At 71.5% G+C, this 103,481-nt stretch carries 94 protein-coding genes and 2 pseudogenes (1 of these 96 cut by a window edge); 48 read left to right on the top strand and 48 right to left on the bottom strand.

Annotated features, from left to right (window positions below; translation table 11 throughout):
- Nucleotides 1-79: 79 nt before the first annotated feature.
- Complete coding sequence (gene cobT / locus AB0M83_RS04010) at nt 80-1,093, bottom strand: nicotinate-nucleotide--dimethylbenzimidazole phosphoribosyltransferase (RefSeq protein WP_364512104.1); 1,014 nt, start codon at nt 1,091-1,093, stop codon at nt 80-82.
- Nucleotides 1,094-1,106: 13 nt separating this feature from the next.
- On the bottom strand, nt 1,107-1,787 hold the full coding sequence (gene cobU, locus AB0M83_RS04005) for a bifunctional adenosylcobinamide kinase/adenosylcobinamide-phosphate guanylyltransferase (protein WP_364512101.1): 681 nt from the start codon (nt 1,785-1,787) through the stop codon (nt 1,107-1,109).
- Between the two features lie 36 nt (nt 1,788-1,823).
- On the opposite strand from cobU, the pseudogene AB0M83_RS04000 reads away from it, so the two are divergent.
- Together AB0M83_RS04000 and AB0M83_RS03995 are read left to right on the top strand one after the other, a co-directional pair.
- Nucleotides 1,824-2,747: pseudogene (locus AB0M83_RS04000) on the top strand (cobalamin biosynthesis protein); the annotation flags it as partial.
- 287 nt (nt 2,748-3,034) lie between these two features.
- Nucleotides 3,035-4,516, top strand: a complete 1,482-nt coding sequence (locus AB0M83_RS03995) for a cobyric acid synthase (RefSeq protein WP_364512098.1) — start codon at nt 3,035-3,037, stop codon at nt 4,514-4,516.
- Here the strand turns inward: AB0M83_RS03995 and AB0M83_RS03990 are convergent.
- Genes AB0M83_RS03990 through AB0M83_RS03980 form a run of 3 tightly spaced genes read right to left on the bottom strand, consistent with a single transcriptional unit; the run spans nt 4,513 to nt 6,003 of the window.
- On the bottom strand, nt 4,513-4,968 hold the full coding sequence (locus AB0M83_RS03990; protein ID WP_364512096.1) for a hypothetical protein: 456 nt from the start codon (nt 4,966-4,968) through the stop codon (nt 4,513-4,515). The genes AB0M83_RS03995 and AB0M83_RS03990 overlap by 4 nt on opposite strands.
- A gap of 42 nt (nt 4,969-5,010) precedes the next feature.
- On the bottom strand, nt 5,011-5,775 hold the full coding sequence (locus tag AB0M83_RS03985) for a CbtA family protein (protein WP_364512093.1): 765 nt from the start codon (nt 5,773-5,775) through the stop codon (nt 5,011-5,013).
- An 18-nt stretch (nt 5,776-5,793) separates the two neighbouring features.
- Complete coding sequence (locus AB0M83_RS03980) at nt 5,794-6,003, bottom strand: CbtB-domain containing protein (protein ID WP_364512090.1); 210 nt, start codon at nt 6,001-6,003, stop codon at nt 5,794-5,796.
- A gap of 196 nt (nt 6,004-6,199) precedes the next feature.
- Here AB0M83_RS03980 and AB0M83_RS03975 point away from each other — a divergent pair, with 196 nt between their 5' ends.
- The gene (locus AB0M83_RS03975) at nt 6,200-7,099 is read left to right on the top strand and encodes an ROK family protein (RefSeq protein WP_364512364.1); all 900 of its coding nucleotides are present in this window, start codon (nt 6,200-6,202) and stop codon (nt 7,097-7,099) included.
- A gap of 132 nt (nt 7,100-7,231) precedes the next feature.
- Here AB0M83_RS03975 and AB0M83_RS03970 read toward each other — a convergent pair whose 3' ends face one another.
- Nucleotides 7,232-7,870, bottom strand: a complete 639-nt coding sequence (locus AB0M83_RS03970; protein WP_364512087.1) for an RICIN domain-containing protein — start codon at nt 7,868-7,870, stop codon at nt 7,232-7,234.
- Between the two features lie 266 nt (nt 7,871-8,136).
- Here AB0M83_RS03970 and AB0M83_RS03965 point away from each other — a divergent pair, with 266 nt between their 5' ends.
- From AB0M83_RS03965 to AB0M83_RS03955, 3 genes are all read left to right on the top strand, one after another.
- The gene (locus AB0M83_RS03965; RefSeq protein ID WP_364512084.1) at nt 8,137-9,123 is read left to right on the top strand and encodes a winged helix-turn-helix domain-containing protein; all 987 of its coding nucleotides are present in this window, start codon (nt 8,137-8,139) and stop codon (nt 9,121-9,123) included.
- 131 nt (nt 9,124-9,254) lie between these two features.
- Complete coding sequence (locus AB0M83_RS03960; RefSeq protein WP_364512081.1) at nt 9,255-10,133, top strand: hypothetical protein; 879 nt, start codon at nt 9,255-9,257, stop codon at nt 10,131-10,133.
- 22 nt (nt 10,134-10,155) lie between these two features.
- Entirely contained in the window at nt 10,156-10,449 is a 294-nt protein-coding gene (locus tag AB0M83_RS03955; RefSeq protein ID WP_364512078.1) for a hypothetical protein, read from the top strand.
- Between the two features lie 3 nt (nt 10,450-10,452).
- Here the strand turns inward: AB0M83_RS03955 and AB0M83_RS03950 are convergent, their stop codons facing one another.
- On the bottom strand, nt 10,453-11,025 hold the full coding sequence (locus tag AB0M83_RS03950; RefSeq protein WP_364512075.1) for a helix-turn-helix domain-containing protein: 573 nt from the start codon (nt 11,023-11,025) through the stop codon (nt 10,453-10,455).
- Between the two features lie 81 nt (nt 11,026-11,106).
- On the opposite strand from AB0M83_RS03950, the gene AB0M83_RS03945 reads away from it, so the two are divergent.
- The gene (locus tag AB0M83_RS03945) at nt 11,107-11,979 is read left to right on the top strand and encodes an SDR family oxidoreductase (RefSeq protein ID WP_364512072.1); all 873 of its coding nucleotides are present in this window, start codon (nt 11,107-11,109) and stop codon (nt 11,977-11,979) included.
- A 56-nt stretch (nt 11,980-12,035) separates the two neighbouring features.
- Here AB0M83_RS03945 and AB0M83_RS03940 read toward each other — a convergent pair whose 3' ends face one another.
- On the bottom strand, nt 12,036-13,487 hold the full coding sequence (locus AB0M83_RS03940) for a glutamate synthase subunit beta (protein ID WP_364512069.1): 1,452 nt from the start codon (nt 13,485-13,487) through the stop codon (nt 12,036-12,038).
- Nucleotides 13,480-18,051 carry a glutamate synthase large subunit gene (gltB, locus tag AB0M83_RS03935; protein WP_364512066.1) on the bottom strand — a complete coding sequence of 1,524 codons (4,572 nt, stop codon included), beginning with the start codon at nt 18,049-18,051 and terminating at the stop codon, nt 13,480-13,482. Before gltB ends, AB0M83_RS03940 begins: the two co-directional genes overlap by 8 nt.
- Nucleotides 18,052-18,592: 541 nt before the next feature.
- On the opposite strand from gltB, the gene AB0M83_RS03930 reads away from it, so the two are divergent.
- Together AB0M83_RS03930 and AB0M83_RS03925 are read left to right on the top strand one after the other, a co-directional pair.
- Nucleotides 18,593-19,225 carry a YigZ family protein gene (locus tag AB0M83_RS03930; RefSeq protein ID WP_364512063.1) on the top strand — a complete coding sequence of 211 codons (633 nt, stop codon included), beginning with the start codon at nt 18,593-18,595 and terminating at the stop codon, nt 19,223-19,225.
- A gap of 385 nt (nt 19,226-19,610) precedes the next feature.
- On the top strand, nt 19,611-22,322 hold the full coding sequence (locus tag AB0M83_RS03925) for a GH92 family glycosyl hydrolase (protein ID WP_364512060.1): 2,712 nt from the start codon (nt 19,611-19,613) through the stop codon (nt 22,320-22,322).
- 46 nt (nt 22,323-22,368) lie between these two features.
- Here AB0M83_RS03925 and AB0M83_RS03920 read toward each other — a convergent pair whose 3' ends face one another.
- The 3 genes from AB0M83_RS03920 to AB0M83_RS03910 are packed head-to-tail and all read right to left on the bottom strand — an operon-like array spanning nt 22,369 to nt 23,558.
- On the bottom strand, nt 22,369-22,935 hold the full coding sequence (locus tag AB0M83_RS03920; protein WP_364512058.1) for a GNAT family N-acetyltransferase: 567 nt from the start codon (nt 22,933-22,935) through the stop codon (nt 22,369-22,371).
- Between the two features lie 40 nt (nt 22,936-22,975).
- Nucleotides 22,976-23,233, bottom strand: coding sequence for a hypothetical protein (locus AB0M83_RS03915; RefSeq protein ID WP_364512055.1), 258 nt, complete (start codon nt 23,231-23,233; stop codon nt 22,976-22,978).
- The gene (locus tag AB0M83_RS03910; protein ID WP_364512053.1) at nt 23,208-23,558 is read right to left on the bottom strand and encodes an Lrp/AsnC family transcriptional regulator; all 351 of its coding nucleotides are present in this window, start codon (nt 23,556-23,558) and stop codon (nt 23,208-23,210) included. The genes AB0M83_RS03915 and AB0M83_RS03910 overlap by 26 nt, the downstream gene beginning before the upstream one ends.
- 209 nt (nt 23,559-23,767) lie before the next feature.
- Here AB0M83_RS03910 and AB0M83_RS03905 point away from each other — a divergent pair.
- A pseudogene (locus tag AB0M83_RS03905) lies at nt 23,768-23,899 on the top strand (Glu/Leu/Phe/Val dehydrogenase); the annotation flags it as partial.
- A gap of 201 nt (nt 23,900-24,100) precedes the next feature.
- On the opposite strand, the gene AB0M83_RS03900 reads toward AB0M83_RS03905, so the two are convergent.
- Complete coding sequence (locus AB0M83_RS03900) at nt 24,101-24,937, bottom strand: PHP domain-containing protein (RefSeq protein WP_364512050.1); 837 nt, start codon at nt 24,935-24,937, stop codon at nt 24,101-24,103.
- 95 nt (nt 24,938-25,032) lie between these two features.
- Here AB0M83_RS03900 and AB0M83_RS03895 point away from each other — a divergent pair, with 95 nt between their 5' ends.
- Nucleotides 25,033-27,771, top strand: a complete 2,739-nt coding sequence (locus tag AB0M83_RS03895; protein ID WP_364512048.1) for an FAD-binding and (Fe-S)-binding domain-containing protein — start codon at nt 25,033-25,035, stop codon at nt 27,769-27,771.
- Here the strand turns inward: AB0M83_RS03895 and AB0M83_RS03890 are convergent, their stop codons facing one another.
- Genes AB0M83_RS03890 through AB0M83_RS03875 form a run of 4 tightly spaced genes read right to left on the bottom strand, consistent with a single transcriptional unit; the run spans nt 27,772 to nt 30,298 of the window.
- Complete coding sequence (locus AB0M83_RS03890) at nt 27,772-28,335, bottom strand: TetR family transcriptional regulator (RefSeq protein WP_364512046.1); 564 nt, start codon at nt 28,333-28,335, stop codon at nt 27,772-27,774.
- A gap of 37 nt (nt 28,336-28,372) precedes the next feature.
- The gene (locus tag AB0M83_RS03885; protein WP_364512043.1) at nt 28,373-28,567 is read right to left on the bottom strand and encodes a ferredoxin; all 195 of its coding nucleotides are present in this window, start codon (nt 28,565-28,567) and stop codon (nt 28,373-28,375) included.
- Nucleotides 28,568-28,577: 10 nt separating this feature from the next.
- Nucleotides 28,578-29,792, bottom strand: coding sequence for a cytochrome P450 (locus AB0M83_RS03880; RefSeq protein ID WP_364512040.1), 1,215 nt, complete (start codon nt 29,790-29,792; stop codon nt 28,578-28,580).
- Nucleotides 29,789-30,298, bottom strand: coding sequence for a PadR family transcriptional regulator (locus AB0M83_RS03875; RefSeq protein ID WP_364512037.1), 510 nt, complete (start codon nt 30,296-30,298; stop codon nt 29,789-29,791). The genes AB0M83_RS03880 and AB0M83_RS03875 overlap by 4 nt, the downstream gene beginning before the upstream one ends.
- Nucleotides 30,299-30,412: 114 nt before the next feature.
- Here AB0M83_RS03875 and AB0M83_RS03870 point away from each other — a divergent pair, with 114 nt between their 5' ends.
- Both AB0M83_RS03870 and AB0M83_RS03865 read left to right on the top strand, forming a co-directional pair.
- Nucleotides 30,413-31,603, top strand: coding sequence for a cytochrome P450 (locus AB0M83_RS03870; RefSeq protein ID WP_364512034.1), 1,191 nt, complete (start codon nt 30,413-30,415; stop codon nt 31,601-31,603).
- Between the two features lie 14 nt (nt 31,604-31,617).
- A complete protein-coding gene (locus AB0M83_RS03865) occupies nt 31,618-31,833 on the top strand; it encodes a ferredoxin (RefSeq protein WP_364512031.1) in 216 nt (71 codons plus the stop codon).
- Here the strand turns inward: AB0M83_RS03865 and mtnA are convergent.
- Nucleotides 31,830-32,795, bottom strand: a complete 966-nt coding sequence (gene mtnA / locus AB0M83_RS03860; protein ID WP_364512028.1) for an S-methyl-5-thioribose-1-phosphate isomerase — start codon at nt 32,793-32,795, stop codon at nt 31,830-31,832. The genes AB0M83_RS03865 and mtnA overlap by 4 nt on opposite strands.
- A gap of 44 nt (nt 32,796-32,839) precedes the next feature.
- Between mtnA and AB0M83_RS03855 the strand changes: the two genes are divergently transcribed.
- Nucleotides 32,840-33,235, top strand: a complete 396-nt coding sequence (locus tag AB0M83_RS03855; RefSeq protein ID WP_364512026.1) for a Rid family hydrolase — start codon at nt 32,840-32,842, stop codon at nt 33,233-33,235.
- Nucleotides 33,236-33,344: 109 nt separating this feature from the next.
- On the opposite strand, the gene AB0M83_RS03850 is transcribed toward AB0M83_RS03855, so the two are convergent.
- Together AB0M83_RS03850 and AB0M83_RS03845 are read right to left on the bottom strand one after the other, a co-directional pair.
- Entirely contained in the window at nt 33,345-33,758 is a 414-nt protein-coding gene (locus tag AB0M83_RS03850; protein WP_364512023.1) for a VOC family protein, read from the bottom strand.
- A 47-nt stretch (nt 33,759-33,805) separates the two neighbouring features.
- Complete coding sequence (locus AB0M83_RS03845) at nt 33,806-34,435, bottom strand: helix-turn-helix domain-containing protein (protein ID WP_364512020.1); 630 nt, start codon at nt 34,433-34,435, stop codon at nt 33,806-33,808.
- Nucleotides 34,436-34,680: 245 nt separating this feature from the next.
- On the opposite strand from AB0M83_RS03845, the gene AB0M83_RS03840 reads away from it, so the two are divergent.
- A complete protein-coding gene (locus AB0M83_RS03840) occupies nt 34,681-34,824 on the top strand; it encodes a hypothetical protein (RefSeq protein ID WP_364512017.1) in 144 nt (47 codons plus the stop codon).
- A gap of 37 nt (nt 34,825-34,861) precedes the next feature.
- Here AB0M83_RS03840 and AB0M83_RS03835 read toward each other — a convergent pair whose 3' ends face one another.
- Nucleotides 34,862-35,656: a PIG-L family deacetylase gene (locus AB0M83_RS03835; RefSeq protein ID WP_364512014.1), complete on the bottom strand. Its 795-nt coding sequence runs from the start codon at nt 35,654-35,656 to the stop codon at nt 34,862-34,864.
- Nucleotides 35,657-35,731: 75 nt separating this feature from the next.
- Here AB0M83_RS03835 and AB0M83_RS03830 point away from each other — a divergent pair, with 75 nt between their 5' ends.
- Nucleotides 35,732-36,214 (top strand): DinB family protein, encoded by a 483-nt coding sequence (locus AB0M83_RS03830; protein ID WP_364512011.1) that lies wholly within the window; start codon nt 35,732-35,734, stop codon nt 36,212-36,214.
- Here the strand turns inward: AB0M83_RS03830 and AB0M83_RS03825 are convergent.
- Nucleotides 36,211-37,008: a DNA-formamidopyrimidine glycosylase family protein gene (locus AB0M83_RS03825; RefSeq protein ID WP_364512008.1), complete on the bottom strand. Its 798-nt coding sequence runs from the start codon at nt 37,006-37,008 to the stop codon at nt 36,211-36,213. The genes AB0M83_RS03830 and AB0M83_RS03825 overlap by 4 nt on opposite strands.
- Before the next feature lie 37 nt (nt 37,009-37,045).
- Nucleotides 37,046-38,050, bottom strand: coding sequence for a hypothetical protein (locus AB0M83_RS03820; protein ID WP_364512005.1), 1,005 nt, complete (start codon nt 38,048-38,050; stop codon nt 37,046-37,048).
- Nucleotides 38,051-38,317: 267 nt separating this feature from the next.
- Here AB0M83_RS03820 and AB0M83_RS03815 point away from each other — a divergent pair, with 267 nt between their 5' ends.
- On the top strand, nt 38,318-38,935 hold the full coding sequence (locus tag AB0M83_RS03815) for a hypothetical protein (protein ID WP_364512002.1): 618 nt from the start codon (nt 38,318-38,320) through the stop codon (nt 38,933-38,935).
- A 19-nt stretch (nt 38,936-38,954) separates the two neighbouring features.
- Here the strand turns inward: AB0M83_RS03815 and AB0M83_RS03810 are convergent, their stop codons facing one another.
- Nucleotides 38,955-39,581 carry a glyoxalase gene (locus tag AB0M83_RS03810; RefSeq protein WP_364512000.1) on the bottom strand — a complete coding sequence of 209 codons (627 nt, stop codon included), beginning with the start codon at nt 39,579-39,581 and terminating at the stop codon, nt 38,955-38,957.
- 109 nt (nt 39,582-39,690) lie between these two features.
- Between AB0M83_RS03810 and AB0M83_RS03805 the strand changes: the two genes are divergently transcribed.
- A complete protein-coding gene (locus AB0M83_RS03805) occupies nt 39,691-40,104 on the top strand; it encodes a hypothetical protein (RefSeq protein WP_364511997.1) in 414 nt (137 codons plus the stop codon).
- 32 nt (nt 40,105-40,136) lie between these two features.
- On the opposite strand, the gene AB0M83_RS03800 is transcribed toward AB0M83_RS03805, so the two are convergent.
- Both AB0M83_RS03800 and AB0M83_RS03795 read right to left on the bottom strand, forming a co-directional pair.
- Nucleotides 40,137-40,598, bottom strand: coding sequence for a phage tail protein (locus AB0M83_RS03800; RefSeq protein WP_364511994.1), 462 nt, complete (start codon nt 40,596-40,598; stop codon nt 40,137-40,139).
- A 258-nt stretch (nt 40,599-40,856) separates the two neighbouring features.
- Nucleotides 40,857-42,284: a hypothetical protein gene (locus AB0M83_RS03795; protein ID WP_364511991.1), complete on the bottom strand. Its 1,428-nt coding sequence runs from the start codon at nt 42,282-42,284 to the stop codon at nt 40,857-40,859.
- Between the two features lie 139 nt (nt 42,285-42,423).
- Between AB0M83_RS03795 and AB0M83_RS03790 the strand changes: the two genes are divergently transcribed.
- The gene (locus AB0M83_RS03790; RefSeq protein ID WP_364511989.1) at nt 42,424-43,143 is read left to right on the top strand and encodes a Crp/Fnr family transcriptional regulator; all 720 of its coding nucleotides are present in this window, start codon (nt 42,424-42,426) and stop codon (nt 43,141-43,143) included.
- A gap of 81 nt (nt 43,144-43,224) precedes the next feature.
- Nucleotides 43,225-43,731, top strand: a complete 507-nt coding sequence (locus AB0M83_RS03785; protein WP_364511986.1) for a TIR domain-containing protein — start codon at nt 43,225-43,227, stop codon at nt 43,729-43,731.
- Between the two features lie 15 nt (nt 43,732-43,746).
- Here the strand turns inward: AB0M83_RS03785 and AB0M83_RS03780 are convergent, their stop codons facing one another.
- Nucleotides 43,747-44,949: a hypothetical protein gene (locus AB0M83_RS03780; RefSeq protein WP_364511983.1), complete on the bottom strand. Its 1,203-nt coding sequence runs from the start codon at nt 44,947-44,949 to the stop codon at nt 43,747-43,749.
- A gap of 101 nt (nt 44,950-45,050) precedes the next feature.
- On the opposite strand from AB0M83_RS03780, the gene AB0M83_RS03775 reads away from it, so the two are divergent.
- Nucleotides 45,051-48,398, top strand: coding sequence for a CHAT domain-containing protein (locus tag AB0M83_RS03775; RefSeq protein ID WP_364511981.1), 3,348 nt, complete (start codon nt 45,051-45,053; stop codon nt 48,396-48,398).
- Nucleotides 48,399-48,414: 16 nt separating this feature from the next.
- Here AB0M83_RS03775 and AB0M83_RS03770 read toward each other — a convergent pair whose 3' ends face one another.
- The gene (locus AB0M83_RS03770; RefSeq protein WP_364511978.1) at nt 48,415-49,104 is read right to left on the bottom strand and encodes a dienelactone hydrolase family protein; all 690 of its coding nucleotides are present in this window, start codon (nt 49,102-49,104) and stop codon (nt 48,415-48,417) included.
- Nucleotides 49,101-49,955: an arginase family protein gene (locus AB0M83_RS03765; protein ID WP_364511976.1), complete on the bottom strand. Its 855-nt coding sequence runs from the start codon at nt 49,953-49,955 to the stop codon at nt 49,101-49,103. Before AB0M83_RS03765 ends, AB0M83_RS03770 begins: the two co-directional genes overlap by 4 nt.
- Nucleotides 49,956-50,020: 65 nt before the next feature.
- Here AB0M83_RS03765 and AB0M83_RS03760 point away from each other — a divergent pair, with 65 nt between their 5' ends.
- Complete coding sequence (locus AB0M83_RS03760) at nt 50,021-51,373, top strand: TrpB-like pyridoxal phosphate-dependent enzyme (protein ID WP_364511974.1); 1,353 nt, start codon at nt 50,021-50,023, stop codon at nt 51,371-51,373.
- 66 nt (nt 51,374-51,439) lie between these two features.
- On the opposite strand, the gene AB0M83_RS03755 is transcribed toward AB0M83_RS03760, so the two are convergent.
- Entirely contained in the window at nt 51,440-52,714 is a 1,275-nt protein-coding gene (locus AB0M83_RS03755) for a diguanylate cyclase (protein ID WP_364511971.1), read from the bottom strand.
- 209 nt (nt 52,715-52,923) lie between these two features.
- On the opposite strand from AB0M83_RS03755, the gene AB0M83_RS03750 reads away from it, so the two are divergent.
- Entirely contained in the window at nt 52,924-53,208 is a 285-nt protein-coding gene (locus AB0M83_RS03750) for a hypothetical protein (RefSeq protein ID WP_364511969.1), read from the top strand.
- 30 nt (nt 53,209-53,238) lie between these two features.
- On the opposite strand, the gene AB0M83_RS03745 is transcribed toward AB0M83_RS03750, so the two are convergent.
- The 3 genes from AB0M83_RS03745 to araD form a co-directional block, all read right to left on the bottom strand.
- Nucleotides 53,239-54,438: an MFS transporter gene (locus AB0M83_RS03745; protein WP_364511966.1), complete on the bottom strand. Its 1,200-nt coding sequence runs from the start codon at nt 54,436-54,438 to the stop codon at nt 53,239-53,241.
- Between the two features lie 51 nt (nt 54,439-54,489).
- Nucleotides 54,490-56,295 carry a VanW family protein gene (locus AB0M83_RS03740; protein ID WP_364511963.1) on the bottom strand — a complete coding sequence of 602 codons (1,806 nt, stop codon included), beginning with the start codon at nt 56,293-56,295 and terminating at the stop codon, nt 54,490-54,492.
- A gap of 154 nt (nt 56,296-56,449) precedes the next feature.
- Nucleotides 56,450-58,162 (bottom strand): L-arabinonate dehydratase, encoded by a 1,713-nt coding sequence (araD, locus tag AB0M83_RS03735; RefSeq protein ID WP_364511960.1) that lies wholly within the window; start codon nt 58,160-58,162, stop codon nt 56,450-56,452.
- A gap of 76 nt (nt 58,163-58,238) precedes the next feature.
- Here araD and AB0M83_RS03730 point away from each other — a divergent pair, with 76 nt between their 5' ends.
- Genes AB0M83_RS03730 through AB0M83_RS03720 form a run of 3 tightly spaced genes read left to right on the top strand, consistent with a single transcriptional unit; the run spans nt 58,239 to nt 60,388 of the window.
- Complete coding sequence (locus tag AB0M83_RS03730) at nt 58,239-58,892, top strand: GntR family transcriptional regulator (RefSeq protein ID WP_364511957.1); 654 nt, start codon at nt 58,239-58,241, stop codon at nt 58,890-58,892.
- A complete protein-coding gene (locus AB0M83_RS03725; RefSeq protein WP_364511954.1) occupies nt 58,889-59,392 on the top strand; it encodes a YfcE family phosphodiesterase in 504 nt (167 codons plus the stop codon). The genes AB0M83_RS03730 and AB0M83_RS03725 overlap by 4 nt, the downstream gene beginning before the upstream one ends.
- A gap of 9 nt (nt 59,393-59,401) precedes the next feature.
- A complete protein-coding gene (locus AB0M83_RS03720) occupies nt 59,402-60,388 on the top strand; it encodes a PHP domain-containing protein (protein ID WP_364511951.1) in 987 nt (328 codons plus the stop codon).
- Here AB0M83_RS03720 and AB0M83_RS03715 read toward each other — a convergent pair.
- The 3 genes from AB0M83_RS03715 to AB0M83_RS03705 all read right to left on the bottom strand — a co-directional run bounded on the left by AB0M83_RS03715 (nt 60,378) and on the right by AB0M83_RS03705 (nt 62,789).
- Nucleotides 60,378-61,031 (bottom strand): L,D-transpeptidase family protein, encoded by a 654-nt coding sequence (locus AB0M83_RS03715; protein ID WP_364511948.1) that lies wholly within the window; start codon nt 61,029-61,031, stop codon nt 60,378-60,380. The two genes, AB0M83_RS03720 and AB0M83_RS03715, sit on opposite strands and share 11 nt — an antisense overlap.
- A gap of 40 nt (nt 61,032-61,071) precedes the next feature.
- Nucleotides 61,072-61,917: a chitosanase gene (locus AB0M83_RS03710; protein ID WP_364511945.1), complete on the bottom strand. Its 846-nt coding sequence runs from the start codon at nt 61,915-61,917 to the stop codon at nt 61,072-61,074.
- Between the two features lie 281 nt (nt 61,918-62,198).
- Nucleotides 62,199-62,789 carry a TetR/AcrR family transcriptional regulator gene (locus tag AB0M83_RS03705; protein ID WP_364511943.1) on the bottom strand — a complete coding sequence of 197 codons (591 nt, stop codon included), beginning with the start codon at nt 62,787-62,789 and terminating at the stop codon, nt 62,199-62,201.
- A 66-nt stretch (nt 62,790-62,855) separates the two neighbouring features.
- On the opposite strand from AB0M83_RS03705, the gene AB0M83_RS03700 reads away from it, so the two are divergent.
- Entirely contained in the window at nt 62,856-64,313 is a 1,458-nt protein-coding gene (locus AB0M83_RS03700; RefSeq protein ID WP_364511940.1) for an NAD(P)/FAD-dependent oxidoreductase, read from the top strand.
- A 27-nt stretch (nt 64,314-64,340) separates the two neighbouring features.
- Here AB0M83_RS03700 and AB0M83_RS03695 read toward each other — a convergent pair whose 3' ends face one another.
- Both AB0M83_RS03695 and AB0M83_RS03690 read right to left on the bottom strand, forming a co-directional pair.
- Nucleotides 64,341-65,501: a saccharopine dehydrogenase NADP-binding domain-containing protein gene (locus tag AB0M83_RS03695; RefSeq protein WP_364511938.1), complete on the bottom strand. Its 1,161-nt coding sequence runs from the start codon at nt 65,499-65,501 to the stop codon at nt 64,341-64,343.
- A 364-nt stretch (nt 65,502-65,865) separates the two neighbouring features.
- On the bottom strand, nt 65,866-66,501 hold the full coding sequence (locus tag AB0M83_RS03690; RefSeq protein WP_364511935.1) for a GPP34 family phosphoprotein: 636 nt from the start codon (nt 66,499-66,501) through the stop codon (nt 65,866-65,868).
- A gap of 172 nt (nt 66,502-66,673) precedes the next feature.
- Here AB0M83_RS03690 and AB0M83_RS03685 point away from each other — a divergent pair, with 172 nt between their 5' ends.
- The 5 genes from AB0M83_RS03685 (at nt 66,674) to AB0M83_RS03665 (ending at nt 75,819) form a co-directional block, all read left to right on the top strand.
- The gene (locus AB0M83_RS03685) at nt 66,674-68,137 is read left to right on the top strand and encodes an APC family permease (RefSeq protein ID WP_364511932.1); all 1,464 of its coding nucleotides are present in this window, start codon (nt 66,674-66,676) and stop codon (nt 68,135-68,137) included.
- 104 nt (nt 68,138-68,241) lie between these two features.
- Complete coding sequence (locus tag AB0M83_RS03680; protein WP_364511929.1) at nt 68,242-69,405, top strand: lactate 2-monooxygenase; 1,164 nt, start codon at nt 68,242-68,244, stop codon at nt 69,403-69,405.
- 115 nt (nt 69,406-69,520) lie between these two features.
- A complete protein-coding gene (locus tag AB0M83_RS03675; RefSeq protein ID WP_364511927.1) occupies nt 69,521-69,856 on the top strand; it encodes a hypothetical protein in 336 nt (111 codons plus the stop codon).
- 174 nt (nt 69,857-70,030) lie between these two features.
- Entirely contained in the window at nt 70,031-73,924 is a 3,894-nt protein-coding gene (gene hrpA / locus AB0M83_RS03670) for an ATP-dependent RNA helicase HrpA (protein WP_364511924.1), read from the top strand.
- 119 nt (nt 73,925-74,043) lie between these two features.
- Nucleotides 74,044-75,819: a sialidase family protein gene (locus AB0M83_RS03665; RefSeq protein ID WP_364511922.1), complete on the top strand. Its 1,776-nt coding sequence runs from the start codon at nt 74,044-74,046 to the stop codon at nt 75,817-75,819.
- A 45-nt stretch (nt 75,820-75,864) separates the two neighbouring features.
- Here the strand turns inward: AB0M83_RS03665 and AB0M83_RS03660 are convergent, their stop codons facing one another.
- Nucleotides 75,865-77,556 (bottom strand): bifunctional 3'-5' exonuclease/DNA polymerase, encoded by a 1,692-nt coding sequence (locus tag AB0M83_RS03660; protein WP_364511919.1) that lies wholly within the window; start codon nt 77,554-77,556, stop codon nt 75,865-75,867.
- A gap of 150 nt (nt 77,557-77,706) precedes the next feature.
- Between AB0M83_RS03660 and AB0M83_RS03655 the strand changes: the two genes are divergently transcribed.
- On the top strand, nt 77,707-79,341 hold the full coding sequence (locus AB0M83_RS03655) for an acyl-CoA synthetase (RefSeq protein WP_364511917.1): 1,635 nt from the start codon (nt 77,707-77,709) through the stop codon (nt 79,339-79,341).
- 58 nt (nt 79,342-79,399) lie between these two features.
- Here AB0M83_RS03655 and AB0M83_RS03650 read toward each other — a convergent pair whose 3' ends face one another.
- A complete protein-coding gene (locus AB0M83_RS03650; RefSeq protein WP_364511915.1) occupies nt 79,400-79,690 on the bottom strand; it encodes a nuclear transport factor 2 family protein in 291 nt (96 codons plus the stop codon).
- A gap of 75 nt (nt 79,691-79,765) precedes the next feature.
- Here AB0M83_RS03650 and AB0M83_RS03645 point away from each other — a divergent pair, with 75 nt between their 5' ends.
- Nucleotides 79,766-82,714 carry a LuxR C-terminal-related transcriptional regulator gene (locus AB0M83_RS03645; protein ID WP_364511913.1) on the top strand — a complete coding sequence of 983 codons (2,949 nt, stop codon included), beginning with the start codon at nt 79,766-79,768 and terminating at the stop codon, nt 82,712-82,714.
- Nucleotides 82,715-82,843: 129 nt separating this feature from the next.
- Here AB0M83_RS03645 and AB0M83_RS03640 read toward each other — a convergent pair whose 3' ends face one another.
- A complete protein-coding gene (locus AB0M83_RS03640; RefSeq protein ID WP_364511910.1) occupies nt 82,844-83,767 on the bottom strand; it encodes a hypothetical protein in 924 nt (307 codons plus the stop codon).
- 420 nt (nt 83,768-84,187) lie between these two features.
- Between AB0M83_RS03640 and AB0M83_RS03635 the strand changes: the two genes are divergently transcribed.
- From AB0M83_RS03635 to AB0M83_RS03615, 5 genes are read left to right on the top strand one after another with little or no spacing between them, the layout of a single operon-like run.
- Nucleotides 84,188-84,940, top strand: coding sequence for an SDR family oxidoreductase (locus AB0M83_RS03635; protein WP_364511907.1), 753 nt, complete (start codon nt 84,188-84,190; stop codon nt 84,938-84,940).
- A 44-nt stretch (nt 84,941-84,984) separates the two neighbouring features.
- A complete protein-coding gene (locus AB0M83_RS03630; RefSeq protein WP_364512361.1) occupies nt 84,985-85,992 on the top strand; it encodes a phosphotransferase family protein in 1,008 nt (335 codons plus the stop codon).
- A complete protein-coding gene (locus AB0M83_RS03625) occupies nt 85,993-86,649 on the top strand; it encodes a histidine phosphatase family protein (RefSeq protein ID WP_364511904.1) in 657 nt (218 codons plus the stop codon). It abuts the gene before it with no gap.
- A 10-nt stretch (nt 86,650-86,659) separates the two neighbouring features.
- A complete protein-coding gene (locus AB0M83_RS03620) occupies nt 86,660-87,571 on the top strand; it encodes an SMP-30/gluconolactonase/LRE family protein (RefSeq protein WP_364511902.1) in 912 nt (303 codons plus the stop codon).
- Nucleotides 87,565-87,939 (top strand): VOC family protein, encoded by a 375-nt coding sequence (locus AB0M83_RS03615; protein WP_364511899.1) that lies wholly within the window; start codon nt 87,565-87,567, stop codon nt 87,937-87,939. Before AB0M83_RS03620 ends, AB0M83_RS03615 begins: the two co-directional genes overlap by 7 nt.
- Here AB0M83_RS03615 and AB0M83_RS03610 read toward each other — a convergent pair.
- Genes AB0M83_RS03610 through AB0M83_RS03595 form a run of 4 tightly spaced genes read right to left on the bottom strand, consistent with a single transcriptional unit; the run spans nt 87,936 to nt 91,705 of the window.
- Nucleotides 87,936-88,763 (bottom strand): enoyl-CoA hydratase family protein, encoded by an 828-nt coding sequence (locus tag AB0M83_RS03610; protein ID WP_364511896.1) that lies wholly within the window; start codon nt 88,761-88,763, stop codon nt 87,936-87,938. The two genes, AB0M83_RS03615 and AB0M83_RS03610, sit on opposite strands and share 4 nt — an antisense overlap.
- The gene (locus AB0M83_RS03605; RefSeq protein ID WP_364511893.1) at nt 88,760-89,452 is read right to left on the bottom strand and encodes an SDR family oxidoreductase; all 693 of its coding nucleotides are present in this window, start codon (nt 89,450-89,452) and stop codon (nt 88,760-88,762) included. Before AB0M83_RS03605 ends, AB0M83_RS03610 begins: the two co-directional genes overlap by 4 nt.
- Nucleotides 89,449-90,960 (bottom strand): benzoate-CoA ligase family protein, encoded by a 1,512-nt coding sequence (locus AB0M83_RS03600; protein WP_364511891.1) that lies wholly within the window; start codon nt 90,958-90,960, stop codon nt 89,449-89,451. Before AB0M83_RS03600 ends, AB0M83_RS03605 begins: the two co-directional genes overlap by 4 nt.
- On the bottom strand, nt 90,953-91,705 hold the full coding sequence (locus AB0M83_RS03595) for a creatininase family protein (protein WP_364511889.1): 753 nt from the start codon (nt 91,703-91,705) through the stop codon (nt 90,953-90,955). The genes AB0M83_RS03600 and AB0M83_RS03595 overlap by 8 nt, the downstream gene beginning before the upstream one ends.
- Nucleotides 91,706-91,752: 47 nt before the next feature.
- Here AB0M83_RS03595 and AB0M83_RS03590 point away from each other — a divergent pair, with 47 nt between their 5' ends.
- The 5 genes from AB0M83_RS03590 (at nt 91,753) to AB0M83_RS03570 (ending at nt 96,585) form a co-directional block, all read left to right on the top strand.
- Nucleotides 91,753-92,568 (top strand): PaaX family transcriptional regulator C-terminal domain-containing protein, encoded by an 816-nt coding sequence (locus AB0M83_RS03590; protein ID WP_364511886.1) that lies wholly within the window; start codon nt 91,753-91,755, stop codon nt 92,566-92,568.
- Nucleotides 92,565-93,359: a tryptophan 2,3-dioxygenase family protein gene (locus tag AB0M83_RS03585; protein WP_364511884.1), complete on the top strand. Its 795-nt coding sequence runs from the start codon at nt 92,565-92,567 to the stop codon at nt 93,357-93,359. Before AB0M83_RS03590 ends, AB0M83_RS03585 begins: the two co-directional genes overlap by 4 nt.
- Nucleotides 93,356-94,549, top strand: a complete 1,194-nt coding sequence (locus AB0M83_RS03580) for a kynureninase (RefSeq protein ID WP_364511881.1) — start codon at nt 93,356-93,358, stop codon at nt 94,547-94,549. The genes AB0M83_RS03585 and AB0M83_RS03580 overlap by 4 nt, the downstream gene beginning before the upstream one ends.
- A gap of 162 nt (nt 94,550-94,711) precedes the next feature.
- Nucleotides 94,712-95,785: a Glu/Leu/Phe/Val dehydrogenase dimerization domain-containing protein gene (locus tag AB0M83_RS03575; protein ID WP_364511878.1), complete on the top strand. Its 1,074-nt coding sequence runs from the start codon at nt 94,712-94,714 to the stop codon at nt 95,783-95,785.
- A complete protein-coding gene (locus tag AB0M83_RS03570; RefSeq protein ID WP_364511876.1) occupies nt 95,782-96,585 on the top strand; it encodes a serine hydrolase in 804 nt (267 codons plus the stop codon). The genes AB0M83_RS03575 and AB0M83_RS03570 overlap by 4 nt, the downstream gene beginning before the upstream one ends.
- Nucleotides 96,586-96,809: 224 nt before the next feature.
- Here the strand turns inward: AB0M83_RS03570 and AB0M83_RS03565 are convergent, their stop codons facing one another.
- Nucleotides 96,810-97,757: a LysR substrate-binding domain-containing protein gene (locus AB0M83_RS03565; RefSeq protein ID WP_364511873.1), complete on the bottom strand. Its 948-nt coding sequence runs from the start codon at nt 97,755-97,757 to the stop codon at nt 96,810-96,812.
- A gap of 84 nt (nt 97,758-97,841) precedes the next feature.
- On the opposite strand from AB0M83_RS03565, the gene AB0M83_RS03560 reads away from it, so the two are divergent.
- Nucleotides 97,842-98,795 (top strand): MBL fold metallo-hydrolase, encoded by a 954-nt coding sequence (locus AB0M83_RS03560; RefSeq protein WP_364511870.1) that lies wholly within the window; start codon nt 97,842-97,844, stop codon nt 98,793-98,795.
- Nucleotides 98,796-98,857: 62 nt separating this feature from the next.
- On the opposite strand, the gene AB0M83_RS03555 is transcribed toward AB0M83_RS03560, so the two are convergent.
- Nucleotides 98,858-99,043, bottom strand: a complete 186-nt coding sequence (locus AB0M83_RS03555) for a DUF5302 domain-containing protein (protein ID WP_364511867.1) — start codon at nt 99,041-99,043, stop codon at nt 98,858-98,860.
- Nucleotides 99,044-99,125: 82 nt separating this feature from the next.
- Nucleotides 99,126-100,082, bottom strand: coding sequence for a winged helix-turn-helix transcriptional regulator (locus AB0M83_RS03550; protein ID WP_364511865.1), 957 nt, complete (start codon nt 100,080-100,082; stop codon nt 99,126-99,128).
- Nucleotides 100,083-100,220: 138 nt separating this feature from the next.
- On the opposite strand from AB0M83_RS03550, the gene AB0M83_RS03545 reads away from it, so the two are divergent.
- The 3 genes in view from AB0M83_RS03545 to AB0M83_RS03535 are tightly spaced (at most 4 nt apart) and all read left to right on the top strand, a layout consistent with a single transcriptional unit that may run on beyond the window.
- Nucleotides 100,221-101,693, top strand: coding sequence for a carotenoid oxygenase family protein (locus tag AB0M83_RS03545; protein WP_364511863.1), 1,473 nt, complete (start codon nt 100,221-100,223; stop codon nt 101,691-101,693).
- A complete protein-coding gene (locus tag AB0M83_RS03540; RefSeq protein WP_364511861.1) occupies nt 101,690-103,387 on the top strand; it encodes a class I adenylate-forming enzyme family protein in 1,698 nt (565 codons plus the stop codon). The genes AB0M83_RS03545 and AB0M83_RS03540 overlap by 4 nt, the downstream gene beginning before the upstream one ends.
- Before the next feature lie 4 nt (nt 103,388-103,391).
- On the top strand, nt 103,392-103,481 hold the 5' portion of the coding sequence (locus AB0M83_RS03535) for an acetyl-CoA acetyltransferase (RefSeq protein ID WP_364511858.1). The gene runs 1,104 nt beyond the window's last position; only the first 90 of its 1,194 coding nucleotides appear in the window; the start codon lies at nt 103,392-103,394; the stop codon falls past the right edge of the window.

Genomic DNA, 103,481 nt, shown 5'->3' with positions numbered 1-103,481 from the left:
GGTGCATCCCACGCACCGAACGCCACATTGGGTGCGTCTGACGCACCCAACGCCACATTGGGGCGCTCCCGCGCACCGCTCACGCCAGGTCCGCCAGCAGGCCCATGTCCGCGATGATCGCCCGCGCCGCCCGCAGTGCCGGGACCGCCTGGACCGCGCCGCTCCCCTCGCCGAGCCGCAGCCCGAAGTCCAAGATCGGCTCCAGTCCCAGAGCTTTCAACGCGAACGCCTGCGAAGGCTCGGTGGACCGGTGCCCGGCCAGCCACCACTGCTCCGCCCCCGGTGCGATGTCCCGCGCGACCAGGGCCGCCGCGCCCGAGAACACCCCGTCCAGCAGCACCGGGATCCGCCGCAGCGCCGCCTCGACCAGGAACCCCGCCGTCGCCGCCACGCACGCGCTGCCCAAAGCCGTCAAACGCGAGAACGGGTCCTCGACCCGGCCCGAAGTCCGCGCCAGCGCCGCCGCGACCGCCGCCGTCTTGCGCTCCAGTCCCGCGGCGTCGACGCCCGTTCCCGTGCCGACCACCTCGGCCGCCGGCAGGCCGAGCGAGGCCGCCACCAGCGCCGCGCACATCGCCGTGTTGCCGATCCCCATGTCGCCCGGGATCAGCACGTCCGCGTCCGCTTCCTCCCGGGTGATCGCCCGGCCGGCATCGAACGCCGCCTGCGCCTCGCCCGGCGCCAAAGCGTCCTCGACGTCGATCGAGCCCGACCCGCGGCGGATCTTGTGCGCCGTGACCGACGCCGGTACGTCCGCGCCGTCCCAGTCGACGCCCAGGTCGGCCACCCGGACCTTCGCGCCGACCTGCGCCGCCAGGACGTTCACGCCGCTCTTGCCGGCGAGGAACACCCGCACCATCGCCGCGGTCACCTCGCGCGGGTACGCCGAGAGCGCCGACACGCCGTGGTCGCCCGCGAAGACGACCACCCGGACGTCGTCCAGCGGGCGCGGCGGCACGCTCCCGTGCGCCGCCGCGAGCCAGGCGGCGATCTCCTCCAGCCTGCCGAGCGCGCCGAGCGGCTTGACCAGGCCGTCGAGCCGCTCGAGTGCGGCGGCGCGGGCGGCGGGGTCGGGCACGGGAACGTCGAACACGGGCGCCTCCTGGCTACAGGTCGAGCGCCCGGCCCGCGACGACCAGCACGACCCGGTCGGCGTCGGCGGACACCCGGTTGTTCAGTGCGCCCAGCACATCACGGAACAGCCGTCCGGACGACGTTGCGGGCACCACACCGCTGCCGACCTCGTTGCTGACCGCGATCACCGGCACGCGCGCCGCGGCCCAGGCGGCCAGGAAGTCCTCGAGCCGGTCGTCCAGCCGGTGCTCCCAGCCCGGCTTCTGCCGCCACGCGCCGACGTCGTCCAGCACGCGGGAGAGCCAGGTGCCGAGGCAGTCGATCAGCAGCGGCTCGGTCGCGTTGCGGAGGGTGCCCGCCAGGTCCGTGGTCTCGACGGTCTTCCAGTGCGCCGGCCGCCGCGCCTGGTGCGCGGCCACGCGCGCGGCCCACTCGGGATCGTCGTCGCTCGCGGGAAGGCCGGGCGCGACGTAGACGAGGTGCGAGTGGTGGGCGGCGAGCCGCTCGGCGTGCCGGGACTTCCCCGAACGGACGCCACCGAGGACCAGCACCTTGCTGTCGTCGCGTCCGTACCGGCGAAGGGCGCGTGCCAGTGTCTCGAGGTAGCCGGCGAGCCGGGACGTCAGCCCCGCCGACGGTTTCTTGCCCGTGGAAGAGGCGTTGGGCTCCGCCGACGTTCTCTTTCCCGCGGAGGCGGCGTTGGGCACAGTCATACCCGGCATTGTGGTGCACGCGCTACCGTGCGCCACGTGCCACTCCGTCTAGGGACAACCGCGGCCGGACTCGTGACCGGATATGTCGCCGACACCCTGTTCGGCGACCCCCGACGGGGGCACCCGGTCGCGCTCTTCGGTTCGGCGGCGGGGCGCCTCGAACGCGTCCTGTGGACGGACTCGAAGCCGCGCGGAGCCGCGTACGCGGGGTTGTGCGCCTTCGGTGCTGTCGGCCTCGGCGTCGCGCTTCAGACGGCGACACGGCGACGTCCCTTCGCACGCTTCGCGCTCACTGCGACGTGTACGTGGGTAGTGCTCGGCGGACGCGGCCTCGCCGCCGAAGGCGCCGAAATGGCCCGCTTGCTCGAAGCGGGCGAAGTACCTTCGGCGCGTACACGGCTCTCGCACCTCTGCGCGCGCGACGCGACGACGCTCGACTCCGCCGAGCTGACCCGCGCGGCGACCGAGTCGATCGCCGAGAACACCTCGGACGCCGTGGTGGCGCCGTTGTTCTGGGGCGCGGTCGCCGGGATGCCCGGGCTGCTCGGCTACCGCGCGCTCAACACGCTCGACGCGATGGTCGGGTACCGGTCACCGCGCTACCGCCGCTTCGGGTGGGCCGCGGCGCGGGCCGACGACGTGGCCAACCTGGTGCCGTCGCGGCTCGGAGCGGCGCTCACGGCGTTGTGCGCGCCGCTGGCGGGAGGCCGCACGCGAGGCGCGTGGCGGGTCTGGCGCCGCGACGGCGGGCAGCACCCGAGCCCGAACGCGGGCCAGGTCGAGGCGGCGTTCGCGGGGGCGCTGGACATCCGCCTCGGCGGGACGAACAGCTACGGCGGCGAAGTGGAGAGCCGGGCACGGCTGGGTGAGGGACGCGATCCGGAGCCGGTCGACCTGAGGAGAGCGGTGCGGCTGTCCCGGCTGGTGGGGGTGGCCGCGGTGGTGGTGGCCGCCGGGGCGGCAGCCCCCGCCCTGTCTTGGGTGCGGCCCGGCAAAGTCGGGGCGGCGCGGCCGGTGACGGTCGCGATGGCACCGCCGAGTGTCTTGAATGAGTCATTCAGGACCTCCCAGGTCTTGAATGACTCATTCAAGACACCGAGGCGTCCGTGGAAGACCGCCGCGCGCACGGGAACCTGGCGAAGTCGATGGGCGGGTGCGCTCGGCTGGGATTCGCGACGTTCGGACCGCGGGCGAACGCTGGTGACCCGTTCCGCATCCGCGGTCGTGGCCGCCGCGGGGACTGCTCGATGAGCGGCCTCCTGATCGCCGGGACGACGTCCGATGCAGGCAAGAGCCTCGTCACCGCCGGGGTCTGCCGGTGGCTTGCCCGCCAGGGCGTCCGCGTCGCCCCCTTCAAAGCGCAGAACATGTCCAACAACTCCATGGTCTGCGCCGACGGGGCCGAGATCGGGCGCGCCCAGTGGCTGCAGGCGCGCGCCGCGCGGGTCGAGCCCGAAGCCGCCATGAATCCTGTGCTGCTCAAGCCCGGCAGTGATCGGCGCAGTCACGTCGTCGCGCTCGGGAAACCCTTCGGGACCCTCGAAGCCGGCGAGTACGCCACCGGCCGCGCCGGGCTCGCCGAGATCGCCTTCGCGGCCTACGAAGACCTCAGCTCCCGCTACGACGTCGTCGTCTGCGAAGGCGCCGGCAGTCCCGCCGAGATCAACCTGCGCGGCGGCGACTACGTCAACCTGGGGCTCGCGCGGCGGTTCGGGCTGCCCGTGCTCGTTGTCGGCGACATCGACCGCGGGGGTGTCCTGGCCGCCATGTTCGGCACCCTCGCCCTGCTCTCCGCCGAGGACCAGGCACTCGTCGCCGGCTGGGTGGTCAACAAGTTCCGCGGCGACGTCGGCCTGCTGCGGCCCGGCCTGGACAGCCTCGAGAAGGTGACCGGCCGGCCGGTGCTGGGCGTGCTCCCGTGGCTCGACCGCGTCTGGATCGACTCCGAGGACGCCCTCGCCGCCGCGGGCTGGCGCCGCGAGGCCCACGGCCGGGGGCTGGCGGTGGCCGTCGTGCGCTTCCCGCGTGCGTCCAACGCCACCGACGTCGACGCCCTCGCCGCCGAACCCGGCGTCACCGTGACGCTCACGGCCGACCCCGACACCGTCGCGGCGGCGGACGTCGTGGTGCTGCCCGGCTCGCGCGCCACCGTGGCCGACCTCGCCTGGCTGCGCGACCGCGGTCTCGACACGGCGGTGGCCGCCCGCGCCGCGGCGGGCCGGCCCGTGCTCGGCATCTGCGGCGGCTACCAGATGCTCGCCGAGTCCATTGTGGACGACGTCGAGTCCGGGGCCGGCGCGGTACCGGGCCTCGGCCTGCTGCCGGCGCGGGTCGCGTTCGCCGAAGAGAAAGTGCTCGCCCGCCCGTCGGGGGAGTGGCGCGGCACCCGCGTCGACGCGTACGAGATCCACCACGGCTCGGTGACGATGGCATCGGCGCAGGAGTCCTTTTTGGACGGCGTACGCCAGGGCCCGGTCTGGGGCACGATGTGGCACGGCGCCTTCGAGAACGACGACTTCCGCCGCGCGTGGCTCACGGAAGCGGCGGCCCAGGCCGGGGTCGGCTGGACGCCGTCGGCGGACGCGCCCGGCTTCGCCGACCTCCGCGAGGAGATGCTGGAAAAGCTGGCCGACGCGATCGGCGAGCACCTGGACACGGCGGCCCTGCGCACCCTCCTGGAGCTGGGCGCGCCGAAGGACCTGCCGTTCGTCCCGCCCGGCGCGCCCTAGCGCAACGGGTCCTCGAGCCCGCTGTCCGGCTTCGCCGCCACGTCCGGGTGCAGCCGGGCGTCCGCTCGACGCACTTCGCGGGTGAGACCCAGCAGGACGATCGCGGCCGGGACCGCCATGAAGACCAGCACGAACACGTGCCCTCGCGACGCCGCCCCGGTGACCAGGCCGCACAAACCGAGAACGATCCCCGGACCGCTCACCCAATACGGCAGGAACTGTGCCCAGGGCGACCGCTTCCCGGTGCGCAGCCAGTACAGAGTACCGATCAGCAGCACCGCGAAAGGCACGGTGACCACCACCCAGACGGCCGTCCACTCGCCCACGCCGACCGAGGTCAGCCAGTCTGCCCCGATCGGCGTGAGCGCCATGAGCGCCAAGGTCATGAACACGACCTTGATCGTCAGCCGGATCGTCGCCGGGTTCGCCACCGTTGCCCCCTCGTCGTCCACCGCACCACGCCTGAAGGGGCCGGACGGTTGCCGGTCACGAGGTCACGATGCGGTGACGGCGGCCTTCCTGGTGAGCGACTTCTCCGCAAGCGCGCCGAACGCCAGGCCCAGCGCCAGCCACAGCGTCACCTGGGTGCCGACCGACGCCGTGCGGAAGCTCCACAGCGTCGAGGCCGGGAAGTCCGCCGGGACCTCGTCGACCGCCGGCATCAGCCAGGCCACCACGCCGATCACGACGAGGTAGCCCGCCGCGGCCAGGAGGAAGCCGTTCCAGGCGCCGAAGCGGTCCGCGAGCTTGCGGCCGGACACCGTCGCGAGGATGCCCACCAGCAGCGACACCGCGACGAACCCGAAGTACAGCTCGGTGCGCGAGCCGATCGTGCCCGGCTGGCCCACCGCCGGCGGGTTGGCCGGATACTTCAGGAACGGCACCAGGAACGCCACGGCGAACGCGCCGCCGGTGAGCAGCAGCGCCGTCACGCGAGGGCGGAGGGTGCCGAGGCGGCCCTGGGCGAACGCGAAGGCGAGCGAGAGCAGTCCGCCGATCGCGACGCCGTAGACCACGACGCCGGTGAGCAGCCCGACGGTGCTCTGGATGTCCCTGGGGACGAGCTCTTCTTCAGGTTCTTCCGCCGGCGCGGGAGTGGCGCCCGCGTCGTGGGAATGGGAATGGGTGTGGCCACCGGACTCTTCGAGGCCGATGGCGGTGGTGACGGACGGCTCGCCGAAGGCGTAGGCGAAACCGAACGCGAGCACGCCGGCGATCAGGCCCGCGAGCATGCCGCGGACCAGCAGGGTCTTCATCATGGGAGGTCGTGCCGCCGCTCAGTGGCAGGGGAAGGCCAGCAGGTGCCGGCCGTCGTGCACGAACTCGTGGACGTAGTTGTTCGCGAAGACCGCGAACGCGCCTTGCTCGGCGCTGACGAAGTACAGCGCGATCAGCGCGAGGAGCACCACGAACACCGCCCACGGCACGATCTCACGGATCGGGATGCGGATCGGGAGCGGGACGGCGGGAGCTGCCGTGTGGGACATGAGCGTGGCCTCCTCGGGCTTTCGCGGCCTCATCGGGGACTGCACGAAGGGATCCGGGTCTGGCTTCCCCCTGGCGGGGGTCACAGTGGCGCGACCGCGCGGACTTGCACCGCGTTCCGGAATCTCCTCGTCTGGCCGGTTGAGCGTAGGTCCGCCGTTCGGGCTCCGTCAATGTGACAATGCCGCGGTGACTCGAATGGTGGCGGCCCTCGATGTGGGCGGGACGACGATCAAGGCGGCGTTGCTGGACGAGCAGCTCCAGCCCCAGGCGGCGCTGCGCGCGGAGACGGCGCGCAGCGCGGACGGCACGGCATTGGCCGCGCAGGTCGCGGACATCGTGGCCGCGTTGACCTCGCAGGCCGGTATCGGGGCGCCGGCCGCGGTCGGCGTCGTCGTGCCCGGGATCGTGGACGAGGAGACCCGCGTCTGCCATTTCTCGGCCAACCTCGACTGGCGCGAGGTCCCCTTCGGCGAGCTGCTGGAAGACCGGCTCGGGCTGCCGGTGGCGTTCGGGCACGACGTCACCGCGGGCGGCATCGCCGAGTTCCGCGTCGGCGCGGGGCAGGGCGCGACGAACGCGGCGTTCATCCCGGTCGGGACCGGGATCGCGGCCGCGCTGCTGCTCGACGGCCGGATCCACCGCGCGCACGGGCAGGCGGGCGAGGTCGGGCACATCGACGTCGGCCACCCCGGCAAGTGCGGCTGCGGCGCGATCGGCTGCCTGGAGGCGATTTCCTCGGCGGCGGCGATCGCCCGCCGCTACACCGAACGCACCGGCCGCGCGGTCGACGGCGCCCGCGAGGTCGTCGAGCGGGCCCGCCACGGGGACGAGGTCGCCGTGGCGGTGGTGCAGGACGCGCTCGATGGTCTGGGCCACGGGATCCGCACGTTGCTGACGCTGCTGGGGCCGGAGGTGATCGTCCTCGGAGGCGGGTTGTTCACGGCGGCGGACTACGTGCTGGAGCCGGTGCGGGAGTGGCTGGCTTCACACCTGACGTTCCAGCGGATGCCGGAGCTGCGGATCGCGAAGCTGGGCGACGAGGCCGGGCGGCTGGGAGCGGGGTTGCTGGCCTTGGACCGCCTGGTGGAGCGGTGAGCCACGGGCCCGCGCGGTGAACGGCTCTTCCCACCCGTGGAACCGTTCGCCGGCAACGGAAACGCGGGCCCTGTCCGGGACCCGCGTTTCCGATCAGTGCCTCAGTGACTCAGTGCTTCGGCCGGAAGTGGCTCAGTACCACCACTGCGACTTGCCACCGGCGATGTAGTCCCACAGCTGCAGCCGCGTGCCGTTGGCGCCGACCGAACCCTCGCCGGTCAGGTACCGGTTGTTCTGCGGGCTCTGCAGCCGCAGGTAGCCCTCCGGGTTCACGGTGTCGGCCCACCACTGGTTCTTGGCGCCGGCGCGGTAGTCCCACAGCTGGATCTTGGTGCCGTTGGCGCCGGCCGTGCCGAGGTCGGCGTCGAGGTACCGGCCGCTCTGCACGTTCTGGAAGCGCAGGTAGCCCTCCGGGATGCGGGTGATGTAGAACGCCTGGTTCGCGGCGTACACGTCGCAGTCCCACAGCTGCATCTTCGTGCCGTTGGCGCCGATGGTGCCCAGGTCCCCGTCCCAGCAACGGCCGAACGCGGCCGACTCGATCAGGTAGGCGTCGGCCTCGGCGACCTGCGCGCCCGCGACCCCGGCGGTGGACCGGTGCGCGGCACCGACCTTCGCCGGCCGCAGCTTGATCCCGCCGGCGAGCGCCGAAACCGCGGTTCCCTGCCCCTCGGCCGGAGCCGGCGCCGCGCCGGCCTGCGGGACGGACACGAGGCCGAACAGCCCCGCCGCCGCGGCGACCGTCACCATCAGCCGCTTCATCTTCGTCATCGTTCCCCTTTTCGTCGGTTCACCCGTGGTCACGAAGGAAGAAGGCAGGCGCGAACCGGCCCCGGGCCACCGTGGACCCGGCGCGAGGACGTGCCGGCGAATCCCCCTCGTCGAGACCGTCAAACCCCCGAAAGCGGTCTCCGAAACCATCATTCAGTGCGCTCCCGCCGTCGTCGAGGTCATTTCCGCGAGGGGACAGAACGCACGTCAGGCGTGTAACGGAACGGATGCGGCGCCGATAGACGGGCAGACACCAGGGGGAGCACGTGCGCATCGAGCTGACGTTGCGGGACCTCGTCCGCGTCGGGCTCGCGGCCGCGGCCGATCCGATGGGCGAGCTCGCCGCGAGCCTGCAGGTCCTGCAACGGCGGGACGGCGGCCGCGCGGCGGCTTCGGCGGCGTTCAACCGGTGGCGCTACCGCGTGTGGCAGAGCCTGCCCGACTCGGCCGCGGTGCTCATGTGGCTCTGCCGGCCGGACGCGCCGATCCCGGAGTTCCTGCTGCCCGCGGCGGGGCGCTACGAGCTGGAGTCCGGGCTCACGGCGGTGCTCAAGACCGATTCGGTGAGCCTGAAGACGGCGTTGCGCACGGCGCCGGCCGATCACGACCTGCCGTCGTGGGCCGCCGCGCTGGCGGACGGCGACACCGCGGGTCTTCCGCGGCTGGTCCAGGCCATGCGTGAATACCACGAGCTCGCGCTCGCCCCGGGCTGGGACACGGTGTCCGGCCAGGTGGACGCCGACCTCGGGATGCGCACGCAGCTGCTGCTCCACGGCGGTGTCGACGCGCTGCTGACCGGCCTCCGCCCGCTGGTGCGCTGGGAGGCGCCGATCCTGGAGACCGAAGACCGGATCCCGGGCACGGTCCCGTCGGAGGGCACCGGCCTGCTGCTGGTGCCGACGTACTTTTCGGTGTGCGCGGCCCTGGTCCCCGCGGCCCCGGGCGGCACGCCGCGGCTGCACTACCCGTGCGTCCGCCAGGCCGCGCCGCCCGCGGGCTTCGGGCGTGGCGCGCGCAAGGCGTCGGGCAAGGCGCTGGCGGAGCTGCTGGGCCCGACCCGCGCGGCCGCGCTGACGGTCCTGGAGGTGGGCTGCTCGACGTCCGAGCTGGCGGCGCGGCTGGGGGTCACGCCGTCGGCGGTCAGCAAGCACACCACGGTGCTGCGGCGCGCCGGGCTGATCATCACGCACCGCGAGCGCAACACCGTGCTGCATTCGCTCACCCCGCTGGGAAGCGCTCTCCTGGACGGCTGAGCGGCGGCGAATCACCTTTCGCCCCGCTTTCGCGTATTCGGTTACCGGTCATTTCCACGTCAGTTCCGCCGGACCCGGTAGCGGAATTCCCGCGGCCGCCGACATCCGCCCCGAGAACGCGGGAGGCGGAAATGAAATCAGGACGTTGGCAGCCGGTCGTGCTGATCGCGATCGTGAGCGGGGTGATCGGGGTCGCGGGCTGTGCCACCGGCCCGGTCGACCGGCGGGCGCTGTGCACCCAATTCGATGAACTGGGTCAGGAATTCCTGACCTCGAGCGGGTTGTTCGACAACGCCGTTTTCTCGAGTGCCGGCGATCTGGGGGATCTGGCCGGCCGGTACCAGGGCGGCGGGCTGAGCGCGGACGCCGCCGCGCTGGAGCGGATCTCCGACGCCGACCGGACGAACGGCTTCGAGCTGGAGCGCGCCACGGCCGGGACCGCGGAGGTCTGCGGGCACCCGCTCGGCATCGGGACGACGAGCTACGCGGGCACCGGCGGCGGCAGCACCCGGGCGGACGGCGGCTACGGGAGCTACGGCTATTCGACGCCCACGACGTCGACGGCGTCCGTGCCGTACACCTACACCGAGCCACCGACGTCGTCGGCACCGACGACCTCGGCCGGCGACGAGACATCCGCCCAGAGCACGCTCCGGCAGCAGGTGGACACCGACCGGACCCAGGTGGAAGTCCTGGCGGGTCAGTGGGTTCCGCAGCTGTCGTCGAAGAACCACGGCTTGGTCGCGGACGGAAGGACCTACGACTACCGCGCGATCTGGGCCGACTTCACCTCGACCCGCCAGTCGTACCCGTCGGCCCTGCTGCTCTGGTCCGGCGACTACACGAGCTACACCAAGGGCGACTTCTGGGTCACGGTGGCGAGCCGCTCGTTCGGTTCCGGCGCCGAGGCCAACGCCTGGTGCGTCGCCGAGCACCTCGACGCCGACCACTGCTTCGCCAAGCTCGTTTCGCACAGCCACGGCCCCAAGGGCAGCACCCTGCCCCGCTGAACCCACCAGGAAAGGAATTGTCATGAGCGCCTACGAAGTTTTCAGCCTGCTCAGCGGCGTCGTCATGGTCGGGGTCGCCTTCGCGCCCAAGATCAAGGCGTCCGAACGGTTCTGGGCCGTCGTCAGCGGAGTTCTCCTGATCGGCTACGCGATCTACGTCGCCAACCAGACGAGCGGGACCTTCTCCTTCCCGTGGATCATCTTCGTGATCCCCTTCGCCGCCGCGGGCTACCTCGTGGTGCAGGCCGTCACGAGGAGCCGCGAGACCGACGACCAGCGGGCCGGCGACCGGCAGAACGAAGATCAGACTCGGTGAAGCTCAACCGAGCTTGGCCGTCGCCTCCACGAGTTCCGACAGGGCTTCCCGGGCCACTTCGCCGAAGTCCCGTTCGTTCGCCGGGGCCACCCAGCGGGCGAAGCCCGTCGTGAACGCCAGCCCGCCGATCTCGGCGGCCAGGCTCGCCGCCGGGTCGGGGACGCCACGCTCTCGCAGCGCGTCGGCCATCGCGGCGCGGAGCTTGGCCTTTTTCAACAGTTCGCGCTCGCGCAGGTCGGTGTGGCCCGCGACGACCGTCTGGACCTTGCGCGCCCACTCGCGGTGGTCCGGGCCGAACGCCGTCTCGGTGGCCGTCAGCGCGGCCGAGATCGCCTCGATCGGGGTCGCCGAGGTGGGGGCGGCGGCGATCGCCTCCGCGAAGATGCGGCTCAGGATGTCCTGGCCCGCGAACAGCACCTCGCGCTTGTCGGTGAAGTGCCGGAAGAACGTCCGCTTGGTCAGGCCGGCGCGCTCGGTGATCTCCGCGACCGTCACCTCGTCGTAGCCGCGTTCGAGGAACGACTCCACCGCGGCGCGCACCAGCCGCTCGCGTGCGTTCGGCTCCCAGCGGCTCATGCCTCCAGCTTAAGCGATGACACCCGGTGCCGTCAGACGTGGTAGCTTGACGGCACCAAGTGTCATCACAGGGAGGTTCTCATGCGTGTCTTCGTCACCGGTGCGAACGGCTGGATCGGCTCGGCCCTCGTGCCCGAGCTGCTCGACGCCGGCCACCAGGTCGTCGGCCTCGCCCGATCGGACGCGGCCGCGGCGGCCGTCGAAAAGATGGGCGCCGACGTGCTCCGCGGCGACCTGGCCGATCTCGAAACGCTCAAAACCGGAGCCGAAAACGTCGACGGCGTCGTCCACCTCGCCTTCGGCCACGACTTCAGCCGGATGGACGCCGCGATCCGGACCGACGCGGCCGCCGTCGACGCCATGACGGCCGTGCTCGACGGCAAGGCGTTCGTCGCCGCCTCGGGGACGCCGTTCACGGCCGGGCGCGCGGCGACCGAGCAGGACGAAGCCGTCTTCGGGGGCCCGGTGGCCGGCCGGGCGGACATCGCCCGCGCCGTTCTCGCGACGACGGACCGCGGCGTCCGCGCGTCCCTCGTCCGGCTCCCGCGCTCGGTGCACGGCGAAGGGGACGCCCACGGGCTCATCGCGCGGCTCGTCGACGCGGGGCGGCAGAAGGGCATCGCGGCCTACGTCGGCGACGGGACGGCCCGCTGGCCGGCGGTGCACGTCCTGGACGCGGCCCACCTCTTCCGCCTGACGCTGGAGCAAGCGCCCGCGGGTTCCGTGCTGCACGCGGTGGGCGACGAGGGCGTGGCCATCCGCGACGTCGCGGAGGTGGTCGGCCGCCGGCTCGGCCTGCCGGTCACGTCCGTCGAAGCCGACGAACTCGGCTTCCTCGGCGCGCTCCTGGCGATCGACCAGCCGGCGTCCGCCGAACTGACCCGGGAGCTGCTCGGCTGGCAGCCGGCGCACCCCGGGCTGCTGGACGACCTCGAAAAGGGTTACTACGGCTGAAAGTGGGACAGCGCCGGCGGAGGTGGCGACAGTGACACCTCCGCCGGCGCCGGGTCTTACGCGAGCGGCCGGTCCGTCGGCGCGATCGGCCGGGGCAGCACCTCGCGCCCGGTCAGGTAGGCGTCGACGCCGGCCGCGGCGCTGCGGCCCTCCGCGATCGCCCAGACGATCAGGGACTGGCCGCGGCCCATGTCGCCGGCCACGAAGACGTTGTCCAGGCTCGTCTTGAAGGCCTTGTCGCGCGCCACGTTGCCGCGCGCGTCCAGCTCGACGCCGAGGTCCTCGAGCAGGCCCTTCTTCTGCGGTCCGAGGAAGCCCATCGCGAGCAGGACGAGCTGCGCGGGCAGCTCGCGCTCCGACCCTTCGACGGGGACGAACTTGCCGCCCTCGTTGCGCACCTCGACCAGCTTCAGGGCCCGGACGCGCCCGGCGGAGTCGCCCAGGAACTCCTGGGTGTTCACCGCGTACATCCGCTCGCCGCCCTCTTCGTGCGCCGAGGACACCCGGTAGATCATCGGGTACGTCGGCCACGGGTGGGCGTCGGACCGGGTCTCCGGCGGCTTGGGCATGATCTCCAGCTGCGTCACCGAACGAGCGCCCTGACGGTGCGACGTCCCGACGCAGTCCGCGCCCGTGTCGCCGCCGCCGATGACGACGACGTCCAGGCCCGCGGCCGAGTAGGGCGACTCGGAAAGCTCGCCCGAAGCGACCCGGTTGGCCGGCGGCAGGAACTCCATCGCCTGGTGGATGCCGTCGAGCTCCCGGCCGGGGATCGGCAGGTCGCGCCAGTCGGTCGCACCCCCGGCCAGCACCACGGCGTCGTACGACGACTGCAGCTCGGCCGCGGTGACGTCGACGCCGACGTTCACCGAGGTGCGGAACTCCGTCCCTTCGGCCTCCATCTGCGCGAGACGCCGGTCGAGGCGGTGCTTCTCCATCTTGAACTCGGGAATGCCGTAGCGCAGCAGCCCGCCGATCTTGTCGGCCCGCTCGAGGACCACGACGCTGTGGCCCGCGCGCGTGAGCTGCTGCGCCGCGGCAAGACCCGACGGGCCGGACCCGACGACCGCGACCTTCTTGCCGGTCTTCGCGGTGGGCGGCTGCGGCGTCACCCAGCCCTCTTCGAAGGCGCGGTCGACGATGGAGATCTCGACGCGCTTGATCGTCACCGGGTCGTCGTTGATCCCGAGCACGCACGCGGTTTCGCACGGCGCCGGGCACAGCGTGCCGGTGAACTCCGGGAAGTTGTTGGTCGCGTGCAGCCGTTCGATGGCCTGCTGCCAGTCTTCCCGCCACACCAGGGTGTTCCATTCCGGGATGAGGTTCCCGAGCGGGCAGCCCTGGTGGCAGAACGGGATGCCGCAGTCCATGCAGCGGCCGGCCTGCTTCTCCAGCTTCGTCGACGCGAAGTCCTCGTAGACCTCGCGCCAGTCCATCAGCCGCAGGTCGACCGGACGGCGCTTCGGCTCTTCGCGGGTGGTGGTCAGAAAGCCCTTGGGGTCAGCCATGTGCGGCCTCCATGATCGCCTCGTTCACGTCGCGCCCGTCGCGCTCGGCCTGCACCTGGGCGGCGAGCACGCGCTTGTAGTCCTTCGGCATGACCTTCCCGAAGCGGTCGACGCCCGCGTCCCAGTCGGCCAGCAGTTCCCGCGCGACGGCGGATTCCGTTTCGTCGTAGTGCTTTTCCAGCGTCTCGCGCAGGAAGTCCGCGTCCTCGGAGTCGAGCGGGTCGAGGTCGACCATCTCCGGGTTGACGCGGTGCGCGGGCAGGTCCAGCACGTAGGCGATGCCGCCGGACATGCCGGCCGCGAAGTTGCGCCCGATCGGGCCGAGCACGACCATCCGACCGCCGGTCATGTACTCGCCGCCGTGGTCGCCGACGCCTTCGACGACGGCCAGCGCGCCCGAGTTGCGCACGCAGAACCGCTCGCCGACCTTGCCGCGGATGAAGATCTCGCCGCTGGTGGCGCCGTAGGCGATCACGTTGCCGGCGATGATGTGGTCCTCGGCGGCGATCCGCGCCTCCTTCGGCGGGCGCACGATCAGCCGGCCGCCGGAGAGGCCCTTGCCGACGTAGTCGTTGCCGTCGCCGTAGAGCCGCAGCGTGATGCCCTTCGGCACGAACGCGCCGAACGACTGACCGGCGGTCCCGGTGAAGGTGACGTCGATGGTGTCGTCGGGCAGGCCCTCGCCGCCCCACCGCCGGGTCAGCTCCGAGCCGAGCATCGTGCCGACGGTCCGGTTGACGTTGCGGACGGGCAGTTCCAGCCGCACCTTGTCGCCGGAGTTCAACGCCCCCTCGGCGAGCTGGATCAGCGTGTTGTCGAGTGCCTTCTCGAGCCCGTGGTCCTGCAGCGTCTGCTGCAGGCGCAGGCCGGCGGGCGCCATGTCGGGCACGTGGAAGATCGGCGACAGGTCCAGCCCGGCCGCCTTCCAGTGGTCGACGGCCTTGCGCTTGTCGAGGAACTCGGCGTGGCCGACGGCCTCGGCGATCGACCGGAAGCCCAGCTCCGCCAGGTACTCGCGGACCTCCTGGGCGATGAACTCGAAGAAGTTGACGACGTACTCGGCCTTGCCGCTGAACTTCTCGCGCAGCTTCGGGTTCTGCGTCGCGACGCCCACCGGGCACGTGTCGAGGTGGCAGACGCGCATCATGATGCAGCCCGACACCACCAGCGGCGCGGTCGCGAAGCCGAACTCCTCGGCGCCGAGCAGCGCCGCGATGACGACGTCGCGGCCGGTCTTGAGCTGGCCGTCGGTCTGCACCACGATCCGGTCGCGCAGCCGGTTGGCCAGCAGCGTCTGCTGCGTCTCGGCCAGGCCGAGCTCCCACGGGCCGCCCGCGTGCTTGATGGACGACAGCGGTGACGCGCCCGTGCCGCCGTCGTGGCCCGAGATGAGCACGACGTCGGCGTGCGCCTTCGAGACACCCGCCGCGACCGTGCCGACGCCGACCTCGGACACCAGCTTCACGTGGATGCGGGCCTTCGGGTTGGCGTTCTTGAGGTCGTGGATCAGCTGCGCCAGGTCCTCGATCGAGTAGATGTCGTGGTGTGGCGGCGGCGAGATGAGGCCGACGCCCGGCGTCGAGAACCGCGTCTTCGCGATCCACGGGTACACCTTCGCGCCGGGCAGCTGCCCGCCTTCGCCGGGCTTGGCACCCTGCGCCATCTTGATCTGGATGTCGTCGGCGTTGACGAGGTACTCGCTCGTGACGCCGAACCGGCCGCTGGCGACCTGCTTCACGGCGCTTCGGCGCTCCGGGTCGTAGAGCCGTTCGGCGTCTTCGCCGCCCTCACCGGTGTTGGACTTCCCGCCGAGGCGGTTCATCGCGATGGCGAGGGTCTGGTGCATCTCCATCGAGATCGAGCCGTAGGAGATCGCGCCGGTGGCGAACCGCTTGACGATCTCCGAGACCGGTTCGACCTCGTCGATCGGCACCGGTGCCCGCTTGCCGTACTCGAAGTCGAACAGCCCGCGCAGCGTCAGCAGCTTCTCGGCCTGGTCGTCGACGGCCTTCGTGTACTCCTTGAAGATCTCGTACTTCCCGGACCGCGTGGAGTGCTGCAGCTTGAACACCGTCTGCGGGTTGAACAGGTGCGGCTCGCCCTCGCGGCGCCACTGGTAGTCCGCGCCGGTCTCCAGCTCGCGGTGGGCGGGACGGACGCCGTCGGCCGGGAACGCGTACGCGTGCCGCTTGGCGACCTCCTCGGCGAGCGTCTCGAAACCGACCCCGCCGAGGCGGGACGTCGTGCCGGTGAAGCAGTTTTCGATGACCTCGTCGCCGAGCCCGATCGCCTCGAAGATCTGCGCGCCGGTGTAGGACGCGACGGTCGAGACGCCCATCTTGGACATCGTCTTGCGGACGCCCTTGCCGAGCGCCTTGATCAGGTTGTACGTCGCTTCCTTCGGCGTCACGCCCGGGATCAGGCCCTGGTGGGCCATCTCCTCGACGGTCGCCATCGCGAGGTACGGGTTGACCGCGGCGACGCCGTAGCCGATGAGCAGCGCGATGTGGTGCACCTCGCGCGCGTCGCCGGCCTCGACGATGAGACCGACCTGCGTGCGCGTCTTCTCGCGGACGAGGTGGTGGTGCACCGCGCCGGTCAGCAGCAGCGAGGGGATCGGCGCGTGGTGCTCGTCGACCCCGCGGTCGGACAGCACGATCAGCCGCGCGCCGTCCTCGATCGCCTCCGACACCTCGGCGCGGATCTCGTCGAGGCGCTGGACCAGCGCCTCGCCGCCGCCGTGGACGTTGTAGCGGCCGAGCACGGTGACGGCCTGGAACTCCGGCAGGTCGCCGTCGTCGTTGACGTGCACGAGCTTGGCGAGCTGGTCGTTGTCGAGCACCGGGAACGGCAGCGCGATCCGGCGGCAGCTGGCGGCGTTGCCCACCAGGAGGTTCGGCTCGGCGCCGATCTGGGTGCCGAGCGCGGTGACGAGCTCCTCGCGGATGGCGTCCAGCGGCGGGTTGGTCACCTGGGCGAACAGCTGGATGAAGTAGTCGAAGATCAGCCGCGGTCGGCTGGACAGCGTCGCGATCGGCGAGTCGTTGCCCATCGAGCCGATTGGCTCCGCGCCGGTGCGGGCCATCGGCTCGAGGATGGCTTCGAGCTCTTCCTCGGTGTAGCCGAACGCCTGCTGGCGGCGCACGAGCGCGGCGTGCAGCGGCACTTCGCGGTCGCGCTCGGGCAGGTCCTCGAGGTTCACCAAGCCGGCTTCGACCCACTCGTCGTACGGGTGCGCGGTGGCCAGTTCGGTCTTGATCTCGTCGTCCTCGACGATCCGGCCCTCGACGGTGTCCACGAGGAACATCCGGCCGGGCTCGAGGCGTCCCTTCCGGACGATCGTCGCCGGGTCGATGTCGAGCACGCCGACCTCGGAGGCGAGCACGACGAGGCCGTCGTCGGTCACCCAGTACCGGCCGGGGCGCAGGCCGTTGCGGTCGAGCACAGCCCCGATCTGGCTGCCGTCGGTGAAGGCGACGAGCGCCGGGCCGTCCCACGGCTCCATGAGCGTCGAGTGGAACTCGTAGAAGGCGCGTCGCGCCGGGTCCATTTCCTGGTGGTTCTCCCAGGCTTCCGGGATCATCATGAGAACCGCGTGCGGCAGGGACCGGCCGCCGAGGTGGAGCAGCTCCAGCACCTCGTCGAAGCTCGCCGAGTCGCTGGCGCCGCGCGTGATGACCGGGTAGATCCGCTTGAGGTCGCCCGGGACCAGGTCGGTTTCGAGGAGGGCTTCGCGGGCGTCCATCCAGTTGCGGTTGCCGCGCAGGGTGTTGATCTCGCCGTTGTGCGCGACGTAGCGGTACGGGTGCGCGAGCGGCCACGACGGGAAGGTGTTGGTGGAGAAGCGGGAGTGCACGAGGCCGATGGCGCTGGTGACGCGCTCGTCGGTCAGGTCGGCGAAGAACCGCTCGACCTGGGGCTCGGTGAGCATTCCTTTGTAGACGATCGTGCGCGAAGACAGGCTCGGGAAGTAGACGTCGTCCTCGACGAGTTCGTGCTCGGCGCGCTTGCGGACGCAGAACGCGCTGCGCTCGATGTGCAGCGGGTCCGAATGCTCCGGCTTCGGGCGCCGCGCGGTGAGGAACAGCTGCGTGAAGTGCGGCATGGTCTCGGCCGCGGTCGGCCCGCAGTGCTCGGTGTGCACGGGCAGCTCGCGCCAGCCGAGGACGCGCATGTCCTCCTCGGCGGCGATGCGCTCGATGGTCGTCATGGCCCGGCCGCGGCGCTTTTCGTCCTGCGGCAGGAAAGCCGTGCCGACGGCGTAGGTGCCGGGCTCGGGGAGCTCGAAGTCCACGACCTCCCGGTAGAACTCGTCCGGGATCTGGATCAGCAGGCCGGCGCCGTCGCCGGTGTCCGGTTCGGCGCCCCGCGCCCCGCGATGTTCCAGGTTGCGCAACGCGACCAGGGCCTTCGCGACGATCGCGTGATCTCGGCGGCCGGTGAGGTCGGCGACGAAGGCGACACCGCAGGCGTCGTGTTCGAAGTCGCTCCGGTAGAGGCCCTCGGCCTCGGCGTTGCTGAGCTGCTGCCCCGTGCGGGACAGGGAACGGGCACGGTGGGTCACGGCTGGCCGCCTCCCAAGGCGTTGGCGCGACCGGTACTCACCTCATCGAGTGGTTCGAGCTGAACCGGTTAACGAAGTGGTCCGGTACCGCGATGGTCAGTCGAGAACAGTTGCTGTTGTCGGCGTGGTCTGAATGCAAGATGCCGCGAAGCGTCGGCCGGGCGTCGATGCTCGGAAACCGGACGCGGGTCATCTGGGAGGCCGCACAGCGCTGGGCAGCCGAACATGTCGGTCCTGCTTGCGCGCACAGACGGACCACTGTGGTGGGGGTCAGCCGGAGCGCGCGGTGTTACTCCCGGGTTCGCCGGGTCTTATGACGATAGTGTGAATTCGCTGTTATCGACATACGTCGTTGTCCCCGGGTGGGAAATGCCACGCTTGCGTTGACGGGCCCCGGGGTAGTCCCATATGCCGGGCCGGCGCTCCCGTCTGTCGGTCGAAGTCGGCTCTGAGCTGCGGAAACGTCCGTCCCAAGTGGTCTGGGGCACGTGTCGCGCCGCCCGCGCCGGGTGGCAAGCTGGGTGCATGGCGGACTCGTCCGATGACTGATCGTTATCTCTCCGTGGCTCGATCCGGGGTCCACGAGGTCGAGATCAAGCGGTCCCGGTTCCTCTGCGCGCTCGCCCCGGTGACGTCGGAAGAGGCCGCGCGCGAGTTCATCGCGGCCCGCCGGCGCGCCGAACCGGGGGCGCGACACCACTGCCACGCGTTCGTTTTGGGGCCTGATGGGCGAACCCGGCGTTCCAGCGACGACGGTGAACCGGCCGGCACCGCGGGCACGCCGATGCTGGAAGTGCTGCGCCGCCGCGAAGTCACGGACACGGTCGCGGTGGTGACGCGTTACTTCGGGGGAGTGCTGCTCGGCGCGGGCGGGCTGATCCGCGCTTACGGTCAGTCCGTTTCGGACGCACTGGAAGTGGTTGGTGTACTAGAACACCGGCGTCTCAGGCTCGTGGAAGTGGCGGTGAGTTACGACCGCGCGGGCCGGCTCGAGAACGACCTGCGCGCGTCGCGGTACTTGGTCCACGCGACCCGCTTCGACGCTCTGGCCCGCTTCGAGATCGGCTTGGCACCGGACGAGGTCCCGGCGTTCGAAAGCCGGCTCGCGGAGCTGACGAACGGCGAAGCCACGACGACCGCCCTCGGCGACCACTGGGTGGTCCAGGCCCCGTGATCCGGGCCGGATCTCGCGTGACGGGAACCGTGACTCGCGTGTCCGGGGCCGGAACTCGCGAGTTCCGGCCCCGGACACGCGAGTTCCGGCTCTGATCACGCGAGTTCGGTGTTCCGTCCCGCGCGAGCCGGCCGGGCGAGTGGTCCACCGGCGCTGAGTGGTCCGGTCCCGGATTGCTTGCCGGGCAACAAAACTTTTGGTGCTACCGCGCCCGGGTCCGTCCGTGCCACCATGTCCTGCCACTCCAGTTCCGGCACCACCTCGATCACCAGAACGTCGTCAGCGCGGCGCGAGCCGTGCTGACAACGATGTCACCACCTGCTTCGCTTGCCCGACAACGTTGTCGCCCAGCGGAACGCGCGTGCGGCAAGGAGAGGAAAGGTTCATGTCCGGACCATTCGCCAGACGGCTGCGCGCCGCCGTGGTCGCCGCGGTCGTCGGGGGAGCGGGGCTCGTCGCGCTGCCCGCCGCGCCCGCCGGCGCCGACACGCAGGCCCTCACGCAGTACGTGAATCCCTTCATCGGCACGGACAACAGCAACTCCCCGAACCCCGTGCCCGGCGGCGCCGGCGGCAGCACCTACCCGGGCGCGGCCGTGCCGTTCGGCATGGTGCAGTTCAGCCCGGACACCCCGACCGGGTCGCCGTCCGGTTACCGCTACAGCGACACCAGCATCGAAGAGTTCAGCCTCACCCACTTCAACGGCGCCGGCTGCCCCAACAACGAAGACCTCGGCCTGCTGCCGATCACCGGCGCCATCGGGACGTCGCCGGGCACCGGCTGGACGGGCTACGCCGGCCGCTACACGAAGGCGAACGAGTCGGCCGCGCCCGGCTACTACAAGAACAAGCTCGACAACTACAACACCACCGTCGAGCTGTCCGCGACCAAGCGCTCCGGCTCGATGAAGCTGACTTACCCGAACACGACGTCAGCGCGGCTGCTGGTCAACCCGAGCCGCAGCGCCACCGGCAACCGCACCGGATCCGTCAGCATCAGCGGCAGCCAGCTCACCGGCACGGCGACCGGCGGCGGGTTCTGCGGCTCGTCCAAGACCTACCAGATCTTCTACGTGATCCAGTTCGACCGCGCGCCCAGCGGGTTCGGCACCTGGCTCGGCGGCACGGTGAACGCCGGGTCCGCGAGCACCAGCGGCACGAACTCCGGCGGCTACGTCACCTTCGACACCTCCACCAACGCGACCGTGCAGGCGAAGGTCGGCATCTCGTTCGTCAGCCTGGCCAACGCGCAGGCGAACCTCGCCGCCGAGAACCCCGGCTTCGACTTCGCCGGGACGCGCGCTGCGGCCGACACGAGCTGGAACGCGATCCTCAACCGCGTCCAGGTGACCGGCGGCGCGGCGGCGGACCTGCAGAAGTTCTACACGGCGCTGTACCACGTGTTCCAGAACCCGAACATCGCCAGCGACACGAACGGCCAGTACCGCGGGTTCGACCAGGCGATCCACACCGCGTCGCACACCGTGTACCAGAACTACTCCGGCTGGGACATCTACCGCTCGTGGGCCGCGCTGATCGGGCTCCTCGCGCCCAACGAAGCGAGCGACATCGCGAAGTCGATGGTGCTGGACGGCCAGCAGGGCGGCCTGCTGCCCAAGTGGTCGCACAACAACAACGAGCACTTCGTGATGACCGGTGACCCCGGACCGATCGTCGTCGGCAGCATGTACGCCTTCGGCGTCCGCGGCTTCGACACCGCCGCCGCGCTGACGCTGATGGACAAGAGCTCCAACGGCGGCACCGCGCAGGGCCAGGCGATCCGCGGGCGCCAGTCCGGGTACGTCAGCCGGCACTACGTCACCGAGGACCCGTCGGACTCGCTCGAGTACTCGGCGTCGGACTTCGCGGTGGCCCAGTTCGCGAAGGCCGTCGGCGACACGACGAAGTACTCCACGTACATGCAGCGTGCCCAGTGGTGGCAGAACGTGTTCGGCACCGACTCCGGCTACATCCAGCCGCGCGGCAGCACCGGCACGTGGGCGTGGCCGGTCGTGCCGTCGAGCGACAGCGGCTACACCGAAGGCAACCCGTCGCAGTACACGTGGATGGTGCCCTACAACTACCAGGGCCTGATCAACCTGATGGGCGGGGCGAAAACCGCCGTCCAGCGGCTGGACCACCACTTCACGCAGCTCAACGGTGGCCTCACCCAGCCGTACTTCTACATCGGCAACGAGCCCGAGCACGGCGTGCCGTGGGCGTACAACTACGCCGCCCACCCGCAGGGCACCAGCTCGGCGGTGCGGCGCGTGATGAACGAGTCGTTCACCACCGGCGCGGGCGGGGAGCCCGGCAACGACGACCTCGGCGCGACGTCGGCGTGGTACGTCTTCGCCGCGCTGGGCATGTACCCGGCGACCCCGGGCGCCGACGTGCTGGCCCTGCACGGCCCGCTGTTCCCGGCCGTCTCGATCATCCGCCCGAGCGGCACGATCCAGATCACCGGCACCGGCGCGGGCCAGGGCGCGCAGTACGTGCAGAGCCTCAGCGTCAACGGCACGGCGACGACCAGGTCGTGGATCCGCTACGGCGACATCGCGGGCGCATCGACGCTGAACTACACGATGGGCTCGTCGCCGAGCGCCTGGGGCACGAGCGCGGCGGACGTCCCGCCGTCGTACAACGACGGGTTCACGCCGCCGCCCGCCGCGCCGGAGCTCGGCACGAACCTGGCGCAGGGCAAGGCGGCCACGGGCTCGGCGGCGTGCAACTCGGCCGAAACCGCCGACAAGGCCGTCGACGGCAGCCTGGCGAACAACAGCAAGTTCTGCTCCACCGCGGCCACGAAGTTCCTGCAGGTGGACCTCGGGTCGGCGCAGAACGTGTCGTCGTTCGTGGTCAAGCACGCCGGCCTGGGCGGTGAGACGACCGGCTGGAACACCGGCGCCTTCACGATCCAGACGTCGACCGACGGCTCCACCTGGACGACCGTCGCGTCGGTGACCGGTTCCCGGGCCAGCCGCACCTACCACCCGATCACGACGCGATCGGCCCGGTACGTGAAGCTGAACCTCACCACCCCGGCCAACGACGGCAACGGCGCGGCCCGGATCTACGAGTTCGAGGTCTACCGCTGACCTGACGGTCGTGAGTGTTCAGGAGGGTTCCAACCCTTCTGGACACTCACGACCGCGCCAGCCACTGCTCGCGGGTGATCGCGTACTCGACTTCGCCGTGTTCGCTGCCCGGGGCCCGCTCGTGCTCCGGGAACTCCGCGAAGTAGGTGCGGACGAGCGTCATCCCCAGTTTCTCCATCACCCGGCGTGAGGCCTTGTTCACCACCATGGTGCCCGCCGTGACGCGCCGGACCCCCAGTTCGGTGAAGCCCTTGGCGAGCAGGGCCGCCGAGCCTTCTGTTCCGTAACCCTTGCCCCAGGCCCGCTGGTGCAGCCGGTACCCCAGTTCCGGCTCGTCCGGGGGATCGTGCGGGCGCGGGCGGAAGTGGAACCACCCCAGAAAATCGCCGGTGCTCTTCTCGATCGCCGCCCAGAACCCGTAGCCGGGGAAACGCTCGTAGTAACCGAGGAACGCGGGGAGATCCAGCGTGACGATCTCGGTGCGGTCCGCCGGCTGTCCCCCATTGAGGTACTTCATCACGGCCGGGTCGTCGTAGAGCTCGAACAGCGAGTCGGCGTCGTTCTCGGTGAACCGGCGGAAGATCAGCCGCTCGGTTTCGAGGAATACGTGCATCGGGTGATGCTGTCAGTGACCCCGGTGCGCGGCAATGCAATTACGCGGCGGCGGCGAAGACCTCGCCCAGCGCGCGCGAGCCGGCCTCGGTCAGCACCGCGGGGACCCGCGTGCCGCACTTGCCGGGAGTGGCCGGGGCGATCAGGCCGAGCCGCGCCAGCCGGTGCACGGTGGACTGGTCGCAGCAGCTCAGGCCGTCGATGAACAGGTCGGGCTCGCAGCTGCAGCTGATCTCGGCGTGGCCCCCGGCCACGGCTCTCAATGTGGCCCGCTCACGGTGGTTCAGTTCCGTTGTCATGGCGGTGCCTCCTTCCCGTCGTGCTCATTAGACCGCTCACCACCGACATTTTCCGCCTTTGAGGGTGCGAACCCGGGTATTTCAGGGGAACACTTAGGGGTGGCGTGTCGCACTCACCAGGGTTACCCCGGTGGAAGTGGTTCAAGCGTCGTCTTGCGCAGGTGGCGGAAAACGATCGACGTCCGGAAATGTCGGCGTGGTAGCCGCGGATGACGCCCCGCTCCCGCAGCAACCGGATGCGTTCGAGGCAGGTCGAGGGCCCGATGCCGACCTTCCGGGCGATGTCCCGGTTGGTCTGCCGGGGGTCCTCCTGCAGATGGCGCACGATCGCCGACTCAAGTTCGGCGGCACCTACCTGGCCGGCCCGGACGTCGGCACCGGCCGGGCCGACATGCTGGTGCTGCGCGGGTCTCGGCGTTCGCGTTCTGCACGCCCGAGTCCGCGGGCGGCACCGGCTCCTCCAGCGGCCCGACGGCCGTCGGTGTCCTGGCCGCGCTGCGGGCCGCCGCCACGGCGGTGTTCGGCGGCCCGGAGATGGCCGGCCGGAAGGTGGTCGTCAGCGGCTACGGCTCGGTCGGCGCCCACCTGGCCGCGAGCCGCCAGCGGGCCGGCGCCGACGTCGTCGTGTCCGACATCGACCCGGCGAAGCGCGCCGAAGCCGAGCGGCTCGGCCTGACCTGGGCCGAGCCGGAGAAGGCGCTGACCCCGACCGCGGACGTCGTCATCCCGGCCGCCGTCGGCGGCGTCCTGAGCGCGGAGACCCCGCTCGACACCCCGCGCGAAGCCGAAGGCCTGGACCACGCCGCTGCACGAGGCAGCCGCGCCGGCCGAGCGCCGGCTCGCTTCCGCCGCGGCGGCACGTACGCCTCAGTGACGCGACGGGCTTCCGGCCGCCTCGCGCAGCGCCGCCAGCACGTCCGGCGAGGTGGTGCATTCGCCGAGGCGGACGGGCTTGCGGTCGCCGTGGAAGTCGCTCGACCCCGTCGTGAGCAGGCCCAGCTCCGCGCCCACCGCACGCAGCCGCCGCCGGACCTCGGGGGCCTGCTCCGGGTGGTCGGCCTCGATCCCGGCCAGCCCGGCTTCGGCGAGCGTGGCCAGCTGCGCGTCGGTGACCTCGGCACGGCGTTTCGCCGAACGCGGGTGGGCCAGCACGGCCGCGCCCCCGGCCGCGCGGACGAGCGCGATGGCGTCCACGGTGGGCAGGACGTGCTTGGGCACGTCCGCCCGGCCGCCGTCGGCGAGCCAGGCGGGGGTGAACGCGCCGGCGGTGTCGGCGACGACACCCGCGGCCACCAGCGCCGCGGCGACGTGGGGACGGCCGAGCGGGGCGCCGGCGGCGATCGTTTCGACCTGCTCCCGGGTGATCGGCGCGCCCAGTTCCCGGCAGCGCTCGACCATCCGCACCGCGCGGCGGGCGCGGTCGGTGCGGATCAGCTCCAGCTCGGCGGCCAGCGGCGCGTGCCCGGGGTCGACGAAGAGGCCGAGCAGGTGGACCTCGGCGTCGTCGAGCCGGCAGGAGATCTCGACGCCGGGGACCAGCTCGACGTCGAGAGCCGCCCGCGACGCCGCCGCCAGGCCCGCGAAGGTGTCGTGGTCGGTGAGGGCGAGCACGGTGAGCCCGGCCTCGGCGGCCAGCCGGGGGAGGTCCGCGGGCGGCGTCGTGCCGTCCGAGGCCGTGCTGTGCGCGTGCAGGTCGATCGTCATGGCGCGGATCGTCGCACGGCGCCCGGCCCGGAGTGTGGTTTCGGACATACCCCGCTGGAGAGGTACGGAGGCCCTTCGTCGACTTGAATGGGGGCGTGGAGATCCTCACCGACGCCGCCACGCTCGCGCTGTACACGACCGACGCCTCCAACTACCGCCACGTGCCCCGGGGCGTGGTGCTGCCGGAGACCGTCGACGACGTGATCGCCGCGGTCGCCGCGGCGCGCGCCCGCGACCTGCCGGTGATCGCGCGCGGCGGCGGCACCAGCGTCGCCGGGAACGCGTGCGGGCCGGGCCTCGTGATCGACACCTCGCGCCACGTCGGCGGGGTGCTTTCGCTGGACCCGGAGACCCGGCTCGCGCGGGTGCTGCCCGGCACGGTGCTCGACGACCTGCAGGCGGTCGCCGCGCCGCACGGGCTGCGGTTCGGCCCGGACCCCTCCACGCACAGCCGCTGCACGCTCGGCGGCATGATCGGCAACAACGCGTGCGGCTCGCACTCGGTGGCGTGGGGGCGCACGGTCGACGTCGTCCGCTCGCTCGACGTCCTGCTCTACGACGGCACGCGCCTGCGGGTCGGCCGCGACGAGCCCGCCGAGGGCCGCATCTTCGACGAACTGCGCGCCCTGGTGCGCGACAACCTGGCGTTGCTGCGCAAGGAACTTTCGACGTGGCCGCGGCGCGTGTCCGGCTACGGGCTCGAACACCTGTTGCCGGAGAACGGCTTCGACGTCGCGAAGGCACTCGTCGGTTCGGAGGGCACCTGCGTCACGATCCTCGAAGCGACGGTCGAGCTGGCCGAGCTGCCCGCTCGTCGCGTGCTGGCCGTGCTCGGCTTCCCGTCCGACATCGCCGCGGCCGACGCCGTGCCGGCGATCCTGCCGTGGTCGCCGCTGACCGTCGAGGGCGTCGATGCGGAGCTCGTCGCGATGCTGCCGGGCCGCGCGGGCGATCTGCCGCCGGGCGGAGCGTGGCTGTTCGTCGAGCTGGCCGGCGACGACCCGGCTTCGCGGGCCCGTGCGCTCGCGGCGTCGTTGGACCTCACCGGGTTCGCGATCGTCGACGACCCGGCGGCGCAACGCGGGCTCTGGCGCATCCGCGAGGAGGGCGCGGGCCTCGCGACCCGGCTCGCGGACGGCTCGGAAGCCTGGCCGGGCTGGGAGGACGCGGCCGTCCCGCCCGAGCGGCTCGGCGCGTACCTGCGGGAGTTCAAAGAACTCATGCGGGCGCACGGCCGGCGCAGCGTCGTCTACGGCCACTACGGCGAAGGCTGTCTCCACCTGCGGCTGGACTTCGACCTGCTGTCGGCGCCGGGCGTGGCCGACTTCCGGCGGTTCCTGGAGGAGGCGGCGGACCTCGTCGCGGCGCATGGCGGGTCGCTGTCCGGTGAGCACGGCGACGGCCAGGCCCGGTCCGAGCTGCTGTCCCGGATGTACAGCCCGGAGATGATGGCCCTCTTCGGACGGTTCAAGGCGATCTTCGACCCGGCCGGGCGGATGAACCCCGGCATCCTGGTGGCGCCGCGGCCGGTCGACGCCGATCTGCGCGTACGGGCCACCGCTGAATCCTTTGAGGACAGTGTCTTCCTCGGCTATCCGGAGGACCGCGGGAGCTTCGGCCAGGCGATGCGGCGCTGCGTCGGCGTGGGAAAGTGCCGCAACACCAGCGGTGGCGGCGTGATGTGCCCGAGCTACCGCGCCACCCGCGAGGAACAGCACTCGACGCGCGGGCGTGCGCACCTGCTCGCCGAGATGATCAACGGTGAGGTCATCACCGACGGCTGGCGCTCGTCCGAAGTGCACGACGCACTCGACTTGTGCCTGTCCTGCAAGGGATGCCTCTCGGACTGCCCGGTGGACGTCGACATGGCGACGTACAAGGCGGAGTTCCTGCACCAGCACTACCGGCGGCGGCTGCGCCCGGCGGCGCACTACTCGATGGGCTGGCTGCCGCTGTGGCTGCGGCTCAGCGCGCGGATGCCGAAGCTGGCCAACGCCGCCGGACGCTCTCCCCGGCTGTCGGGGCTGCTGAAACGGCTCGGCGGGATCGCGCCGGAACGTTCGCTGCCGACCTTCGCCCCCTCGCCGTTCACGTCGTCGCGGGCGGATCTGCGGCGCCGGGCTTCGGGGGAGCGGCGCGTCGTCCTGTGGCCGGACTCGTTCAACAACTACCTGACGCCTTCGGTGCTCGACGCGGCCCACGAAGTCCTGACCGCGGCGGGCTACGACGTCGTGCTGCCGGACCGCGGAGTCTGTTGTGGACTGACGTGGGTGTCGACGGGCCAGCTCGGGGTCGCGCGCCGTGTCCTGACGCGCACTTTGGACGTGCTGGCGCCGTACCTCGACGAGGGCTACGAGGTGGCCGGGCTGGAACCGAGCTGCACGGCCCTCTTCCGCGGCGACCTGCCGGCGCTGCTGCCGGGCGACGAGCGTGCCGCGGTGCTGGCGTCCCGGACGTTCACGTTCGCGGAACTGCTGGAGCGGGCGCCGATCCCGTTCGCGGCCCTGGACGTCGACGCGATCACGCAGGTGCACTGCCACCAGCACGCGGTGCTGGGCTTCGGCGCCGACGAGTCGGCGATGGCGGCGGCGGGGGTGCGCAACACGACCCTCGACTCGGGGTGCTGTGGCCTGGCGGGCAACTTCGGCTTCGAGCGCGGCCACTACGAAGTGTCGAAGGCGGTCGCGGAGGACCGGATGCTCCCGGCGATCCGGGAGGCGTCCCCGGAGACGGTGGTGGTGTCGGACGGCTTCAGCTGCCGGACGCAGATCGCCCAGGAGTCGGGGCGCACACCGGTCCACCTGGCCGAGCTGCTCCGGCGCGCGTTGCCCTGACTACTCGCTGCGCTCCAGCAGGGTCCGGACGGCGGTGAGGACCAGCTCGCTGACGTGCTCGGGGTCGGCGCTGGCCAGCGGTTCCTTGCCGGTGACCTCGCGGACCAGCGCGATGCCCATCAGCCAGGCGAGCGCGAGGTCGGCGCGCAGCCCGGCGTCCGGCGCGTCGGTCAGCGTGGCCAGGACCCGCGCGTACTCCTCGCCGATCTCCTGCCGGAGGGTGGCCCCGACGCCGTCGCTGCCCGACGAGCGCAGATACGTCTCCAGCGTCCGGTTCCGCGGGCCTTCCGGCGCCAGCATGCCGCGCAGGGAAGCGCTGAAGAGCCGTTCGGGCGGTGTGGTGGCCAGGTGCTCACGCCCGTTGCGGGCCACCACCGCCTCGAAGAGCGCTTCCTTGCTGCCGAAGTAGCGGAACAGCAGCGCCTGGTTGACTTCGGCCTGCCCGGCGATGTCCCGCACGGTCGTGCGGTCGAACCCCCGCTCGGCGAACAGCGCGGCCGCGGCGTCGAGCAGCGCGGCCCTGGTCGCGGCCGCGTCCCGTCGGCGGCCCGGCTGTGCGGTCATCGGTGCAGGTTAACCGGCAAACCGGACGCGCCGCCCGCTACCCCGAAAGCCGGATCGCGGCGGCCGGGCAGGTCAGCTCCGCCTGCCGGACCGCGTCCTCCTCGCCGGGCGCCGGCTCGTCGGAGAGCAGGACGACGGTACCGGCTTCTTCGTCCTGGTCGAACGTCCCCGGCGCGAGCAGCACGCACTGTCCGGACGCGACACAGCCCTCGGTGTCCGCGGTGATCTTCATCGGCTCCTCCTCACCAGGTCACGGGAACGGCGTCGACCCCGCCGGCGACGCGGTTGACGCGGACCGGGATCTCGTCGATCCCGGCCGCCAGCCGCAGGCCGGGGAACCGGGAGAACAGCTTGGGGAACACCGTCCGCAGTTCGGTGCGGGCGAGGTTGGCGCCGATGCAGACGTGCGCGCCGGTGCCGAAGGCGAGGTGGACGTTCGGCGTGCGGGCGGGGTCGAACTCGTCCGGGTCGGCGAACACCGCGGCGTCGCGGTTGGCCGCGTCGCTGGAGATGAGCACGGCGTCACCGCGCATGATCCGCGTCCCGGCGACCTCGACGTCTTCGTGGGCGTAGCGCAGCAGGCCGGTGCCGCTGGTCGCCGTCAGCCGCAGGATCTCCTCGATCGTCCGGTTCACCTGGCCCTCGGGATCGGCGGCGAACCGGTCGCGGCGGGCGGTGTCGCTGAGCAGGAACAACGTGCCCATCGCGATCCGGGTGGACGTCGTCTCGTGGCCGGCGAACAGCAGGCCGGCGCCCATCCGGGCGAGGTCGTCGTCGGTGAACGTCGGATCGTCGGCCTGGACCGCGACCATGTCGGAGATGACGTCGGGCCGCGGGTCCGCGCGCTTCTCGTCGGCCAGCTTCGTCATGTAGGCCTTGAACTCGGTCATGGCCGCCTGCGCGTCTTCGCCGCCGTCCATCCTCGCGATCCGCTCGGACAGGCCGCGGAACTTCTCGCGGTCGGCGTACGGCACGCCGAGCAGCTCGCAGATCACCAGCACCGGCAGGGGAAACGCGAGGAAGTCGGTCAGGTCGACCGGCTCGCCCGGGTGGGCGTCGTGCGCGGCCTGCAGGTCGTCGAGGCAGCGGTCGGTCAGCTCGGCGATCCGGTCGCCGAGGGCGCGCATGCGGGGCGCGGAGAACGCGGGCGCGAGCATCCGGCGCATCCGCTTGTGCTCGGCTTCTTCGGTATCGAAGTCACCGCTCGGGCCGTCCTGCAGCGCGGCGTGCGAGATGCGCGACGCCTGTTCCGGGGCGGGGTGCGAACGGCCGAAGCGCTTGTCGCGGAAGATCTCCTTGGCCTCTTCGTACGACGTCACCAGCCACGCCGGGTCGCCGGCCGGGGTGAGCACCCGGCTGATCGGGGCCTGCCGGCGGAGGACCTCGTAGTCCGGCGCGATGGCGAGCGCGTTCGCCCGGGCGAAGGGGAGGCGAGGCGTCTCTTCGGTGGTGGTCATGCGTCTCTCCTCAGTTCGGTTTCGAGGTCGGCGAGCCAGCGGAGCTCGGCGTCGAACTTCCCGAGCACGTGCTGCAGCGCCGCGCGGCCCCACGGGTCGGCCTGCCCGGCGGCGAGCCCGGTGACCCGGGCCCGTTCGGCGAGCAGCGCCTGTTTGCGGACGTCGAGCACGCGGGCGCGTTCGTCCCGGCTCAGCCGGCCGAAGTTCCCGACCCTGGCCAGGAACTCCGGTTCGTTGAGCGCCAGTTCGCCGGGGAAGTCGGCGAGCATGTCGCGCAGCAGCTCCCGCCCGACGCCGGTGATCGTGTAGACGTGCCGCGGCGGTTTCGCCTCCTGCTCCTCGGCGCTGCGGCTCACCGCGCCGGCGTCGACGAAGCGCCGCAGCGTCGGGTAGAGCGAGTTGTTCGACAAGGTGTGGCCCGTCGAAGCCTCCACGGCCTTGCGCAGTTCGTAGCCGTGCATCGGCTCGCGGTCCAGCTTCGCCAGCAAGAGGATCTCGATCCACACCTAGGTCACCGTAACCTATGTGTTCGTGACCGGGCAATGGCGGACCGTGACAGGTGGGAAGAAACCGAGTAGTTTTGTAAGCAGCTGCTTACAACCGGAGCGAGGGGTTCCCGCATGACCGTCACCCACACCGAGCCGCTCTCGTACCCCTTCAACGAGGAGGCGGGGCTCGACCTCAACGACGCCTACGCGGCCGCCCGCGAAGCCGAGGGCATGGTCCGGGTCAAGATGACCTACGGCGAGCCGGCGTGGCTGGCCACCCGCTACGCCGACGCCCGGCTGGTGCTCGGCGACCGCCGGTTCTCGCGGGCGATGGAGAAGGAGAAGGACGCGCCGCGGCGCTCACCCGTCCAGCGCGAAGGCGGCATCCTGCAGATGGACCCGCCGGACCACACGCGGCTGCGGACGCTGGTGGCGAAGGCGTTCACCATGCGGCGCGTCGAGCTGCTGCGCCCGCGTGTCGTTTCCCTGGCGACTGGGCTGATCGCGGATATGAAGGCCGCCGGCCCGCCCGCGGACCTCGTCGACCTGTACGCGCTGCCGATCCCGGTCGCGGTGATCTGCGAACTGCTCGGCGTCCCGGTCGCCGACCGGCCGAAGTTCCGGGTCTGGAGCGACGCCGCGCTGTCCACCAGCGGCCTGACGCCCGAGGAGTTCGAGCGCAACCGCGAAGAGCTGCGCGACTACATGCGCGGGCTGATCGCGGAGCACCGGGCGCGGCCCCAGGACGACCTGATGACGGCGCTGATCGAGGCGCGCGACACCCGCGACCGGCTGACCGAGCTGGAGCTGGTCGACCTGTGCGTCGGCATCCTCGTCGCCGGGCACGAGACCACCGCGAGCCAGATCCCCAACTTCGTCTACGCGCTGCTCGACCAGCCCGGGCAGTGGGAGCGGCTGTGCGCCGACCCGGACCTGATCCCGGCCGCGGTGGAGGAACTGCTGCGGTTCGTGCCGCTGGGTGCCGGCGCCGGGTTCGCGCGCTACGCCACCGAAGATGTCGAGGTCGGCGGCGTGCTCGTGCGGGCGGGGGAGCCGGTGCTGGTGGCGGTCGGCGCCGCCAACCGCGACCGGCTGCAGTTCGACGACGCGGACCAGCTGCGCTTCGACCGCGGGGACCAGCACCACCTCGGTTTCGGCCACGGCGTCCACCACTGCCTGGGCGCGCCGCTGGCCCGGCTCGAGCTGCAGGAGGCGCTGCGCGCGTTGGTGACCGAGCTGCCGGGCCTGCACCTGGCCGGCGATATCGTGTGGAAGACGCAGATGCTCGTCCGCGGACCGCGGTCGATGCCGATCGGCTGGTGACTCGGAAGGTGACCATGAGCTGGCACGTGGAAGTCGACGAACACACTTGCATCGGCTCGGGGATGTGCGCCGCGCTGATGCCCGAGGTGTTCGTCCTCGACGGCGCGGTGGCGCAGGCGGTCGTCTCGGAGGTCGACGGGGACGAGACGGTGCTGGACGCGGCGGACTCGTGCCCGGCGATGGCGATCACCGTGACCGACGGCGGCCGCGAGATCGGCCCGCGTCCCTAGGGTGCGAAGCGGCCGTGCTCGGTGACCACGGCCGTGACGAGCTCGTGGGGTGTCACGTCGAACGCGGGGTTGAAGACCTGCGCGTCCGGCGGGGTGATCGCGACCCCGGCGTATTCGGTGAGCTCGCGGGCGTCGCGCTCCTCGATGGCGATGCCCGCGCCGCTCGCGAGCGTCTTGTCCACAGTGGACGACGGCGCGACGACGACGAACGGGACGCCGTGGTGCTTGGCGGCGATCGCCAGGCCGTAGGTGCCGATCTTGTTGGCGACATCGCCGTTCGCGGCGATCCGGTCGGCGCCGACGAGCACGCAGTCGACCATCCCGCGCGCCATCGCGGCGGCGGCCGCACCATCGGGCTGGACGCGGTAGGGGACGTTTTCCTGGGCCAGCTCCCACGCCGTCAGCCGGGCGCCCTGCAGGAGCGGGCGCGTCTCGTCGACGAGGACTTCTTCGACGAGCCCACGGGCGTGCAGGTGCCAGACGACGCCGAGGGCGCTGCCCCACCCGACGGTCGCGAGCCGCCCGGCGTTGCAGTGGCTGAGCAGCCGCAACGGCCGGCGCGCGCACTCTGCGAGCACGACCTCGGCGGCGTGCTCCGACGCGGCCTTGTTGAGCTCTTCGTCTTCGGCGAGGAGGGCCAGGGCCTCGTCGAGGACGGCGTCGGCGCCTTGGTGGAGCTTCGCCATCGCGCGCCGCACGCCCCAGGCGAGGTTCACGGCGGTGGGGCGCGCGGTGGCGATCAGTTCGGCGTCGGCTTCGACGTTCTCGCTGGTCCGGGCGGCGAGGGCGACGCCGAGGGCCCCGGCGGCCCCGAGGGCAGGCGCCCCGCGGACGGCGAGGCGCTTGATGGCGTCGACGAGCTCGCCGACGGTCCGCAGGTGCAGCAGCCGGTATTCGGCGGGCAGCGCGGTCTGGTCGATGACGACGACGGCGTCGCCGGCCCAGTCGATGGTCCTGCGCACGTGCCCCTCCTTTTTCGGCTTGCGTGCCCGGCGATGATGCGGTGGTGACCATTGAACGACAGAACCCGCCCGGGCTGCACACACCGCCGGGCTACCACCACGTGACGGTGGCTGTTTCGAACCGGACGGTATACCTGGCCGGCCAGTGCCCGCTGGCCGCGGACGGTTCGGTGGCCGAGGGGCTGGTGCCGCAGGTCGACCAGGTCGTGGCCAACACGGCGGCGGCGCTGGCTTTCGCGGGCGCTTCGCCGGCCGACGTGGTCCGGACGGTGATCTACGTGGTGACGGAGGACCGTGCGGAGCTGTCGGCGGTGTGGGACCGGTTGACGGAGTCGGAGATCGGCGCGGCGTTCAGCTCGGCGAGCACGCTGCTGGGGGTGGCCCAGCTGGGGTACCCGGGTCAGCTGGTGGAGCTGGACGTGACGGCGGCGCTCGACTGACGGGCCCGGCGGGGGAGGCCGGCCGGACTCGCACCGCCACGCACAAGTCTTTGGCCGGGCGCTGCGCGGACGGTGAGAATCAACCGCCCGCGCCCCTCCTCATTCCGGGTCATTCGGGCGTGCCGGGCATCGCCGACGCGTCGTACGAGAGCAGTTCCCAGCTGTGGCCATCCGGGTCGTCCACAGCACGGTTGTACAGCCAGCCCATGTCCTGAGCAGGGCGTGGCTCGGACCCGCCCGCCTTCACCGCGGCGTCGGCCAGCCGGTCGACGTCCTCCTTCGACTCGGCGGGCAGCGCCAGGATCGACCCGATCGCACCACCGGAGGCGATCGGCCGCGAGGTGAACTGACCGAATTGCTCGTGCGTCATCAGCTGCACGGCCACCACCTCGCCGAGGGCGACCTGCGCGGACGTCTCGTCGGTGAACTGCGGGTTGAGCACACCACCCAGCGCCAGGTAGAACGACGTGCTCGCGTCCAGGTCGGTGACCGGCAGGTTGACGTAGATCTGCGTGAAAGCCACTGGTGCTCCTCGGTTCTCGTGGCCGGCCCTTCCGGCTGACTTCGAACCTACGGCCGTACCTCGACCTCGGTCTTGTACAGCAGCGACACCATCTCGCCGGGGGTGGGCCGCCGCAGCTGGGTCGCCGTCCGGCCGACGAACCGGGTCAGCGACCGCGCCAGATGTGGCTGGTCGTGGTACCCGACCAGATGCACGACCTCGGTCGCGGCCACGCCCCGCCGCAGCAGCATCGTGGCCTGCCGCACCCGCTCGATCTGGCGGATCGTGCCCTGCGTCAGGCCCGTGGCCGCGGCGACCCGGCGCTGCACCGAGCGCGGTGTGACCAGCACCGGCCGCTCCCCGGCGACGACGTCGGTCACCAACGGGTCCCGCACCAGCAACCCCGCCCGGACCAGGCGCTGCACGAACGTCTCCGCGTTCTCGTAGGTGGGGATCTCCCACTCGCTGCCCTGCAGCACGAAGGAGCGCGGCGTCGTGTACGGGCTCGACACGCTGCCGTCCACAAGCCCGCCCACGGGCAGGTTCCGCAGGAAGGCACCGTGCCGGAAGATCACGCCGAAGGTGCTGCCCAGCCCGCCACCCAACGGGACCACGGTGGGCCGGGTCTCGGGACCGCGGACCGACACGGTGGTGACGCCGTCCGACGCCCACACCAGCAGCTCCCAGTTCGAGTTCACGACTGACACCATGCGCTCCGGCGCGAAACTGCCGTGCCCACCATTCGGCGCCACCCGATATACGCCCTCGACATAGGGCGAGTCCGACAATCGGTACTCCAGCCCCGAAATGTCCTCAAACCGGTCGAGCGCCACGTCCGGCATCGTAGCGCGGAGCGACTAGGGCCTGTATCGAAGAACCTGAACACCGGAGACCTCGTGGACACCCCAGCGGTGGCGGGGCGGTTCGACCTGACCGACGCTCAGTGGGCAGCGCTGGAGCCGTTGCTGCCCGGGCCGAAGCGGCCCGGGCGACCGTCGATGTGGACCAAGCGGCCACCCGCTGCGACGAACTCGCCGTCCGCTACGAAGCCATCATCCACATCGCAGCTATCGACGAATGGCTCTGACCGACTTCGATACCGGTCCTAGTCGCGGCTCCCGGCCCTACAGTCCGCCCATCAAGTCCGTCTCCGTGATGCCCGGCCCCTGTCCCGTCCGGATGAACCACTCCGTCCCGAACGCGAAGGCGAACGCGTCGTCCGGCATGGCCAGCATGAACATGTCCTCGCTGATCTGGCTGGGGTGGGCCCGCATCGCCGCGCGTTTCACCCCCACGTACCTCGACACGTCGACCGCCGCCGTGATCTCGGCCTCCGGTTTGCCGAACTCGACGTTCTCGGGCGGCTTCGGGGCGGCCTCCGGCGGCATCAGCCCCTGCTCCACGGCCGTTTCGAAACCACGCTGCATGAACTCGCGGTTGAACGTCGCCTGGAACACGCGCGGCGTGCCCGCCAGCTCGGCCGCGCGGACGCCGACGCGGTGCACCTGGATGTGGTCCGGGTGGCCGTAGTCGCCGTTGTCGTCGTAGACCGTCAGGACGTCCGCCGACTCCTCGCGCAGGATCGCCGCCAGCTGCTCGGCCGCCTTTTCGACGTCCGCCCGCCAGAAGCACTCCGGGTCGTCGTTCGTCGGCTCGCCCATCATCCCGGAGTCGCGGTAGCCGAGGAACTCGACGCGTTCGACCCCGAGGATCTCCGCGGCCGCGTGCGACTCCCGCACGCGCCGCTCCCACAGTTGTTCGCCCTCGGCGAGAAAGCCCTCGGGGACCTCGCCGACCTCGCCCCGGGTGGCGACGACGAGCACGACGCGGTGCCCCTCGGCGACGGCCTTGGCCATCACCCCGGCGGTGCGCAGGCATTCGTCGTCCGGGTGGGCGTGGAAGGTGACCAGTGTTGCCATGTCTCCGACGCTACCGGCTGCCACCGACAAAAACCGCCCGCCAAGGTGCCCTGCCGCCCGTTAAGGTCCGCGATCGTGGCCGACGACGAGAAGAACACGCTGCTGTCGTTCCTCCGCGCCCAGCGCGGCAGCGTCCTGGCGATCCTCGACGGACTGGGCGAGGACGTCCTGACGACCCCGGTCCTGCCGTCCGGCTGGACCCCGCTCGGCATGGTCGAGCACCTCGGGTACGCCGAGCGGCACTGGTTCCAGGAGATCGTCACCGGGACCGCGGACCCGGTGACGTGGCCGGACGACCACGCGCCGTTGACCACGCCCCGGTCCGCGGACGTCGTCTTCGCGTTCTACCGCGACCAGTGCCGCCGGTCCGACGAGATCTTCGCCGCGACGCCGTTGTCCGCGGTGCCGAGGCTGCGTCACCCCTCGCCGCTCGCGGACGAGATCGCCGACCTGCGCGGGGTGGTCCTGCACATGATCGAGGAGACCGCCCGGCACGCCGGCCACCTGGACGTCGTCCGCGAACTGATCGACGGCCGCATCGGGCTCGGGCCGCGCTAAGCCTGTTCCTTCGTGCACCACCAGGTCGACCGGCCGCCGACGGTGCCGTGCGCCATCTCCGCACCGCAGCGGGGGCAGTGCTCGCCGGCGCGGCGGTGGCCGATGATCTCGCCCGTGTGGACACCTCCGTGCTTGATCGCCGCGCGCAGGGACTTCCGGAGTGCCTTGTGGAGGTTCGTGAGGTCGTCGTCGCCCAGCTCGTTCACCGGGCGGGCCGGGCTCACCGCCGCCTGCCAGAGGGTTTCGTCGGCCAGCAGGTTCCCGATCCCGGCCAGCACGGACTGGTCCAGCAGCCGCGCCTTCACCGGCGCCCGTCCCCGGCCGACGCGCGAGCGGAAGTCCGCGCGCGACACCTCGCCGGCGTCCGGGCCGAGCGCGTCCAGATCGGGGTCGAGCCGCACCCGGCTGAGCCGGCGCGTGTCGAAGAGCCGCAGCTGTTCGCCGTCGGCGAAGGTGATCCCGAACCGGAACCATTCGGGCTTCTCTTCGCGACCGTGAAACCGTTTCGGCCCGGGCGGCCCGCTCCGGCCGCCGAACCGCAGCTGCCCGGCCATCCCGAGGTGCAGGCCCAGGTTCGGCCCGGGCCGCCCGTCGCCGTTTTCCGTTTCGCACCACAGCGTCTTGCCCCGCCGGTGTGCCTCGGTGAGCCGCCCGCCCCGCAACGCCCGGGCGAGATCCCCGGGCGCGTGCGGCCGGCAGACCCAGTCGTCGTGGTCGTCGACGTCCCGGATCTCGCGGCCGAGCGCGTCGGCGAGGACTTGGCGGGCGAGCTCCACTTCGGGTAGTTCCGGCACGCCGACCAGTCTGGCGGCTCCGGCGCCCGCCCGCAGATCACTCCGGCTGCATCCACTCGTAGAGCCGGTGCTCGGGATCGGAGAGGGCCGGCGGAGCCACCGACCGGTCGATGACGATGGCCCTCGCGACGAACCCGAAGTGCAGGTTCGCGCCGACCTTGCGGCGCAGGTAGGCCTGGTTCCCCGGCCCGAGCACCGGATCGGTCAGGCACCGGGCCGCCGCCAGGGTGCCGCGGGCGTGGATGCCCGCGCAGATCGTGATGGTGCGCCGCCGGTCGGCCGGATTGACGCCGCGGACGAAAAGGATCACGTCCTCGTGGAGGACGCGCGCCCCGTATTCCTCGCTGAGGACGGGGCTGAACCGCTGAGTTCCTTCGCCGGTGCCGACTTCCAGGCCGAGCCAATCCGTTTCGGGAAAACGCGGCGACATCTTCACCGGCAGGTGCAGAGCGGAGAACATATCGCGGGTGAGCATGTTGAAGTCCGATCCGCCGATCACCACGAGGTGGCTGGCGTAGTCAGCGGCCTGCAGTTCAGCCGTCGTCGCGAACTTCACGTCGTGATGCGGGTTCAAGGCGCGAATGTGGCCGTACAGGTGGACCAGCGCGTCCACATCGGTGTAGTTCAGCAGGTCGCCGTAGTCGGGATCCCGTGGGTCGCTCGAGGCGAGGTTGCGGGCCTCCGATTCCGGGATGCGCCCGCAGACGATCATCACCGGCTCGTCCGGCGGAAACCGCCAGATGTCGGCTTCCTCGTCAGCCGGCCGAGGGGCTTCCGCGGGGTCCGCCGGCCGGCCGGTCACCGCCCTTTCCCAGGCGCTCGTCCACGCCGCCCAATCCCCGTCGGGAATCCCGAACGCGGCCAGCAAGGCCAGCAGCAGGTCCCGCCGTGGCGCGCGCCGGCCGGCCAGGACCCCGGCCACCGTGGAACGGGGAAGGGTGTGTCCGCGTTTCTCACCGAGCCGCTCGATATCGCGCAGTGACGGATTCCCGGCACGCACCCGGCATTGCCGGAGTAAATCGGCCAACTGGGTGAGCGTCACAGCCCCGGACGGGTCAAGATCACCGTATGGCCCGGGTCGGGAAAGAGGCATCTTGACATCGTGTCCCACGTCGGCCGGCTTTGTCTCACATTGTCTCACTTCCAGGTGCTCTGGTGGGCGGTCGAAAACAGACGGAATTCGGGGACCTCGGCTTTCCCCGGTGTCCCGGAGCGCGTTCGTCTGCGTGTGTCCGCGGACGTGGTGCGGAAACCGCTCGCGACGGTTCAATCGTCCCAGGGACATCGGCTCTGCCGAGGGGATGGAAACATGCTTCACGAAGGTCAGCTCGTCTATGGACTCGTCGTCGCGGTGGACGTCGAAGGCTTCTCCGGAATGGGGATCCTCGACCAGGCCGCGGTTTCGTTGCGGCTGGAGGAGGTGCTCGACCGGGCTGCCGAAGGGGCCGGGCTCGTCCGCGCCGGCTGGCTCCGGCAACCGCGAGGGGACGGTGAACTGGCGGTGCTGCCCGCCGATTCCGACGTTTCCCGCGTCGTCGCGGACTTCGTCGACGAGGTGGTGGAGGAACTCGGGCGGGGCAGCCGGCCGCGGCCGCGGCTGCGGATTTCGATGCACCACGGAGCCTTGACCGCGGGGGTCTTCGGCCCCATCGGGGACGCCCTCGTCGTCGCCTGCCGGTTGCTCGACGCGGATTCCGTGCGCGAAACGCTGGCCCGGCACCCCGGCGAAGACGTCGTGCTGGTCGTCTCGCAGCGCCTGTACGAAGACGTCGTCGCCACGCGGTTCCGCGGCCTCCGGCCCGATCGGTTCCGGCCGGTGGCCGAACGGGTCAAGGGCCGGACGTACAGCGGGTACGTCTGCGCGGGCAGCCCCAAGTCCGCGGCGCCGGTCGGCCGCGGCACCCTGGTCGAGCTCCCGAACAGGTGACGGCCGGCGCGAACTCCGGTCAGGCGTCGAGTGACTGGGTCGTCGCGACTTCCCAGGCGAACCCGTCCGGGTCGGTGAACGGCGCGGCGGCGTTGACGGCGATCCGGTGCGCGCCGGTGCCTTCGGGCGCGACGCCCGCCTGCTTGGCGAGGGCCTTGCGCCGGTAGAGCGCGAGCTTGACGGGGCCGCTCCCGCCGTCGAACTCGACGTACATGCGGCCGAAGCTCTTCGCGACGGTGAGTCCGTGCTCGACGTAGAACTTCTTGCTGGCGAGGATGTCCTGGACGCCCAGGAGCAGCACGATCGACTCGATCGCCCGGGTCGCCGGCCCGGTGTTCTTCTTCGTCGAGGTGGCGAGGGTCCAGATGGCGCCGTCGGGTGCCTGGACGGCGGCGCCGTAGCCCCACAGGGACTTCGCGGCGGGCTTGAGCGTGGTGGCCCCGGCTTCGAGGGCGGTGGCCATGAGCGAGTCGACGTCGGCGGGCTGGGCCACGATGAGGGAGAGGGTGTAGCCGCGGAAGCCGGTGGAGGGCTGCTGCGCCTCGCGGAAACGGACCTGGGTGGTCAGGCCGAAGGCATCGGCGTAGAAGCGCTCGGCGGCGGTCATGTCGGCCACTTCGAGGGTGATGGAGTCGATGTTCGTCATGCCGGTAACGCTAGGCGCGGGGCGATGACCAGCGCTTCTCGATTCCTGATCGGTTGACGCCGGCGAAAATCGGGCCCGTGGATCGGCGCCGGGCGGATACGGTCGCGCGATGGACCTGCGTGAGTTCCGCCGGGTGTGCCACGAGGCGGCTCGGCGTACCGGCGGCCGGGTCGTGGAGTTCCGGATCGCCGACGGCGTCACGCCGAACTTCCACCAGGGCGTCGTCGACTACGGCGACCATCGCCTCTCGATCGTGTGCACCGGGGATCGGACCGAACCGGTGCTCGCGGTCGCCGAGCCACGGGCGATCGACGGGACCGCCGCCGGCTGGGGCCCGTTGACGTTCCTCGACGCTCCCGACCTGGTCGCCGTGCTGGCGGAACACCCGGCCTTTCTGGTGCTCACCCCGGCCGACCTGGCCGGGCCGTTCGACGCGAAGACGTGGCCCGGGTACTACGCGGAGGACCTGAAGTACTGGGCTCCGGCCGACCTCGGCGAAGTGCTCTTCAACTACTGGGACTGATCCGGCACCGGCGCGGCCGGCCCGAGCGCGAGTCAGTACTCGTTCTTGATGACGAAGTAGGAGCCGCGGATCGTGCCGGCCAGCTTCGACTTCTGCCGGGCGAACTTGAACGAGCCGAGTTCCGCGGGGACTTCCATCCCGTCGGAGAGCTTGAACCCGACCGCGCGTTTTCCGCCGTCGCCGAGGGTGTACATCACGTTGACCGACAGGCCGCTTTCGTAGAACACATAAGCCATCCGGATGTCCTCGACCTGGAATTCGGTGGCTTCGAGCGCGGGCGAGGAGATGACGATGCCGCGTTCTTCCTCGAGGATCCGGTGCACCCAGTCGACGGTCGCCGCGGCGTCGCTCGCGGGCTCGACCGTGAAGACGTGGTGGTACTTGTTCTTGAAGTACCGGGCCTCGTTCGCCCGCAGGCCGGCGAGCGCGGCCGCGACCGGCGACGACTCCAGGCCGGCGGTCGATACGGTTCCGAAGTCGACGGCGTGGGGCATGGCGGTTTCCTCCCGGGTCAGCGGACGCGCTGGTGACGAAGGTAGACGACGCGGGAGCCGGCCGCACGGAACCCGGCGAGCCGCAGGTCGAGGGGAGCGGCGGGAGGGAGCGCCGATGCGAACCGCGTCGCGCGGCAGCCGGCCGATCTCGACGGTGGGACACCGTGGGGCCGACGGGCCGAACCGCTCGACGGTCACCGATCTGCCCCTGACTGTGATGACTGCGGTGCCCGTTCGACGGCATGAGCCGAGCGCCTCTCACGGGCACGTCTCGCCGTGCTTCACCACCGTGAAGTCGATCTTCGAGGTCGGCGTGAGGGAGGCGCCGGGCGGAACGTTCTGGGCGCAGACACGCCAGTCGTGGTCCAGGACCTGGTGCCTGCCCGCGCCCGTGCCGTCGTGCGACGAGGTGTAGAACACGGAATTGCCGGTGATGCGCTGGATCCGGTCCTGGGCGTCTTGCAGGTCGCTGCCGACGAAATCCGGCATCGTCCAGCCGGTGGCCACGGTCGTGGACGGCGTCGTGGCGGTAGTGCTGGTCTCCGAGATCGCCGTGGTCGCCGCGGCGCTGGTGTCCGGGGGCGGGAGCGTGGCGGGCACAGCCGCCGAGGAGGCGGGCGAGGAGCCGGCGGTGGCACGAGGCGGCGACGCCGGAGCGATGATCAGCAGTGCGACGGCCGCCGCGACGGTCACCGCGCCGACCGTCGCGGCTCGCCGGGTGATCGCCGGCGGTGAGGCGGGCGGACGCGCCGGCGCCGTCTCGACACGGCGGCCGGGTGCCGGCGCTGCCCGCGTCAAGTCGCGCAGGATGTCCTCGGGGGACGGGACCAGCACGAGGGCGTCGCCGACGACCTTCCGGATCCACACCGGGAAGCCGGCGAGGTCGTCCGGGGACGCCGGTTCTCCCCAGGCACCGAGGAAAGGGCGCCCGTTCCACACCGCGTGGACCACCTCGGCCCAGCCGACGATGTCGTCACGGACGCTCGGCACCGTGCTCGTGCCGACCGACGCGAGGCGGCTGCGGTCGAACGCGCAGAGCAGCGCCCCGTGGTCACCGACCAGCACGTTGTCCGGGTGCACCGCACCGTGGACGGTGTCGTGCCCGCGCAGGTCCCGCAGCGCCGACATGACCGACACAGCGACCTCGTAGGTGAACTCGTCGTCGCCGCCCGCCCCGAGGTGTTCGGTCAGCGGCCGTCCGTCGCCGTGGTCGACGAGCAGGTACGGGCGGGTCCGGGCGACACCCGACTGCAGGGGCATCGCGACGTGCCGCGAACGAACGGCGAGCAGCGTCCGGTTCGCCGTCGGGTACCACGGGTCCCCGTCGTTCGCCGCGACCGTCAGGTACGCGGCCCGGTGTCCGCGCCGGACCTCGTACTCGTCGAACCGCGCGCCGCCCGGCCGGTGCCTCACGACGGTCCATCCATGGAACCGATCGCCGGGCCGGTACGGCGTCCGGGTGGGCACGCGGAGCGCGCCGGCCCGGATCCACAGCGTCGCCGCCACGACGGCGGGTGCGGTGAACAACGCGGCACCGAGGACCGCTGTGAGCAACGGGCCGGTGCCGCGGGCCGCGGAAACGGCCAGCCCGAGCAGACCGCCCAGCGCGGCGCCCGCGACCACCACCGCGGTCGCGACGAGCGGGCCGGACCGCTCCGGTGGACCGGCCGGAAGGAGGTTGTCCATGACGTCGATTGTCCTCACTTCCCGGAGAGTCTGGTGGGAATGTCCGGGACCGGTTCCAGTGCCCGCCGAAAGCCTCGCACCGGCCCCGCCGCATCGAGCGATGGTGTCCGATCCGGTCGCCCGGGGTTATCTTGAGGAAATGACCGACCCGGCGGGTTCCGAGTATCGAGCCGGGTGGCCGCCGTCCAGTTTTCTCGCATTGCTGCCCGACGAATCCCTGACGGCGTTGCTGGCCGCCGGGCAATTGGTCGGCTTCGCGGCGGACGAGGTCCTGGTCGACGAGGGAGCCGTCGGCGACGATGTCTTTCTCCTGCTGAGTTCGTACGTGAAGGTGACGGGCCGGATGGGCAAGCACGACGCCCTTCTCGCGGTTCGCGGCGCGGGAGACCTGATCGGCGAGTTCTCCGCCGTCGACGGGAATCCGCGGTCGGCCACGGTGCGGGCGTGTGGTCGCCGACCGGTGGTTGCCAGCCGGCTGTCCGCCGAGTCCTTCTGGGCCATCGTCGCCCGCGACCGGACCGTGGCGATGCTGGTGGCTTCGATCGTCGCGCACAAGGCGCGGGCGTCGAATCGCCGCCGGGTCGACTACACCGGCGTCGCGCCGCCCGTCCGGGTGGCCCGGCTGGTCCGGGAACTGGCCGAGCTGTACGGCACCGATGTCGGTGGCAGCGTGGTCATCGGGCTCGACCTGACCCAGCTGGAGCTGGGGTCGTTCGTGGGCGTGACCCGGGCGACCGCGGAGCGGGCGCTGCGGCAGCTGCGTGAGGCCGGCCTGCTCGAGACCGGCGGCCGCCGCCTGGTCGTCCGCGACCAGGCGGGGCTGGACGAGGTGGCGGCCGGGTTCCGGTCCCTCGGATGAGGGAAAGGGCGGTCGTCGGACGGCGGCGCCGCCACACTTGCGGTCGACGGGTTCGCGCGGTGGATGACGGGCAGGTGTGCGATGAGGGCGGTACGCGAAGATGATCGGGACGATCAGGAGCAGGCCGAAGTACTGCCGTTCGAGCCGCCCGGGCGCCGGAGGGCAGCCGTGCGGTTCGACTACGACATCGCCGTCTCGTTCTCGGGCAGGCAACGGTCCTATGTGCACGAGACGGTGCTCGCGGCGCGGCAGCTGGGCCTGCGCGTGTTCTACGACGAGGACATCAGCGGTGACTGGTGGGGCCGGAACGTCCTCGTCGAAATGCGCCGGGTCTACCGGACCGGAACCCGGTTCGTGGTCCCCTTCATCTCGGAGGAGTACCTGGCGTCGTCGTTCGGCATGGACGAACTCTGCTTCGCGATGAGCACCGCCTTGCGCCGCCCGGAGCCCTACATCCTGCCGGTGGTGTTCGGCGACATCGACCTGCCCGCCGACGTACTGCACGCCTACACGGTCTACCTCGACGCGTACAAGCACACCCCGCAGCAGCTCGCCGCGCGCATGCGGCAGCGGGTCGGCGGGGATTAGGCAGGGCACGTCCGCTCACTCACCGGCGACGTGCAGCCAGGCCGTGGCGGTGAAATCCTTACCGGGGATCTCGATCGCGATCTTGGTGAAGGTGGTGCCGGCCGGATCGTGGTCCGGGTCGCGAAAGACGTCTCGGTACAGCGGGTCGGACACCACCAGCACGAACGGAGCCTTCGGGTTGGCCTCGAGCGCCGTGCGGGCCTGCGTGCAGTCACGGAGCCGGGAGGCCGCGATCGGGGCACCTTTGTCCCAGCCCAGGGCATTGCGCTCGGAGAGCCCTCGGTCGATGCCGATCCGTTGCCGCAGCGCCGCTTCCGGCCGCAGATCGCGGTTGTGCTCGCGCAGCGCCGACAGCAGCTCGAAGTAGAACGCGCGCAGCACGGTTCGTTCGTCGATGGCCGGGCGGAACGTGAGGAGCAGGCCGTCGCCCTGCTCCTGCCTGTCGTCGAGCTCGACCCCGGTCGCCTCGGTCGCGCGGTCGAACACTTCCGCCGTACCCCGCTGCGCCCTTCCGCTGCCCAGGGGGCCGCGCCGGCTGAAGCCGGCGAGATCGGTCGCCACGAACAACCGAACCGCGGAACCGGCGTGGTGTCCGGGAACACCGGTGGCGAACGGCGTTTCCTTCGCCGCCGCAATCGGAACTCGGCGCCGTCGTGCCCCGAAGCTGCGGGACAGGTCCACCTCGCAGGTCATGCTGCCGGTCAGGTCGGTCCGGCCGGCGGGAACCTCGACGATCAGCCGGGTCCAGACGGTTCGCCCGGGCTCGGGCCGGTCGAAGTGCTGACGGAACCGGCTGCCGCCGATGATGTGCTCCGAGCCGGGAAGGTCCGGCGCGGCCACGACCCGGCAGTCCTCGGGGAAGGTCATGATCACGTCGGCAGTGCGGTAGGTCGTTCCGTGCGGCAGGAAGTCGAGTTCGGCGCCGTAGCGCAGTTCCACCAGCCTGGTTTCGGGTGGCGGACCGGCCGGGTCGCGCCAGGCGGTGACGTGCGCGCGCGGCGGGTGGAAAATAATCGCGGAAAGGACGGCATGGGTTTCGCCGGGCCCGCGGAGAGCGGGATCCGTCGAAACCAGTTCGACCCGTTCAGCCGGTTCGAGTGGCCATTCATTCGGATCCCCGTCATCAATCACGGCAAGTCCTCTTCTCTGTCGGCCGCGGACACCGCCGCGCGTGCAGTGTCGCATGTGGCGGGGGCGGACGAGTACGGTGGATTCCACGGCGTGTGGATCGCTGAAAGGATCGGCGTGATCGAAATGGCGAGCGTCCGATTGTTGTCACGTTTTTGTCCTTTCCGGCCGTTCAAGATCGAGAGGCGAGCATGACCGCGGACGAAGTCGAGCGTCGGATCGCCGAGCTGTCCGGCTGGCTCACGGGACTCGTCGACGGCAGCGACGAGCAGCGTGCGACACGGGCCGAGCTGGCCGCGGCGCTGGCGGTCCGCTACGTCCTGCACGGCGGAGCGGATTCCGACCGGGTCCGGGCCACCGAGCTGGCCGATCTGGTGCTGGCCGACCCGGCGAGCATCGACGGGCAGCGTGACCGGATGTCCCAGGTGGCGCTGATGTTGACCATGGTGGGCCGGACTTCGGCCGAAGCCCTGCGCGACCATCCCGTCCCGGACCTCGGTGCCGTCCTGCGGACCGCGGAATGGGTCGCGCGAACCGGCCCGGAAGGGGTGCGGGCCGGGGTCGACGAGATGCGAGACCGGCTGTCGGCCGTCACCGGTGTGGCCTCGTGGCCGCCCGAGATCCGCACGCTGTTCGCCCTCATGTCGCCCGTCGCAGACCTGATGGTGGCGGGCGCCGCGCCTCTGCCCGAAGCGACCGTGGCCAAGCTCAACGAGGTGCTGGACGACGCCCCGCAGACCGACAACCCGGGAATCGAGCTGCTGCGCTCGATGATGCCCATGATCACGCCGGCGGCGAAACCGGCCGTGCAGGCGGACCGGCTGCGACAGCAGCTGGCCGGGCTGCCGGAAGACCACATGCTCACGCCGATGCTCCGGGCCGATCTCGCCACGATCCTGGTGGGCGGGGCCGGGCATGGCAGCCTGGACGACCTCCGGGAAGCGGCGGAGCTGCTGAAGCGGGCGTCGTCCGTGCCCGAGGCACATCCGCTGTCCGACAGCATCCGGCGTCAGCTCGCCGGTGCCCTGGTGGTTTCCGCCGCGGCGGAACCCACCCCGGACCGGATCGCCCAGGCGCAGGAGATCGTCGACCAGGTGCTGGCCCGGACCGGCGAAGCAGGGCCCGCCCAGCAAGGCGCGGATCTCCTGTTGCGGTCCATGCTGGCGCTCCTGCGCGACACCCGGGGAGACCCCGGACAGACCACGGCGGGGGTCAACGATCTCCTGGAAGCCGTCCGGATTCTACCTGCCGACGACGACCTGCATGCCGTCGCGATCGGCCTGGTCGGCGGCGTCCTGGCCGACCGGCATCTCGTCGGAGGCCTGATCGAGGACGCCGACTCGGCCGCGCTGCTGTTGGACAAGGCGGTGGTGTCGGCCGGGGACGGCCCCGTTGGCCCCTGGGCGGTGATCGCCATGGCGGCCGCGTTGGTCGGCGTCAGCCGCGCCCTGCGAACCGGGAACGACGCCGATCTCGCTGTCGCGGCCGAGCGGCTGGACGAGGCGACGGCCCTACTGCCCGCGGCGCACGTGATGCGGCCGAGAGCCGAGCTCATGTCGGGGCTCGCCGGGCTGCGGCTGGCGCTGATCGGCGCGAAGAACGTCCGGGAGTCCGTCGGCGCCCTGCAGGCACGTCTCACTGCCGGCCCCGTGCCGGGACAATCCGTCAACATGTTCGTGCTCGCGGCTGACACCGCCGCTGCGTTGGCCGGCGCCCTCGACGGCGGTTCCGTGGAGGTCCTCGCCGGAATCGAGCGGCTCGAAGCCCAGCTGGACCGGGTCACGCTCCCTCAGGACCAGACGACGATGTGGGCTCTGTTGGGCCTCGCCTACCTGACGGCTCACGAACGAGGCATCGGTCCGGCCGATGCGGCGAGCCGTGCGGTGACGCATCTCGAGCAGGCCCGGCATTCGGCCGACGGCGTGGAGGTGCTCGAGGTCCTCCGTGCCCTCGCGCGCGCCTGCCGGGCTGCGGGGCAGAGTGAACTCGCCTGCCGCCACGGCTTCGCGGCACTCGAGGAACAGGCAGGTCTCGTCCTGCTGCAGACCGGGGTCGGCCACGCCGTGCTCACCGCGCGGGGCGCGGCCGCGGACGCGGCCATCCTCGCCGGGTGGTGCCTGGCCACCGACGACGCCGGTGCGGCTCTTCGCGCGATCGAACTCGGCCGCGGGCTGGCGCTGCACGCGGCGACTTCGACCCTGGAAGTGCCGGCGATGCTGCGCGAACTCGGTCACCCGGACCTGGCCGAAGCGTGGGCGGACCACACCCGGGAGGGCCGGCCGGCCACCGATCCGGAGCTGGTCACCAGCGGTGGCCTGCGCCATCGCGTGCTGGAGGTGCTGCGCGAGAGCTCGGCCGGGAGCAGGCTGTTCGTCGCGCCGTCGATGGCCGCAGTCGCCGGCGAGCTGACCGGCAACGACATCGAAGCCCTTGTGTACGTCGTGCCCGGCACGGAGGGGGCGCCCGGGCGCCTGATCGGCGTCCACCGGAACGGCCGGCCGATCATCCGCGAACTGCCGGACCTGGTCATGCGATCGGACGGGCCGCTCGCCGAGTTCATCGCCGCCGACCAGAACACCCCCGCCGAGTGGAAGGCGGCGTTGGAAGCGCTGTGCGACTGGGCCGGTACCGCCGTGCTGAGCACGGTTCTGGAAGAGGTCGGCCGCGGCCGCCGGGTCGTGCTGGTCCCGTTGGGAGAGCTGGGAATCGTGTCGTGGCCGGCCGCCCGGCTCGGCGAGTCCCGGCTCGGCGAGTCCCGGTTCGGCTGCACCGAGCTGATCCTGTCCACCGCGGCGTCGGCGCGCCAGTTCCTGGACAGCGTGCGCCGGCCCGCGCAGCCGATCGGCCGCGCACCCGTCTTGGTGACCGACCCTCGGGGAAACCTCGGGTTCGCCGCGGAAGAGGCGCTGGTGCTGCACGACGTCTTCTACCCAGGAGCAGTGCTGCTGGGAGACTTGCGTGGATTCGAGTCCGACGAGGATGGCGCACCGCTACCGAAGGCTTTGCCCGCGACGCCGGCCGCGTTCCTCGCCCACGTCCCCGGAGCCGGCACGGCAGGCGCCTCACTGCTGCATTTGAGCTGTCACGCCGAAGTCGGCACCGCGGCCGAGGCATCCCGGCTGGTGCTCACCGAGGACCTGCCCATCGACACCGTGCTCCGGCACGCCGCTCGCCGCGAACCGGGCAATCCCGGCGGGACCGTCGTCCTGACCTCCTGCAGCAGCGACCTGACCGCGGTCGACTACGACGAAGCGCTCACCCTCGCCACCGCTTTCCTGGCCGCCGGCGCGGTCACCGTGATCGGATCCCGGTGGGAGACCGGCGATCGCGGCACCGCGGTCCTGATGTTCGCGATACACCACTTCCTCGTCCGGAGACGGTTCCCACCCGCCGAAGCGCTGCGAGCCGCCCAGCTCTGGATGCTCGACCCCGCCCGTGAACCGCTGGCCGACCTGCCCGAAGCCATGATCGGCGACCTGGCCCTGCCGGAAACGACCGACGTGACGATCTGGGGAGCCTTCACGCACCACGGCCGCTGACGCCGGTTCGAGACCGTCAAACAGGTCGCGAACCGGCCGGCAGGGTGCGTGCCAGGAAGCCGGTCGTCAGCGCCCAGGCGCGGGCCGCCGCCTCCGGGTGGTGGAACATCGGGGCCACGTTGTTGTGGAACGCGTGCCCCGCCTCCTCCTGCACGTGGATCTCCGCTCCCGGGTGGGAAGCGACGGCCGCCTCGACAAGCGCCACGTCCGCGCGCGGGATGTACGGGTCCTGGCCGCCGAAGTGGAACTGGATCGGGCACGTGATCTTTGCCAGGTCCGCGATCTGCGCGGCCACCGTCGAGCCGTAGAACGACACCGCGACGTCCGGGTCGCCCTCGGCCGCCGCCGCGAACGCCAGTGATCCGCCCAGGCAGAACCCCAGCACCCCGACCCCGCCGGACACCGCGGGCAGGGCGCGGAGGTGGGCCACCGTCGCCAGAACGTCCGCGAGCCCGAGCGCCGGGTCGAAGGCGGCCGCCACCTCCATCGACGCCGCCACGCCCGCTTCGTCGTGCGTGGACGACCAGCCGGGCGCCGTCCGCCGGAACAGCTCCGGGACCGCCACCACGTACCCCGCGGCGGCCAGCTCCGCCGCCACCGAGCGCAGGTAGTCGTCCAGTCCGAAGATCTCCTGGATCAGCACCAGGCCCGGGCCGCGACCCGAGGGCGGCTGCCACACCGGGAGGTCCGTCGGCACGTCGGTCATCGGAAGGCCCTTTCCAGGATGTCGGCGACCAGTTCGGCCTGGTGGCCGTCCGGGTCGAGGTCGGGGTCGAACACCGTCAGCTCGAAGCCCGCCGCGCCCGGCCTGGCCAGCAGCTCCCGCAGGACCGAGACCAGCGTGGCCGGATCGAGGCCGCCGGGGTCGGGACTGTCCACTGCGGACACGTACGCCGGGTCGAGGACGTCGATGTCGACGTGGATCCAGAAGCCGTCCAGCTCAGGGAACGACGGCACCGGCGTCGAAGCCATCAGCGCTTCCGAGGTGACGAACGGGATCCCCGCGGCGCGCAAGTGTGTCGACTCGGCCGTCCGCACCCCGAGGACCAGGACGTCGCCGTCGCGGACGTACGGCCGCAGCCCGTCGATGTCGGCGAGGTCGTCGGCACCGCGGCCGGTCATGATCGCCAGGTCCTCGCCCGCCGCCGCGCCGACGTGGTCCGCGATGCCCAGGTGGCGGAAGTCGTCGTGGCCGTCCAGGTAGGCGATGCCGTACCGGCCGGACCGGCGCAGCGCCAGCATCGCGCCCAGCGAGATCGAACAGTCGCCGCCCAGCACCACCGGGAACCCACCCGAAGACCGGACTGCCGCCACCCGCGAAGCCAGCGCACGCGTGTACGACGCGATGGCCGCCGAGTTGCGGACCCCGTCGCCCGGCGACCACGTGCCGACGTACCGCCCCGGCGTCACGACGCCGCCGTCGGCCGCGCCCAGGCGGTCGAGGATGCCGAGGTCGCGCAGCACGCCGGGGGTCTTGTAGCAGCCGGGCACCGCGCCCTCGGCCGGTGGCCGCAGGCCCAGGTTGGACGGCGCGTCGATCAGGACGTAGTTCCCCACCCGGTCACCGTACTGGCTCCGCGGCCGGAGGCGTCCTAGGTTGAGGTGCCGACCAAGGAGGCGCGATGGCCGAGAAGACCAAGTACGTCCTGGACGAAGACGAGCTGCCGACCCAGTGGTACAACGTCATCCCCGACCTGCCGGAGCCGCCGCCCCCGCCGCTGCACCCCGGCACCCGGGAACCCGTCGGCCCGGACGACCTGGCCCCGCTCTTCCCGCAGGCCCTCATCGCCCAGGAAGTGACGACTGATCGCTATGTCGACATCCCGGAGGAGGTCCGGGAGGTCTACCGGCTCTGGCGGCCGTCGCCGTTGTACCGGGCGCGCCGATTGGAGAAGGCGCTCGGCACCCCGGCGCGGATCTACTACAAGTACGAAGGCGTCAGCCCGGTCGGCTCGCACAAACCGAACACCGCCGTGCCGCAGGCGTTCTACAACGCGGCCGAAGGCGTCACCCGGCTGACCACCGAGACCGGCGCCGGCCAGTGGGGGAGCGCGCTCGCCTTCGCCTGCGCCCAGTACGGGCTGGAGTGCGAGGTGTGGCAGGTCCGCGCGTCCTACGACCAGAAGCCCTACCGCAAGCTGATGATGGAGACGTTCGGCGCGACCGTCCACCCGAGCCCGTCCGAGCTGACCGCGTCCGGCCGGGCGATCCTCGAGGAGCACCCCGATTCGACGGGCAGCCTCGGCATCGCGATCAGCGAGGCCGTCGAGCAGGCGGCGCAGGACCCGGACGCGCGGTACGCGCTGGGCAGCGTCCTCAACCACGTGCTGCTGCACCAGACGATCATCGGCGAAGAGGCGCTGAAGCAGTTCGAGCTGGCCGGGGACACCCCGGACCTGCTGGTCGGCTGCACCGGCGGCGGGTCGAACTTCGGCGGGCTCGCGTTCCCCTTCCTGCGGGAGAAGCTGGCCGGCCGGATGGACCCGGTGATCCGCGCGGTCGAGCCGGCCGCGTGCCCGTCGCTCACACGGGGGAAGTACGCCTACGACTTCGGCGACACCGCCGGGCTCACGCCGTTGCTGAAGATGCACACGCTCGGCCACGACTTCATCCCGGACCCGATCCACGCGGGCGGCCTGCGCTACCACGGGATGTCGCCGCTCATCTCGCACATCTACGAGCTCGGGCTGATCGAAGCGATCGCGATCGGGCAGCAGGAGTGCTTCTCGGCGGGCGTGCGGTTCGCGCGGTCCGAAGGCATCATCCCGGCACCGGAGCCGACGCACGCGCTCGCCGCGTGCATCCAGGAAGCGTTGCGGTGCAAGGAAACCGGCGAAGAGAAGGTGATCCTCACGGCGCTGTGCGGCCACGCGCACCTGGACCTGCCGGCCTACGGCGCCTACCTGGCGGGCGACATGGTGGACAACGAGCTGTCCGCGGCAACCCTCGACGCGTCGCTGGCCACCCTCCCCTGACCCGGAGCGCCCCACATTGGGTGCGTGGGACGCACCCAACGCCACATTGGGGCGCTCGAGCTGGAGTCAGAGGACGTCGGGGACTTCGGGGCGGATGAGCTCGGTGTGGGGGCTCGCGAGGATCACCTGGTTCCGGCCCGCCGCCTTCGCCGCGAACACCGCGTCGTCCGCGGCCTGCAGCAGGATCGTGTACTCCGTCGCCGTTTCCGGGTACACCGCCGCGCCGATCGACGCCGTCAGGCCGTCGATCACCTCGGGCTTGCCCGGGCGGACCACCGGGACCGGCACCTCGGTCCGCGCGATCGCCGTGCGGATGCGGTCCGCGATGGCGATGATCTCCGTGCTCGTCGCGCCCGGGAGCAGCACCACGAACTCGTCGCCGCCGAAGCGGCCGACGTAGTCGCCGCTGCGCACCGAACTCTGGATCGCCGCCGCGATCGCGCGCAGGACCTCGTCGCCCGCCAGGTGGCCGTTGCCGTCGTCGATGGCCTTGAAGTGGTCCAGGTCGATCATCAGCACGCCCGCGGTCGACGACAGCTCGGCGGCGCGGGCCAGTTCGTTGCGCGCCAGCTGGACCCAGAACTCCGGCGCGAGCAGCGCGGTTTTGGAGTCCGTGCGCGCCGCCGCCTGGAACTGCGGCAGCAGCAGGCCGATGTGCAGCGCCACCGGCGTCACCATGAGCACCGGCAGCAGCCACGGCCGGACCGTCATCACCAGCGCGATCCCGCAGCCGACGCCGACCGCGGCCAGCACGATCAGCACGTCCGACGGGTTCCCGAACGCCTGCCGCGGCGGCTTGCCCGGGTTGCTCATCACGATCGCGAGGATCACCAGCACGTAGTTGAGTCCGAAGTAGACGATCCCGGACAGCAGCAGCGCGGTCATCCCGCCGAACCCGTCCAGGTACGGCACGTACGGCGCCACGTGCCCGGTGCCGGCCGACAGCACGGCACCGGCCGCGAAACAAGCGAGAATGACGGTGGCCCCGGAGAATACTTTCCGGTGAATCACACCCCGTCGTTTGTACACGCGGACCCAGGAATGGGCATAACTGACGACGATGACGAGCGTGGCCAGCGGCGGCGGCAGCAGGAGCAGCCCGGCGAAGATCCAGATCGACTGCAGGTGCATGTGCGGCCGGCCGTCGGCGGCGAGCTCGCGGATGCGCTCGATGCGTTGCGCCGCTTCGAGGTGCACGACCTCACCGGCCAGGATCAGGCCGCACCAGAGGAGGGACTGAGCGGTGATCGGCACCAGCGCCGCTGTCGCGGCGATCGCGACCAGCGCCAGCGCGTCGATGACGAGGACGTAGCCGAACACCGGAGTGGGCAGTTTCCACATCGCCCACGTACGGATACCCGATCGTGGACGTTCTGAGCTGGGCTTTCGCCCTTGGGACCCGGACAATCCCACGAAACGCCCTTCTGCTCAGAACGGAACCCCTTCGCGGAAATCGTCACTGTAATCGAATGAACGCGGTGTGTCACTAGGCTGGTCGGGCTACCGTCCGGTCACGCACCGTGCACCATCCCTACGAACAGGAGAAAATCATGTCGCACTTCCTGCCCAACGCCAACATCGTCCCGTCCCGCCGGCGCGCGCAGCGGCCGACCGACTGGACGCGGCAGCTCCCCACCGACTGGACCCGCGCGATCCCGACGGACTGGACCCCGCGGCAGCTGCCGACCGACTGGACCGCGCGCGAACTGCCCACCGACTGGACTGTGCGCGAGCTGCCGACCGACTGGAACCGTCCCGGCGTCTCGTCACCGCTGCCGCAGTGCCCGACCGATTGGACCCCGCGGCAGATCCCGACCGACTGGACGCGGTCCTGACCGGGGCCCGGTGACCGGCGACCCCGCCGGTCACCGGGGTTCCGGTTGCGCACGCCGCCACAACGCCGCCGCGCCGAGGGCGGCCACCACGCCGATCGCCCCGGCCCCGGCGACGACCCCGTGCGGTGCCGCGCGTTCGGCGGCGAGCCCGGCCAGCACCACGCCCAGTCCCTGCGACACCCGCAACGCCGTCAACGCGAAGCCGAACGCCTGCGCGCGCTGGGCGTCCGGGGTCAGCTGGACGAACGTCGTGTTGGCGATGAGGTTGTACGAGCTGGCCACTCCCGACAGGGTCAGCAGCGCCAGCGTGCCCGGCAGGTCCGGCCGCAGCGCGCACCCCAGCAACGCCGCACAGGCCAGCACCGCCAGCGGCCCGAGCAGCGGGGCGCGCCGATCGGGCGGGATCCGCGACAACGCCGCCATCCCGATGACGTTGCCCAGCGCGTACGCCCCGAGCAGCAGCCCGACCACCACCGCGCCGCCGCCCAGTTCGGCCGCGTACGGCGCCGCGATCGCCTCACCCGCGATGTAGATCCCCGACACGCACCCCAGCGCGACCAGCGCGAGCCGCCGCCGGTCGCCGACCACCACCGTCCAGCCCGCCCGCACGTGCCGCCACCAGCGGACACCGGACGACTCCCGCGGGGGCCGGGACCGGACCCCGGCGACCAGGAACAGCGCCGACGCCGCGAAGCTCACGGCGTCCGCGAGCAGGGCGCCGCCGGTGCCGATGAGCGCCACGAGCAGCCCGCCGAGGGCGAACCCGGCGACCTGGCCCACCTGCACCAGCATCATCAGCAGGCCCATCCCGGGCACGAACGTCTCGCCCGGCAGCACCTGCGGCAGCAACGCGGCGCGCGCGGAGTTCCACACCGGGTTGACCAGCTGGACGCCGATCAGCAGGGCCGCCACCGCCGGCAGCGGGAGGCCCGGCCAGGCCATCACGGCAACCGTCAGCGCGCGCAGCACGTCGGACAGGACCATCACCGCGCGCGGGGGGTGGCGGTCGGCTAGGCCGGACAGCAGCGGCCCGCCCACGAGGTCGGGCAGGAAGGTCAGTGCGTACGTCAGCGCGGCCCAGCCCGGCGAGTTCGTCCGGTCGTAGACCAGGATCGACAGCGCGACCCGCGCCAGCTGGTCCCCGGTGACCGAGACGAGCTGGGCGGAGAACAGCGCCCGGAACTCGGCCACCGCCAGGACGTCCCGGAACCCGACCGCACGCGCCGTCATGGGCACCCACGGTACCTCCGCGGACGCGCTGCGTGAACGGCCGTTAGGAGGTCACTGGCCTTCGCCGCACGTGATTTTCGGCTGCGGGTTGTAGTGGACGGTCCGGGTCGACCGGCTGACCTCACGGCCGGTGGCGGCGTCCTTGAGCACGCGGGTGTCGCTCGTGGTGAACCCCGGTGCGCCGTTCGACGCGTGGCAGTTCTCCGCCGGGCCCGGCTTGGGCTGCGGGTCGCTCGGGTTCGAGCGGCCGCCGGCGATCGACTCGACGGTGTACCGCTTGGTGCCCCACAGCTTCACGGTGATCGACGACGGCGACCAGATCGCCTGGATCGCGATGCCGGTCGGCGAGTCGTTCGTGAACTTGAGGTCGATCACGCTGGAGCCGTTGGGGTTCTGGAACACCGTCGCCTCGCGCGCGGCGGGGTAGCGGCTGATGTAGTAGCTGTGCTCCTTGTGCCCGGCGTCCTTCATGCCCGCGAAGTACGCCGCGTTGTACAGCGTCGTCGCGAACTGCGAGATGCCGCCGCCGACCTCGCGCCCCGGCGCGCCGTCCTTGATCACGCCCGCCTCGACGTAGCCCTGCGGCTTGCCGCGCGGGCCGGTGAACCCGTTGAGGCTGAAGGTTTCCCCGGGCTTGACGATCGCGCCGTTGACCTTCTGCGCCACGACGCGGATGTTGGTGCCGGAGTCGGCCGCGAAGCCACCGGTGGTGAACTCGCCGACGACCTCCTTGACGCCCAGCTGGTTCGCCTGCTCGGTGGTCACCTTGGCCGGGCTGTCCTTGTAGATCGCGGCCACCTCGCGGCCGTCGGTCTTCTTGAGGACGTCGGGCAGCGGCTTGAGGCTCGGGTCCCAGTCGATGGTCCGGCCGTCGGTGGAGGGGTCGACCGCGGGCTTGCCGCCCTCGAAGACGATGGTCGCCTCCTTGCCCTCCTTCTCGGTGGACTTCAGCTGCGGCTTGGCGGCTTCGGCGATCTTGGCGTTGTCGATCTTCGGCGTGAGACCGCCGCCGTCGGCGGGCTCGAAGCTCAGCGCCGCGGCGATCGCGTCCGGCTTGACGGTGGCGTTCTTGCCGTCGCCCTTGACCACCAGCGGGCCCGAGACGGCGGGGCGCGCGAACTGCTCCAGCGCGGCCTGGACGCCTTCGGGGGTGGTGCGGACCGGCGTGCTGGTGACCGGCAGCGCCAGGGTCTCCCCGCGCGCCCACTTCTCGACGACGGCGGCCTTCGCGGCTCCGACGTCGAGCTTCTGCCCGGGCTTCGGCGCGACGGCGACCGGGTTCGTGCCCTCGAACTTCACGGTGCCCTCGGCCGGTTCGCGGTCGACCTGGCCGCGGAGGCCGTCGAGGGCGGCGGCGAGCTTGGCGTCGTCGGCGTGGCTGACGACGCCGACCTCGCGGCTGGAGAACAGCGACGCGAGCCGGGTGAACGGGTTCAGCGGCTGCTCGCCGGCCTGGTCGAGGGTCTGCGGCCAGTCGAGCTTCAGCCCGGCGATGGTCGGCGACAGCGAACCCCGGACGTCGCCCGCGGTCACGGCGAGCGGGCGCGTCAGCCGCGGTTCGATCTGCCCGCGCAGCTCCTGCTCGGCGGCCTGGCGGTCCATCCCGCCGACGTCGATCCCCGCCACGGTCACGCCGCGCGGGACGCTGCCCTGGCTGACCAGCAGGTCGATGCCGTAGACCGCGACGAGCACGGCGAAGGCGCCGCCGGCGATCAGGCCGGCCTTGCGCGGGTTGATCCGCCGGGCGAGCTTCTGCGCCGGCGTGAGGGCCGGCTCCGGCTCCGGCTCCGGCCGGACGACCGGCAGGACGTCCGTCTGCTCACCGTGTGACTCGGGCCAGCGCGGTTCGTACGGCAACTCTCCACCCCTTCAACGCGGCACCGGAACACGCCGGTGACGACGTCAGAGTACGGGGCACCCGGACATGCCGTACGACTCGCCCTAACGGGGGATGAACCGGTCACGGAAGGGTTGTGTCCGGCCCGGCCGTAGCTGGGGTCTCGGCGGGTTCTCAGCGGGCGTCGGGTTCCGGGTTGTGCCCGGCCCGGGCCAGGAAGTCGAAGTCGCAGCCTTCGTCCGCCTGCGTGATGTGTTCGCTGTAGAGCGCGCCGTAGCCGCGCTCGAACCGCGGCGCCGGCGCCGTCCACTCGGAACGTCGCCGCGCGAGCTCCTCATCGGACACCTCCAGCCGCAACGTCCGCGAAGGGACGTCCAAGGTGATCAGGTCGCCGTCGCGGACCAGGGCCAGCGGCCCGCCGACGTGCGACTCCGGCGCCACGTGCAGCACGCACGCCCCGTAGCTGGTGCCGCTCATCCGGGCGTCGGAGATCCGGACCATGTCCCGGACCCCCTGCTCCAGCAGGTGCGACGGGATCGGCAGCATGCCGTACTCCGGCATGCCCGGGCCGCCGAGCGGGCCGGAGCCGCGCAGCACCAGCACCGAGTCCGCCGTGATCGACGGGTCGTCGATCCGCTTCTTGAGGTCCGCGTAGTCCTCGAACACCACGGCCGGCCCGGTGTGCGTGAGCAGGTGCGGTTCGGCGGCGATGTGCTTGATCACCGCGCCGGACGGCGCCAGGTTCCCGTGCAGCACCGCCACTCCGCCCTCGGCGGACAGGGGGTTCTCCCGCGGCCGGATGACGTCGTCGTTGTGCACCTTCGCGGCCTCGAGATCGGCGCCGAGCGTGCGGCCGGTGACGGTGGGCCGGTCGAGGTGCAGCAGGTCGGTCAGCCGCGACAGCAGCCCCGGCAGGCCGCCCGCGTAGTAGAAGTCCTCCATCAGCCAGGCGCCGCCGGGACGGAGGTTCGCCAGCACCGGCACGCGCCGGGCGAGCGCGTCGAAGTCGGCCAGCGAAACCGGGATCTCGCTGCGCCCGGCCATCGCGATCAGGTGGATCACGGCGTTGGTCGACCCGCCCAGCGCCAGCACGGTCGTGATCGCGTCGGCGTAGGCGCGCTTGTCCAGGACCTGCGTGATCGTCAGGTCCTCCCAGACCATGTCGACGATCCGCGCGCCGCTCGCCGCGGCCATCCGGTGGTGGGCCGAGTCGACGGCGGGGATCGACGCGGCACCCGGCAGCGTCATGCCGAGCACCTCGGCGGCCGACGTCATCGTCGACGCCGTCCCCATCGTCATGCAGTGCCCGGGCGACCGCGCGAGCCCGCGCTCCAGTTCGGACAGCTCGGCGTCGCCGATCAGCCCGGCGCGCTTGTCGTCCCAGTACTTCCACATGTCGGTGCCGCTGCCGAGGACCTCGTCGCGCCAGTGCCCGCGCAGCATCGGCCCGGCCGGGACGAAGATCGCGGGCAGCCCGGCGCTCGCCGCGCCCATCAGCAGCGCCGGCGTGGTCTTGTCGCAGCCGCCCATCAGGACGGCGCCGTCGATCGGGTAGGACCGCAGGATCTCCTCGGTCTCCATGGCCAGGAGGTTGCGGTAGAGCATCGGCGTCGGTTTCTGGTACGTCTCCGAAAGCGTGGCCACCGGGAACTCCAGCGGGAATCCGCCGGCCTGCCAGACGCCGCGTTTGACCTGCTCGGCGCGTTCGCGCAGGTGCATGTGGCAGGGGTTGATGTCCGACCAGGTGTTGAGGATGCCGATGACCGGTTTGCCGAGGTGCTCTTCCGGGTTGTAGCCGAGCTGACGGCTTCGGGCGCGGTGGCTGAAGTTGCGCAGTTCTTCGCCACCGAACCACCGGTGGCTGCGGAGCTCCTCGGGTGCTTTCATGCGATCCAGTATGGCATCTGATATATGATCTCGCGGGCCTGGTTGAATGGGCTCCGACACGACCGAGGGAGCACCGATGACCGGGACGTTCAGCCTGCCCGCCTCCCGGACCGAAGTGGTCCTGGAGGAGATCCGCCGCGGCATCCTCACCCGCGAACTGGTGCCCGGCCAGCCGCTCGTCGAAGCGGAGCTGGCCGCGCGGCTCGGCGTGTCGAAGACGCCCGTGCGCGAGGCGCTCAAGGTGCTCTCCAACTCCGGCCTGGTGACGTTCAGCCCCTACAAGGGCGCCTCGGTGGTCATGGTCGACGCCGAGCTAGCGAAGTCCGTCTACGACGTGCGGATGGTCCTGGAACCGGAGGCCGTCCGCCGGACCGTCGAACAGCGCGACACCGCACTGCTCGACGACGCGGCGGAGGCGCTGAAGGAAGCGTCGGCGGCCATCGCGGACAAGGACCAGGCCGCGCTGAGCCTGCTCAACCGCCGCTTCCACCGCGCCCTCTACCGCGGCTGCGGCAACCCCCTGCTGATCAGCATCCTCGACGACCTCAAGGACCGTGCGGCGCTCATCAGCATCGTCGGCTGGGAGGCCAACCCCAGCTGGAAGAAGGAGTGGACCGAGCACAAGGCGGTGCTCGCGGCGGCCAAGAAGGGCGACGCCGAAGGGGCCGCGTCGCTGCTCAAGGACCACATCGGCGGGTTCCTCGAGCGGGTCCTGAAGGCCATCGGATGAAGCTGCTGCTCATCTCGGACACCCACCTGCCGGCCCGCGCCCGCGCGCTGCCGGAGCAGGTGTGGGACGAGGTGGCGGCGGCCGACGTCGTCGTGCACGCGGGCGACTGGGTCGAGGCCGGCCTCCTGGACGAGCTGGCAGCCCGCAGCAAGCGGCTGATCGGCGTCTACGGCAACAACGACGGCGCCGACCTGCGGGCGCGGCTGCCGGAGATCGCCCGGGCGGACCTCGACGGCGTCCGCCTGGCCGTCATCCACGAGACCGGCTCGAAACAGGGCCGCGAGCAGCGGTGCGACGCGCAGTTCCCCGACACCGACGTGCTGGTCTTCGGGCACAGCCACATCCCCTGGGACACGACGACGCCGGCGGGGCTGCGGCTGCTCAACCCGGGATCGCCGACGGACCGCCGCCGCCAGCCGTTCTGCACGTACCAGACCTGCCGCATCGAGAGCGGCACCCTGAGAGACGTCGAGCTGCATCAACTGCCCCCGAGGGGGTAGACAGGGTCCATGGATCCGGCATGGGCCTTGCGCGAGATCGCGTTCCAGCTCGAACGCGCGGGAGAGCCGACCTACCGCGTCCGCGCGTTCCGGAACGCGGCCGCGACCGTCGACAAGACCGGCGCCGAGCAGCTCGCGCAGATGGCGGAGAACGGCACGCTCGGCTCGCTGCCCGGCATCGGGAAGGCCACCGCGGGCGTCATCGAGGACGCGCTGGCCGGCCGCGACCCGGCGTACCGGTCGAAGATCGTCGAGAAGAAGCTGCCGGACGGGGAGCCGCTGCGGTCCGCGCTCAAGGGCGACTGCCACACCCACTCCGACTGGTCGGACGGCGGCAGCCCGATCGGCGAGATGGCTGTCGCGGGCCGGGAGCTGGGCCACGAGTGGATGGTGCTGACCGACCACTCGCCGCGGCTGACCGTCGCGAACGGGCTCTCGCCGGACCGGCTGCGGACGCAGATGCAGATCGTGGCGAAGGCCAACGAGCTGATGGCGCCGTTCCGGCTGCTGCAGGGCATCGAGGTCGACATCCTCGACGACGGCTCGCTCGACCAGGAAGAAGACCTGCTGGGGCAGCTGGACCTGGTCGTCGCGAGCGTCCACTCGAAGCTGCGGATGCCGGCGCGGGACATGACCCGGCGGCTGGTCGCCGCCGTCCGCAACCCGCACGTCCGGGTGCTGGGGCACTGCACCGGCCGGCTGGTCGTCGGACGCGGGCGTCCGCAGTCGGAGTTCGACGCCGAGGCGGTGTTCACCGCGTGCCGCGAGAACGGCGTCGCGGTGGAGATCAACTCGCGTCCGGAACGGCTCGACCCGCCGATGAAGCTGCTCCGCCTGGCCGCGGAGATCGGCTGTGAGTTCGCCATCGACAGCGACGCGCACGCGCCCGGTCAGCTCGACTGGCAGGGCTACGGCTGCGAGCGCGCGATCGAGGCGGGCATCGGGCCGGAGCGGATCATCAACACGCGCACGGTGGACGCGCTGCTCACCCGCTGATCTCGAGGACGGGGTGCCGCGCCGGGTCGAGCCAGCGCAGGAGAGCCTCGAGGTCGGGCTTCGGGATCGCGACGCACCCCGCGGTCGGCCGGCCGTCGGTGACGTGCAGGAAGAACGCCGAGCCGGCGCCGGGGACCACCGGATCGCGGTTGTAGTCGATGACGACGGCCCGGTCGTAGACGGCGCCCGCGCGGCCGAGGTTCTCGCCGGCGGCTTCGTCGAACGGGCAGGCGCCGGGGGCGCAGGAGAAGTGCGTGTTGTAGTACGGGGACTTCGCGTCGGACACCCACCAGTCGGAGGTGGTCACCCGGCGGTAGGGCAGCCGGGTGACGGCGGGTTCGCCGCCGAACGCCTCGGTCAGCGGCCACACGCCCGCTGGGGTGTGGGACGTCGCTTCGCTGGCCTGGCCGACGCCGCTCTTCCCGACGTACGCGGGGATCGGGCCGTGCGCGCGGACCCAGCCGTCTCCGGTGCGTTCCCACGCGGTGAGGACGGCGGTGGTCGCGCCCGCGGCGTCCGCGACGACGGTGACCACCTGGCCGGCCGCCCCGCGGAACGCCGGTGAGGCGGCTCCGGCGGGAGTGGCGGCGCCGGTCAGCAACGCGGCCGCGGCCAGCGTGGCACCGAGGGTCCTCCTGCGCATGCGGAAGAGCGTAACGGTGCCACGCGGGCCGCGCGCGACGTCAGTTGATGGTGTAGGAGTCCCCGTACACCTTCCACTTCAGCGGGGTGTGCAGGTCGAAGTTGCCCGCGTTGAGGAACACCAGCTGCTCGGTGTCGACGCGGGAGGTGTCGGCGTGCGCCTCCTCCTGCTTCATGATGACCTTGCGGGCGTCGAAGAACGCCTTGAGGTAGGTCGTCTCGTTGCCGCCCTGGGCCGGCGTCTTCGCCTTCTTCATCGCGGCCTTGCGGATGCCGCCGAAGCTGTCGGAGCTGTCGCCGGGGCCGTGCATGACGATGGCGTCGTAGTAGGCGAACTGACCGAGGTTGCTCAGCCCGTCCGACTTGCCCTGGTTCACCGCGGGGTTGAAGTACACGCGGTCGCGCTCGCTGTTCTGGGCGTTCTGGAACTCCGTGGTGGCCGCGGCCTGCTTCCACGCGCTCTCGAACGCCGAGCCGAGCCCGCTGTGCGAGTCGGTGCCGTTCACCTTCCGCAGCGCGGGAAGGTACTTCGCCAGCGGGTTGTTCGGGACCGAGTCCGTGTACGCCTCGACGAGCTCCAGCATGTCGCCGGTGCCGGAGCAGAACCCGATGATGCCCGCGGTGTAGCCGCGGCCGTCACCGATGTCCTCGATGTACTTGTACTGCGCTTTCCAGTCCAGCGAGGAGTTTTCCGCGCTGGAGACCAGCTTCATCGCGATCTCCTTCTTCGCCGGGGCGGAGAGGTCGCCGGCCGCGAGGGCGGTCGCGCTGTTCGCGGCGAGGGGGGCGGGAGCCGCGGTGGAGAGTGCGGGGGTGGTGATCACGAGGGCGGCGACGGAGGCCGCGCCGAGCGCGCCGATGAGAACCGGCCGCAACTTCTTGCTCATGGGAAAACCCTTTCCGCGGGGCCGGCCGTGGGGGAGCACGGCCTTTTCCGAAATGACGCTGTGGGCATGGCGGACGAGGCCCGGAATTCGGCGGTCTGCGTGCCGTCGTCTTGCGGACATCGGGTGGTGCTGCGGCGTAGCGCCACGGTAGCGAAGGGTCACGGGCTTCACAAGAGGCGGATGATGTTCACGTTCCTGAACAGCGCGTTGCCGTCCTCAATGGACTCGGATTCGGCAATTAGGTGAATCCGGGAAGGGAAAACAGCCTATTTCGCGCGCGGTCAGCGGCCGCCGGCGAACAGGCGGATGACGTCGGGCAGGACGTTGACCGGGATCGTCGGGTCGATCGCGCGCTGGACGCCGAGGCCGATGCCGAGGCTGAGCAACGCCGTCGCGGCGTCGTCGGCCGGCATCGGGAGCGTGATCCCGAACCGCTCGGCGTACCCGGTGAGCAGGCCGGCGATGGTGTCGCGGATGGCCTTGTCGCGCGCGGCGAGTTCGGCGCGCACGTGCGGGTTGCGCCGGGCGTTCGTGGCGAACTCGACTTCCAGCGCGGTCCACGCCTCGTCGCCGATGCTGTGCTCGGCCCAGGTCTGGAGCGCCGCCAGCAGCCCGTCCATCCCCTCGGCGCCGACCAGCGCCCCGGCGACCAGCGCGACCTGCTCGTCGTGGATGCGGTCGAGCACCGCGAGGCAGAGCTCGTCCTTGTTGCGGAAGTTCGAGTACACCGCGCCCTTCGAGTACCCGGCTTCGTCCGCGACCTTCTCCAGCGACGTCACCGAGTAGCCGTCGTGCAGGAAGAGCTGCTTCGCGGTCTCGATGAGCTGTTCGCGGGTGCGCGCCTGGCTTTCCGCGCGGGTGAGTCGGGCCATGGGAGCACTCTAGCCAGGTCCGGAATTGGAGTACCGCTGGTATTGAGGTACTGCTAGTATCCGAAAATGGACCAGCGCCACTTCGCGGTGATCGTCGTCGGTGCCGGGGCGTCCGGACTGGGTGCGGCCGTCCGGCTCGGCCAGGCGGGCGTCGACGACCTCGCCGTGCTGGAGAAGGCCGACGCGCTCGGCGGGACCTGGCGCGACAACACCTATCCGGGCTGCGCCTGCGACGTGCCGTCCGCGCTGTACTCGTACTCCTTCGCGCCGAACCCGGGGTGGACACGGGCGTTCGCCGGGCAGGCCGAGATCCGCGCGTACCTGGCGGACACCGCGTCGCGGTTCGGGGTCACCTCGAAGATCCGCTACGGCGTCGAAGTGACGCGGGCGCGGTGGAGCGGTTCGGTGTGGGAACTGGAGACGTCCCGGGGTCCGTACACCGCGCGGATCCTGGTCGCCGGCACCGGGCCGTGGCACGAGCCGCTGATCCCGGGCCTGCCGGGGCTCGCCGGTTTTCCGGGCGAAGTCTTCCACTCCGCGCGCTGGAACCACGGCTACGACCTGGCGGGCAAGCGGGTCGCGGTGGTCGGCACCGGCGCGTCGGCGGTCCAGTTCGTCCCGCGCATCGCGGGGGAAGTGGCGCGGCTGCACCTGTTCCAGCGCACGGCGCAGTGGGTGCTGCCGAAGCCGGACCACGCCGTTCCCGGCGTCGAGCGGTTCCTGCTGCGGAGGTTTCCGGCGCTGCAGCGGGCGTTGCGGGGTGCCGAGTACGGGGCGATGGAGACGCTCGGTTTCGGGTTCCGGCACCCGTGGCTGCTGCGGCAGGTGCAGAACATCGGGCTCGCGCACCTGCGGCTGGCCGTCCGGGACCCGGCGCTGCGCCGCGCGCTGACGCCGGACTACACGCTCGGCTGCAAGCGGCTCCTGATGTCGAACACCTACTACCCGTCGCTGACCCGGTCCCCTGTGGACGTTCACCCGACGGCGGTGCGTTCGGTGGACGGGAACCGGGTGCTCGGTGCGGACGGTTCGGTGTCCGAAGTGGACGCGATCATCTTCGGCACCGGCTTCCACATCCTCGACATGCCGGTGTCGTCGCGGATCTTCGACGGCGACGGCCGCAGTCTCGACGACTACTGGAAGGGCAGCCCGCGGGCGTACGCGGGGACGACGGTGGCCGGGTTCCCGAACCTGTACCTGCTGCTGGGCCCGAGCCTGGGGACCGGGCACTCGTCGGCGTTCATGATCCTGGAGGCCCAGCTGCGTCACACGGTGGCGGCGGTGACCCGGACCTTGCGCTCGGGCTGGACGTCGGTGTCGGTGCGGGCCTCGGTCCAGGACGCGTTCAACGCGGAGGTCCAAGCCGCGCTGCCGGGGACGGTATACCAGTCGGGCGGGTGCTCGAGCTACTACACCGACGTCAACGGGCGCAACAGTTTCAGCTGGCCGTTCTCGACGGGACGGTTGCGGTCGCGCGTGGGTTCGTTCGACGAGGCGGACTACGAGATCGCGCGTCGCGAATGAGTCATTCGCGACCTCCGGGGCCGCGGGTCAGAGCGTGGCGAACCGCAGGCCCGCCTTCGTGAGCCGGTCGATCAGCGCGTCGCCCATCGCGGTCGCCGTGGTGACCTGGCCCGCCGTTTCCGGCAGCTCGTCGGTCGCGAGGCACAACGCCGACTCCGCGAGCATCTTCGCCGTCTCGTCGTAGCCGGGATCGCCGCCGGACACCTCCGTCACGACCCGCGAACCGCCGCCCTCGCCGACGAACCGCACCGAGAACCACGACCGGGCGCGCCGTTCGGGGCTCGGGCCGTTGCCGGGCGCCAGCAGGCGCGAAAGCCCGCGCCGCGCGGGCGGGATCTGGGCGGCGGCGAACAGTGCGCCGACGCCGAGTGCGCCGCCCGCCAGCACCGGCAGGTGCTTGACCGCGGCGAAGTGCCGGTAGGTGAAGTCCGGCCCGTAGCGCTCGGACGCGGCCGCCGACCGGCGCACGACCTCCGGGTCGATGGTCGGCAGCGGCACCGCCCACCAGCCCGCGTCGGCGACCCGGTGCGGGTGTCCCAGCGGCGCGCGGGTGAACCGCCCGGCCGGGCGCGGTTCGGCGGCCGAGCGCTCCTTCGCCACCCGCGCCCCCGCCGGGAGGCGGGACATGATGGTCAGCGCACTGAGGAAAGTCCCGCCCGACGGCATCCCGCTCGCCCGGACGTAGCCATCAATCTTCAGCGGCACGCCTTCCGGCAGCTGCTTCACCGTGAAGTAGGCGCCGAGGTCGTGCGGGATCGAGTCGAACCCGCACGCGTGCACCAGCCGTGCGCCCGTCTCGCGGGCCCGCCGGTCGTGCGCCAGGTACATCCGGTCGACGAACTCGGGCTCGCCGGTGAGGTCGACGTAGTCGGTGCCCGCCGCGGCGCACGCCGCCACCAGCGGTTCGCCCTGCGTCAGGTACGGCCCGACGGTCGTGACCACCACTTTCGCCGATTCGGCGACGTCCCGCAGCGACGCGGGGTCACCGGAGTCGGCGACGAGCAGGTCCAGATCGCCGAACCGGTCGTCGATCTCCGCGAGCCGGGCCCGGACGGCTTCGAGCTTGCCGCGGTTGCGGCCGGCCAGGGCCCAGCGCAGGTCCGCGGGCGCGTGGCGGGCCAGGTACTCGGCCGTCAGGCCGCCGGTGAACCCGGTGGCGCCGAACAGGACCACGTCGTGCGCGCGCATGTCTCCTCCAGGGGACGTCGACGGCGGACGCGCCCAGGTTACCCGCGAGTCACTTCGGTCGCCGGTGCAGACGGCGGCCGCCGCCGGCGGCCGCGGCCCCACCGCCCCCGGTCACCTCAGAGCCCTGGCAAGTCGCAGCAGCTGCCGAGTTGAAGGGGCCCTTCAGTGCACGTCGGCCGAACGGCGACCCGGTCGCCCGAGCCCTGACCACCGGGCTGTCCCGTGCCGATCGGTGGGTGCGGTGCCCGGCAAACGTCTTGAATGAGTCATTCAGGACCCCAGCCGCCCTGAATGACTCATTCAAGACACCGCCTCGGCGAGGCCACCGACCTGCGCCGCGCAAGAGATCCGCCGCCGAGGCCGGTCACTTCCGGTCGCCGGTGTACACGACCGCCGCCGCGACCGCGGCCACTCCGGCGACCACGTCCGCGATGCGGCGCGGCAGGCCGTGGTGGGTGTCCTCCATCCACCCCCGCACCTGCGCCCGGCCGAGCTCCGGGGCACAGAGGTCGTCGACGCCCGCGGTCCAGGCCAGCAGCGCCAGACAGGCCGCGTGCGGGTCGGGCCGGTCGACGCCGAACACCGCCGCGCGCGCCTTGCTCCGGGCCGCCGTCGAGACGAGCAGGTCCTCCGGTGGGTAGCGGTGCCGGCGCCGCAACAGCATGGGGGTCCGCCGGACGAGCCCGAGCGCGACGAGGTTTTCGGCCGCGACCGACGGCAGTTCCCCGCGCAGGTGGTCCACCCAGTCGCGCACGCTGTGCGTGCCCGTTTCCGAAACGATTTCGGAAAACACGTGATCGGCGGTCGGAATGCCCGCGGGCCGTTTCGCGATCGCGCGGACCTTCCGGTTTTCGACCGTGATCCGGTCGGTGAAGAGCAGGTCGCACAACGCCGCGCCGGCCAGGCCGATGCCCAGCGACGTCCGGCTGAGCGACGGGCGCCCGGTGAACTCGTCGTGCCCGAGGAAGAAGAAGGAATCGACCAAGGTGAGCCGGCGCATGACGGAAAGGGGCCCCCTGGGCGGTCGCGGTGAGGATGCCGAAGATAGCGGCCCGGCCTCGCGCCGCTTTCGGTGCGGTCACGGTTACCCCGAACGGACGTACCGCCGTCCGGCGCGCACCCCCTACTCTGGGGCGCCGCGCCAAGATCACCTACGGCGCGGGGGAAGGTTCATGGGTACCCAGTCACCGGGGCTCGGCCTCGGGAAGCGGCGGCTCGGCGCCGCCCGGATCGTCTTCTTCATCGTCGCGGCGGCCGGTCCGCTCTACGCGGTCGGCGGTGGCGTTTCGGCGACCTACGCGGTGACCGGCAACGCCGGCGTGCCGTTGGCGTTCCTCCTGCTGGCCCCCGTGCTCGCGCTGTTCGCCGTCGGGTACACCGCGATGAGCCGGTACGTCACGAACGCCGGCGCCCTCTACCCCTATGTGGCGCACGGGATCGGGCGCTCCGCGGGCACCGCCGTCGCCTACGTGACGGTGCTCGCCTACAGCGCCGTCCAGACCGGCGTCTTCGGCCTGTTCGGCCTGTCCGCGTCCACCTGGCTGACCACCACGTTCGGGTGGGACGTGCCGTGGTGGGCGGTCGCGCTGGCGATGGTGCTGGTCGTCGGCGCGGGCGGCGTGCTGCGGATCGACCTCGGCGCGAAGGTGCTCGGCGTGGCGCTGGGCCTCGAGGTCGCGGTGCTCGTCGTGCTGGACGTCGCGCTGTTCGGCCACCCGGCCGGCGGCTCGGTTTCGCTGACCCCGCTCTCGCCGTCGAGCCTCTTCACGATGGGCGCCGGCGCCGTGTTCGCCTTCTCCCTCGCGGTTCTCCTCGGCTTCGAGGGCGCCGCGACCTACGGCGAGGAGAGCCGCGACCCGCGCCGGACGGTCGGCCGCGCGACCTTCGTCGCGATCGGGCTGACCGCGGTGCTCTACGTCGTCTCCTCGCTCGGGATGGCCGTCGCGACCGGTCCGGACCACATCGCCGGACGAGCCGTCGCCGAGGGCCCCGGCCTGCTGTTCGGGCTCGGCGGGCAGTACGTCGGCACGGCGTTCGCCGGCACGGCCTACGTGCTCTTCCTGACCAGCCAGTGCGCCGCGCTGCTGAGCCTCCACAACGCCGTCGCGCGGTACTTCTTCGCGCTGGGCCGGGAAGAACTGCTGCCGGAGGGCTTCAGCCGCACCAGCAAGCGCACCGGCGCGCCGATCGGCGGCTCGCTGGTCCAGACCGCGATCGGCATCGTCGTCGTCGGGCTCTTCGCGCTGGCCGGGCGCGACCCGTTCACCGACCTGTTCACCTGGACCGGCGTCACCGCCTCGACGGGAGTCACGATCATCATGATCGCGGTGTCGCTGTCGGTCATCGGGTTCTTCCGCCGCCGCCCCGGCCGGGAGACGTGGTGGCGGCGCGCCGGCGCACCCGCGCTCGCGGCGGTGACGCTGACCGCCGTCCTGGTGCTGATCATCGCCGACTTCGACGTCCTGCTCGGCCCGGCGGGCTCGATCCCGCTGCTGCGCTGGGGCCTGCCGGGGCTGCTCGTGCTCGCCGGGTTCGCCGGCTTCCTGCGGGCCGAGGCGCTGCGCACCCGGCGGCCGGACGTCTACACGGGGATCGGCGGCCCGCTGCGCGACGGCGAGCTCGTGGAGACGCGCTGAGCGACGCCCACGGATCCGTCCGGAGTGGACACCGTGGCCCGGAGTGCTCCGGCCCGAGCCGTTACCGGCGGGTACAGTGCGCGTGCGAACGCGAGGAGGAAGCCGTGACCGAACGCTTCGGCAGCTACCAGAACGAGCTCTACCTGCAGGGACTCGGTGGGGTGCTGCCGCCGTGCTCGACCGACGCGACGAAGCTCGAAGCGTCGGCCCGTGAGGTCATGGCGCCCGGCCCGTTCTCCTACGTCGCGGGTTCGGCCGGCTCCGGCGCGACCGCCCGCGCCAACCGCGAGGCGTTCGACCGCTGGCGCGTCGTGCCGCGGATGCTGACCGGCGCCACCGACCGCGACCTCTCGACCACGGTGCTCGGCACCCGGCTGGCCGCGCCGGTGGCCGTCGCGCCCGTCGGCGTCCAGTCGATCGTCCACCCCGACGCCGAGTCCGCGACCGCTCGCGCCGCCGCCTCGGTGGGGCTGCCGTTCATCCTGTCCACGGCCTCGTCCACCGGCATCGAGGCCGTCGCCGAGGCCAACGGCGACGGCCCGCGCTGGTTCCAGCTGTACTGGCCCGGCGACGCGGACGTCTGCGCCAGCCTCCTTTCCCGCGCGAAGGCGGCCGGCTACACGGCGCTGGTCGTCACGCTCGACACGTGGACGCTCGCCTGGCGACCGTCCGACCTGGACCAGTCGTACCTGCCGTTCCTGCAGGGCGAGGGGCTCGCCGTCCCGTTCACCGACCCGGTGTTCCTGTCCCGGCTGGAGAAGACGCCGGAGGAGGACCGCGGCACGGCGATCCTGACCTGGATCGGCATGATCACCGGCACCGACCGGACGTGGGACCAGCTGCCGTTCCTGCGTGAACACTGGGACGGCCCGATCGTCCTCAAGGGCATCCAGCACGTCGCCGACGCGCGCCGTGCGGTCGAGGCCGGGATGGACGGCATCGTCGTCTCGAACCACGGCGGCCGCCAGGTCGACGGCGCGATCGGCGCCCTGGAAGCGCTGCCCGGGATCGTCGCGGCGGTGGGCGACCGCATCGAGGTGCTGTTCGACTCCGGCGTCCGCACCGGCGCCGACGTGCTGAAGGCGATCGCGCTGGGCGCGCGGGCGGTGCTGGTGGGCCGTCCGTGGGTGTACGGGCTGGCGCACGCGGGCGAGGACGGCGTCCGCCACGTGCTGCGCAGCCTGCTGGCCGACTTCGACCTGACCATGGGACTTTCCGGCCACCGCACCCTCGCCGACCTGGGCCCGGACTCGCTCCGGCGGACGTGAGATAACAAAACGGGAAATCCGGGGACAGCCCGGGAACCGGCCGCTACTGTTCGAGTCCCATTGCGGGCCGTCGGGGCGGCCGGCTCCTTTTCCCTTTTCCCGTTGGGGGTTTTCCATGTCTTCGATCATGATGCGCATCGGCATCCTGTTCGCCGTCCTCGGCTTCGGCTCGCTCGTGCTGGAGCAGTTCGACTACGAGTTCCGGCTGCTGTCCTGGGCCACCGACATGCAGCCGGGCTTCGGCATCGTGCTCGGCCTGGTCGGCGTCGCCCTGATCGGCGGCTCGGTGGCGATGAACCGCGCCAAGTCCGCGCCGCAGCCGCAGCAGCAGTTCGCGCAGCAGCCGCCGGCCCCGGGCCAGCAGCAGCCGTACCAGGGCCAGCCGCAGCAGTTCCAGGGTCAGCAGGCGCCGCAGCAGCAGTACCCGCAGCAGCCCGGCCAGCCCGGCTGACCCCGGACCCGAGCGCCCCAATGTGGCCTTGGTTGCGTCTGACGCACCGAAGGCCGCCTTGGGTGCGTTGAACGCACCGAAGGCCACATTGGGGCGCTCCTGGGGTGCGCCCGGTCACGCGGCGGGGATATTGAGAGGCCCGCCTCGTCACGCACGGCTATCCTTGGCCTGAGCATGTCCACGTCATCCCCCTTCGAAGCGCTGCGTGCGCGCCTGCCCGAGCTGATGCCGCGCGACGAGCACCGGCTGCGCCGGCGACTCGACGGTGCCCGCAAGGCTCGTGATCGCGACGCCGCCCTCGCGCAGATCTCCGCCGACATCGACAAGGCCGAGCTGCGCATCGCGGCGCGCCGCGAAAGCGTGCCCAAGATCGAATACCCCGAAGAGCTGCCGGTCAGCAGGCTCAAGGACGAGATCGGCGCGGCGATCGACAAGCACCAGGTCGTGATCGTGGCCGGGGAGACCGGCTCGGGCAAGACCACCCAGCTGCCGAAGATCTGCCTCGAACTCGGCCGCGGCATCCGCGGCCAGATCGGGCACACGCAGCCGCGGCGCCTGGCCGCCCGCACGGTCGCCGACCGGATCGCGAGCGAGCTGAAGACCGAGCTGGGCCAGACCGTCGGCTACAAGGTGCGGTTCACCGACCAGTCCGGGCAGGACACGCTGGTCAAGCTGATGACCGACGGCATCCTGCTGGCCGAGATCCAGACCGACCGCTCGCTGCGCCAGTACGACACGCTGATCATCGACGAGGCCCACGAGCGCAGCCTCAACATCGACTTCATCCTCGGCTACCTCAAGCAGCTGCTGCCGCGCCGCCCCGACCTCAAGGTGATCATCACCTCGGCGACGATCGACCCCGAGCGGTTCTCGAAGCACTTCGACGACGCGCCGGTCGTCGAGGTCTCCGGCCGGACCTACCCGGTCGAGACGCGCTACCGGCCGCTCGTCGACCCCGAGGACCCGGAAGGCGACCCGGAGCGCGACCAGACGCAGGGCATCCTCGACGCCGTCGAGGAGCTGTGCGCCGAGGGCCCCGGCGACATCCTGGTGTTCCTCTCCGGCGAGCGCGAGATCCGCGACACCGCGGACGTGCTCAACCGGGCGAACCTGCGCAACACCGAGGTGCTCCCGCTGTACGCGCGGCTGTCGGCGGCGGAGCAGCAGCGTATTTTCCAGTCCCACACCGGGCGCCGCGTCGTGCTCGCGACCAACGTCGCCGAGACGTCGCTGACCGTGCCGGGCATCAAGTACGTCGTCGACCCGGGTACCGCGCGCATCTCGCGCTACAGCCACCGCACGAAGGTCCAGCGGCTGCCGATCGAACCGGTGTCGCAGGCGTCGGCGAACCAGCGCAAGGGCCGCTGCGGCCGGACGTCGGACGGCATCTGCATCCGGCTCTACTCCGAAGACGACTTCGAGGCGCGGCCCGAGTTCACCGACCCGGAGATCCTGCGGACCAACCTCGCGTCGGTCATCCTGCAGATGACGTCGCTGGGGCTGGGCGACATCGCGGCGTTCCCGTTCGTCGAGCCGCCGGACCGCCGTCAGATCAGCGACGGCGTCGGGCTGCTGCAGGAGCTGGGCGCGTTCGACAGCGCCGCGGCCAGTTCGCCGGACCGGCGGCTCACCGACATCGGCCGGAAGCTCGCGCAGCTGCCCGTCGACCCGCGGATGGGCCGGATGGTGCTGGAGGCCGCGAAGAACGGCTGCGTCCGCGAGGTCATGATCATCGCGGCGGCGCTGTCCATCCAGGACCCGCGGGAGCGGCCGGCGGAGAAGCAGCAGGCGGCCGACCAGCAGCACGCGCGGTTCGCCGATCCGACGTCGGACTTCCTCGCCTACCTCAACCTCTGGGAGTACGTCGCCGAGCAGCAGAAGGCGTTGTCCGGCAACCAGTTCCGCCGCATGTGCCGCGCGGAGTACCTGAACTACCTGCGGCTGCGCGAGTGGCAGGACATCTTCAGCCAGCTGCGGCAGCTGGCGAAGCCGCTGGGCATCTCGCTGAACACGAACACGGCCCCGGTCGACCCGCAGCGCGTGCACACGTCGCTGATCGCCGGGCTGCTCTCGCACATCGGGCTCAAGGACCCGGCCAAGGGCGACTACCTGGGCGCGCGCGGCGCCCGGTTCGGCATCTTCCCCGGGTCGGCGCTGTTCAAGAAGCAGCCGCGGTTCGTGATGTCGGCCGAGCTGGTCGAGACGTCGCGGCTGTGGGCGCGGGTGAACGCCCGGATCGAGCCCGAGTGGGTCGAGCCGCTGGCGGGGCACGTCGTGAAGCGGAACTACTCCGAGCCGCACTGGGAACGCAAGCAGGGCGCGGTGATGGCGACCGAGAAGGTGACGCTCTACGGCGTCCCGCTGATCGCCGACCGCCGCGTCAACTACGGCCGGATCGACCCGGAGCTGGCGCGGGCGCTGTTCATCCGGCACGCGCTGGTCGAGGGCGACTGGCAGACGCGCCACCACTTCTTCGCCGAGAACCGGGCGCTGCTGGAGGAGGTCGAGGACCTCGAGAACCGCGCCCGCCGGCGTGACATCCTGGTCGACGACCAGACTCTGTACGAGTTCTACGACGCCCGCGTCCCGGCCGACGTCGTCTCGGTGCGCCACTTCGACACGTGGTGGAAGAAGACGCGCCACTCGGACCCCGATCTGCTGTCGTTCGAGAAGTCCATGCTCATCAACGAGTCCGCGGGCGGCGTCCGCGAGGGGGACTACCCCGACTCGTGGACGCAGGGCACGCAGGTCTTCAAGCTGACCTACCAGTTCGAGCCGGGCGCGGACGCGGACGGCGTCACCGTGCACATCCCGCTGCCGGTGCTGAACCAGGTGACGCCGGACGGGTTCGACTGGCAGGTGCCGGGGTTGCGCGCGGAACTGGTGACGCAGCTGATCAAGTCGTTGCCGAAGGCGTTACGGCGCAACTTCGTCCCGGCGCCGGACACCGCCCGGGACGTCCTTTCGCGAGTGTCCCCTTCGGACGGTCCGCTGCTGGAGGTGGTCGGGCGCGAGCTGCGTGCGCTGCGCGGGATCACGATCCCTTATGAATCCTGGGACGTTTCGTCCGTGCCGGACCACTTGAAGATGACGTTCCGGGTGGTCGACGAGCGAGGTCGCCGGGTCGCCGAAGGCAAGGACGTCTCGGCGCTGCAGCGGCAGCTGGCGCCGAAGGTCCGGGAGACGATCTCCAAGGCGGCCAACACCCTCGAGAAAGCCGGGCTGACGAAACCGTCGTTCGGCTCGCTGCCGCGGGTGTTCGAGTCGACGCAGCGCGGCCACGACGTCAAGGCGTACCCGGCTTTGGTGGACGAGGGCGCGTCGGTGGCAGTGCGCATGCTGGACACGCCGGCCCAGCAGCGGCACGCGATGTGGGCGGGCACGCGCCGGATGCTGCGGCTGAACCTGAACTCGCCGATGAAGTTCATCACGCGATCGCTGTCGAATTCCTCGAAGCTGGTGCTGAACCGGAATCCGCACGGCAGCGTGGCGGCGCTGCTCGAGGACTGCGTCGACTGCGCGGTGGACGCGCTGATGACGGCCGGCGGCGGCCCGGTGTTCGACGAAACCGGCTTCAAGGTGCTGCTGGAGAAGGTCCGCGCGGGCCTGCACCCGATGGTCCTGGACGTCCTGACGGACGTCGAGAAGATCCTCCGCGCGGCGAACGACGTCGAGGTGGCATTGCCGTCCGTCCGCGGGCCGGCGGAATCGCTGTCCGACATCCGCGCACAGCTGACGGGCTTGGTATACCCGGGTTTCGTGACGGCGACGGGTGCCTCGCGGCTGCGGAATGTGGTCCGCTACCTGCAGGGGATCTTGCGCCGGTTGGAGAAGCTGGCTTCGGAGCCGACCCGCGACCTGCAGCGCACGGCGGACATCGCGTGGATCACCGGGGAGTACCAGGAGGCGCTGGCCTCGCTGCCGCCGGGCACGTCGTCACCCGCGTTGGAGGAAGTGCGGTGGATGATCGAGGAGCTGCGGGTTTCGTTCTTCGCGCAGACGTTGGGGACAGCGCACCCGGTTTCGCTGAAACGGATCACGAAAGCCATCGACGACGCCCTCGCCTGACATCCGCCGGGTATGTCCGGCTCGGGTGGTTCCGAACTTCCGTCGGTTGACCAGGCCCGGCCACGCGTCAAGCCTGGTACGGCTGAGGAATTCGTCAGCCTCCGGGAAGGAACCTTCCGATGTCCTTGGGTGTTTCGTCCACCAAACGAAGAATCTTCGCCACGCTCACCGCGCTCGTCCTGCCGCTCGCCGTCCTCCTGGCGCCGGCCGCCCACGCGGCCGCCGGGGGCGCGCCGCTGCCCGTGGATCCCGTGCCCGGCAAGCACAAGATCGCCGCGGCCGCCGCGGAGCCACGGCACGACGTGCCGAACCCGCTGCTCAAGGAACGCTTCGCCGAGGAGGAAGAAGAGGACGGCGACGACCCGGCGTTGTCCGCGCTCTGCCAGGCGTACATCGGCAAACCGAACCCCTACCGGCCGCTCGCGCCGAACACCGACGTCATCGCCGGGGACACCATCGTGCCCACCGGCAGCCAGACCGGGTGCAGCACCGCGCAGAACGAGACGACCATCGCCGTCAACCCGGAGAACCCGCGCAACATCGTCGCCGGGTCGAACGACTACCGGCTCTACAACACCCGCGAGGCCCGCAACGACTCCGGCGGCTTCGCCTACACCTCGTTCGACGGTGGCCGGACCTGGGCGAACGTCCAGCTGCCGCACCTCGACTTCCCGACCGGCGCGTCCGCTCCACTGTCCTACATGGACGCCGCGGGTGACCCGGCCGTCGCCTTCGGGCCGCACAACACCGTCTACTACGCCACGCTGCTGTTCAGCCGGGCGGAGGTGCCCGAAGACCAGCAGCTCGCCAGCGGCATCGCGGTGTCGGTGTCGCACGACGGCGGACGCAGCTTCGGCGACCCGGCGATCCTGCACCTCGACGGCGTCACGCCGGCCGGCACGCCGACCCCGACGAACATCTTCAACGACAAGGAGTGGATCGCCGCCGACCCGGTCACCGGCGACGTCTACGTGACCTGGACGCAGTTCACCTACGACGCCGACGGAGAGTTCGCCGAGTCGCCGATCGTCCTGTCGAAGTCGGGCGACTTCGGGCGGACGTGGTCGCCGATGCGCCGGATTTCGCCGTCGCTGACCGGCTTCCACGGCGGGATCACGCCCTACGGCAGCGGCTCGAACCCGGTGGTCACCCGCGACGGGACGCTCCAGGTCGCCTACGAGACGTCGGTGTGCGCGACCGCCGCGTGCGACCAGCCGGCCGACCACGACGCGGTCGTCGTGGCGACCTCGCGCGACGGCGGCCGCACCTTCCGGCACGCCGAGGTCGGGCTCGACTTCGACTTCCCGGTCGATGAAGACGTCGCCAACAACGCGCTGACCGGCGAGAACTTCCGGGTCAACAGCTTCCCGCAGCTGACGTACGACCGGGTGACGGACCACCTCTGGGTCACCTGGGCCGACGACCGCAACGGCACGTACCGCGATGGCGAGTCGGTCAGAACGAACGGCGACGCGTTCCTGAGCGGATCCGACGGGCGGCACGGCTGGTCGAAGCCGGTGAAGATCGGCACGGGTGCCGACGAGGTGTTCCCGGCCGTCGCGGCGCTGGCCGGCCGTGTCGCGGTCACGTTCTACACGCGCGCCTACGACCCGCACGGCATCGGCCTCGACTACGCCTACGCGACGGGCTGGGGCGATCGCCTGTCCCCGATCCGCCGGATCACGACGCAGACGGCGAACCCGCAGGTGCAGTTCGTCTCGACGGGTGCGGTGACCGGCAAGGAACTGCAGGGGGTGTTCATCGGCGACTACACCGCCGCGGCCGTCGGCGCCGACTTCCGGCTGCACCCGTGCTGGACCGACTTCCGCGGCAACCCGGGCAAGACACTGCCGAACCAGGACGTCGGAACGCAGACGCTCTCGATGTTCCCGTAGGTGACCGGCCGGCCGCTCCGGGCACGGGGGAGCGGCCGGCACGGCTCACTTCGCGTCGGCGTAGGTGTCGACCGGGGCGATGTGCAGGGGGAAACGGACTGGGCACGCCGGGCCGAACAACATGCGGGCCGCCTCCGCGATGGAATCCACGATCGCGGACGACACCTCCTCGGCCAGTGCGGCCGGGGTGTGGACGATGACCTCGTCGTGCTGGAAGAACACCAGGTGCGCCGGGGACGGGAGGCGTCGGCGCAGCGTTGCCAGCATCACCGCCGTCATGTCGGCCGCGCTCGCCTGGACGACGAAGTTGCGCGTGAACCGGCCCCAGCCCTTCGACGCCCGGCGGGCCTTCACCTCGCCGGCCTCGTCCGAAGCCAGGCCGCCGGTCAACGCGCGCCAGGCGGCCGAGGGTGCCGGTGACGTGCGGCCCAGCCGGGAGCGGACGCGCTCTCCGCGTTCGCCCGCCTGCGCGGCTCGCTCCACATAGGACACCGCGTCCGGGAACCGCTGGCGCAGCAGCGCGAGCAGCGGCCCCGCTTCGCCGGACGTGCCGCCGTACATCGCCGAGAGCATCGCGATCTTCGCCCGCGCCCGGTCGTCGCGGTCGTCGTCCGGGGACACCGCGACCCAGCGGGCGCCCGAGAACAACGCCTCGCCGAGCCGCGCGTACAGGTCCGTCGCCGCCGCGACGTCGGCCAGCCGGCGGTCACCCGACAACGCCGTCAGCACCCGCGGTTCGAGCTGGGCCGCGTCGGCCACCACCAGCTTCCAGCCCGGGTCCGCGCGTACGCACGTGCGCAGCACCTTCGGGATCTGCAGTGCCCCGCCGCCGCGGCTGGCCCAGCGCCCGGACACCACGCCGCCGACGACGTAGTGCGGGCGGAACCGGCCGTCGGTGACCCACTCCTCGAGCCAGGTCCAGCCGTTCGCCGCGTGCAGCCGGGACAGCTCCTTGTACTCCAGCAACGGCGCGACCGCGGGGTGATCGATCCCCTTCAGGAGGTACTTCCGCGCCGCCGGCACCTCGATGCCGGCCCGGGCGAGTGCCTTGACCACGCTCGGCGGCGAGTCCGGGTTGACCGGCCGCCCGCCGAACGCCTCGCTGATCTTGGCCGCCAGCTCCACCAGCACCTTCGGCCGCTCTCCGGCGCGCACCCGCGGACCCAGCCGGGAGACCAGCAGCTCCTCGTGCAGGTCGGCGCGCCACGGCAGGCCGTCGGCCGACATCTCGACCGCGGCCAGCGCGCTCGCCGACTCCGCGGCGAGCAGCAGCCGCAGCCGGTCCGGGTGCTCGGCCGCCGCCACCCGCCGCTCCTGCTCCGCGAGCACGCGCCGGACCGCCGTGACGACCGTCACGCCCTCGGGCAGCGTCGGCACCCGCGTTTCGAACAGCGTCGGCTGCGCCAGCTCGACGGCCGCGGAATCGGGCGGCGGTTCCTCGCCGTTCGCCCTGGCCCAGGCCGCGCGCAGGCTCCGCGACTGCCCTTCCTGGCCCTCGTACGCGAGCAGCAGCCCTTCGGCCAGCGCGAGGTCGTAGCAGCGGTCGACCCGCAGCCCGGCCGCCACCAGCACCGGGTACACCAGCTCCACCGACGGGAACACCCACCGCGGCCGCAGCGACGCCTCCAGCTCGCGGGCCAGCTCCACGAAACCCGCTTCGTCCAGGCCGTTCGCCGTCGACGACGGTGCGTGCACGGTGAAGCTCCCGTCCTCCTCCCGCCCGGCGATCACCTGCACGAAGACATCATGACGGCCACCACCGACAGTTTCGGGCCGGACGCGGCTGGTGCGTTCGGACGAAGGTTGGTTTACTCTCCAGTAGCCCCCATACCGCCGGTACGCCCGCCGTCGGCATGGGCTCGTTCCCGCAGCAACGGAGGTGCCTGGATGAGCCTGGTCGAGCTCGCCACGCAGGTGGCGGACAAGGTGGCGGAAACGGCGCGCAGCGTGGACGTGATGCGGCGGGCCGGTCTCGTTCCCTTCCCCCGGCTCGACGAGGGGGTCCGATCGCTCGTCGCGCTCCGCAAGTTCGGCCCGTTCGCCGGCGCGAACCACATCTCGGCGCGCCGCGACCCGACCGCCGTCGGCATCGTCGACGAGCTCGGCCCGCTGACCTACAAGCAGCTCGACGACCAGTCGAACGCGCTGGCGCGGGCCTGGTCCGAGCGCGGGATCAAGCCGGGCCAGGTCGTCGCCGCGCTCTGCCGCGACCACCGCGGCCTGGTGCTCACGATGGCCGCGTCGGGCAAGCTCGGCGTCCGGCTGCTGTTGATGAACACCGGCTTCGCGAAGCCGCAGCTGGCCGACGTCGCCAAGCGCGAGGGCGTCACCGCGCTGGTGTACGACCAGGAGTTCACGAACCTGCTCGACGCGATCCCCGACGGCGTCGAGCGCTACCTGGCCTGGGTCGACCCGGACAGCGACCTGACCGACCGGGACGTGCCGGTGCTGTCCGAGATCATCGCCAGCACCGACGACCGGCCGTGGCCCGCACCCGCCAAGCCGGGCGGTTTCGTGCTGCTGACCAGCGGAACCACCGGCACCCCGAAGGGCGCGCCGCGGCCGCACACCTCCGCGCTGGCGTCGGCGCAGTTCCTCGACCGGATCCCGCTGCGGTCGAACGAAGCCACCTACATGGGCGCGCCGCTGTTCCACGGCACCGGTCTTTCGCAGTTCATCCTTTCCTTCGCGCTCGGCTCGAAGGTCGTGATGCGCCGCAAGTTCACGCCGGAGGAGGCGCTGCGCGGCGTCGCCGAGCACCGGTGCACCGCGCTCGTGCTGGTGCCGACCATGCTGCAGCGCATCGTCGACCTGCCGAAGGACGTCCGCGAGAAGTACGACACGTCGGCGCTGCGGATCATCTTCGTCGCGGGCTCGGCGCTTTCGCCGGACCTCGGCAACCGCGCGAACGAGGCGTTCGGCCCGGTCGTGCACAACCTCTACGGCTCGACCGAGGTCGCCGTGGCGACGGTCGCGACGCCGGAGGACTGGGCGAAGGCGCCGGGCACGGTCGGCCGCGCGCCGGTCGGCTGCAAGGTGGCGCTTTACGACCAGGACGGCCGCCGCATCACCGAGCCGAACGTGACCGGCCGGGTGTTCGTCGGCAGCGGCCTCAGCTTCGGCGGCTACACCGACGGCCGCCACAAGGAGATCATCGACGGCCTCCTCTCCAGCGGCGACGTCGGCCACTTCGACGACGACGGCCTCCTGTTCATCGACGGCCGCGACGACGAGATGATCGTCTCCGGCGGCGAGAACGTGTTCCCGATCGAGGTGGAGAACCTCCTGGTCGAGCGGGAAGACGTGCTGGAGGCGGCGGTGATCGGCGTCGAGGACCCGGAGTTCGGCCAGCGGCTCAAGGCGTTCATCGTGCGGGCCGACGGCTCGGACCTCGACGTCGACACGGTCCGCGACTACGTCAAGGCGAACCTGGCGCGCTACAAGGTGCCCCGCGACGTCGAGTTCCTGGACGAGCTGCCCCGCAACGCGACCGGGAAGGTGCTGCGGACCAAGCTGCTGTGACGTCCGAGGCTTCGCCTCGGGCCGGGGGCTTCGCCACCCGGACCCCCGAAAAGCGTTGTCATGAGCCGCGCTGGACGTTGACGATCTGCCAGCACCCGTCCCGGCACGCGGCGACGACGGTGCAGGCGGCACCGTCGCGCCGCCCGGTCGCGACACCGACGGCGGCGATCACCTCCAGCCGGGTCCACCGGAACGCCGTTGTCGGCGCCCGGCCGGGCCAATGGTCGCGGTCGAGTACCAGCCCATCGGGGCCGTCACCGCGGAAGTCGGCGGCCAACAACGACGCAGCGCCATCGCCGCGGGTTTCGGCGTCACGCCAGCGGGCTAGCAGCTCTTCGAACGTCTCCACGGATCGAAAGTCGCAGGCGGCGCGGGTGCGGACATCTGCCACCTGGCCGAGATTCGCTGGCAGACTGGCCGGGCGATGAGCGAGACGAATCTGGTGCCCGCGGGCACGGTCACGATCCTGTGCGCCGACGACGAACCTCCGGCTGTTTTCGCGACGCCCGAAGAGGCGCTTGCGGCTTTGACCGGCGGACCTGCCGCTCTCCACATCGGCGACGTGCTGCTCCGCGACGACGGCACCCCCACCGGTCCCGCCGTCCGGCGCTGCCGGCACCTGCGCGAGCTGGCCGACGGCCGCACGCTCGTCTCCGCGCGCACCGCCGCCGAACTGCCGGGCAAGCCGCTGCACGACCTCGGCGTCCACCGGCTGCCCGATCTCACCGGGCCCGAACGGATCTTCCAGCTCGGTGGCAGCCCCGGCCCACTGCGCTCGCTCGACACGACCCCGAACAACCTCCCCGTGCAGCTGACCGGCTTCGTCGGCCGCGGAACCGAAGCGGCTGAACTCGAGCGGCGGCTTGCCGGGGGACAGCTCGTCACGCTGGCCGGGACCGGTGGCAGTGGCAAGACCAGGCTGGCGGCGCAGGTCGCCGCCGCCGGGGCCGGGCGATGGCCCGATGGGGTGTGGTGGGTCGAGCTCGACACCGAGCCCGCCGAAGTCGCCGAGCTGGTCGCTGCGACACTCGAGGTGCCCGTCGAGCCGCACGTCGGCGCCGTTCGATCGGTGGTGACCCACCTGCGCGACCGCCGCGTCCTGCTCTGCCTCGACAACTGCGAGCAGGTCCTCGACGGCGTCGCGGACCTCGCCGTCGAGCTGCTCCGGTCCTGCCCCGAGGTCGCGGTGCTGACGACCAGCCGGGAACCCCTCGGCGTGCCGGGGGAGACGGTGTGGCGCGTGCCGCCGCTGGCCGTCGAAGAGGCTGTCGCGCTCTTCGTCGAACGGGCCGGCGCGGTCCGGCCACTGTTCACTTTGGACACGTCGAGCGCGGCCGCCGTCCGGTCGGTCTGCACCAGGCTCGACGGCATCCCCCTGGCCGTCGAGCTCGCCGCCGCGTGGCTGGGAACCCTTACCCCGCACCAGATCGACGCCGGTCTCGACGACCGGTTCGCGCTGCTGACCCGCGGCCCCCGCGGGGTGCCGGCGCGGCAGCAGACCCTGGCCGCGTCGATCGCGTGGAGCCACGACCAGCTCGACGGCGAAGACCGCGCGGTGTTCCGCCGGCTTTCGGTCTTCGCCGGCGGGTTCACCCTCGACGCGGCCGGCGGCCCGGCCGTGCTGCCGGCGCTGGGCCGGCTGGTCGACAAGTCCTTGGTGCTGGCCGAAAACGGCCGTTACCGGCTCCTGGAGACCCTGCGCGAGTACGCGGCGGCCCGGCTGGCCGAGGCCGGGGAGGCCGACGCCGTCCGCGATCGCCACCTCGACCACTTCCTCGCCCTCGCCGAAGCCGCCGAACCCGACCTCGACCGGGACAAGGACGCCTGGCGCGCCCGGGTCGAACCCGAGCGCGACAACTTCCGCGCGGCCCTGGAATGGGGGTTGGCGCAAGAGGATCCCACCCGGGGGCGTCGGCTCGCCGCCGCCATCGCGTGGCTGTGGAACCTGCGCGGCCGCGGCCACGAAGGCCTGGCGTACCTGAGGCGCGCGGTCGCCCGCTGCCCGGACGAGCGTTCTTCGCTGCAGGCCCGACTGTTGACCGGGATGGGGCTGGTCGCGGACACGACGGCGCCGTTCGACGTCGAGGCCGCGCGACTGGGCCTGGAGCTCGCCACCGAACTCGGCGAAGCGAGTCTGCGCGCGCGATGCCTGACGCTGACCGCGCTCGGGCACCTCTACACGGACTTCGACGCCGCCTGGGACCTCGCGCTCGAAGCCGAGAAGGCCGCGGGAACCGACGGCTTCGCCCGCGACAGCGCGTTGATGCTGCGGGGAATCGTCCTCCACGCCCGCGACCGGCACGACGAAGCCGACCCTCTGCTCGCCGAAGCGGCCGAAGGGCTGCTTCGCCGGGGCGACCGCGGGCTGGCGTCCACGGTCCTCAGTGCCCGGTCGGCGAGCGCCCTCGCGTCGGCGGACCTGCCGCGGGCGCGCGCCCTCGCCGAGCACGCCGTCGAGGTCGCCGCGCCGCTCGGGGACTTCCACCGGGTCAACACGACGCTGTGCCGGCTGGCGATGGTGCACAGCCTGGCGGGCGACGTCGACGCCGGCTTCCGCGTGATGGAGCCGTTCCTGCGACTGCTCGAAACCGCGGGGGACGTCTTCGTGCCCGGCATGGCCGGCGTGCTGGGCGAGCTGCACCGGCGTCGCGGCGAGTTCGAGGAGGCCGCGCGCTGGTTCGAACGCGAAGCCGTTCCCGGGACGTACCTGGCGTCGCAGGGGCTGGCCGAACGCGGCGCCGTGCTGCGTGCGCTGGGCCGGACCGGCGAGGCCGCGGAGGTGCTCGCCACCGCCGTCGACCTGACCCGGCGCTGGGGCCTGCGCTCGGCCCTGGCCGACGCCCTGGACCAGCAGGGGTACCTGGCCGGGCCGGAGCAGGCCGCCGAGCTGCACCACGAGGCGCTGACGCTGCGCGTCGACCACGGCCTGCGCCTCGGCGTCTTGGACAGCCTGGACGCGCTGACCGCGCTCTTCGCCCGCACCGGCCGCCGGGCCGACGCCGCCCGGGTGCTCGTTTCCGCCTCCCGTGCCCGCGCCGACCTGGGCTTTCCCCGTCGCCCGGAAGAGCAGCGGGAGCTGGACGCGCTGGGGCTCGCGACGGACGAGGCGCCGATGAGCCTCGACGACGTCGTCGCGTTCGTCCGCCGGACGCGGGGTGCGCGCGGCCGCCCGTCGAGTGGCTGGGGCAGTCTGACGCCGACCGAGCTGGAGGTCGTGAAGCTCGCGGCCGAGGGCTGCACGAACCCGGAGATCGGCACCCGCCTGTTCATGAGCCGCGGCACGGTGAAGACGCACCTCGCGCACGTCTACGCCAAGCTGGGCCTCGCGAACCGCACGGAGCTGGCCACCGCGGCGGCCGCGCACCTGCCCTGACGTCGTACCCGGACGGTCGGCTCGCGTACCTGAGGGGTCGGCTCGCGTACCTGGACGGTCGGCTCACGAACCGACCCTCCGGGTACACGAACCGACTGCCTGGGTACGCGAGCCGACCCTCCGGGTACGTCAGTCCCAGTCGATGCCGAAGACGCCGGGGCCGAAGTCCAGGGCCACCGCGTGGACGCCGTCGCCGCCGTCGAGCTTGAGGGGGCGCCGGGTGGGGGAGCCGGTGCCGCCGCGGGCGTACTGCCAGCAGCGGTCGGGCGCCGTCCCCGGCGCGAACCGGACCTCTAGGAGGTACTCCCGCACCGGGCGCCGGAACTCCCGGTAGTACGTGTTGCGGCACTCCGGGTACGGCGGTCCGCCGTTGGTCAGCGTGTACTCGATCAGGTGCGTCTCGCCGCGGTCGATCGGCTGGTCGAAGATCAGTTCGGCGACGATCAGGCCGTGGGCTTCGTCGGTCTCGGCGCGGCCGACCCGGCAGTTGCGCACCGCGTGCAGCTCCGGCGCGCCGGCCGCCGGGTCGTCCTGGGTGTAGACGAGCAGCCAGCGGTCCTGGCCGTCCGCGCCCGCTTGGAACACCGCCCGCGCGGTGACCGCGCGCTGCCCGCCGTCCGCGGCGATTTCGCACAGGTCGTGCAGCCCGACCAGCTTCAGCGGGTGCTGGCGCTCGAGCGCGTCCGGCGCGCCGACCTTGTCCAGCAGCGGCTGGAGCGTCTCGCGGGGAAACGTCAGGGGCTCGCCGCCGGCGTGGCGCTTCCCGGCACCGCCGCGGGGCCGGGGCGGCGGCAGCAGCCCGAGCAGGGAGCCGGCGGGGACGTCGAGGATTTCTTCGAGCGTGTGGACCGCCGAGAGCGAGCTCTGCCGTTCCGGCTGGCGCTTGCCGGACTGCCAATAACTGAGGGCGGTGACGCTGACGACGACCCCGCGGGCGCGCAGCCGCGCCTGGATCCGGTCGAGGGAGAGCCCGCTGGTCGCGATGGCCGCGCGCAGGTGGGTGGCGAACGCGGTGCGCTCACCCTGCTGACCGCCCGCCGTGCTGCCCGCCATGGCCGACCCGCCCCGTAACGTCCCCCGACGATCCCCGACACGGTGCACGTTAGCAGGATCTTCCGGCCTCCTCTCCGGGGCAGCCGATGGCCGGGAACGCGCGTCCACTCGGGCGAACGGGCTAGTACTGGCAACTGTGAACCATTGCCCCGGCCTGGGCGGACGCGCTTGTATGACTTGCCCGCGCCGGTGGCTCCGCCTCCCCCCTCACGGCCCATCCGGATGCGGGCGACAGCCGTGGACAACGGCTCCGGCTCACCCGGCCGCGTTGTGCGACCGGCCGGGCGGCCGCGCGATGACCGGTGGCCCGGCGACGCCCCCAGCGCCGGGCCACCGGTCTTATTACTTCCGGGTAGCCTCCGCCTTCCTCCCCGCCACCACCCTCAACGGAGGCGCTTCGCGCCGCTGTAAGTTCTGGTCATGACGGTCCGGCAGAACATTTTGATCACGGGCGCGAGCAGCGGGCTGGGCGAAGGCATGGCCCGTCAGTTCGCGGCGAGAGGGCGCAACCTCGCACTCTGCGCGCGACGCACCGACCGGCTCGAAAAGCTCGCCAAGGAACTCGAAGGAAAGCACCCCGGGATCAAGGTCGTCACGCGCAAGCTCGACGTCACCGACCACGACCGCGTCTTCGCCGTCTTCGAGGAGTTCCGCGCCGAGCTGGGGTCCCTCGACCGGGTGATCGTGAACGCCGGGCTCGGGAAGGGCCAGCCGGTCGGGAAGGGCCGGTTCGACGCCAACCGGCAGACCCTCGAGGTCAACTTCGTCGCGGCCGCCGCCCAGATCGAGGCCGCCGCCGGGATCTTCCGCGCGCAGGGTGCCGGGCACCTCGCCGTCGTCTCGTCGTTCAGCGCCATCCGCGGCCTGCCGGGCAACCTCACCGCGTACGCCGCGTCGAAGGCCGGGATCTCGGCGTTCGTCGACGGCACCCGGCTGGAGCTCAAGCGCAAGGGCATCACCGTCACCGACATCCGGCCGGGCTACATCGAGTCGGAGATGAACGACCGGATCGGCCGGAACCCGTTGCTGGCCAAGGCCGAGAGCGGCGCGCGGGCGCTGGCCAAGGCGGTCGAGGCCGAGCGGGCGCGGGCCTACGTCCCGGCGTGGCCGTGGGTGCCGCTGAGCCTCGCGATGCGCGTGGTGCCGGCGTCGGTGCTGCGGAGGTTCGCGTGACCACCGTCGAGGTGCGCGAGGAAGACGCGTTCGACGCGGCCGCGATGCACGCCTGGCTGGCCGCGCGGGTCGAGGGCCTCGGCGCCGAGCCGCCGCGCGTCCGGCAGTTCCCCGGCGGCGCGTCGAACCTGACGTACCTGCTGACCTACCCGGACCGCGAACTGATCCTGCGCCGTCCGCCGGCCGGGCACAAGGCGGCGTCCGCGCACGACATGCGGCGCGAGTACCGGGTGCAGCACGCGCTGCGGCCGGTGTTCCCGTACGTGCCGAAGATGCTCGCGTTCGGGGACGACCCGGCCGTGCTCGGCGGCGACTTCTACGTCATGGAGAAGCTGGACGGCCTGATCCTGCGCGGCGACCTCCCCGAAGGCATGACGCTGACGCCGGAGCAGGCGCGAGCGCTGTCCGGCAAGGTCGTCGACCGGCTGGTGGACCTGCACGCCGTCGACGTCGAGAAGGCCGGGCTGGCCCACCTCGGCAAGGGCGCGGGCTACGTCGAGCGGCAGATCCGCGGCTGGTCGGACCGGTACACCGCGGCGCGCACGGACAACGTCGGCGACTTCGCCGAGGTCCGCTCGTGGTTGGCGTCGAACCAGCCCGAAGAGGTCAAGATCTGCCTGATCCACAACGACTACCGCCTCGACAACCTGGTCCTCGACAGCCCGGACACCCTGAACATCGCCGGCGTCCTCGACTGGGAGATGGCCACGCTCGGCGACCCGCTGATGGAGCTGGGCAGCATGCTCGCCTACTGGGTGCAAGCCGATGATGACGACGTCATGAAGGCGAGCCGCCGCCAGCCGACGCACCTGCCCGGGATGTTCACGCGCGAGGAGTTCGTCGCGCGGTACGCGGAGAAGACCGGCCTCGCCGTGGGAGATTGGCGGTTCTACGAGGTCTACGGCCTGTTCCGGCTCGCCGCGGTGCTGCAGCAGCTGTACCGGCGCTACCACGACGGCGCCACCCGCAATCCGGCGTTCGAGGACTTCTGGCAGTTCGTCGGGTACCTGGACTGGCGCTGCCGGGAGATCATCGCGAAGGGGAGGGTCTGAGTGGGCGCGATCTACCTGGTCCGGCACGGTCAGGCGTCCTTCGGCGCGTCCGACTACGACGCGTTGTCGCCGCGCGGCTTCGAGCAGTCCACTGTGGTCGGTGCGGAACTGTTGCGGCGCGCCGTCTCCTTCACCCAGATCCGGTCGGGAACGCTGGCACGGCAGCGGGACACGGCGGCGACGGCGCTGAAGGTCCTCGGCACCGACGTCCCGGTCGTCGAGGATCCGCGCTGGAACGAGTACGACCACGTCGACATCGCGCGGCACCACGCCGGAGGTGCGCCGCAGGAGGATTCCCGCGCGTACCAAGGAGTTCTGGACGCCGCACTGACCGCGTGGACCACGGCCGGCGCCGCCGGGCCGTGCACCGAGACGTGGCCCGCGTTCCTCGAGCGCTGCCGTTCCGCCTTGGCGGATCTGGTGGCGTCGCTGGGCAAGGGCGAGCACGCGGTCGTGTTCACCTCCGGCGGGGTCATCGCCACGATCTGCGGCTCGCTGCTGGGCACGCCCGAAGCCGGGCTGCTCAAGCTCAACCGCGTCACGGTCAACGGCGGCATCACGAAGCTGGTGTCCGGCCGCGGCGGCGTCACTATGCTGTCCTTCAACGAGCACCCGCACTTCGAAGCGGACGCGGCTTCGTTGCTCACCTACCGGTAGGAGACGTCCGATGCGGTTCGGCGAAGTCACGGTCATCCCGGTGAACGGGCACGCCCCGGAAGACGTGGTGGTCGACGGCGAAGGCCGGATCTACGCGGGCGTCGACGACGGGCGCATCCTGCGTCTTTCGGCGGACGGCCGGCGCATCGACGTCATCGCCGACACGGGCGGCCGGCCGCTGGGGCTGGAGCTGTACGGCGAGGACGAGCTGCTGATCTGCGACGCGCGGGCCGGGCTGCTGGTGGTGCCGCTGTCGGGTGGCTCGCCTTCGGTGCTGGCGACGTCGGCGCTGGGCCTGGACTTCGTGTTCTGCAACAACGCGGCGGTGGCCGCCGACGGCACGATCTACTTCACGGACTCCTCGCGCCGCTTCGGCATCGACAACTGGCGCGACGACCTGATCGAGCAGACCGCCGGCGGCCGGCTGCTCCGGCGTTCCCCGGACGGCTCGATCGACCTGCTGCTCGACGGCCTCCAGTTCGCGAACGGCGTGGCGCTGGCACCGGACGAGTCGTTCGTGGCGGTGGCGGAGACGGGCGCGTTCAGCGTGTCCCGCGTCCGGCTTTCCGACGGTCACCGCGACGTGCTGATCGACGACCTGTGGGGCTTTCCGGACAACATCTCGACGGGCTCGGACGGGCTGATCTGGATCACGCAGGCGTCCCCGCGCGTGCCGGCGCTGGACGTGGTGCGCCGCCTGCCCGCGTTCCTGCGGGCCGGCGTCCGGGCGCTCCCGACGTCGCTGCAGCCCCGGCCCGGACGTGAGGTGGGCGTCCTGGGTGTGTCGCCGGACGGCAAGGTGCGGCACGAGCTGCGCGGCGAGATCGACGGCTTCCACATGCTGGTGGGCGTGCGGGAGTGGCAGGGGAAGCTGTACTTCGGCTCGCTGGAGGAAGACGCGATCGCGGTGACGCAGTGCTGACCAACCTCCGCTTCGAAGCCCGCCTCCCCACACAGGATCTCGACCGCGCCCGGCGCTGGTACAGCGAGAAGCTGGGCCTCGAGCCGGTCGAGGAGCGCGAAGGCGGCCTGCGGTACGAGGGCGCGTCGGGAGTCTTCTGCCTGTACGCCTCGGCCGGTGCGGCCGACGGTTCGTTCACGCAGGTCGCCTTCTACGTCGACGACCTCGACTCGACCGTGGCCACCTTGAAGGAGCGCGGCGTGGTCTTCGACGACGCCGGCATCGTCGAGATCCGCGGCAACTACCCCAGCAAGGGCCGCGGCGAGCGGGCCACGTGGTTCCGGGACAGTGAAGGCAATCTCATCGGCCTCGGCGAAGTGGTGCGCTAGCGGCCGGTCCACCGGGGTTCGCGCCCGGCGGACCAGGCCGCGTAGAACTCCTTGTGGTCCTTCGCCGTCATCAGCAGCGCCTGGGTCATCGCTTCCAGCTCGATGGCGCTACCCAAGTCCATGTCCAGCTCCCGCGTCAGCAGCACCTTCGTCGTCGCGTACGCCAGCGCCGGGCCGTCCGCCAACCGCCGGGCCAACGCCGATGCGGTGGCCGGGAGATCCGCGTCCGGCACCACCTGCGTGGCCAGCCCGATCTCCGACGCGCGCGCCGCGGAAACCTTGTCTCCCAAGATCAGCAGCTCCGTCGCGCGACCCAACCCCACCAGCCGCGGCAACAGATAAGCCGAACCCATGTCCGCCCCGGCCAGCCCGACCTTCGTGAACAGGAACGCGAACTTCGCCGACTCCGCCAGCAGCCGGAAGTCGCTCGCCAGGGCGATCACCGAACCCGCGCCCGCCGCCACGCCGTTGACCGCCGCGATCACCGGCAACGGGCACTCGCGCAGCGCCTTCACCACCGCGCCCGTCATGCGGGTGAACTCCAGCAGCCGCGCTGTCTCGAACTTCTGCAGCTCGCCGATGATCTCCTCGACGTCGCCGCCGGAGCAGAACCCGCGGCCCTGCCCGGTGATCACCAGCACCCGCACGTCTTCGTGCTGCGGCAGCTCGAGGACGAGGTCCCGCAAGTCGGCGTAGACGTCGAACGTCAGCGCGTTCAGCTTCTCCGGCCGGGTGAACGTCACGGTCGCGACGCCGTCGGCCACCGTGAACCCGAAGTGTTCCCACTCCTTCGTCAGCGGTGCGGTCGCGCGGAACGGGCTCATGTCTGGATTCCTCCGCCGTCGAGTACGAGGGTCTGGCCGTTGATCGCGGCGGCTTCGGGCGCCGCCAGGAAGGCGACGGCGAACGCCACCTCCGTGGGTTCCAGCAGCCTGCCGAGCGGGGACGCCGCCGCCAACGCCGCTTCTGCTTCCGGAAGATCGCGACCGGTGCGCTCCTGGATCCGCGCCACCGAAGTCGCCGTCATGTCCGTGCGCACGAACGCCGGGCACACCGCGTTCGCCGTGACGCCGGTGCCGGCCAGCTCCGCCGCGAGCGCCCGCATCAACCCGGCCGCCGCGTGCTTCGACGCCGTGTACCCGGCCGTGTAGCGGTAGCCGACGTGCGACGCCGTCGACGCCACCGTGACGATCCGGCCGCTGTCCCGCGAGCGCATCCCCGGCAGCACCGCGCGGGTGCACAGGAACGCGCCGGTCGCGTTGACCTCGATCTGCGACCGCCAGTCGTCGAGGGAAGTCCTCGAAAGTGGCGCACTCGAAGAGATTCCGGCGTTGTTCACCAGCACGTCCACCGGCCCGGCGGAAGCGAAGTACGCCGCGACGGCCTCCTCGTCGGTGACGTCGCACTCGGCGCGACCCGGCGCCAGCACGGTGTCACCGGCAGATCGGAACCGCGCCGCGATCGCCGCGCCGATCCCGCGGGTGCCGCCGGTGACGACGACCAGCCGGCTCACGACCGGCCCGCCAGTGCGCGCCGGTCGAGCTTTCCGTTGGCCGTCCGGGGAAGTTCCGTCATGAACACCACTTCGCGGGGATACTTGTGCTTGGCCAGCAGGGCTTTCGCATGGTCCTTCAGCTCGTCCGCGGTCACCGAGGCGCGCACGACGACGTACGCGCGCGGCACGACCAGGCCGTCGACCTCGTGACCGACGACCGCGCAGTCCACCACCGCGGGGTGCCCGAGCAGGCAGTCCTCGATCTCGCCGGGCGCGACGAACACCCCGCCGACCTTGAGCAGCGCGTCGGCGCGGCCGTGGTGGCGGAAGAAGCCTTCGGACCGGCTGAAGAGGTCGCCGGACGTCAGCGTGTCGCCGTCGAACGTCTTCACGGACTTCTCGGGATCGCCGAAGTACTCCAGCGCGATCGTCGGACCGGTGACCCGCAGCGGCCCGATTTCCCCGTCCGGCAGCGGGTTTCCCAGCTCGTCGACGACCTCGGCGGTGTAGCCGGGAACGGGCGTCCCGAGCGTCCCGATCCGCGCCGAACCCGGCCGGTTCGACAGGTAGATGTGGTACGCCTCGGACGAGCCGATCCCGTCCACCACCGGCACCCCGAAGGCCGCGTCCCACTTCCGGTGCAGCTCCGGCGGCAGCGCCTCGCCGGCGGACGTCGTCATCCGCAGGCAGCTCAGGTCCTGCGCGGCCGCGTCCGGGTGCGCGACCATCGCGCTCATCATGGTCGGCACGTTGACCAGTACGGTCGGCCGGTAGCGGGCGATCAGCTCGAACATCAGGTCCGCCGTGCTGCGCTCGGGAAACGCGATCCCGGCCGCGCCGACGCCGAACGGGAACAGCGCCACCAGATCACGCGCGTAGCCGAAGAACAGCTTGGGCACGGCGAGAATCCGGTCGTCCTCCCGCAGTCCGAGCACCTGCACGGCGTACCGCTCGAAGCTCTCGATCGGGCTGCGCAGCGTGTGCACGCACGCCTTGGGCGCGCCGGTGCTGCCGGTGGTGAACTTCCAGATCCCGATATCGTCCACTGTGGTCGGTGCCGCTTCGAGGGTGTCCGGTGCGGCGTCCACCAGGGACCGGAACGGGCGTTCGCCCGGCAGCAGCTCGCTTTCGGGGACGCCGGTGACCAACAGCCCGGCAGCGCCCGCTTCACGGAGAGCGGGCAGCGTGACGGCGTCGGCGATCACCGCGACGGCCTCGGTGTAGCCGAGGTAGTACGCGTAGTCCTTGGGCTGCAGGAACGGGTAGACCTCGGCGGTGACCGCGCCGATCTTCTGCGCGCCGTACCAGGTCGCGACGAACTCGTCGCCGTCGCTCAGCGCCAGCAGCACGCGCTGTCCTCTTCGGACACCAGTGTCGCGCAGCACGTTGCCGACGCGGTTGGCCAGCCGCGCCAGCTCGGCGTAGCTCACCGATCGATCCCCGGCGAACAGGGCGGTCCGATCGCCCCGGCCCGAAGCCACGTGCCGGTCGAGGAAGTGCGTGGCGAGGTTGAACGGCTCACTCACGGGCCAGCTCCCGGATCGCTTCCACCAGCAGGTCGGTCAGGGTCGAGAACGTCTCGGTGCCCTCTTCCGCGGTCGCTTCGGCGGGCGAACCGCAGTACGCCTCGGTCATCCCCATCTCGCGGAAGCCGCCATCCTCGGGAGCCGAAGCAAGACTCACCGGCACGTGCGGCAACGTCCGCATCAGCGGCTGATCGACCAGTTCCGGCCGGTCGGCCAGCACGAGGGACGTCTCGTAGCGCCCGGCGTGGCACTCGCCGGAGCGGAACTCCTCGGTCAGCCGCCGCGCGTGCCGCCGCCGGACCAGGTCGAGCAGCGTGACGCGGCCGTCGTAGGCGAAGTTGAGCGTCTCCACCGCCCGTCGCAGCGTGACCAGGTGCGCCGGCTCGAAATGGTTGTTGACCAGCAGGATCCGGCGGAGCCGCTGGCCGATCAGCGCCGCCCCGATGTCGACGAGCAGGGAGTGCAGCGTCTCTTCGCCGATGTGGACACCCCCGGCGAACCCGGCCGCGAACCGCGTCACGCCGTAGGGCACCTCCGGCAGCACCAGCACGTGGACGTCCTCGTCGGCCGCCAGCCGCTCGGCCGCGCGCTCGCACATCCCGCGGGAAATCAGCGGGTCGGTGCCCAGGGGCGCGTGCGGCCCGTGCGGCTCGATCGCGCCCAGCGGGAGCAGCAGCACCGGGACGCGCGGGCCGTTCACGAGGTCCGCGACCTGCGGCGAGCTGAGGTCCGCGAAGTACGTCACGCAACTCAAGCTACACCGCAGCGGCCTGAGGTGTATAGAGTTGCGGCATGCCCGGAGACGCCTTCGACGCCAGCCCCCAGGAGCTGGTCGTGACGTTGCTGGGCAGCTACGTGCACCCGCGGGAAACCCGCCGGGTGTGGTCGGGCGGCCTGGTCGCGGCACTCGCCGAGCTGGGCTTCTCCGACGGCGCGGCCCGGATCGCGCTCACCCGCGTGGTGCGCCGCGGCCTCCTCCAGCGCCACCGCGAAGGCCGCACCGTGCACTACTCGCTGACCCGCCGCACCATCGCGCTGCTCGCCGACGGCGACCACCGGATCTTCTCCCTCGGCCGCCGCGAACGCCCCGCCGGCGAGTGGACGGTGCTCTGGCAGAGCATCCCGGAGAGCCGCCGCCAGGCGCGGGAACGCCTGGTCAGGCGGCTGCGGTTCCTCGGGTTCGGCCCGTACCAGGACGGCACCTGGATCGCCCCGCACGACCGCGAGGCCGAGGTCGTCGCCCTGCTCGCCGAGCTGGACGTCACCGAGCACGCCGGGCTGCTGCTCGGCCGGCCGTCGGCCGCGCTCGACGTCCGCCGCTTCGCCGGCCGGGCCTGGGACCTCGACGAGCTGGCCGCGCGCTACACCGCGTTCGTCGAGCAGTTCGGCGGGTACCCGGGGAAGGACACTTCGGACGCCGAAGCGTTCGGGGTCCACGCCCGCCTGGTGCACACGTTCCGGGCGTTCCCGTCGCTCGACCCGGAGCTGCCCGCCGAGCTGGTGTCCGCACCGGATCGCCGGGCGGCCGCGGTCGAGTTGTTCCACGACCTGTACACCGCGCTCGCGCAACCCGCTCAGCGCCATTTCGACGAGGTGACCCGAGGATGACCGAACCCAGCCAAGCAACCCGAGAAGCCTTGAGCTACACCTCGTACCTCGGGCTGGACGAAGTGCTCAACGCCCAGCGCCTGCGGTCCGACGAGCACGACGAGCTGCTGTTCATCGTGATCCACCAGGTCTACGAACTGTGGTTCAAGCAGATCCTGCACGAAGCCGCCTTCCTCCAAGCGAACCTCGAAAAGGGCAGCACCGCGCACTCGATCCGCACGCTGCGCCGGATCCTGACAATCCTCAAGGTCGCCGTCGCGCAGATCGACGTGCTGGAAACCATGACGCCCAGCCAGTTCACGAGTTTCCGCACCCGTTTGGACGCTTCGAGCGGCTTCCAGTCGGCCCAGTTCCGCGAACTGGAAGCCGTGCTGGGACGGCGTGACGAGCGCGTGTTCGCGCACTACCCCGAAGGCGGCGAGCAGCGGAAACGCATCTCCGAGGCGATGGCGCGGCCGTCGGTGTTCGACTCTTTTCTCGCGTACCTCAAGGTTTCTGGCTATGCGGTCGAGTGTGACCGAGACGTCACTCGACCGGTGGAGCCCTCTTCCGCCCTGCAGGCGATATTGCTGGACGTGTACAGCGACGACGGCGGTCCGTCGGTCGTCGCGGAATGTCTGGTGGATCTCGATGAAGGGATGCAGGAGTGGCGCTACCGGCACGTGAAGATGGTCGAACGCACCATCGGCGACAAGACCGGGACGGGAGGATCATCCGGCGCGACCTACCTGCGTACCACGCTCTTCCAGCCGATGTTCCCGGATCTCTGGGCCGTACGGAGCCGACTGTGACCACTTTGGACGACCTGCGCGACGACCACAACGCGCTCGCCCCGCACTACTCCCGGTTCGGGGTGGCCGACCGCCTGCTGCTGTCCGGGCATTCCCACCAGGCGTGGCCGGACGTCGCCGAGGAGGGCTTGCGGGAGTCCTTCGCCGACGCCGCCCACGACGTCGACGAGAAGTGGGGGCGCGCGTTCGCGAAGGCCGACGAGCTGCGCGCGGGGTTCCGCCTGCTGCTGGGCGACCCGCACGGCGAATACGCGCTCGGCGCGAGCACGCACGACCTCGTGCTGCGCTTCCTGTCGGCGATGGAACTGCCGCGGAGACCGCGCCTGGTCACCACCGACGGCGAGTTCCACACGCTGCGCCGCCAGCTCGCCCGCCTCGAGGAAGAGGGCGTCGAAGTCGTCCGGGTGCCCCTGGAGCCGGTGACGACGCTCGCCGAGCGCGTCGCCGCCGAAGTCGACGACAACACCGCGGCGGTGCTCGTCTCGGCCGTGCTGTTCGAGACGTCGCGGCTGGTCCCGGGGCTCGCGCACCTGGCCGACTCGTGCCGCGACCGGTCGATCGAGCTCGTCGTCGACGCCTACCACGCGCTCGGCGTCGTGCCGTTCGCGCTGCACGACCTCGGGCTCACCAACGCCTGGGTGCTCGGCGGCGGCTACAAGTACCTGCAGCTCGGCGAGGGCAACTGCTTCCTGCGGCTGCCCGCGCACGCCCAGGAGCTGCGGCCGGTGATCACCGGCTGGTACGCCGAGTTCGGCGCGCTGGCCGACGAGCGTCACCCGGGCCAGGTCGCCTACGCCACCGGCGGCGACCGGTTCGCCGGCGCCACCTACGACCCGGCCAGCCACTACCGCGGCGCCCGGGTCCAGCGGTTCTTCGCCGAGCAGGGCCTCACGCCGGAGTTCCTGCGCGAGGTCTCGCAGCACCAGGTGGGCCTGCTCGCGTCGGTGTTCGACTCGCTCGACCTGCCCGCGGACGTCGTCACGCGGGATCGTTCGGTGCCGCTGGACCGGCTCGGCGGGTTCCTCTCGCTGCGCTGTGCCGACGCCGGCGCGCTGCAGGCGGCTCTCGCCGCCCAGGATGTCCGCACCGACAGCCGGGGGCCGTACCTGCGCTTCGGCCCGGCGCCGTACCTCTCCGACACCCAGCTCGAGACGGCGATGAACGCGCTCGGCAAGGTGGTCCGCGGCTGATTACCCGTCCGTATCCCGGGACCTGCACTGGTCCGGTGATCGGAAGGGATCTAGGTTGGTGCCGGGAAGGCACTCGGGCGGACGACCTCCGCCCGGCCTCCCAGCCACCCTTGGAGCGCGTCCCGGCCACGAGCGGGCGCGGGAGACAAAGGAGTCACCACCGTGACCGAAGGAGTGTTCGCCCGGAACTCCGGGCACGAACAGGTCGTGTACTGCCACGACGAAGCCAGTGGCCTGAAGGCCATCATCGGCATCTACTCCACCGCGCTCGGGCCCGCCCTGGGCGGGACGCGCTTCCACCCTTACGCCACCGAAGCGGACGCGCTCGACGACGTGCTCGCGCTGTCCAAGGGCATGGCGTACAAGAACGCGCTGGCCGGGCTCGACCTCGGCGGCGGCAAGGCCGTCATCATCGGCGACCCGAAGACGCTCAAGTCCGAAGCGCTGCTGCGCGCGTACGGGCGCTTCGTGCAGTCCCTGGGCGGTCGCTACATCACGGCGTGCGACGTGGGCACGTACGTGCGGGACATGGACGTCGTGGCCCGCGAATCCGACTTCGTCACCGGCCGTTCGCCCGAGGACGGCGGCGCCGGCGACTCTTCCGTGCTGACGGCGTTCGGCGTGTTCCAGGGCATGCGCGCCTCGGCCGAGCACCTCTGGGGCAGCCCGGACCTGGCCGGCAAGCGCGTCGGCGTGGCCGGCGTCGGCAAGGTCGGGCACATCCTCGTCGGGCACCTCGTGGACGCCGGCGCGCAGGTGACCATCACCGACGTCTACTCGCCCGCGATCTCGCGGACGCTTTCGCTGTACCCGGCCGTCAAGGCCGTGTCCGATGTGGACACCCTGCTGCGGACGGAGCTGGACGTCTTCGCACCCTGCGCGCTGGGTGGCGTCCTGAACGACGACACCGTGCCGGTGCTGGGCGCCCGGATCGTGTGCGGCGCGGCGAACAACCAGCTCGCGCACGCCGGCATCGACAAGCAGCTGGCCGACCGCGGCGTCCTGTACGCGCCGGACTACCTGGTCAACGCCGGCGGCGTGATCCAGGTCGACGACGAGCGCCACGGCTTCAACTTCGAGCGCGCCAAGCGCAAGACGACGGCGATCTACGACACGACCAAGGCCGTGTTCGCGCTGGCGGACACCGACGGCGTGCCCCCGGCGACGGCGGCCGACCGGCTCGCGGAGCGGCGGATGGCGGAGGTCGGGCGGCTGCGGTCCATCATGACCGGGTGAGTCTTTCGGACATCTTCGCGGCGGCGGGCGTGCGGGGCTTCCTGCACGCCCGTTGTCTCGGTTCTTTTCGCGATTTGGGCTTCGAGGCCGACTCGCCGGTCGTGCTGGCGTCGGTGGTGAAGGTGGCGCTGGCGTTCGAGTTCGCCCGCCAGGTGGCGGCGGGCCAGCTCGACCCGACGGACCGGGTGCGAGCATCGGCGGCCGACCGGCTCGGCGGCACCGGCTCGGCGGGTTTCGCCGACGACGTCTCGTACAGCTTGCGGGACGCGGCTTTGCTGGCGTTGTCGGTATCGGACAACACGGCCGCGGACCTGCTGTTCGACCGGGTCGGCGTGGAGAACGTGCGGTCGCTGCTGGCGGAGCTGGGCCTGTCGCGCACGTCCGTCATCGGCGCACCACGCGATCTGCTGCGCACGATCATCGACGACACCGCGGCCGGAATCCCGTTGCGGGCGTTGGATCCTCTGCGGACTTCGTCGACTACGCCACGCGAGATGACGGCGTTGCTGTCGGCGATCTGGCGCGACCCGGGTCCCGGCGCGCAGGTCCTGGAGTGGATGTCGGGCCAGGTGAGCTGGCACCGGCTGACGGCGGGGTTCCCACCGGAGGCGGTGGTGGCGGCGAAGACGGGCACGATGCCGGGAATCCGCAACGAGATCGGGGTCGTGACGTACCCGGACGGAGGTGCGTACGCGGTGGCGGTGTTCACGGTGGGCGGAGCGGAGACGTTGCGGCGCCCGGACATCGACCGCGCGATCGGCGACGCGGCCCGCGCGGCGGTGGATCAGCTGCGTTCGTAGCACTGCGGCGGTTGTCCCGGCCTGCTCCTCGAACGGCGCATCGCACCCGCGACGGGCTCGGGTCGGTCGCGTGGTTCGGCTTTCGCCGCAGTGAATGACTCATTCCTGGCGTCCGGCGCCAGGAATGAGTCATTCACTGCATCGCGGCGATCCGGCGCGGAGCCGGTGGCCGGGTCTGCCGGCGCCGGGACCGGGACGGGTGAACGCGGCTCACGCGGCGGTGATCAGCTGCGCTCGTAGAACACGTCCCACGGCCGCGCTCCACCCGGGTCCGGCGGTACCAGCCGCGAAACCCCATCGTCCCTCAGCACTCCCGCCGCGATCTCCGCCAGCTTCGCCGCCTGCGGGTGCGGGCTCGACGACGGCCAGGCGAACGCCGTCCGCGCCCGCAGCACCTCGCCTTCCAGGGGCCGCCAGACCACGCGCGGTTCCTTGCGGGCCCGCGGCTCGAACGCCACCCCGTGCCCGGCCAGGACCAGGCCGAGCACGAACTCCGGGTTGCGCGCGTGCCGGATCGAGGCCGGGCGGAAGCCGTGGTCCCAGCACGTGCGCAGCAGCGCGTCGTAACTCCCGGGCGCCGCTGCGCGAGGCGCGTGCACCAGGCCCTCCCCGGCGAGGTCGGACAGTGTCAGCTCGGACCGGCGCGCCAGCGGTGAATCGCGGGGGAGGACCACGCCCAGCGGCGTGTCGACGGCCGGCCCGAGGTCGAGGCCCACCACGTCCACCGGCAGTTGCAGGAGCCCGGCGTCCAGCGAGCGGTCGGCCAGCAGCCGCACCTGCTCGGCCGTGGTGAGCTCCTGCAGGTCGAGCCGGACAGCCGGGTACTGCGTCGCGAAGGTGGTCAGGAGCGCGGCGAGCACCCGCCCCGGCAGCTCCGGCGGCACGCCCGCGCGCAGGGCGTCCAGCTCGCCGCGCTCGGCCTTCGCGACCAGCGCCGTCATGCGGTCCCACCGGCTCAGCAGGTCGCGGGCCTCGGCGCGCAGCACTTCGCCGGCTTCGGTGAGCGTGACACGGCGGCCGCGGTCGAACAGCTTCGCGCCCAGCTCGGCTTCGAGCCGCTTCACCCGCTGGCTCAGCGGTGGCTGCGCGATGCCGAGCCGGTCGGCGGCGCGGCCGAAGTGCAGTTCCTCGGCCACGACGAGGAAGTACCGCAGCGAACGAAGGTGGTCCACGCTGCGACGATACCCGTCCGCATATCGACATGCCGACGTCTCGATCTTGGACAGCGCCGCCGGGGCCGTGATCGAGTGCCCGTCATGAACACAGGACTCAGCAGACGGGGGCTGTTCGGCGCGGGCGCGGCGGCGGCCACGATCCTCGCCGGCGTTTCGGGAGCTTCGGCGGCTTCGGCGCCCCGGGGGGCGTCGCGGATGACGCTGCGGTGGTGGGGGAACAACGGCTGGGAGATCCGCGTGCCGGGTTCGGCCGGGACCAAGACGGTCCTCATCGACCCGTGGCTGACGCGGTTCAAGACCGGCACGTACACACCGGCGGGCGCGGACCCGCGCACCCCGCTCTCGGTGAACAAGGCGCTCATCGACGGCTACCTCGACCGCGGCGAGCTGCGCGCGGACCACATCCTCGTCACCCACGGCCACTACGACCACCTCACCGACGTCCCCTACCTGGCGAAACGCACCGGTGCGACGGTGCTCGGGACCGAGACCCATTTGAGTCTCATGGCGGCGCTGGGGGCGCCGGAAGACCAGCTGTCGATCGCGAGCGGCGGAGAGGACCTGACGTTCGACGGTTACTCGATCCGCGTCCTGAGGTCCCTGCACTCGGCGACCGGCGAGCGGGCGCGGGTGCCGTTCCCGGGTTCGCGGCCGCTGTCCCGCCGCGACCGTCCGAAGGTGATCGAGGACCTGGTCGAGGGCGGCACGCTGGCGTACCAGGTGACCGGCGGCGGGGCGAGCGTCCTGGACTTCGGCGGCTCGAACTACGTCGAGTCCGAGCTGGCGGGGTTGCGCCCGGACGTGGTGCTGGTGCCGGTGGGTGGTGCGAAGGTGACGCAGTACGTGCCGCGCCTGCTCCGGACGCTGGGCAACCCTGCCCATGTGGCGGCGACGCATTGGGACGACTTCGACCTGCCGCTGGGTCAGGCGAAAGACCCGAACGGCGGCTTGGAGGTGCTGCGGAAGGCGGTGGCGGCGGCGAGTCCGGCGAGCGAGTTCGTGGTGCTGGACCACCTGGGCGAGTTCACGCCCTGAACGCTCTGAAGGCCACCGCCGGGACATCCAATGCCCTGACGGTGGCCTTCGGAGGCTGGGGGTCAGCCGCTCTTGCGGCGGAACGTCCGCTTGTTGGCCGCGGGGCCGTGGGCGTGCTGGTTCTTGCCGCCGGCGTTCTCGTGGGACGCGCCCGAGCGGCTGTGGGCCTGCTTGCGCTCCAGCGCCTCCCGGAACTTGCGCTTGACGTCGTCCTCCTCGCCGCTGGGCGAAGGATTCGGTTCACTCATGCTTACCTCCGGAACTGACGACGTGTGACCGCTCCAGCCTGGCATCAGACAAACCGCTTGGCGAGTCGATTTGGTCACCCCGTCAGCGTTGGGGGGACGGCACCCCGCCGAACTGCACCGACTTGCGGGTCAGCGGGCGGCCGCAGTGGTCGCACAGCAGGATCGGCTGCAGCCGGTTGCCGCATTCGACGTGGTGCAGCGTGATGTCCGGCTCCTGGCCGGCCACCTCGAACCCGCGCGACCACTCCGCGATGAACGCCAGCGCCGGGAAGAACGCCAGCCCCTTCGCGGTCATCCGGTAGTCGCGGGCGTCGGTCCGCGTGGCCGCCGTGCCCGTGCGCAGCACGCCGACTTCGACGAGCTTGCTCAGCCGGGCCGACAGCACGCTCGGCCCGATGCCCAGCTCCCGCTCGAACTCCGAGAAGTGCCGGCAGCCGAGCAACGCGGACACCAGAAGGCCCGTCGACCAGCGGTCGCCCAGCAGCTCCATCGTGTCGGGGAAGAACATCATCGGGTCGCCGGCCAGGGATTCCGCGTCCTTGCGGCGGAAGCGCTTGGACGCCGTCGCGGCCGCGACACCGGTGCTGTCCAGCCGCGAAGCCCGGACATCCCGCGCGTCGACCCGGCGGCCGCACGCCCCGCAGCCGAGGGGCGCTGATGTAGCCAGCTCGCAGTCGAGGTGGATCAGCGTGGGCAGCACCGCGCGGCGGCCCTCGACCCACTCGCGCTCCCACGCCCAGATCGAAATCAGCAGCGGCCACAGCTGCAGGCCGCGCTCGGTGAGCCGGTACTCGTGGCGCGTGCGCCGCGCGTCCCGGTACGGCTCGCGCGTGAGCATGCCCGCGTCCACCATGTCCCGCAGCCGCCCGGACAGCGCCGTCGGCGAGATGCCCAGCCGCAGGCGGAGCTCTTCGTAGCGACGGAAGCGAAGGAACAGGCTCTGCAGGATCAGCAGCGTCCACTGGTCACCGACCAGCTCGAGCGCTCTCCGGAGCGGATCTCCTGCGGGCCTCACGCGTTGTGCAGTCGCTTCGGTCACCGTCGTTCCCCCTTGTTACTAGCGGCCTCAGCGTACACCTGGCTACAGCAGAAGAAGCCTATTGACACCTGACTACACAAATCATAGTCTCATCCCCATCAGCCAGCGCGGTGAGCCCGACATCCAGGGAGAAGCCCGATGACCAGCACCTCCGAACAGCCGCTGATGGTGGCCAGGACGGCGGACGCGGACGAGGCCAACCCCTACCTGCTCGGCGTCTACGCCCCGGTCAGTGCCGAAATCGACGCGGAAGACCTGCAGGTCATCGGCGAAATCCCGAAGGACCTCAACGGCGTCTACCTGCGCAACGGCCCCAACCCGCGGTTCGCCCCGGAAGGCCGCTACCACTGGTTCGACGGCGACGGCATGATCCACGCCGTCCACCTGGAGAACGGCAAGGCGCGCTACCGCAACCGCTGGGTCCGCACGAAGGCCTTCGAGGCCGAGTCCGAAGCCGGCAAGGGCCTCTGGACCGGCGTCATGGAGAGCCCGAAGGGCAACCCCTTCGGCAACACGCACGGCCTGGGCCTGAAGGACAACGCCAACACCGACGTCGTCTTCCACCGCGGCCGGATCCTCGCCACCTGGTACCTGTGCGGCTCGCCGTACGGCGTCGACCCGCTCTCCCTGGAGACGCTGGGCGCCGAGGACTTCCTCGGCACGCTGGTCGGCGACATGATGGCCCACCCCAAGGTGGACGAGGCCACCGGCGAGCTGTTCTGGTTCGACTACGGCCCGCGCCCGCCGTACCTGCGCTACGGCGTGATCAGCGCGGACGGCCGGGTCGTGAAGACCACGGAGATCGAGCTGCCCGGCCCGCGCCTGCCGCACGACATGGCCATCACCGAGCACCACGCGGTGCTGATGGACCTGCCGCTGGTCCAGGACGCCCACGCGGCGAAGCAGGGGCGCCACAAGCTGCACTTCGACCGTTCGATGCCGAGCCGCTTCGGCGTTCTACCACGCTACGGGAACGGTAGCCAGATCAAGTGGTTCGAAGCGAGCCCGTGCTACATCTACCACGTCGTCAACGCCTGGGAAGAGGGCGAAGAGGTCATCCTCGACGTCTGCCGCGTGCGCAAGCCCGCCCCGCGGGCCGACGCGCACACGCCGCTCGCGAAGATGCTCTCCTACCTGCGGCTCGACGCCCAGCTGCACCGGTACCGCTTCAACCTGCGGACCGGCGCCTGCCACGAGGCGGCGCTCGACGACGCCAACACCGAGTTCCCGACCGTCGACTCCCGCCGGGTCGGCCGGGGGAACCGGTACTCCTACGCGGTGCACATCTCGCCCGAGTCGACGCTGAAGTTCGACGGGCTCGTGCGCTACGACAATCTTGCCGGCTCCAAGACCGAATACCGGTTCGGTCCCGGTCGGTGGGGCAGTGAGGCGCCCTTCGCACCCCGCGATGGCGCATCCGTCGATTCGGCGGACGGTTATCTGGTGACGTTCGTGCAGGACGAGCGTGAGGGACGCTCCGAACTGGACATCTTCGACGCCGCCGATCTCGCTGCCGGACCCGTGGCCAGGGTCCTGTTGCCCCAGCGGGTCCCGCTCGGTTTTCACGCGACCTGGGTCCGGGCGGACCAGCTGGAAAACCTCCGTTCATGAGATGCCATCGAGAGGGTCGCGCCCGGGACTTCCGGACGCGGGGATGGTGGAGTGCGGAGACGATCGACCGGCTCGTGAAGGAGCGGGTCAGTGCCGGCCCGGAGGGTCTCGCGCTGGTCGATCCACCGAACACCACCGCACTGGTCGGACGCGACCCGGTGCGGTGGACCTGGAACCGGCTCGACGAACGCGTCGACGTCCTGGCCGCGTTCCTGCTCGCCAGAGGGGTGCGAGCAGGGGACGTAGTGGCCGTGCAGCTGCCGAACTGCTCGGCCCTGGTCCAGGCGTTCCTCGCGATCGTGCGGATCGGTGCCGTGGTCACCCCGTTCCCGGTGTCCTACCGGGAACACGAGATGGGTCCGATGTGCCGGCGCACCGGGGCCGTCGCGGTGGTGACCGCATCCAGATACGGCGAGCACGAGCTCGCCGGGGCGGCCCTTGGGCTAAAAGGCGCTTCGGCGCCGTCGGTCCGGTTCGTCGTCGCCCGGGGGGACGACGAACCGGCCGGCGCCCTGGCCTGGCCCGAAGATCCACTGTCCGAAGCGGAGCGATCCACTTTGGACTCCTACCTCGGCACGCTCGAAACCGACGTCAACGACTGCGTGACGATCTGCTGGACGTCCGGCACCGAAGCCGAGCCGAAAGCGGTCCCGCGCTGCTACGGCGACTGGCTCGCGACGGCGAGCGGCTGCGTCCAGGCCGCGGGAATGACCCGCGACGACGTCCTGCTGTCGCCGTTCCCGATGACGAACATGGCCGGCATCGGCGGGATGTTCCTGCCGTGGCTGCTGACCGGCGCCGTGTTCGTGCCGCACCACCCGTTCGACCTGCCGGTGTTCCTGGGACAGCTGGCGGCCGAACGCGTGACGTACACGCTCGCGCCGCCTGCGTTGCTGACCATGCTGCTGCACAACGAGAAGATCCTGTCCGGAGTGGACCTCTCCGCGCTGCGGAAGATCGGGTCCGGATCGGCGCCGCTCTCGCCGTGGCTCGTGCGCACCTGGGCCGAGCGGTACGGCATCGACATCATCAACTTCTTCGGCTCGAACGAGGGCACGGCGCTGCTGTCCGGTCCCGTGGACATCCCGGACCCGGACCAGCGGGCGAGCTACTTCCCGAACTACGCCTCCGACGTCACCTGGTCGACCTCCGTCGCCAGCTGGACGTCGGTGCGGCTGCACGACCCGGTCACCGGTGAGCACGTCACCGAACGCGGGCACCCCGGCGAGCTGCGCATCGCCGGGCCGACGGTGTTCGCCGGCTACCTGACGTGGGTGGGCGAGCCGCTGGACACGTCGTCGTTCGACGACGACGGGCACTTCCGCACCGGCGACGTCTTCGAGATCGCCGGGGAGCGGGGAGAGTTCCTGCGCTACGTCGACCGGAGGAAGGACCTGGTCATCCGCGGCGGGATGAACATTTCGCCGGCCGAGGTCGAGGGCCTGCTCGCCGGGCACCCGGACGTCGCCGACGTCGGGGTCGTCGGCGTGCCCGACGACGTCATGGGGGAGCGGGTGTGTGCGGTCGTCGTGCCGGGCTCGCGGAAGCCGTCGCTCGACGAGCTGGTCGCGTACCTGCGCGAGAAGAAGGTGGCCGCGTTCAAGCTGCCGGAACGGCTCGAGTACGCCGACGCCTTGCCCCGCAACCCGGTGGGGAAGATCCTGAAGCGGCGGCTGCGGGAAAGTCTGGAGTGAGGCCATGAGCGTGTTCGTGCTGGGCGGGGCGCAGACCGACTTCGCGCGCAACTACGCGAAGGAGGGGCGCGGGATCCTCGAGCTGTTCGCCGAG

Source organism: Amycolatopsis sp. NPDC051106 (assembly GCF_040682775.1).
In the GTDB taxonomy this organism is placed as follows: Bacteria; Actinomycetota; Actinomycetes; order Mycobacteriales; family Pseudonocardiaceae; genus Amycolatopsis.
This window is presented reverse-complemented; position numbering and strand designations above follow the sequence as displayed.

Bases quoted from the DNA above. Each gene is read 5' to 3' on its own strand.
- AB0M83_RS03970 (WP_364512087.1), bottom strand. From the start codon at position 7,870: ATGACGAAGATGAAGCGGCTGATGGTGACGGTCGCCGCGGCGGCGGGG.
- AB0M83_RS03950 (WP_364512075.1), bottom strand. From the start codon at position 11,025: ATGAGCCGCTGGGAGCCGAACGCACGCGAGCGGCTGGTGCGCGCCGCG.
- AB0M83_RS03620 (WP_364511902.1), top strand. From the start codon at position 86,660: ATGCGGTTCGGCGAAGTCACGGTCATCCCGGTGAACGGGCACGCCCCG.
- AB0M83_RS03590 (WP_364511886.1), top strand. From the start codon at position 91,753: ATGCCCGGAGACGCCTTCGACGCCAGCCCCCAGGAGCTGGTCGTGACG.
- AB0M83_RS03695 (WP_364511938.1), bottom strand. From the start codon at position 65,501: ATGCGCGCGCACGACGTGGTCCTGTTCGGCGCCACCGGGTTCACCGGC.
- AB0M83_RS03835 (WP_364512014.1), bottom strand. From the start codon at position 35,656: ATGGCAACACTGGTCACCTTCCACGCCCACCCGGACGACGAATGCCTG.
- AB0M83_RS03640 (WP_364511910.1), bottom strand. From the start codon at position 83,767: ATGGCGGGCAGCACGGCGGGCGGTCAGCAGGGTGAGCGCACCGCGTTC.
- AB0M83_RS03960 (WP_364512081.1), top strand. From the start codon at position 9,255: ATGAAATCAGGACGTTGGCAGCCGGTCGTGCTGATCGCGATCGTGAGC.
- AB0M83_RS03585 (WP_364511884.1), top strand. From the start codon at position 92,565: ATGACCGAACCCAGCCAAGCAACCCGAGAAGCCTTGAGCTACACCTCG.
- AB0M83_RS03715 (WP_364511948.1), bottom strand. From the start codon at position 61,031: ATGCGCAGGAGGACCCTCGGTGCCACGCTGGCCGCGGCCGCGTTGCTG.
- AB0M83_RS03915 (WP_364512055.1), bottom strand. From the start codon at position 23,233: ATGACAACGGAACTGAACCACCGTGAGCGGGCCACATTGAGAGCCGTG.
- AB0M83_RS03635 (WP_364511907.1), top strand. From the start codon at position 84,188: ATGACGGTCCGGCAGAACATTTTGATCACGGGCGCGAGCAGCGGGCTG.
- AB0M83_RS03630 (WP_364512361.1), top strand. From the start codon at position 84,985: ATGCACGCCTGGCTGGCCGCGCGGGTCGAGGGCCTCGGCGCCGAGCCG.
- AB0M83_RS03985 (WP_364512093.1), bottom strand. From the start codon at position 5,775: ATGATGAAGACCCTGCTGGTCCGCGGCATGCTCGCGGGCCTGATCGCC.
- AB0M83_RS03775 (WP_364511981.1), top strand. From the start codon at position 45,051: ATGACCGCGGACGAAGTCGAGCGTCGGATCGCCGAGCTGTCCGGCTGG.
- AB0M83_RS03890 (WP_364512046.1), bottom strand. From the start codon at position 28,335: ATGACCGCACAGCCGGGCCGCCGACGGGACGCGGCCGCGACCAGGGCC.
- AB0M83_RS03920 (WP_364512058.1), bottom strand. From the start codon at position 22,935: ATGCACGTATTCCTCGAAACCGAGCGGCTGATCTTCCGCCGGTTCACC.
- AB0M83_RS03560 (WP_364511870.1), top strand. From the start codon at position 97,842: ATGAACACAGGACTCAGCAGACGGGGGCTGTTCGGCGCGGGCGCGGCG.
- AB0M83_RS03800 (WP_364511994.1), bottom strand. From the start codon at position 40,598: ATGCCCCACGCCGTCGACTTCGGAACCGTATCGACCGCCGGCCTGGAG.
- AB0M83_RS03760 (WP_364511974.1), top strand. From the start codon at position 50,021: ATGGCCGAGAAGACCAAGTACGTCCTGGACGAAGACGAGCTGCCGACC.
- AB0M83_RS03645 (WP_364511913.1), top strand. From the start codon at position 79,766: ATGAGCGAGACGAATCTGGTGCCCGCGGGCACGGTCACGATCCTGTGC.
- hrpA (WP_364511924.1), top strand. From the start codon at position 70,031: ATGTCCACGTCATCCCCCTTCGAAGCGCTGCGTGCGCGCCTGCCCGAG.
- AB0M83_RS03805 (WP_364511997.1), top strand. From the start codon at position 39,691: ATGGACCTGCGTGAGTTCCGCCGGGTGTGCCACGAGGCGGCTCGGCGT.
- AB0M83_RS03730 (WP_364511957.1), top strand. From the start codon at position 58,239: ATGACCGGGACGTTCAGCCTGCCCGCCTCCCGGACCGAAGTGGTCCTG.
- AB0M83_RS03690 (WP_364511935.1), bottom strand. From the start codon at position 66,501: ATGCGCCGGCTCACCTTGGTCGATTCCTTCTTCTTCCTCGGGCACGAC.
- AB0M83_RS03885 (WP_364512043.1), bottom strand. From the start codon at position 28,567: ATGAAGATCACCGCGGACACCGAGGGCTGTGTCGCGTCCGGACAGTGC.
- AB0M83_RS03815 (WP_364512002.1), top strand. From the start codon at position 38,318: ATGCTTCACGAAGGTCAGCTCGTCTATGGACTCGTCGTCGCGGTGGAC.
- AB0M83_RS03610 (WP_364511896.1), bottom strand. From the start codon at position 88,763: ATGAGCCCGTTCCGCGCGACCGCACCGCTGACGAAGGAGTGGGAACAC.
- AB0M83_RS03980 (WP_364512090.1), bottom strand. From the start codon at position 6,003: ATGTCCCACACGGCAGCTCCCGCCGTCCCGCTCCCGATCCGCATCCCG.
- AB0M83_RS03810 (WP_364512000.1), bottom strand. From the start codon at position 39,581: ATGACGAACATCGACTCCATCACCCTCGAAGTGGCCGACATGACCGCC.
- AB0M83_RS03725 (WP_364511954.1), top strand. From the start codon at position 58,889: ATGAAGCTGCTGCTCATCTCGGACACCCACCTGCCGGCCCGCGCCCGC.
- AB0M83_RS03865 (WP_364512031.1), top strand. From the start codon at position 31,618: ATGAGCTGGCACGTGGAAGTCGACGAACACACTTGCATCGGCTCGGGG.
- AB0M83_RS03655 (WP_364511917.1), top strand. From the start codon at position 77,707: ATGAGCCTGGTCGAGCTCGCCACGCAGGTGGCGGACAAGGTGGCGGAA.
- AB0M83_RS03945 (WP_364512072.1), top strand. From the start codon at position 11,107: ATGCGTGTCTTCGTCACCGGTGCGAACGGCTGGATCGGCTCGGCCCTC.
- AB0M83_RS03795 (WP_364511991.1), bottom strand. From the start codon at position 42,284: ATGGACAACCTCCTTCCGGCCGGTCCACCGGAGCGGTCCGGCCCGCTC.
- AB0M83_RS03900 (WP_364512050.1), bottom strand. From the start codon at position 24,937: ATGACGATCGACCTGCACGCGCACAGCACGGCCTCGGACGGCACGACG.
- AB0M83_RS03685 (WP_364511932.1), top strand. From the start codon at position 66,674: ATGGGTACCCAGTCACCGGGGCTCGGCCTCGGGAAGCGGCGGCTCGGC.
- AB0M83_RS03880 (WP_364512040.1), bottom strand. From the start codon at position 29,792: ATGACCACCACCGAAGAGACGCCTCGCCTCCCCTTCGCCCGGGCGAAC.
- araD (WP_364511960.1), bottom strand. From the start codon at position 58,162: ATGAAAGCACCCGAGGAGCTCCGCAGCCACCGGTGGTTCGGTGGCGAA.
- cobU (WP_364512101.1), bottom strand. From the start codon at position 1,787: ATGACTGTGCCCAACGCCGCCTCCGCGGGAAAGAGAACGTCGGCGGAG.
- AB0M83_RS03545 (WP_364511863.1), top strand. From the start codon at position 100,221: ATGACCAGCACCTCCGAACAGCCGCTGATGGTGGCCAGGACGGCGGAC.
- AB0M83_RS03745 (WP_364511966.1), bottom strand. From the start codon at position 54,438: ATGACGGCGCGTGCGGTCGGGTTCCGGGACGTCCTGGCGGTGGCCGAG.
- AB0M83_RS03675 (WP_364511927.1), top strand. From the start codon at position 69,521: ATGTCTTCGATCATGATGCGCATCGGCATCCTGTTCGCCGTCCTCGGC.
- AB0M83_RS03665 (WP_364511922.1), top strand. From the start codon at position 74,044: ATGTCCTTGGGTGTTTCGTCCACCAAACGAAGAATCTTCGCCACGCTC.
- AB0M83_RS03930 (WP_364512063.1), top strand. From the start codon at position 18,593: ATGACTGATCGTTATCTCTCCGTGGCTCGATCCGGGGTCCACGAGGTC.
- AB0M83_RS03700 (WP_364511940.1), top strand. From the start codon at position 62,856: ATGGACCAGCGCCACTTCGCGGTGATCGTCGTCGGTGCCGGGGCGTCC.
- AB0M83_RS03870 (WP_364512034.1), top strand. From the start codon at position 30,413: ATGACCGTCACCCACACCGAGCCGCTCTCGTACCCCTTCAACGAGGAG.
- AB0M83_RS03925 (WP_364512060.1), top strand. From the start codon at position 19,611: ATGTCCGGACCATTCGCCAGACGGCTGCGCGCCGCCGTGGTCGCCGCG.
- AB0M83_RS03710 (WP_364511945.1), bottom strand. From the start codon at position 61,917: ATGAGCAAGAAGTTGCGGCCGGTTCTCATCGGCGCGCTCGGCGCGGCC.
- AB0M83_RS03770 (WP_364511978.1), bottom strand. From the start codon at position 49,104: ATGACCGACGTGCCGACGGACCTCCCGGTGTGGCAGCCGCCCTCGGGT.
- AB0M83_RS03750 (WP_364511969.1), top strand. From the start codon at position 52,924: ATGTCGCACTTCCTGCCCAACGCCAACATCGTCCCGTCCCGCCGGCGC.
- AB0M83_RS03555 (WP_364511867.1), bottom strand. From the start codon at position 99,043: ATGAGTGAACCGAATCCTTCGCCCAGCGGCGAGGAGGACGACGTCAAG.
- AB0M83_RS03940 (WP_364512069.1), bottom strand. From the start codon at position 13,487: ATGGCTGACCCCAAGGGCTTTCTGACCACCACCCGCGAAGAGCCGAAG.
- AB0M83_RS03785 (WP_364511986.1), top strand. From the start codon at position 43,225: ATGAGGGCGGTACGCGAAGATGATCGGGACGATCAGGAGCAGGCCGAA.
- AB0M83_RS03975 (WP_364512364.1), top strand. From the start codon at position 6,200: ATGGTGGCGGCCCTCGATGTGGGCGGGACGACGATCAAGGCGGCGTTG.
- AB0M83_RS03705 (WP_364511943.1), bottom strand. From the start codon at position 62,789: ATGGCCCGACTCACCCGCGCGGAAAGCCAGGCGCGCACCCGCGAACAG.
- AB0M83_RS03995 (WP_364512098.1), top strand. From the start codon at position 3,035: ATGAGCGGCCTCCTGATCGCCGGGACGACGTCCGATGCAGGCAAGAGC.
- AB0M83_RS03790 (WP_364511989.1), top strand. From the start codon at position 42,424: ATGACCGACCCGGCGGGTTCCGAGTATCGAGCCGGGTGGCCGCCGTCC.
- AB0M83_RS03540 (WP_364511861.1), top strand. From the start codon at position 101,690: ATGAGATGCCATCGAGAGGGTCGCGCCCGGGACTTCCGGACGCGGGGA.
- AB0M83_RS03955 (WP_364512078.1), top strand. From the start codon at position 10,156: ATGAGCGCCTACGAAGTTTTCAGCCTGCTCAGCGGCGTCGTCATGGTC.
- AB0M83_RS03720 (WP_364511951.1), top strand. From the start codon at position 59,402: ATGGATCCGGCATGGGCCTTGCGCGAGATCGCGTTCCAGCTCGAACGC.
- AB0M83_RS03755 (WP_364511971.1), bottom strand. From the start codon at position 52,714: ATGTGGAAACTGCCCACTCCGGTGTTCGGCTACGTCCTCGTCATCGAC.